The 115,343-nt window shown below is 64.9% G+C and carries 96 protein-coding genes (1 of these 96 running past the window's edge); 49 read left to right on the plus strand and 47 right to left on the minus strand.

Annotation, left to right across the window (positions count from 1 at the left end):
• Nucleotides 1–118 precede the first annotated feature (118 nt).
• The 4 genes from ACY34H_RS22890 (at nucleotide 119) to ACY34H_RS22905 (ending at nucleotide 3,879) form a co-directional block, all read left to right on the plus strand.
• Entirely contained in the window at nucleotides 119–1,330 is a 1,212-nt protein-coding gene (locus ACY34H_RS22890) for an ISL3 family transposase (RefSeq protein ID WP_464975433.1), read from the plus strand.
• Entirely contained in the window at nucleotides 1,305–2,129 is an 825-nt protein-coding gene (locus tag ACY34H_RS22895) for a class I SAM-dependent methyltransferase (RefSeq protein ID WP_464979772.1), read from the plus strand. The genes ACY34H_RS22890 and ACY34H_RS22895 overlap by 26 nt, the downstream gene beginning before the upstream one ends.
• Before the next feature lie 386 nt (nucleotides 2,130–2,515).
• Nucleotides 2,516–3,355, plus strand: a complete 840-nt coding sequence (gene bla / locus ACY34H_RS22900) for a subclass B3 metallo-beta-lactamase (RefSeq protein ID WP_464979773.1) — start codon at nucleotides 2,516–2,518, stop codon at nucleotides 3,353–3,355.
• A gap of 113 nt (nucleotides 3,356–3,468) precedes the next feature.
• Nucleotides 3,469–3,879 (plus strand): VOC family protein, encoded by a 411-nt coding sequence (locus tag ACY34H_RS22905; RefSeq protein ID WP_464979774.1) that lies wholly within the window; start codon nucleotides 3,469–3,471, stop codon nucleotides 3,877–3,879.
• Nucleotides 3,880–4,473: 594 nt separating this feature from the next.
• Here the strand turns inward: ACY34H_RS22905 and ACY34H_RS22910 are convergent.
• Entirely contained in the window at nucleotides 4,474–5,685 is a 1,212-nt protein-coding gene (locus tag ACY34H_RS22910; RefSeq protein WP_464979775.1) for a type II secretion system F family protein, read from the minus strand.
• 10 nt (nucleotides 5,686–5,695) lie between these two features.
• Nucleotides 5,696–7,417: a type IV-A pilus assembly ATPase PilB gene (gene pilB / locus ACY34H_RS22915; RefSeq protein WP_464979776.1), complete on the minus strand. Its 1,722-nt coding sequence runs from the start codon at nucleotides 7,415–7,417 to the stop codon at nucleotides 5,696–5,698.
• A 282-nt stretch (nucleotides 7,418–7,699) separates the two neighbouring features.
• Here pilB and ACY34H_RS22920 point away from each other — a divergent pair, with 282 nt between their 5' ends.
• From ACY34H_RS22920 to ACY34H_RS22970, 11 genes are all read left to right on the plus strand, one after another.
• Nucleotides 7,700–8,917 (plus strand): glutamate carboxypeptidase, encoded by a 1,218-nt coding sequence (locus ACY34H_RS22920; protein ID WP_464979777.1) that lies wholly within the window; start codon nucleotides 7,700–7,702, stop codon nucleotides 8,915–8,917.
• 22 nt (nucleotides 8,918–8,939) lie between these two features.
• A complete protein-coding gene (locus ACY34H_RS22925; RefSeq protein WP_464979778.1) occupies nucleotides 8,940–10,478 on the plus strand; it encodes a carboxylesterase/lipase family protein in 1,539 nt (512 codons plus the stop codon).
• Nucleotides 10,479–10,596: 118 nt separating this feature from the next.
• Nucleotides 10,597–12,060 (plus strand): xanthine dehydrogenase small subunit, encoded by a 1,464-nt coding sequence (xdhA, locus tag ACY34H_RS22930; protein ID WP_464979779.1) that lies wholly within the window; start codon nucleotides 10,597–10,599, stop codon nucleotides 12,058–12,060.
• Nucleotides 12,061–12,070: 10 nt separating this feature from the next.
• Nucleotides 12,071–14,437: a xanthine dehydrogenase molybdopterin binding subunit gene (gene xdhB, locus ACY34H_RS22935; RefSeq protein ID WP_464979780.1), complete on the plus strand. Its 2,367-nt coding sequence runs from the start codon at nucleotides 12,071–12,073 to the stop codon at nucleotides 14,435–14,437.
• A gap of 77 nt (nucleotides 14,438–14,514) precedes the next feature.
• Nucleotides 14,515–15,531: a xanthine dehydrogenase accessory protein XdhC gene (xdhC, locus tag ACY34H_RS22940; protein WP_464979781.1), complete on the plus strand. Its 1,017-nt coding sequence runs from the start codon at nucleotides 14,515–14,517 to the stop codon at nucleotides 15,529–15,531.
• Between the two features lies 1 nt (nucleotide 15,532).
• Nucleotides 15,533–16,843: a guanine deaminase gene (gene guaD / locus ACY34H_RS22945; protein WP_464979782.1), complete on the plus strand. Its 1,311-nt coding sequence runs from the start codon at nucleotides 15,533–15,535 to the stop codon at nucleotides 16,841–16,843.
• 27 nt (nucleotides 16,844–16,870) lie between these two features.
• Nucleotides 16,871–18,346, plus strand: a complete 1,476-nt coding sequence (locus ACY34H_RS22950; RefSeq protein WP_464979783.1) for an adenosine deaminase family protein — start codon at nucleotides 16,871–16,873, stop codon at nucleotides 18,344–18,346.
• Between the two features lie 616 nt (nucleotides 18,347–18,962).
• Nucleotides 18,963–22,373, plus strand: a complete 3,411-nt coding sequence (locus tag ACY34H_RS22955) for a TonB-dependent receptor (RefSeq protein ID WP_464979784.1) — start codon at nucleotides 18,963–18,965, stop codon at nucleotides 22,371–22,373.
• 169 nt (nucleotides 22,374–22,542) lie between these two features.
• Complete coding sequence (locus tag ACY34H_RS22960; RefSeq protein WP_464979785.1) at nucleotides 22,543–24,234, plus strand: bifunctional metallophosphatase/5'-nucleotidase; 1,692 nt, start codon at nucleotides 22,543–22,545, stop codon at nucleotides 24,232–24,234.
• A 13-nt stretch (nucleotides 24,235–24,247) separates the two neighbouring features.
• Nucleotides 24,248–25,474, plus strand: a complete 1,227-nt coding sequence (locus ACY34H_RS22965) for a phospholipase D-like domain-containing protein (protein WP_464979786.1) — start codon at nucleotides 24,248–24,250, stop codon at nucleotides 25,472–25,474.
• The gene (locus tag ACY34H_RS22970) at nucleotides 25,471–26,535 is read left to right on the plus strand and encodes a S1/P1 nuclease (RefSeq protein WP_464979787.1); all 1,065 of its coding nucleotides are present in this window, start codon (nucleotides 25,471–25,473) and stop codon (nucleotides 26,533–26,535) included. Before ACY34H_RS22965 ends, ACY34H_RS22970 begins: the two co-directional genes overlap by 4 nt.
• Nucleotides 26,536–26,607: 72 nt before the next feature.
• Here ACY34H_RS22970 and ACY34H_RS22975 read toward each other — a convergent pair whose 3' ends face one another.
• On the minus strand, nucleotides 26,608–27,363 hold the full coding sequence (locus ACY34H_RS22975) for a DeoR/GlpR family DNA-binding transcription regulator (protein WP_464979788.1): 756 nt from the start codon (nucleotides 27,361–27,363) through the stop codon (nucleotides 26,608–26,610).
• A gap of 76 nt (nucleotides 27,364–27,439) precedes the next feature.
• Between ACY34H_RS22975 and ACY34H_RS22980 the strand changes: the two genes are divergently transcribed.
• Complete coding sequence (locus ACY34H_RS22980; protein ID WP_464979789.1) at nucleotides 27,440–28,027, plus strand: NUDIX domain-containing protein; 588 nt, start codon at nucleotides 27,440–27,442, stop codon at nucleotides 28,025–28,027.
• 115 nt (nucleotides 28,028–28,142) lie between these two features.
• Here ACY34H_RS22980 and ACY34H_RS22985 read toward each other — a convergent pair whose 3' ends face one another.
• From ACY34H_RS22985 to ACY34H_RS23000, 4 genes are all read right to left on the minus strand, one after another.
• Complete coding sequence (locus ACY34H_RS22985) at nucleotides 28,143–29,114, minus strand: ABC transporter permease (RefSeq protein ID WP_464979790.1); 972 nt, start codon at nucleotides 29,112–29,114, stop codon at nucleotides 28,143–28,145.
• Nucleotides 29,111–30,193, minus strand: coding sequence for an ABC transporter permease (locus tag ACY34H_RS22990; RefSeq protein WP_464979791.1), 1,083 nt, complete (start codon nucleotides 30,191–30,193; stop codon nucleotides 29,111–29,113). The genes ACY34H_RS22985 and ACY34H_RS22990 overlap by 4 nt, the downstream gene beginning before the upstream one ends.
• Nucleotides 30,190–31,716 carry an ABC transporter ATP-binding protein gene (locus tag ACY34H_RS22995; protein ID WP_464979792.1) on the minus strand — a complete coding sequence of 509 codons (1,527 nt, stop codon included), beginning with the start codon at nucleotides 31,714–31,716 and terminating at the stop codon, nucleotides 30,190–30,192. Before ACY34H_RS22995 ends, ACY34H_RS22990 begins: the two co-directional genes overlap by 4 nt.
• An 82-nt stretch (nucleotides 31,717–31,798) precedes the next feature.
• On the minus strand, nucleotides 31,799–32,794 hold the full coding sequence (locus ACY34H_RS23000; protein WP_464979793.1) for a BMP family lipoprotein: 996 nt from the start codon (nucleotides 32,792–32,794) through the stop codon (nucleotides 31,799–31,801).
• A 483-nt stretch (nucleotides 32,795–33,277) separates the two neighbouring features.
• Here ACY34H_RS23000 and ACY34H_RS23005 point away from each other — a divergent pair, with 483 nt between their 5' ends.
• A complete protein-coding gene (locus ACY34H_RS23005) occupies nucleotides 33,278–35,521 on the plus strand; it encodes a TonB-dependent receptor (RefSeq protein ID WP_464979794.1) in 2,244 nt (747 codons plus the stop codon).
• Nucleotides 35,522–35,611: 90 nt separating this feature from the next.
• Here the strand turns inward: ACY34H_RS23005 and ACY34H_RS23010 are convergent, their stop codons facing one another.
• The 3 genes from ACY34H_RS23010 to ACY34H_RS23020 are packed head-to-tail and all read right to left on the minus strand — an operon-like array spanning nucleotide 35,612 to nucleotide 38,595.
• Nucleotides 35,612–36,514 (minus strand): LysR family transcriptional regulator, encoded by a 903-nt coding sequence (locus ACY34H_RS23010; RefSeq protein ID WP_464979795.1) that lies wholly within the window; start codon nucleotides 36,512–36,514, stop codon nucleotides 35,612–35,614.
• Nucleotides 36,515–36,526: 12 nt separating this feature from the next.
• Nucleotides 36,527–37,447 carry a pseudouridine-5'-phosphate glycosidase gene (locus tag ACY34H_RS23015; RefSeq protein WP_464979796.1) on the minus strand — a complete coding sequence of 307 codons (921 nt, stop codon included), beginning with the start codon at nucleotides 37,445–37,447 and terminating at the stop codon, nucleotides 36,527–36,529.
• Between the two features lie 2 nt (nucleotides 37,448–37,449).
• The gene (locus tag ACY34H_RS23020; RefSeq protein ID WP_464979797.1) at nucleotides 37,450–38,595 is read right to left on the minus strand and encodes a carbohydrate kinase; all 1,146 of its coding nucleotides are present in this window, start codon (nucleotides 38,593–38,595) and stop codon (nucleotides 37,450–37,452) included.
• A 245-nt stretch (nucleotides 38,596–38,840) separates the two neighbouring features.
• Here ACY34H_RS23020 and xapA point away from each other — a divergent pair, with 245 nt between their 5' ends.
• The 7 genes from xapA to ACY34H_RS23055 all read left to right on the plus strand — a co-directional run bounded on the left by xapA (nucleotide 38,841) and on the right by ACY34H_RS23055 (nucleotide 47,572).
• Entirely contained in the window at nucleotides 38,841–39,671 is an 831-nt protein-coding gene (gene xapA, locus ACY34H_RS23025; RefSeq protein WP_464979798.1) for a xanthosine phosphorylase, read from the plus strand.
• A gap of 52 nt (nucleotides 39,672–39,723) precedes the next feature.
• Nucleotides 39,724–40,917 (plus strand): phosphopentomutase, encoded by a 1,194-nt coding sequence (locus ACY34H_RS23030; RefSeq protein WP_464979799.1) that lies wholly within the window; start codon nucleotides 39,724–39,726, stop codon nucleotides 40,915–40,917.
• Complete coding sequence (gene deoC / locus ACY34H_RS23035) at nucleotides 40,914–41,882, plus strand: deoxyribose-phosphate aldolase (RefSeq protein WP_464979800.1); 969 nt, start codon at nucleotides 40,914–40,916, stop codon at nucleotides 41,880–41,882. The genes ACY34H_RS23030 and deoC overlap by 4 nt, the downstream gene beginning before the upstream one ends.
• A gap of 10 nt (nucleotides 41,883–41,892) precedes the next feature.
• Complete coding sequence (locus ACY34H_RS23040) at nucleotides 41,893–44,286, plus strand: aldehyde dehydrogenase family protein (RefSeq protein ID WP_464979801.1); 2,394 nt, start codon at nucleotides 41,893–41,895, stop codon at nucleotides 44,284–44,286.
• A 220-nt stretch (nucleotides 44,287–44,506) separates the two neighbouring features.
• A complete protein-coding gene (gene deoA, locus ACY34H_RS23045; protein ID WP_464979802.1) occupies nucleotides 44,507–45,829 on the plus strand; it encodes a thymidine phosphorylase in 1,323 nt (440 codons plus the stop codon).
• Between the two features lie 94 nt (nucleotides 45,830–45,923).
• On the plus strand, nucleotides 45,924–46,340 hold the full coding sequence (locus ACY34H_RS23050) for a cytidine deaminase (RefSeq protein WP_464979803.1): 417 nt from the start codon (nucleotides 45,924–45,926) through the stop codon (nucleotides 46,338–46,340).
• The gene (locus ACY34H_RS23055) at nucleotides 46,337–47,572 is read left to right on the plus strand and encodes a nucleoside deaminase (RefSeq protein WP_464979804.1); all 1,236 of its coding nucleotides are present in this window, start codon (nucleotides 46,337–46,339) and stop codon (nucleotides 47,570–47,572) included. The genes ACY34H_RS23050 and ACY34H_RS23055 overlap by 4 nt, the downstream gene beginning before the upstream one ends.
• A 132-nt stretch (nucleotides 47,573–47,704) precedes the next feature.
• On the opposite strand, the gene ACY34H_RS23060 is transcribed toward ACY34H_RS23055, so the two are convergent.
• From ACY34H_RS23060 to ACY34H_RS23075, 4 genes are all read right to left on the minus strand, one after another.
• Nucleotides 47,705–48,148, minus strand: a complete 444-nt coding sequence (locus ACY34H_RS23060) for a VOC family protein (protein ID WP_464979805.1) — start codon at nucleotides 48,146–48,148, stop codon at nucleotides 47,705–47,707.
• Nucleotides 48,149–48,281: 133 nt separating this feature from the next.
• On the minus strand, nucleotides 48,282–49,058 hold the full coding sequence (locus ACY34H_RS23065; RefSeq protein ID WP_464979806.1) for a LytR/AlgR family response regulator transcription factor: 777 nt from the start codon (nucleotides 49,056–49,058) through the stop codon (nucleotides 48,282–48,284).
• A complete protein-coding gene (locus ACY34H_RS23070; RefSeq protein WP_464979807.1) occupies nucleotides 49,055–49,966 on the minus strand; it encodes a sensor histidine kinase in 912 nt (303 codons plus the stop codon). Before ACY34H_RS23070 ends, ACY34H_RS23065 begins: the two co-directional genes overlap by 4 nt.
• Nucleotides 49,967–50,026: 60 nt before the next feature.
• Complete coding sequence (locus tag ACY34H_RS23075; protein WP_464979808.1) at nucleotides 50,027–50,299, minus strand: hypothetical protein; 273 nt, start codon at nucleotides 50,297–50,299, stop codon at nucleotides 50,027–50,029.
• 249 nt (nucleotides 50,300–50,548) lie between these two features.
• Here ACY34H_RS23075 and ACY34H_RS23080 point away from each other — a divergent pair, with 249 nt between their 5' ends.
• Nucleotides 50,549–51,721, plus strand: coding sequence for a choice-of-anchor A family protein (locus tag ACY34H_RS23080; protein WP_464979809.1), 1,173 nt, complete (start codon nucleotides 50,549–50,551; stop codon nucleotides 51,719–51,721).
• A gap of 39 nt (nucleotides 51,722–51,760) precedes the next feature.
• Here the strand turns inward: ACY34H_RS23080 and ACY34H_RS23085 are convergent, their stop codons facing one another.
• A complete protein-coding gene (locus tag ACY34H_RS23085; protein ID WP_464979810.1) occupies nucleotides 51,761–52,420 on the minus strand; it encodes a TetR family transcriptional regulator C-terminal domain-containing protein in 660 nt (219 codons plus the stop codon).
• On the minus strand, nucleotides 52,417–53,919 hold the full coding sequence (locus tag ACY34H_RS23090) for an aminotransferase-like domain-containing protein (protein WP_464979811.1): 1,503 nt from the start codon (nucleotides 53,917–53,919) through the stop codon (nucleotides 52,417–52,419). The genes ACY34H_RS23085 and ACY34H_RS23090 overlap by 4 nt, the downstream gene beginning before the upstream one ends.
• Nucleotides 53,920–54,136: 217 nt before the next feature.
• On the opposite strand from ACY34H_RS23090, the gene aptA reads away from it, so the two are divergent.
• The 8 genes from aptA to ACY34H_RS23130 all read left to right on the plus strand — a co-directional run bounded on the left by aptA (nucleotide 54,137) and on the right by ACY34H_RS23130 (nucleotide 65,277).
• Nucleotides 54,137–55,429, plus strand: a complete 1,293-nt coding sequence (gene aptA, locus ACY34H_RS23095) for an omega-aminotransferase AptA (RefSeq protein WP_464979905.1) — start codon at nucleotides 54,137–54,139, stop codon at nucleotides 55,427–55,429.
• A gap of 105 nt (nucleotides 55,430–55,534) precedes the next feature.
• Nucleotides 55,535–56,650 carry an alanine dehydrogenase gene (gene ald / locus ACY34H_RS23100; RefSeq protein ID WP_464979812.1) on the plus strand — a complete coding sequence of 372 codons (1,116 nt, stop codon included), beginning with the start codon at nucleotides 55,535–55,537 and terminating at the stop codon, nucleotides 56,648–56,650.
• A 73-nt stretch (nucleotides 56,651–56,723) separates the two neighbouring features.
• Nucleotides 56,724–58,226, plus strand: a complete 1,503-nt coding sequence (locus tag ACY34H_RS23105) for a CoA-acylating methylmalonate-semialdehyde dehydrogenase (protein ID WP_464979813.1) — start codon at nucleotides 56,724–56,726, stop codon at nucleotides 58,224–58,226.
• Nucleotides 58,227–58,347: 121 nt separating this feature from the next.
• Complete coding sequence (locus tag ACY34H_RS23110) at nucleotides 58,348–59,715, plus strand: NAD(P)-dependent oxidoreductase (RefSeq protein WP_464979814.1); 1,368 nt, start codon at nucleotides 58,348–58,350, stop codon at nucleotides 59,713–59,715.
• A complete protein-coding gene (gene preA / locus ACY34H_RS23115) occupies nucleotides 59,715–61,016 on the plus strand; it encodes an NAD-dependent dihydropyrimidine dehydrogenase subunit PreA (RefSeq protein WP_464979815.1) in 1,302 nt (433 codons plus the stop codon). The genes ACY34H_RS23110 and preA overlap by 1 nt, the downstream gene beginning before the upstream one ends.
• Nucleotides 61,017–61,094: 78 nt before the next feature.
• Nucleotides 61,095–62,609, plus strand: coding sequence for an NCS1 family nucleobase:cation symporter-1 (locus tag ACY34H_RS23120; protein ID WP_464979816.1), 1,515 nt, complete (start codon nucleotides 61,095–61,097; stop codon nucleotides 62,607–62,609).
• Nucleotides 62,606–64,000 carry a dihydropyrimidinase gene (hydA, locus tag ACY34H_RS23125; protein WP_464979817.1) on the plus strand — a complete coding sequence of 465 codons (1,395 nt, stop codon included), beginning with the start codon at nucleotides 62,606–62,608 and terminating at the stop codon, nucleotides 63,998–64,000. The genes ACY34H_RS23120 and hydA overlap by 4 nt, the downstream gene beginning before the upstream one ends.
• A gap of 11 nt (nucleotides 64,001–64,011) precedes the next feature.
• The gene (locus ACY34H_RS23130) at nucleotides 64,012–65,277 is read left to right on the plus strand and encodes a Zn-dependent hydrolase (protein WP_464979818.1); all 1,266 of its coding nucleotides are present in this window, start codon (nucleotides 64,012–64,014) and stop codon (nucleotides 65,275–65,277) included.
• Here the strand turns inward: ACY34H_RS23130 and ACY34H_RS23135 are convergent.
• On the minus strand, nucleotides 65,274–65,918 hold the full coding sequence (locus ACY34H_RS23135; protein ID WP_464979819.1) for a CatA-like O-acetyltransferase: 645 nt from the start codon (nucleotides 65,916–65,918) through the stop codon (nucleotides 65,274–65,276). The two genes, ACY34H_RS23130 and ACY34H_RS23135, sit on opposite strands and share 4 nt — an antisense overlap.
• A gap of 11 nt (nucleotides 65,919–65,929) precedes the next feature.
• Nucleotides 65,930–66,847, minus strand: a complete 918-nt coding sequence (locus ACY34H_RS23140) for a LysR substrate-binding domain-containing protein (RefSeq protein WP_464979820.1) — start codon at nucleotides 66,845–66,847, stop codon at nucleotides 65,930–65,932.
• 86 nt (nucleotides 66,848–66,933) lie between these two features.
• Here ACY34H_RS23140 and ACY34H_RS23145 point away from each other — a divergent pair, with 86 nt between their 5' ends.
• Both ACY34H_RS23145 and ACY34H_RS23150 read left to right on the plus strand, forming a co-directional pair.
• Nucleotides 66,934–67,656 carry a sulfite exporter TauE/SafE family protein gene (locus tag ACY34H_RS23145; protein WP_464979821.1) on the plus strand — a complete coding sequence of 241 codons (723 nt, stop codon included), beginning with the start codon at nucleotides 66,934–66,936 and terminating at the stop codon, nucleotides 67,654–67,656.
• Nucleotides 67,657–67,772: 116 nt separating this feature from the next.
• Nucleotides 67,773–68,552 carry a lysostaphin resistance A-like protein gene (locus ACY34H_RS23150; RefSeq protein ID WP_464979822.1) on the plus strand — a complete coding sequence of 260 codons (780 nt, stop codon included), beginning with the start codon at nucleotides 67,773–67,775 and terminating at the stop codon, nucleotides 68,550–68,552.
• A 20-nt stretch (nucleotides 68,553–68,572) separates the two neighbouring features.
• Here the strand turns inward: ACY34H_RS23150 and ACY34H_RS23155 are convergent, their stop codons facing one another.
• From ACY34H_RS23155 to ACY34H_RS23225, 15 genes are all read right to left on the minus strand, one after another.
• Nucleotides 68,573–69,604 (minus strand): L,D-transpeptidase, encoded by a 1,032-nt coding sequence (locus ACY34H_RS23155; RefSeq protein WP_464979823.1) that lies wholly within the window; start codon nucleotides 69,602–69,604, stop codon nucleotides 68,573–68,575.
• 13 nt (nucleotides 69,605–69,617) lie between these two features.
• Nucleotides 69,618–70,136 (minus strand): hypothetical protein, encoded by a 519-nt coding sequence (locus tag ACY34H_RS23160; protein WP_464979824.1) that lies wholly within the window; start codon nucleotides 70,134–70,136, stop codon nucleotides 69,618–69,620.
• Nucleotides 70,137–70,164: 28 nt separating this feature from the next.
• On the minus strand, nucleotides 70,165–70,941 hold the full coding sequence (fabI, locus tag ACY34H_RS23165; protein WP_464979825.1) for an enoyl-ACP reductase FabI: 777 nt from the start codon (nucleotides 70,939–70,941) through the stop codon (nucleotides 70,165–70,167).
• Nucleotides 70,938–72,137: an acetate/propionate family kinase gene (locus ACY34H_RS23170; protein WP_464979826.1), complete on the minus strand. Its 1,200-nt coding sequence runs from the start codon at nucleotides 72,135–72,137 to the stop codon at nucleotides 70,938–70,940. The genes fabI and ACY34H_RS23170 overlap by 4 nt, the downstream gene beginning before the upstream one ends.
• Nucleotide 72,138: 1 nt before the next feature.
• Complete coding sequence (locus tag ACY34H_RS23175; protein ID WP_464979827.1) at nucleotides 72,139–73,089, minus strand: phosphate acetyltransferase; 951 nt, start codon at nucleotides 73,087–73,089, stop codon at nucleotides 72,139–72,141.
• 171 nt (nucleotides 73,090–73,260) lie between these two features.
• Nucleotides 73,261–73,737 (minus strand): META domain-containing protein, encoded by a 477-nt coding sequence (locus ACY34H_RS23180; protein WP_464979828.1) that lies wholly within the window; start codon nucleotides 73,735–73,737, stop codon nucleotides 73,261–73,263.
• Nucleotides 73,738–73,805: 68 nt separating this feature from the next.
• The gene (locus tag ACY34H_RS23185) at nucleotides 73,806–74,747 is read right to left on the minus strand and encodes a LysR family transcriptional regulator (RefSeq protein WP_464979829.1); all 942 of its coding nucleotides are present in this window, start codon (nucleotides 74,745–74,747) and stop codon (nucleotides 73,806–73,808) included.
• A gap of 188 nt (nucleotides 74,748–74,935) precedes the next feature.
• Nucleotides 74,936–77,290 carry a S9 family peptidase gene (locus tag ACY34H_RS23190; protein ID WP_464979830.1) on the minus strand — a complete coding sequence of 785 codons (2,355 nt, stop codon included), beginning with the start codon at nucleotides 77,288–77,290 and terminating at the stop codon, nucleotides 74,936–74,938.
• A gap of 114 nt (nucleotides 77,291–77,404) precedes the next feature.
• Nucleotides 77,405–78,940 carry a response regulator gene (locus ACY34H_RS23195; protein WP_464979831.1) on the minus strand — a complete coding sequence of 512 codons (1,536 nt, stop codon included), beginning with the start codon at nucleotides 78,938–78,940 and terminating at the stop codon, nucleotides 77,405–77,407.
• Nucleotides 78,937–80,766 carry an ATP-binding protein gene (locus tag ACY34H_RS23200; RefSeq protein ID WP_464979832.1) on the minus strand — a complete coding sequence of 610 codons (1,830 nt, stop codon included), beginning with the start codon at nucleotides 80,764–80,766 and terminating at the stop codon, nucleotides 78,937–78,939. The genes ACY34H_RS23195 and ACY34H_RS23200 overlap by 4 nt, the downstream gene beginning before the upstream one ends.
• A 37-nt stretch (nucleotides 80,767–80,803) precedes the next feature.
• Nucleotides 80,804–81,862 (minus strand): ATP-binding protein, encoded by a 1,059-nt coding sequence (locus ACY34H_RS23205; protein ID WP_464979833.1) that lies wholly within the window; start codon nucleotides 81,860–81,862, stop codon nucleotides 80,804–80,806.
• Entirely contained in the window at nucleotides 81,847–82,263 is a 417-nt protein-coding gene (locus tag ACY34H_RS23210; RefSeq protein ID WP_464979834.1) for an ATP-binding protein, read from the minus strand. The genes ACY34H_RS23205 and ACY34H_RS23210 overlap by 16 nt, the downstream gene beginning before the upstream one ends.
• A 15-nt stretch (nucleotides 82,264–82,278) precedes the next feature.
• Nucleotides 82,279–82,635 carry an STAS domain-containing protein gene (locus tag ACY34H_RS23215; protein WP_464979835.1) on the minus strand — a complete coding sequence of 119 codons (357 nt, stop codon included), beginning with the start codon at nucleotides 82,633–82,635 and terminating at the stop codon, nucleotides 82,279–82,281.
• A 7-nt stretch (nucleotides 82,636–82,642) separates the two neighbouring features.
• Nucleotides 82,643–83,509: an STAS domain-containing protein gene (locus tag ACY34H_RS23220; protein WP_464979836.1), complete on the minus strand. Its 867-nt coding sequence runs from the start codon at nucleotides 83,507–83,509 to the stop codon at nucleotides 82,643–82,645.
• 196 nt (nucleotides 83,510–83,705) lie between these two features.
• Entirely contained in the window at nucleotides 83,706–85,499 is a 1,794-nt protein-coding gene (locus tag ACY34H_RS23225) for a glycoside hydrolase family 2 protein (protein ID WP_464979837.1), read from the minus strand.
• A 275-nt stretch (nucleotides 85,500–85,774) separates the two neighbouring features.
• Here ACY34H_RS23225 and ACY34H_RS23230 point away from each other — a divergent pair, with 275 nt between their 5' ends.
• Both ACY34H_RS23230 and ACY34H_RS23235 read left to right on the plus strand, forming a co-directional pair.
• Nucleotides 85,775–88,057 (plus strand): rhamnogalacturonan lyase family protein, encoded by a 2,283-nt coding sequence (locus tag ACY34H_RS23230; RefSeq protein ID WP_464979838.1) that lies wholly within the window; start codon nucleotides 85,775–85,777, stop codon nucleotides 88,055–88,057.
• Between the two features lie 232 nt (nucleotides 88,058–88,289).
• Complete coding sequence (locus ACY34H_RS23235; RefSeq protein WP_464979839.1) at nucleotides 88,290–89,057, plus strand: helix-turn-helix transcriptional regulator; 768 nt, start codon at nucleotides 88,290–88,292, stop codon at nucleotides 89,055–89,057.
• An 11-nt stretch (nucleotides 89,058–89,068) separates the two neighbouring features.
• On the opposite strand, the gene ACY34H_RS23240 is transcribed toward ACY34H_RS23235, so the two are convergent.
• The 4 genes from ACY34H_RS23240 to ACY34H_RS23255 all read right to left on the minus strand — a co-directional run bounded on the left by ACY34H_RS23240 (nucleotide 89,069) and on the right by ACY34H_RS23255 (nucleotide 91,752).
• Nucleotides 89,069–89,377, minus strand: coding sequence for a helix-turn-helix domain-containing protein (locus ACY34H_RS23240; protein WP_464979840.1), 309 nt, complete (start codon nucleotides 89,375–89,377; stop codon nucleotides 89,069–89,071).
• A gap of 72 nt (nucleotides 89,378–89,449) precedes the next feature.
• Complete coding sequence (locus ACY34H_RS23245) at nucleotides 89,450–90,031, minus strand: acyl-homoserine-lactone synthase (RefSeq protein WP_464979841.1); 582 nt, start codon at nucleotides 90,029–90,031, stop codon at nucleotides 89,450–89,452.
• 350 nt (nucleotides 90,032–90,381) lie between these two features.
• On the minus strand, nucleotides 90,382–91,197 hold the full coding sequence (locus ACY34H_RS23250; protein WP_464979842.1) for a 4'-phosphopantetheinyl transferase family protein: 816 nt from the start codon (nucleotides 91,195–91,197) through the stop codon (nucleotides 90,382–90,384).
• A 162-nt stretch (nucleotides 91,198–91,359) separates the two neighbouring features.
• Nucleotides 91,360–91,752: a hypothetical protein gene (locus tag ACY34H_RS23255; RefSeq protein ID WP_464979843.1), complete on the minus strand. Its 393-nt coding sequence runs from the start codon at nucleotides 91,750–91,752 to the stop codon at nucleotides 91,360–91,362.
• A gap of 350 nt (nucleotides 91,753–92,102) precedes the next feature.
• Here ACY34H_RS23255 and ACY34H_RS23260 point away from each other — a divergent pair, with 350 nt between their 5' ends.
• On the plus strand, nucleotides 92,103–93,875 hold the full coding sequence (locus ACY34H_RS23260; protein ID WP_464979844.1) for a glycoside hydrolase family 9 protein: 1,773 nt from the start codon (nucleotides 92,103–92,105) through the stop codon (nucleotides 93,873–93,875).
• A gap of 103 nt (nucleotides 93,876–93,978) precedes the next feature.
• Here the strand turns inward: ACY34H_RS23260 and ACY34H_RS23265 are convergent, their stop codons facing one another.
• On the minus strand, nucleotides 93,979–95,658 hold the full coding sequence (locus ACY34H_RS23265) for an AMP-binding protein (RefSeq protein ID WP_464979845.1): 1,680 nt from the start codon (nucleotides 95,656–95,658) through the stop codon (nucleotides 93,979–93,981).
• A 192-nt stretch (nucleotides 95,659–95,850) separates the two neighbouring features.
• On the opposite strand from ACY34H_RS23265, the gene ACY34H_RS23270 reads away from it, so the two are divergent.
• From ACY34H_RS23270 to ACY34H_RS23280, 3 genes are all read left to right on the plus strand, one after another.
• The gene (locus tag ACY34H_RS23270; protein ID WP_464979846.1) at nucleotides 95,851–97,149 is read left to right on the plus strand and encodes an MFS transporter; all 1,299 of its coding nucleotides are present in this window, start codon (nucleotides 95,851–95,853) and stop codon (nucleotides 97,147–97,149) included.
• Between the two features lie 91 nt (nucleotides 97,150–97,240).
• Complete coding sequence (locus tag ACY34H_RS23275) at nucleotides 97,241–97,714, plus strand: putative quinol monooxygenase (RefSeq protein ID WP_464979847.1); 474 nt, start codon at nucleotides 97,241–97,243, stop codon at nucleotides 97,712–97,714.
• A gap of 184 nt (nucleotides 97,715–97,898) precedes the next feature.
• The gene (locus ACY34H_RS23280; protein WP_464979848.1) at nucleotides 97,899–99,755 is read left to right on the plus strand and encodes an ABC transporter ATP-binding protein/permease; all 1,857 of its coding nucleotides are present in this window, start codon (nucleotides 97,899–97,901) and stop codon (nucleotides 99,753–99,755) included.
• A 59-nt stretch (nucleotides 99,756–99,814) separates the two neighbouring features.
• Here the strand turns inward: ACY34H_RS23280 and ACY34H_RS23285 are convergent, their stop codons facing one another.
• From ACY34H_RS23285 to ACY34H_RS23315, 7 genes are all read right to left on the minus strand, one after another.
• Nucleotides 99,815–100,402 carry a flavin reductase family protein gene (locus ACY34H_RS23285; RefSeq protein ID WP_464979849.1) on the minus strand — a complete coding sequence of 196 codons (588 nt, stop codon included), beginning with the start codon at nucleotides 100,400–100,402 and terminating at the stop codon, nucleotides 99,815–99,817.
• 48 nt (nucleotides 100,403–100,450) lie between these two features.
• Entirely contained in the window at nucleotides 100,451–101,689 is a 1,239-nt protein-coding gene (locus tag ACY34H_RS23290; RefSeq protein WP_464979850.1) for an MFS transporter, read from the minus strand.
• Between the two features lie 49 nt (nucleotides 101,690–101,738).
• Nucleotides 101,739–103,196, minus strand: coding sequence for an aldehyde dehydrogenase family protein (locus ACY34H_RS23295; protein ID WP_464979851.1), 1,458 nt, complete (start codon nucleotides 103,194–103,196; stop codon nucleotides 101,739–101,741).
• Nucleotides 103,197–103,324: 128 nt separating this feature from the next.
• Entirely contained in the window at nucleotides 103,325–103,930 is a 606-nt protein-coding gene (locus tag ACY34H_RS23300) for a TetR/AcrR family transcriptional regulator (protein WP_464979852.1), read from the minus strand.
• A 60-nt stretch (nucleotides 103,931–103,990) separates the two neighbouring features.
• Nucleotides 103,991–104,749: an alpha/beta fold hydrolase gene (locus ACY34H_RS23305; protein ID WP_464979853.1), complete on the minus strand. Its 759-nt coding sequence runs from the start codon at nucleotides 104,747–104,749 to the stop codon at nucleotides 103,991–103,993.
• 39 nt (nucleotides 104,750–104,788) lie between these two features.
• The gene (locus tag ACY34H_RS23310) at nucleotides 104,789–105,529 is read right to left on the minus strand and encodes an SDR family oxidoreductase (protein ID WP_464979854.1); all 741 of its coding nucleotides are present in this window, start codon (nucleotides 105,527–105,529) and stop codon (nucleotides 104,789–104,791) included.
• 76 nt (nucleotides 105,530–105,605) lie between these two features.
• Nucleotides 105,606–106,286, minus strand: coding sequence for a type 1 glutamine amidotransferase domain-containing protein (locus ACY34H_RS23315; RefSeq protein WP_464979855.1), 681 nt, complete (start codon nucleotides 106,284–106,286; stop codon nucleotides 105,606–105,608).
• A 471-nt stretch (nucleotides 106,287–106,757) separates the two neighbouring features.
• Here ACY34H_RS23315 and ACY34H_RS23320 point away from each other — a divergent pair, with 471 nt between their 5' ends.
• The 8 genes from ACY34H_RS23320 to ACY34H_RS23355 all read left to right on the plus strand — a co-directional run bounded on the left by ACY34H_RS23320 (nucleotide 106,758) and on the right by ACY34H_RS23355 (nucleotide 113,740).
• Nucleotides 106,758–107,309 carry a TetR/AcrR family transcriptional regulator gene (locus ACY34H_RS23320; protein WP_464979856.1) on the plus strand — a complete coding sequence of 184 codons (552 nt, stop codon included), beginning with the start codon at nucleotides 106,758–106,760 and terminating at the stop codon, nucleotides 107,307–107,309.
• On the plus strand, nucleotides 107,299–108,441 hold the full coding sequence (locus tag ACY34H_RS23325) for an MFS transporter (RefSeq protein ID WP_464979857.1): 1,143 nt from the start codon (nucleotides 107,299–107,301) through the stop codon (nucleotides 108,439–108,441). Before ACY34H_RS23320 ends, ACY34H_RS23325 begins: the two co-directional genes overlap by 11 nt.
• Nucleotides 108,442–109,156: 715 nt before the next feature.
• The gene (locus ACY34H_RS23330; protein ID WP_464979858.1) at nucleotides 109,157–109,852 is read left to right on the plus strand and encodes a metallophosphoesterase; all 696 of its coding nucleotides are present in this window, start codon (nucleotides 109,157–109,159) and stop codon (nucleotides 109,850–109,852) included.
• A gap of 366 nt (nucleotides 109,853–110,218) precedes the next feature.
• The gene (locus ACY34H_RS23335; protein WP_464979859.1) at nucleotides 110,219–110,524 is read left to right on the plus strand and encodes a hypothetical protein; all 306 of its coding nucleotides are present in this window, start codon (nucleotides 110,219–110,221) and stop codon (nucleotides 110,522–110,524) included.
• Nucleotides 110,525–110,902: 378 nt separating this feature from the next.
• On the plus strand, nucleotides 110,903–111,823 hold the full coding sequence (locus ACY34H_RS23340; RefSeq protein WP_464979860.1) for a helix-turn-helix transcriptional regulator: 921 nt from the start codon (nucleotides 110,903–110,905) through the stop codon (nucleotides 111,821–111,823).
• A 127-nt stretch (nucleotides 111,824–111,950) separates the two neighbouring features.
• Entirely contained in the window at nucleotides 111,951–112,502 is a 552-nt protein-coding gene (locus ACY34H_RS23345) for a YqiA/YcfP family alpha/beta fold hydrolase (protein WP_464979861.1), read from the plus strand.
• Between the two features lie 2 nt (nucleotides 112,503–112,504).
• Entirely contained in the window at nucleotides 112,505–113,080 is a 576-nt protein-coding gene (locus tag ACY34H_RS23350; protein ID WP_464979862.1) for a hypothetical protein, read from the plus strand.
• Nucleotides 113,081–113,095: 15 nt separating this feature from the next.
• Nucleotides 113,096–113,740, plus strand: coding sequence for an SGNH/GDSL hydrolase family protein (locus ACY34H_RS23355; protein WP_464979863.1), 645 nt, complete (start codon nucleotides 113,096–113,098; stop codon nucleotides 113,738–113,740).
• Between the two features lie 61 nt (nucleotides 113,741–113,801).
• Here ACY34H_RS23355 and ACY34H_RS23360 read toward each other — a convergent pair whose 3' ends face one another.
• Nucleotides 113,802–114,821: a hypothetical protein gene (locus ACY34H_RS23360; protein ID WP_464979864.1), complete on the minus strand. Its 1,020-nt coding sequence runs from the start codon at nucleotides 114,819–114,821 to the stop codon at nucleotides 113,802–113,804.
• A 110-nt stretch (nucleotides 114,822–114,931) separates the two neighbouring features.
• A protein-coding gene (locus tag ACY34H_RS23365) for an AAA family ATPase (protein WP_464979865.1) crosses the window boundary here: on the minus strand, nucleotides 114,932–115,343 show its end. Its footprint extends 1,688 nt past the window's final position; 412 of the gene's 2,100 nt are visible here — the last part of the coding sequence; the start codon falls outside the window, past its right edge; it ends in the stop codon at nucleotides 114,932–114,934.

The following is a 115,343-nucleotide window of genomic DNA, read 5'->3' on the forward strand; positions in this document are numbered from 1 at the left end:
GGTTCTTCGCGGGGAATGGGGGAAGACGGGATTGACGATCTGAGCAGGAAGTGGTGGCGGGGGTCTGAAGTTGGTAGATTGATAGTCGCCAAACAAGTCAATCTTTCAAACCACCGCCATGCTCAATGCTATGTCGTCTCTCCCGTTTTGGGAAGGCCATATTCTCGACTCCGTCCAAGAACAGAAAGACGGTTCCCTGCTGATCGTTCTCGAACCCTGTCCGACAAGTGATGCTTTGTGTGGGTCGTGCCGCCAGCCTTGCGCCTTGGTGCATGAGCGCCGAAGACGCAAGGTGCGCGACCGCGATATTCTGGACAAACGCGTCTGGCTTGATGTGCCAGTGCGGCGACTGGACTGCCATCACTGTAATGCACGGGTTGCCGAGCACATTGTCTGGCTTGACCGGCGTTCACGCATTACGCATCGTGTGCGCCTGTGGGTCGAGGCGCTGGCGCAACTGCTTCCGATAGCACATGTGGCCCGGCTGACCGGCCTACACTGGCATACCGTCAAAGAGATCGATCATCGGCGCTTGAAGCACTTGCATGCTGACTTCTCAGCAGAGGGTGTACGGCGCCTGGTGATGGACGAATTCGCCCTGCACAAGGGACACCGCTATGCCACTGTCGCGCTCGATGCTGAACGGATGCGCGTATTGTGGGTTGGAGAAGGCAATAGCCGGGAAGCGATCCGGCCATTTTTCGAGATGCTGGGACCGGAAGGCTGCCAGCGGATTGAAGCCGTGGCGATGGACATGAACACGGCTATGGATCTCGAAGTGCGCCAGCAATGCCCCAATGCCGAGGTGGTCTACGACCTATTTCATGTCGTGGCCCGTTTTGGCCGCGAAGTCGTTGACCGGGTACGGGTCGATCAAGCCAATGCACTACGTGCAGAGCCAAAAGCCCGTCAGGTCATCAAGCGCAGCCGATGGCTTTTGCTGCGTAATCGCGACAATCTCAAAACCGACCAGGCGATCAAACTTGACGAACTGCTCGCCGCCAACCAGCCCTTGGCAACGGTCTACCTGCTCAAGACCGAACTGAAAGAGATCTGGTATGCGCCATCGGCCTGGGAAGGTGCTCGTCGATGGAAAACCTGGCTCAAGCTCGCCCTGGAAAGCCAGATCGCACCGCTGATCCAGTTCGCTAAACGCTTGGCCAAATACCGGCGCGGTATCTTGGCTTCGGCCATCTATCCGATGAACTCATCCATCCTGGAAGGCGTCAACAATCGCATCAAAGTGATCAAACGCATGGCTTACGGATTCCGGGACGCATCCTACTTCTTCTTGAAAATCAAGAATGCGTTCCCCGGCAAAGTGCGATGAACCTTATGTTTCCCCCCATGATGTTGATGTTTTCAACCACAACCGTATTTCTTGGGATCGCCAAGCCAGGCAACAATGTGCGTGGTCCCAGCCCGTCGGTGCAGCCGAAGTTGCCGCCGCCCGAAACGGGCACTGGCATGTACGCCTGACGCCGAATCGCCTCCCAGTCGGATGGCTCGACCACGTACAAGGATTGCGGATATTGTGCTTGGCTGCCGGAGGGGGCCAGCAGGCCCCTATTCTAGCCGCGGCGGGCGCCACGGTCACGGTGTTCGATGCCTCCGCAGTGCAGTTGCAACAGGATCGAATGGTGGCGCACCGAGATGGGTTGACACTGGACACTATACAAGGCGACATGCGTGATCTGTCGATATTCGCCGATGCATCATTCGATCTGGTTTTTCATCCCATCTCCAATTTGTACGTATCTGACGTTGGTCTCGTATGGCGTGAGTGCTTCCGGGTACTCCGCAGCGGCGGGACGCTGCTGAGCAGCTTTTATAATCCCGTGGTTTTCGTCGGCGACCGCGATGCACGCTATACCGAGCAGGGGCTGATACATCCACGCTTTCGCCTTCCATATTCCGATCTTGAACAGCTGGATGTCGAGGCGCTGAAAGACAAACAGCAGCGCGGTGATCCACTGGTATTTGGCCATAGCCTGACCCAGCAAATCGGAGGACAGTTGGAAGCCGGATTTATGCTGAAGGGATTCTACGAAGATTGGCAGCCGCATCCCCGATTCGTTATCGAACACTTCCTGCCAACCTTCCTGGCCACTCAAGCACTCAAACTCTAACAGTTGCGGCGATTCGGCCTTAGCGTTGGTGAATGTAGGGCTGATTCCGGTCGACACTTGCTCAACACTGCCCATACAGGTCGTCATTTGCAACTGGCGAGAACACGCTCACGTGGAAGCCGGGCTGTCGCGGCCGTCAGCAACCTAGTTCGCAGATTGTGTAGGCGTGAGCAGGCTATCGTTTTCGCTTGTTTCGCTGAAACCGGGTATGAATGCGATTCCGGCCGTTCCAAAAGCGCGCCGTTACACGCGCTGTTCTTTTCAGCACGCCTAATGGGTGTTTCGTCACGATCCTTAACTCGTACAGTCGATCGTTCTATAGAATTTACCTTACTGGTCTCAGGAGTTCGGGGGATCGAATCGGATAAGCACCTGAGGAGAATCGCTTGAAAGTTCTTATTGCCGCGCTTTGTATCGTCTCGACGGACGCCAATGCCTACCCGGCTCATTGGGATGCGCCAGAAAAGCCGTTTGCCTTGTACGGAAATACCTACTATGTCGGTACCGCGGGCATCAGTGCTGTGCTGATTACCTCACAACAAGGCCATATCCTGATCGATGGGACAGGCCCGAAAGGCGCCGGGATCGTTGCGGACAATATCCGTTCACTCGGCTATAAGCTGAGTGATGTCAAATATATTCTCAATTCGCACGCGCATTCCGATCACGCGGGCGGTATCGCCGCGTTACAAAGGCTGACGAATGCGCCGGTGGTGGCCGGTCAGGCAAATCTAGCAACGCTAGCCAGTGGCAAAGCCAGCAGGGACGATCCTCAATACGGAGATCTGCCAGACTTCGAACCGGTTACCAGGTTGCGCGCCATCAGCGACCGCGAGGTCGTGGCAGTGGGGACGCTTACCGTGACGGCGCACGCAACTCCCGGCCATACGCCTGGCGGGACAAGCTGGACCTGGAAATCCTGCGTTGATGGCAAATGCAAGAACATGGTATTCGGTGACAGCGTCAGCCCTAACGCGGCCACGAGCTATCGTTACACTGACCATCCTGACACCGTCGCCAGTCTTCGACGAGGCTTCGCCGCTTTCGAGGCGATGCCTTGCGATATCCTGGTAACCGCACACCCTGAGGCAAACGATTTGTTCGGACGCCTGCAACACCAGGCTCACAACGGAAGTTCGGCATTCATCGATCCCAATGCGTGCCGCGATCTGGTTGCCAACTATCGTAAACGCCTGGAGAAGCGCCTGGCAACAGAGAAGCGGTAGCAATATGCGTATGCTCCATGCCGCTGCGGAACCCGTACAGATTCAGCGCGCCCAGTACGCTGAAAGCGACGTCGTGCTGTATCCCATGGGGCATCTATTTCTAGGATTCGAGAATGTTATCTGGACTTAACCATCTAACCCTGGGCGTGCTGAACTTGGAGCGTAGCCTGCGATTCTACAGTGTCCTGCTCGAGTGTCGAGTCCGCGCGACTTGGCGTTCAGGCGCCTACCTTTCGATGGGAGACCTGTGGTTGTGCCTGTCGCTGGATCCGAAGCGGAGCACAGAACCGGCACCGGACTATACCCATTACGCCTTCAGCGTAGCGCAGGACGAGTTCGACGAATTGGTAAGACGCTTGCGGGAACATCGTGCCGTCGAATGGAAGGATAATTGCAGCGAGGGAGACTCGTTTTACTTTCTTGACCCCGACGGTCATAAGCTTGAAGTGCACGTTGGCGACCTCGACACTCGACTTGCTCAATGCCGGATAGCCCCATATGATTCTATGCGCTTTTTTGACTAGGTTGAGCGAGCGTTTTGGGTCGGATCCGGTCTCCGTGCCATTTCAATGACTACTCCAGCGGCGCAAATCAGATTCGTTGCTCCAAGCACGGGACGCGTGGCGCACTAAAGTGCGCTCTTGCCAGAGTCTCCTTGGGGTCGGTTCTGGTCCTTCGTGACAGTACGCGATTTTTCGATTGTGTTGCATCGACCGGTTGAATCTGCAGTCGATAACAGAAGTAAGCCGCTACTGTCCTTGCATTAAGTTGGCGGTATATTCGCACGGGAACGGATGCGATGGCCAAGCACTGTTTCTCAAGAATGGATGGAAATGAGCGTTTGGAAGATTGTCCATGAGGCGGTCCTGCGCCGGGTTCGCGAGCGCGAGCAGACCATTTGCGATTGGGCGTGCGTTAACGCTGCTAGCGACCTATAAAAGAGAATACTTGCAAGAGGCGTACATTAGCTTGACGCCACGTTCAGTCTTTGGCATCTCGCTTATGCAGTAGTTTGCCAAGCTCGAGCAAACTACTGCGAACACCATGAGCTCACTGTGAATTCACTGCGAAGTTTTCTGAGACACTGCGAAGTATTCTGAGAACCTACAGCTGGACCGTTAAACCACCGACCCCAGCTTAAAGATCGGCAAATACATCGCCACCACCAGCCCGCCGATCAGCACGCCGAGAATCACCATGATGGCCGGTTCCATCAGCGAGGACAGCGATGCCACCGCCTCGTCGACTTCTTCCTCGAAGAAGTCGGCGACCTTGCCGAGCATGCTGTCGAGCGCGCCGGATTCCTCGCCGATCGCCACCATCTGCGTGACCATGTTCGGGAACACTTCCACGTTCTGCATCGCCACCGTCAGGCTCACGCCGGTGGAGACTTCGCTCTGGATCCTGCGCGTGGCGTCCAGGTAGACGGCGTTGCCGGAGGCGCCGCCCACCGAATCGAGCGCCTCGACCAGCGGCACGCCGGCGGCGAACATGGTGGAGAGGGTGCGCGTCCACCGGGCGATCGTGGCCTTCCTGATCACGGCGCCGAACACGGGCACCTTCAGCAGCAGCCGGTCCATCGCCTGCTGCATGGCCAGCGAGCGCCGCCAGGCCTGGAAGAAGAAGTACACGGCGGCGAACAGGCCGCCGAAGATCACGTACCACCAGTTCACGAAGAATTCCGAGATCGCCATCACCACCAGTGTGGGCGTCGGCAGGTCCGCGCCGAAGCTGGTGAACACTTCCTTGAAGGCCGGCACCACCCAGATCATGATCACGGCCGTGACGATGAACGCCACCGCCAGGATCGCGATCGGGTAGGTCAGCGCCGACTTGATCTTGGCCTTCATCGCCAGCGTCTTTTCCTTGTAGATCGCCAGCCGCGTCAGCAGGTCTTCCAGGATGCCGGCCTGTTCGCCGGCGCCCACCAGGTTGCAGAACAGCGGGTCGAAGTACAGCGGGAACTTGCGGAACGCGCCATTCAGGCTGGTGCCGGTCTCGATGTCCGCACGCAGGTCCATCACCAGTTTCGACACGGACGGGTTGGCGTGCCCCTTGCCCACGATGTCGAACGATTGCAGCAGCGGCACGCCGGCCTTCATCATCGTCGCCAGCTGGCGCGTGAACAGCGTGATGTCCTTGTCCGTCACCTTCTTGCCGGAGCGGTACACCTTCTTCTTGACCTTGGTGACCATGATGCCCTGCCGGCGCAGCGTTACGTTGACGACCGCCTCGCCGCCCGCGCGCAGTTCGCCGCGCACGGTCTTGCCCGTCTTGTCCTTGCCTTCCCAGGCAAAGATGGATTCCTTGATGCCGCCCGCGTGTGCCATGTCTGATTTCCTATTCGTTCGTGCAGCCCAGCACTTCTTCCAGGCTCGTAAGTCCCGCCTTCACCTTCACCAGGCCGGACTGGCGCAGCGATTTCACGCCCTCGGCCTGGGCCTGGGCGGCGATCTGCATCGAGTTGCCGTGCGCCAGGATCAGCGCCTCGATCGCCGGCGTGATCGGCATGATCTGGTAGATGCCCACGCGGCCCTTGTAGCCGGAGCCGTTGCACCGTTCGCAGCCCACCGGGCCGTACGGCTTCCAGCTGCCGTCCACTTCCTCGGCACGGAAGCCTGCGCTGACGAGCTTGTCCGGCGCGATGTCGAGCGGCTGCTTGCAGCTGCACAGCCGGCGCGCCAGCCGCTGCGCCGTGATCAGGATCACGGAGGAAGCGATGTTGAACGGCGCCACGCCCATGTTCATCAGGCGGGTCAGCGTGGAAGGCGCATCGTTCGTGTGCAGCGTGGAGAACACCATGTGCCCCGTCTGCGCCGCCTTGATCGCGATATCGGCCGTTTCCAGGTCGCGGATTTCGCCGACCATGATGATGTCCGGATCCTGGCGCAGGAACGATTTCAGCGCCACCGGGAACGTCAGCCCGGCCTTGTCGTTCACGTTCACCTGGTTCACGCCGGGCAGGTTGATCTCGGCCGGATCTTCCGCCGTCGAGATATTGATGCCGGGCTTGTTCAGGATGTTCAGGCAGGTGTACAGCGACACCGTCTTGCCCGATCCGGTGGGGCCGGTAACGAGCACCATGCCGTAGGGGCGGGCAATCGCGTCGAGCAGCAGCGCGCGCTGTTCCGGTTCGTAGCCCAGCGCATCGATGCCCATCTGCGCCTGTGTCGCATCGAGGATACGCATCACGGTTTTTTCGCCGAACAGCGTGGGCAGCGTGGAGATACGCAGGTCCAGCGTCTTCGTCGGCGACACGATCAGCCGCATGCGGCCATCCTGGGGCACGCGCTTTTCCGAGATGTCGAGCCGGGCCAGCACCTTGATGCGCGATACCAGCTTGTCCTTGATGGCGATCGGGGGCTGCGCGTGCTCGACCAGCACGCCGTCGACGCGGAAGCGGATCCGGTAGAACTTCTCGAACGGCTCGAAGTGCAGGTCGGAAGCGCCCATGTTCACGGCATCCATCAGCATCTTGTTCAGGAAGCGCACGATCGGCGCATCCTCGATGTCCGTCGCCGGCGCTTCCGGCGCCGCCGCTTCCTGGTCTTCGGCGAACTGGATCTCGGCTTCCGCGCCGGCCAGTTCGTCCATCAGTTTCGCGCTGTTCTTGCCGAGTTCCTGCAGCAGCCGGAGCAGCGCATCGTGCGGCACGATCACCGGCTCCACCGACGATTCGGTCTGGAACTTGATCTGGTCCAGCGCCTGCGTGTTGGTGGGATCGGAGATCGCCACCGACATCTTGTTGCCCCGCTTGGCCAGTGCCACCACGCGGCCGCTCTGCATCAGCTTTTCATCGATGATCTTCTGCGGCAGGGCGGCCACGCTGATCGCCTGCAGGTCCAGCATCGGGTAGGCAAAGGTCTCGGCGCAGAAGGCGGCCAGGTCGCGCGCGCCGATCATGCCGCTGCCGAGCAGCACGTCGATGAACGGCTGCTTTTCCGTGCCCGCGCGTTTGTGCAGCGCGTCCGCCTGCGCGGCCGTCAGGCGGCCGGCCTGCACCAGGACCCTTGCCAGTCCCGGCATGGGGGCGTTGGCCGTCGTGGGTTGGACTGCTGCCATAGATGAAAGTGTGCTGGAAAGTGCCGCTGAAGTGTGGGCAATCAAGCGATGATGCCGTCAGGCATCACATTTGTAAAGCATCCTCATCCCTTAGGACTGTCGTAATTTGACGACTTTACGTCCCCGTTCTGGTCCTTGTTTCAACGACCCTGATGCGCTTGTCAACAGCATGCCCGGCCGTGCACGGTGTCGCCAGTGTAGTCCCGGCCGCCTGCCGGTGGCGCGCCGACGCCATTGTTCAGCACACTGAGCTATGATCGGGTGTTATTGGGGAGGCATCATATGCGCAAGCTGGCCGCCGGCATGTCGCTGGCATTGGCAACACTGGGAACGGCGTCGGCGCATCCGGCGCTGCTGGAGCGCGCGGCGGCGCAGCAGCCGGCCGCGCTGGCGCTGCTGGAAAAGCTCGTCAACATCGATTCCGGCACCTTCAATGCGGCCGGGCTGGATGCGGTCGGTGCCATCGTGGCGGCCGAGCTGGCGCAGCAGGGGTTCCGTATCGAGAAGCTGCCCGCGGCGCCGGCGGCAGGCAGCAACCTGGTGGCCACGCGCACCGGCACCGGCAAGGGCCGCGTGCTGCTGGTCGCGCACATGGACACCGTATTCGCCGACGGCACCGCCGCGAAGCGTCCGTTCCGCATCGACGGCAGGCGTGCCTACGGCCCCGGCATCATGGACGACAAGGGCGGCATCGTCATCGCCGTCAATGCCGCCCGCCTGCTGGCCGCGGAGGACTTCGGCAGGCTGACCCTCCTGCTGAACACCAACGAGGAAACCGGCTCCGCGGGCACGCGCACGCTGATCGAGCGGCTGGCACGCGAGCATGACGTGGCATTCAACCTGGAGCCGGGCCGCGCGGCCGATGGCCTGGTGGTGGCGCGCAAGGGCAGCGGCGAGATCGAGCTGGACGTCACGGGCAAGGCCTCGCACGCCGGCGTGGCGCCGAAGCAGGGCGTCAACGCGGCGCTCGAAGCGGCGCACCAGGTCGTGCAGCTGTCGCGCCTGGGCGACGATGCAAAAGATACCACCGTGAGCTGGACCGTCGTCCAGGGCGGCGATCGCACCAACGTGATTCCCGACCACGCCAGGGCGCTGGCGGATGTGCGCGCCAGGACGCCCGAGGAATTCGACCGCGTCGAGCGCGACCTGCGCCGCCTCTCCGCCATGCAGCTGGTGCCGGAAGCAAAGGTGTCGGCTGTCCTGAAGCGCGACTTTCCGCCGATGCCGGCCAGCCCCGTCACCGATGGGCTGGCGCGGCGGGCGACCGCCATCTACGCCGAGATCGGCCGCAAGCTGACATTGGAAAGCAGCGGCGGCGCGGCCGATGCCAGCCTGCTGTTCGCCGCAGGCCTGCCCACCATCGACGGCCTGGGCATCGTCGGCGGCGGCATCCATACGGCCGACGAATACGCCGAAGTGGACAGCATCGCCCCGCGCATCTACCTGCTGGCGAGGCTGATCCAGGAATACGGCCGCGCGCCCGGCTTGCCAAAACCATAACCCCACGACAAGGAGACAACAGATGAAGAAAACCTCCGCCGGCATCCTGCTGGCCACCGCGACGACCCTTGCCCAGGCCGCGGCGCCCGCCACCACCGTGAAGGTCGATGGCGGCCGCATCGAAGGGCGCATCGAGGATGGCGTGCGCGCCTTCAAGGGCATCCCGTTCGCCGCGCCGCCGGTCGGCGAATTGCGCTGGCAGGCGCCTCAGCCGGTACAGCCGTGGCAGGGCGTACGCCAGGCAACGGAATTCGGCAACCGCTGCATGCAGTTGCCGCTGTATTCCGACATGGTGTTCCGCTCGCCCGCCCAGTCGGAGGATTGCCTGTATCTCAACGTGTGGACGCCGGCGCAGGCCGGCGCGGGCAAGAAAAAACTGCCGGTACTGGTGTACATCCACGGCGGCGGCCTGGCCACGGGCGACGGCTCCGAGCCCCGCTACGAAGGCGCGGCGATGGCGAAGCAGGGCATCGTGGCACTGACGCTCAACTACCGCCTCGGCGCGTTCGGTTTCCTGGCCCACCCGGAGCTGAGCGCCGAAAGCCGGCACAAGGCGTCCGGCAACTACGGCCTGATGGACCAGGCGGCCGCGCTGGCATGGGTGAAAAAGAACATCGCGGCGTTCGGCGGCGATCCGGCGCAGGTCACGATCGCCGGCGAATCGGCCGGTTCGTACTCGGTCAGCGCCCAGATGATCATGCCGATGTCGAAAGGGCTGTTCGCGCGTGCCATCGGCGAAAGCGGCTCGGTGCTGGGCGGGCGCGGTGCGCCGCCGCTGGCCGAGGCCGAAAAGTTGGGCGCCGCGTTCGCGCAGGCGGCCGGATTCGCCACGCTGAAGGAACTGCGCGCGGCGCCGGCCGAGGCGCTGCTGCAGGCGCAGGGCAAGCCCGGCGTGCCGTGGTTCGGCATCGTCACCGACGGCCACGTGATCGACCGCTCGCCGCTGGACAGCTACGCGCAGGGCCGACAGGCGAAAGTGCCGCTGCTGGCCGGCTGGAATTCGCAGGAAATGCATGCCGGCGCGATCCTCGACAACCAGGAACCGACGCCCGAGCGCTTCCAGGCCGCGCTGCAGAAGTTCTACGGCGCCGATGCCGACGAGGCTGCGCGCGTGTACGGCTATGACGTGGCCGACGCGGCGCGCGACCTGTCCAGCGACCGCTGGATCGTCTACGGCACCTGGAAGTGGATCGACCTGCATGCGAAGGCCGCGCCGACCTGGCGCTATTACTACTCGCGCCCGCGCCCGGCCACCGTCGACGGCAAGCCGGCCGCCACCGGCGCGACCCACTCGGCCGAGATCGAGTACGCGATGGGCAACCTGGACGGCAACAAGGTCTATGCGTGGACGGACGAGGACCGTGCCGTGTCGCGCACGATGCAGGGCTACTTCGCCAATTTCGTCAAGCACGGCGATCCGAACGGCGCCGGCCTGCCGGCCTGGCCGAAGATCACGCAACCGGGCGCCAACGTGATGCGGCTCGACGTGCAGCCGGGTGCCTACGACCCGAAAGACCGCCCGCGCTTCGAATTCCACGACCGGCGGGCCGCCAAGCCCTGACGCCCCGCCATGGAAAGTTGCTTCATGCGGTTTGGCTGATAAGGCTCATCAGCAATCTGTTATAGGCGGGTCGGACGCGAATGTTAGTCTTACAAACTGATACCACCGCGAGGCCAACATGTCCGAACCGATCCGCTTCTACTTCCGCGGCGCCGTGCACTCAGTGCAGGGTGCCGATACCACGCAAACGGTGCTGCAGCACCTGCGCGAAGACCTGCATTGCACCGGCACCAAGGAAGGCTGTGCCGAAGGCGATTGCGGTGCTTGCACCGTCGTGGTCGGCTCCCTTGTCGATGGCAAGGTCGAGCTGAAAGCCGTCAATTCCTGCATCCAGCTGACGCCCACGCTGGACGGCAAGGCCCTGTTTACCGTCGAGGACCTGCAGCAGCCGAACGGCGACCTGCACCCGGTGCAGCAGGCCCTGGTCGAATGCCACGGTTCGCAATGCGGCTTCTGTACGCCGGGCTTCGCGATGTCGCTGTGGGGCATGTACCTGAAAGTGGAGGGCCGCGCCCCCGAGCGCAAAGAGATCGACGATTGCCTGTCCGGCAACCTGTGCCGCTGCACCGGCTACCGCCCCATCATCGACGCCGCGCGCCGCATGACCGAATTGCCACTGGTCGATTTCGACAGCACGGCGCTGGCCGCGCAACTGCAGGCGCTGAAACGCGACAGGCTGGCCACGTACAGCGCCAACGGCCAGACGTTCCACGCCCCGCGCACGCTGGAAGAGCTGGCGCAGCTGCGCGCCGGATACCCGGCCGCCACGCTGCTGGCCGGCTCCACCGACGTGGGCCTGTGGATCACCAAGCAGATGCGCGTGCTGACCGACATCATCTATCTGGGCCACGTCGAAGCGCTGAAGAGCGTGACCCTGGACGGCCAGATGCTGGAGATCGGCGCCGGCGTGGCGCTGGACGACGCCTACGGCGCACTGTGCGAGCACTACCCGGCCGAGCTGTCCGAACTGCGCCAGCGCTTCGCCTCGCTGCCGATCCGCAATGCGGGCACGCTGGGCGGCAACGTCGCCAACGGCTCGCCGATCGGCGACTCGATGCCGTGGATGATCGCCCTGGGCAGCGAAGTGGTGCTGCACAGTGCCGACGGGGACCGCACGCTGCCGATGGACGCGTTCTACCTCGACTATATGAAGAAGGACATGCGGCCGGGCGAGTTCGTGCGCGCCGTGCGCGTGCCGCTGCCGCGCGCCAATGTTGCGTTCCGCACCTATAAACTGGCCAAGCGCTTCGACCAGGATATCTCGGCCGTGTGCGCCGCCTTCGCCGTCGAACTCGATGGCGGCAAGGTCGCGAACGCCCGCATCTGCTACGGCGGCATGGCCGGCACGCCGAAGCGCGCCGCGCTGGCCGAAGCCGTGCTGAATGGCCGCGCCTGGGATGAAGAGGCGCTGGCCGAGGCGATGGACGCGCTGGCGCGGGACTACGCTCCGCTGTCCGACATGCGGGCCTCCGCCACCTACCGGATGCGCACCGCGCAGAACCTGCTGCGCCGCTTCTGGCTTGAAACCCGTATCGATGCGCCGCTGGCGAATGCCGACGTGAACGCCTTTGCCGCCGCCTGAGGAGACACCCATGAACCATCCCGCCATCCCCGAACTGAAGGCCGCCATTCCGGAGCTGGAATCCGCCACCTCGGCCGCGAACTGGTCCGGAGTGGGCCTGTCGCGCAAGCATGAATCGGCCGAGCTGCACGTGCTGGGCCAGGCCACCTACACGGACGACATCCCCGAGCTGCAAGGCACGCTGCACGCCGCGCTGGGCCTGTCGTCGAAGGCGCACGCCAACATCGTCGCCATGGACCTGGAGCCGGTGAAGAATTCGCCGGGCGTCGTGGCCGTGCTGACCGCCGCGGACATCCCCGGCGTGAACGACTGCGGTCCCATCATCCACGACGATCCGATCCTGTCGCCCGGCCTGGTGCAGTACGTGGGCCAGCCGATCTTCATCGTTGTCGCCGACACGCACACCAATGCGCGCCGCGCCGCCCGCAAGGCCGCGATCACGTACGACGAGCTGCCGGCCATCTTCACGCCGCAGCAGGCGAAAGCCGCGGGCTCGTACGTGCTGCCGCCGATGAAGCTGGAAAAGGGCGATCCGAAAGCCGCGTTCGAGCGCGCCCCGCGCAAGGTGAAGGGCGAGCTGTTCGTCGGCGGCCAGGAGCAGTTCTACCTGGAAGGCCAGATCTCGTACGCGATCCCGAAGGAAAACCGTGGCATGTTCGTGCAGTGCTCCACCCAGCACCCGAGCGAGATGCTGCACGTGGTGGCGCATGCGCTGGGCCTGCATTCGCACAACGTGACGGTCGAGTGCCGGCGCATGGGCGGCGGCTTCGGCGGCAAGGAATCGCAGTCCGCGCTGTGGGCGGCGGCCGCCTCCATCGCCGCGTACAAGCTGAAGGTGCCGGTGAAACTGCGCGCCGACCGCGACGACGACATGATCGTTACCGGCAAGCGCCACTGCTTCTGGTACGAATACGAAGTGGGCTACGACGATGCCGGCCGCATCATCGCCGCCAAGGTGGACATGACTTCCCGCGCCGGCTATTCGGCCGACCTGTCCGGCCCAGTGGCCACCCGCGCGATCTGCCACTTCGACAACTGCTACTACCTGTCCGACGCCGACATCCGCGCTGGTGCCGGCAAGACCAACACGCAGTCGAACACCGCGTTCCGCGGCTTCGGCGGCCCGCAGGGCGCGATCGCGATCGAATACATCATCGACGAGATCGCCCGCGAGCTGGGCAAGGATGCGCTGGACGTGCGCCGCCTGAATTTCTACGGCATCGAGGACCGCAACGTCACGCCGTACGGCCAGGTCGTCGAAGGCAACGTGCTGCCGGAACTGACCGCGCGGCTGGAGGCGACCAGCGAGTACCGCGCCCGCCGCGAAGCGGTCGAGAAATTCAACGCCGCCAGCCCCGTGCTGAAGAAGGGCCTTGCCTTCACGCCGCTGAAGTTCGGCATCGCGTTCAACGTCACGCACCTGAACCAGGCCGGCGCGCTGGTGCACGTGTATGTCGACGGCTCGGTGCTCGTCAACCATGGCGGCACCGAGATGGGGCAGGGCGTCAACACCAAGGTGATGCAGGTGGTCGCCCACGAACTGGGACTGGACCTGTGCCACGTGCGCATCACCGCGACCGATACCAGCAAGGTCGCCAACACGTCGGCCACCGCGGCATCGACGGGCGCGGACCTGAACGGCAAGGCCGCGCAGGATGCGGCGCGGCAGATCAAGGAACGCCTGGCGAAGTTCGCGGTGGAGCAGCATGGCGGCGACCTCGCGTCGGTGCGCTTCGCGGACGACCACGTGCACGTCAACGGCCAGGCCATCCGCTTCCCCGTGCTGGTGGCGCAGGCCTACCTGAAGCGCGTGCAGCTGTGGTCCGACGGCTTCTATGCCACGCCGCACCTGTCGTGGGACCCGAAGACGATGAGCGGCCACCCGTTCTCGTACTACGCCTACGGCGCGGCGGTCTCCGAAGTCATCGTCGACACGCTGACCGGCGAATGGCGCCTGCTGCGCGCCGACGCGCTGTACGACGCCGGCAAGTCGCTCAACCCGGCCATCGACATCGGCCAGGTCGAGGGCGCGTTCATCCAGGGCATGGGCTGGCTGACCACCGAGCAGCTGTGGTGGAACGCGTCCGGCAAGCTGATGACGCATGCGCCATCCACGTACAAGATCCCAAGCATCTCCGACTGCCCGCAGGACTTCCGCGTGACCCTGTTCGAGCAGCCGAACGTGGCCGACAGCATCCACCGCTCGAAAGCCGTCGGCGAACCGCCGCTGCTGCTGCCGTTCTCGGTGTTCTTCGCTATCCGCGACGCCATCTCCGCGGTGGGCAACCACCAGGTGAACCCGCCGCTGAACGCCCCCGCCACCAGCGAGGAAATCCTGCGTGCAATCGACGCCGTCACCGCGAAGCTCGCCAGCTGAACACCAAAAAATAGGGACGGACCCTGTTTTTCAGGAAACATCAAACAGGGCTCCGGTTCCCGGAGGGTAGTTGAATCATGAACGAATGGCTGACGACAACCGCCCAGCCGGCGGTGCTGGTGACGGTGGCGCGGGTCGAGGGATCGGCGCCGCGCGAGCCGGGCGCGAAGTTTCTGGTGACGACAAGCACGCTGCACGACACGATCGGCGGCGGCCACCTGGAGCTGCGCGCGGTGGAAATCGCCCGCGAGATGCTGGCGAAGGGCGCCACCGGGGTGCGCCATGAGCGCTTCGGCCTCGGCCCGAGCCTGGGCCAGTGCTGCGGCGGCGTCGTCTGGCTGCTGTTCGAACCGGTGACGGAGTCCGTCGCCGAAGCGCTCACCCTGCTGCGTGGCAATCGGCATGACGACTTCTGGCGCGTCGCGTCGATCGCCGGCCGGCCACGCAACGCGGTGTTCGATGCGCAAGGCACGCTGGTCGCCGGAGACGCCGACCTGCTGGCTCATCTGCCGCACAGCTTCCCGCGCACCTCCAGCGCGATCGTGCTGCCGGAGGGCTGGCTGGTCGACCCGGTCGCCGCGCCGGCGTCGCACCTGGTGCTGTTCGGCGCCGGCCATGTCGGCGCCGCCATCGTGCGGGCGCTGGCCGAACTGCCGTGCACGATCACCTGGGTGGACGAGCGCGACGACATGTTCCCCGCGCAGGTGCCGGCCAACGTGATCGTCGAAGCCACCGATACGCCGGAAGCCGTGGTAGCATCGGCCCCGCCCGGCGCCAGCTATCTGGTGCTGACCCACAGCCATGCGCTGGACGAGCGCCTGTCCGCCGCCATCCTGGCACGCGACGACGTGGGCTGGTTCGGCCTGATCGGCTCGAAAACAAAGCGCGTGCTGTTCGAACGCCGGCTGGCCGCGCGCGGATTGCCGGCCGACCGCATCGGCGCGATGGTCTGCCCGATCGGCCTGCCCGGCATTACCGACAAGGCACCCGCCGCCATTGCCGTCTCCGTGGCGGCGCAATTACTGATGACCTGGGAAGCGCAGGCACACGGCGCCGCCGCGATGCCGCGCCAGCCCGCCCTGCAAGAGAACTGACATGCAAACCAACCCGAACGTGCAGGCCTACCGCGCCGGCCTGCTGACCTTCCATGCCGACCCGGCCTTCAGCGAGCGGGCCCATTCCTGGTACGAGGATGGCCTGCTGATCGTTTCCAACGGCAAGATCCAGGCCGCCGGAGACTGGGCCACGCTGCACGCCACGCTGCCGCCGGATACCCCGGTGACGGACTACCGCGGCAAGATCATCACGGCCGGCTTCATCGACGCCCACATCCACTACCCGCAGACCGACATGATCGCCTCCCCGGCACCGGGCCTGCTGCCATGGCTGGAGCAGTACACATTCCCGACCGAGCGCGCGTTCGCGGACCCGGCCCATGCGGCGAACGTCGCCGAGTTCTTCCTCGACGAGCTGCTGCGCGTGGGCACCACCACGGCGCTGGTGTACTGCACCGTGCACCCGCAATCGGTGGATGCGTTCTTCACCGCCAGCGAAGCGCGCGGCCTGCGCATGATCGGCGGCAAGGTGATGATGGACCGCCATTGCCCGGACTTCCTGTGCGACACGGCCGAGCGGGGCGCCCTCGAATCGGAAGAGCTGATCGGGCGCTGGCACAACCATGGCCGCTCGCAGTACGCGATCACGCCGCGCTTCGCGCCAACGTCGACCGAGGCGCAGATGGAACTGGCCGGCGCACTGGCCCGCAAGTACCCGGACACCTACCTGCAAACCCACGTCTCCGAGAACGAGGAAGAATGCCGCTGGGTCAAGCAGCTGTATCCACAGGCGCGCAGCTACCTCGACGTGTACGACCGCTACGGCATGCTGCGCCCGCGCGCCGTGTTCGGCCACTGCATCTGGCTCGACGACGGCGACCGCGCCCGGCTGGCCGAGACGCAGTCGGCGGCGGCAGTCTGTCCCACGTCGAACCTGTTCCTGGGCAGCGGTCTGTTCGATTTCGAGGAAGCCGACAAGGCCGGCATGCTGATGGCGCTGGCCACCGACGTGGGTGGCGGCACCTCGTTCTCGATGTTGCAAACGATGAATGAAGCCTATAAAGTAGCGCGCTTGAAAGGCAGCTACCTGCCCGCGCTGCGCATGTTTTACCTGTCCACGCTGGGCGCCGCGCGCAGCCTGCACCTGGACGGCACGATCGGCAGCCTGGCCGCCGGCAATGAGGCCGATTTCATCGTGCTCGATCCGCAGGCCACGCCGCTGCTGGCGCGCCGCACGGCCCGCACGGAAAGCCTCGAAGAGATGCTGTTCGCGCTGGCCCTGCTGGGCGACGACCGCGTGATCGCGGCCACGTATTCGGCCGGCAAGCGGGTGCACGTGCGGGAGAGCTGACTTTCTCACCTTTTACGAGAGAGTGCCATGCAACCACGAATCGCCCCCCGTCTCATCGCCGCCGCCCTTGCTGCGGCTTTCACCTGCGGTGCCCAGGCGAAAACCGGCAACGAAGACATCGTCAAGCGCCATTTCGCCACGCTGGTCGCCAGCCCGGCGAAAACCGCGGAACTGACGATGTTCATGACGATGATGCCGAAGGGCGGCGACCTGCACCACCATTACTCCGGCGCCATCTATGCCGAGCAGTACCTGGAATGGGTGGACCGGCAGGGCTACTGCGTCAACAAGACCAACTTCCGCATCACCAGCGACAAGGCGGCCGTCGAGGCGGAACGCGCCAAGCCCAACGGCCTGCGCAACTGCGTGTCCGGCGCCGACCTGGTGGCCGACAACGACACCTACCGCAAGCTGCTGCAGAAATGGTCGACGCTGGACTTCCACAACCATTCGACCGACCAGGCGCCGCCCGACCAGACCTTCTTCGACACGTTCGGCTACTTCGGCCCGGTGGCGTCGACCAACACCAACGAAGGCCTGCGCACGCTGAAGACCCGCGCCATCGCCGAGAACCTGTCGTACATCGAAACCATCTTCGAGCTGGCGCCGATGACGCCCGATGCGGCCTTCGACAACATGGTGGGCGCGCCCGGTTTCCAGCCGGCGCAACTGGATGCTGCGCTGGCGAAGTTCACCGCGCAGCTGGAAGCGAATCCCGCCTTCGCCCGCGGCATCGCCGACTATGTCGCCAACGTCGAGAAGAGCGCCGCCGGCATCGACGACGAGCGCTTCACGATGCGCTATCAGCCGTACGTACTGCGCTTCCTGTCGCCGTCGGCCGTGTATTCGCAGATGCTGGCCAGCTTCAAGCTGGCGCAGGCGAACCCGCTGATCGTCGGCGTCAACATCGTCGGCCAGGAAAGCCTGCACGTGTCGATGCGCGACTACAGCCTGCACATGCAAATGTTCCGCTTCCTGAAGGCGAAGTACCCGGAAGTGAAAACGGCGCTGCATGCCGGCGAACTGCGCCTCGGCATCGTGCCGCCGGAAGGACTGGCGTTCCACATCGCCGAAGCGGTGAACATTGCCGGCGCCAACCGCATCGGCCATGGCCTGGACATCGCGCACGAGCAGGATGCGCTGGCAGTGATGAAGACGATGCGCGAGCGCCGCATTCCCGTCGAGGTCAACCTGACCAGCAACGAGTTCATCCTGGGCGTCAAGGATGGCGAGCATCCGGTCGAACTGTACCGCCGCTATGGCGTGCCGTTCGTGCTGTCCACGGATGACGCCGGCGTCACGCGCCATAGCCTGTCGAACGAGTACGTGCTGTTCGCCACGCGTTACAAGACCGACTACGCCGAAATCAAGAAACTGTCGTACGACAGCATCCGCTATGCCTTCCTGGCAGAGGCGGACCGCAAGCGGCTGATCAGGCAGCTGGATGAACGGTTTGCGAAGTTCGAGGCGGAGATTGCCAGCGCACAGCCCGGCAAGCCATAAGGCCCCGAACCACAGGGTGCGGCGCGCCCGGCATGACCTTGGCATGACCTTGGCATGACCTTGGCATGACCGCGGCATGACCTCGGCATGTGGTAGCGCGAGCATTTCCATTGCGCTAACTACCTCTTAAAAGACCGATCCCGGCTGCAACGGCCGGGATCTTGCAGGATTTAAATTCTTTCCTGCTAATTTTGTGGTCAATGCGCTACAGTTTTGTAGCAACTCCGCAGCATTTTTATTATTTCTAAATGAAATAATTTCACGCAATCTCGCCGCATCTATAATCCCGCCGTCAGCTGACCCCAGCAAACACCGTCATTCATGGCGTCTTCATGTCGATTTATTTGAGCCGCATATAAATGCGCTTGTTAAATCGAATTTGTCATGATTTTTGCAGTCATGCATAGTTGACTGGAAGCTATGTCATGTTAGCCGGTTCCCGGTCACGCAGGTGTCATGAAACCGTCATAAAGCTGTCACGACCGTGACATTGTATACAGCTAAAGTTTCGGGTCGGCTAAGCAGTTGGCAACATCAAGTAAAGCGTGGCAGGGAGAGCGGGTTCACCCGATCCGTCTTGAACTGCCATTAAATTCGTCCATTTTGGGGTTAAATAATGATGAATCACAAACGGCTCCGGCTTACGCAGATCGCGCTGAGCCTGTCCATCGCACTGGCAGCGGTACCGGCCATCGCTCAGAATACGACCTCCGCCATCGGCGGTCGCATCTCGGGCGCCGACGGCAATCCTGCCTCCGGTGCGCAGGTCAGCATCCTGCACGTGGAGTCTGGTTCCGTCAGCAACGTCACAACCGATGCCCAGGGCCGCTACGTTGCCCGCGGCCTGCGCGTGGGTGGTCCGTACACGATCACGATCACGCAGAACGGCGTGACTGAAAAGCGCGAAGGCGTGTTCATCGCGCTGGCCGAAACGGCTGCCGTCGATGCGCAGCTGGGCCAGGCGATGCAGACCGTGACCGTTACCGGCACCAACGCACGCAATGACCGCTTCTCGAAGACGGCAATGGGTACCGGCACCAATATCGGCCCGACGGAACTGGCCATCCAGGCGTCGATCAACCGCAACCTGCAGGACTACGCACGCACCGACCCCCGCGTGTCGCAGACCGACAAGGAGCGTGGCGAAATCTCCGTGGCCGGCCAGAACAGCCGCTACAACTCGCTGACGATCGATGGCGTGGCCGTGTCCGATACGTTCGGCCTGGAAGCTTCCGGCTCCCCGACCGCGAAGCAGCCGATCTCGATCGAAGCGATCCAGTCGGTGCAGGTCAACGTCGCCAACTACGACGTGACGCAGAAGGGCTACACGGGCGGCAACATCAACGCCGTGACCAAGTCCGGCACCAACGACGTGAAGGGCAGCGTCTACTACGTCTTCCGTAACGACAAGACCGCTGGCGAGCGCTTCAACCAGACCGATGGCACCTACTACGATCCGGCCCCGTTCAAGGAAACCACCAAGGGTGCAACCGTCGGCGGCCCGCTGATCAAGGACAAGCTGTTCATCTTTGCCAACTACGAAAAGCTGGAATCGACCCGCGCCGCGCCATCCTTCGGCCCGATCGGCAGCTCGATGACCAACGTGGGCGTGACGCAAGCCGCCATCGACCAGGCGCAACAGATTGCCCAGAGCACCTACGGCCTGGACATCGGTAGCTCCCAGGTTCCTGGCGGTACGATGCTGGCAGTGACCGACAAGCTGCTGAAACTCGACTGGAACATCAGCGACGACCATCGCGCCATGTTCCGCTGGTCCAAGACCGAGCAGACCGAGCCGTTCTTCTCCGGCCTGAGCGCCACCGGCATCTCGCTGAACTCGCAGTGGTACCAGCAGAACAAGGTCATCGAGACCAAGGTTGCCCAGCTGACCTCGGACTGGTCGCCGACGTTCTCGACTGAAATCAAGCTGTCGACGCGCGACTACGACAGCGTGCCGACCGTGAACGCGATGCTGCCGACCGTCGGCCTGCGTTTCTCCGGTCCGCTGGCTGCCGGCGCGCCAGCCGGCCTGTCCACCGCTAACCGCTTCGTCAACTTCGGTACCGACAACAGCCGCCAGCGCAATGTGCTGGGCACGAAGACGGACGACGTCTACGTGGGCGGCAACCTGCTGCTGGGCGACCATGAAGTGAAATTTGGCGCCGACTACCAGAAGAACGAAATCTACAACGCGTTCCTGCAGAACGTGTACGGCAACTACACGTTCGCCTGCCAGACCGGCATCGGCTACGATTTCCTGGGCGGCGCAAACCTGGCTTCGTGCACGAACAGCGCAAGCGAAGTGCAGCAGGCCGTGCTGGAGAACTTCCGCCGTGGCCGTCCGGTGTCCTACCAGACGCAGGTGGCCAACGCCGGCTACTCGCTGGAAGATGCCGTGGCCCGCTTCACGATGAAGAACACCGGCGTGTTCGTGCAGGACACCTGGACGGTGACCCCGCGCCTGACCGTGATGGCAGGTGTCCGCCTGGACAAGATCGACGTGCCTGAACGTCCGCTGGCCAATGCCGCGCTGGCGGCAGCACCGGGTGCGCTGAACGCCGCCGGCCGCGCCACGGGTGGTTTCGGCATCGACAACGCCAACACGTTCGATGGCCAGAAGCTGTGGCAACCGCGCGTCGGCTTCAACTACAGTGCGGACACCAAGCGCCGCACGCAGATCCGCGGTGGCGCCGGCCTGTTCCAGGGTGCCGCCATGAGCGTCTGGCTGGGCAATCCGTTCCAGAACGCCGGCGTGGCAACGTCGACGATCGGTTGCGGCATCAGTGGCTTCGCCAACTGCGCCACCACCGGCGGCGTGTTCAGCGCGGACATCAACAACCAGCCGCGCTTCACGGGTACCCCGTCGGCCGCCTCGGTGGACGTGCTGGCCGCCGGCCTGCGCCAGCCTGCCGTGTGGAAGATGAACCTCGCCGTCGATCATGAGCTGCCTTGGTACGGCATGACGGTCGGCGCGGAATTCCTGAAAACGGATGCACGCGACGCGATCTACTACCGCAACCTGAACATCGGCGACGCCACCCGCACCGGTACCGACGGCCGCTCGCTGTATTACACGCCGCAGGGCTTCAATACGGCATGCTGGGATGCCAGCGGCAACAGCATCACCAGCGGTGCATGCAGCACCTCGCGCACCCGTGCACAGTCGAACCAGGCATTCGCCAACGTGCTGGTTGCCACCAACACGAAGAAGGGTGGCAGCAGCGTGGCTACCCTGCAGCTGAGCCGTCCGATGAGCGCCGGCTGGGCATGGAATGCGGCCTATACGTACACCGAATCGAAGGAAGTGTCGCCGCTGACGTCGTCGACCTCGAACTCGAACTGGTCGGGCCGTTCCGTGTTCAACCCGAACGAGGACGTGGAAGCCAACTCCAGCTACCTGGTGAAGGATCGTATCAGCGGTTCCGTCAGCTTCCAGAAGCGCTTCTTCGGTACCTATCGCACCACGATGGGCGTGTTCTATGAAGGCCGTTCCGGCAAGCCGTACAGCTGGACGTTCAACAACGACGCCAACGGCGATGGCCTGGGCGGCAACGACCTGATGTACATCCCGACGGCATTCGGTGCCGGCGAAGTGGTGTTCAAGGGCGACACGGCCACCAGCCACGCCAACGAGGAGCGCTTCTGGGCGATCGTCGACCAGTACCGTGGCCTGCGCAATTCGGCCGGCGGCGTCGTCAAGCGCAACAACAGCTTCTCGTCGTGGACCAACAACTTCGACATGCGCATCTCCCAGGAAGTGCCGGGCCTGTGGCAAGGCCACAAGGGCGTGTTCACGCTGGATATCCTGAACGTGGGTAACCTGCTGAACAAGAAGTGGGGCCGCATCGAGGAAGTGGGCTTCCAGTCCGCCGGCGCGCAAGCCCGTTCGTTCGTCGACGTGGTGGGCCTGGATGGCCAGGGCCGCTACATCTACCAGATGCGCGACAAGGTGGAAGACCTGACCGTGCGCCAGGAAAAAGGCGAATCGCAGTGGGCCCTGCAGGCCACCGTGAAGTACGAATTCTGAGGTTCGTGCAAGCTTAGCTTGACTTGAAGCCGGTGCAGTACGAGCCGGCCAAAAACCGGCACAAGTGCCGGTTTTTTTCATCTGTAACACAAGGTATCAACGCGTCGGCCGCGCTGTTTTTGCCCGGCAGTCGTCGGTACAATACACGGTCGCGTTCCACACCTTTTCCATGAAACTTACACTGCATACTCTCGCCCTGGCGGCGGCGCTGACCGCGCTCGCCGGGTGCGCAACGCCGCCTTCCAACCCGGCGGCGACCGAGATCAACCTGGTCGCCATCAACGACCTGCACGGCAACCTGGAAGCCACCAAATTCACCTACAGCGGCACCGGCGACAAGTCGCCGCGCACCGTGATGGCCGGCGGCATCGACACCATCGCCGGCGCGCTGCAGCAATGGCGGCGCGAAGACAGCGAACTGCTGCTGGTCGGCGCCGGCGACATGATCGGCGCCAGCCCGGCGCTGTCGGCGATGTGGGCCGACGAGCCGACCATCGCCGCGCTGGACATGCTGGGCCTCGCCGTCACCTCGGCCGGCAACCATGAATTCGACGGCGGGCGCAAGGAACTGCTGCGCCAGCAGCACGGCGGCTGCGATTCGCCGCGGCCGGACAAGGCCTGCAAGTTCGACGCGCAGTACGGCGGCGCGAAGTTCGGCTACCTGGCGGCCAATGTCGTCGAAGCGAACAGCGGCAGGACGATCCTGCCGGCCTACCGCATCCTCGAATCCAAGGGCGTCAAGATCGCCTTCATCGGCGCCGTGCTGAAGGAAACCGCCGACGTGGTGGTGGCTTCCGGCATCGCCGGCCTGCGCTTCACCGACGAAGCCGATGCCGTCAACCGCCTGCTGCCGGAACTGCGCGCGCAGGGTGTCGGCGCCTTCGTGGTGCTGATCCACCAGGGCGGCCGCACCGAAGCGCCGTTCGACCAGCAGTATTGCAACAACCTGGAAGGCGAGATCCTGCCGGTGGTGAAGCGGCTCGACCCTGCCATCAGGCTCGTGATCAGCGGCCATTCGCACAAGGGCTACCTGTGCAAGGTGGGCAATACGGTCGTCACGCAGGCGCAGATGGGCGGGCACATGCTGTCGCGCATCAAGCTGATGGTCGACCGGCAGACCGGCAAGGTCGTCGACGTCGACGCACGCAACGTCGTCATCGAGCAGGGCGCGTATCCGTCCGAGCCGAAGGTGGCCGCTTACCTCGACAGCGTGCGCGAGCGCAGCAACCGCGAACTGGCCAGGCCGGTCGCGCGTATCGCCGTGCCGGCCGTCACGCGCGGCGGCGACGAAGGCGACGAATCGGCGCTCGGCAACCTGATCGCCGATGCCACGCTGCTGGCGGGCCGGCCGTTCGGAGCGCAGATCGCGTTCATGAACCGCGGCGGCATCCGCCGGGCCCTGGAAGCGGGCGCCGGCAACGTGGTCACGAAGGGCCAGGCCCTGGCCACGCTGCCGTTCGGGAACACGCTGGTGGTGATGGACATGACCGGTGCGCAGATCCGCACGCTGCTGGAGCAGCAGTGGGTGGCGGACAAGGTGCACGTGCGCGGCCTGCTGCAGGTTTCCGAAGGTTTTACGTATCGCTACGATGCGGGCCGGCCGGAAGGTTCGCGCGTGCTGGACGTCACCCTGAACGGCACCCCGCTGGACGACAGCGCGACGTACCGCGTGGCCACCAACAATTTCCTGGCCGGCGGCAACGATGCATTCCCGATGTTCGCCAACGGCACCAACCGCGCCGAAACGGGTATCCGCGACGTCGATTCGCTGAACGACTACCTGGCGCGCCGCGACGCGGAGGGCAAGCCGGCGGGCCTGGCGCCCGATCGGCCGCGCATCCAGCGCACCCAGGCCCCATGACAAGGAACCGATGATGAAACGACTGATCCTGTGCGGCGTGCTGGCCGCGTGCTTCGGCAGCGCCCATGCCGACTTCCGCATTCCCGGCTTCGAACTGGTGCAGACCGCACCGGTGGAAACCACGCTGGCGAACGCCGATCTGCGCGATCCCGTCACCGTCTGGTGCGAGCTGTTCGACAACGCGAAGAACGACATCGCGATCGGCCAGTTTTATGCGGCCAGCAAGCCGGGTGCGCCGTTTGAGAAAGTGATCGAGCGCCTGGCGGCGGCCGGGCAGCGCGGCGTGAAGATCCGCTTCCTGATGGACAAGAAGGGCGTCGGCCTGTCCGATGCCGCCACGCTGGAGCGGCTGCGCGCGATCCCGAACCTGGAACTGCGCATCCTCGATTTCAGCCAGCTGACGGGCAATGGCATCATCCACGCCAAGTACGTGCTGGCCGATGGCAAGCGGGCCTTCGTCGGCAGCCAGAACTTCGACTGGCGCGCATTCACGCACATCCATGAAACCGGCCTGCTGGTCGACGATGCCGCGATCGTCGCGCAGATCAAGGCGATCTTCGAGCAGGACTGGAGCGCGCAGGCGCGCCTGGCGCAAGGCGGCAAGGTGGCACCGCTGCAGCAGAAGTCTCTTGCCGCTCCGGCCACGCTGCTGGCGCAACCGTCGTATCTGCTGGCCAGCCCGGCGGCCTACAACCCGCCCGGCGTCGCCGATTCCGAGACCGGCCTGCCGGCACTGCTGGCCGAGGCAAAGGAGGAAGTGCGCGTGCAGCTGCTCGACTACGCACCGCTGTCGTATGGCCCGAACGGCACGCGGCCGTATTACGCCGTGGTCGACAACGCCGTGCGCGCGGCCGCCAACCGTGGCGTGAAGGTCAAGCTGATGGTGTCGAACTGGAACCTCGAGCACAAGACCCTGCCGTACCTGAAAAGCCTGGCCGTGCTGCCGAATGTGGAAATCCGCGTCGTCACCTTGCCGAAGGCATCGACCGGCTTCATCCCGTTTGCCCGCGTGATCCACTCGAAGACGATGGTCATCGACGGCAAGCTGGCATGGGTCGGCACCAGCAACTGGGCGGGCGGCTACTTCGACCTGTCGCGCAATCTTGAAATCGTGATGCGCAACGAGCAGATGGCGCGGCGCATCGCCGCGCTGCAGGAACAGGTGTGGAGCTCGCCGTATGCGCAGCCGCTCGACATCAACAGGGACTACCCGAAACCACAGAAAGCTTCAGAACAATGAAACGACTTGCATGCATGCTGGCGCTGGCCGGCGCCTTCGCCACCGTCGCGCCGTCCTCCGCCCTGGCATGGGGCAACGACGGCCACCGCGCCGTGGGCGCCATCGCCGCCAAGCTGCTCAAGGGCAGCGTCGCCGAGCAGCGCATCGCCGCGCTGCTGCTGCCGGGCGAAACGCTGGAATCGATCGCCGTCTGGGCCGATTGCGTGAAGGGCACGTGGTGCGGCCCGCAGACGCCGGAAATGCAGGCCTACGTGGCCGCCAATCCGAAGCACTCCGAATACCACTACACCGACGTGCCATTCCAGCTGAGTGCCTACCACGACCACGCGCCCGGCACGTTCGAGGACGACATCGTGCAGACCCTGAAGTCGGCGATCCTGGTCCTGCAGGGCAAGGACACACCGGAGTCCAACCCGCACAAGTTCACGCCGCGCCAGGCGCTTCTCGTCGTGGCCCACCTGGCCGGCGACATCCACCAGCCGCTGCACGTGGGCGCCGCCTTCGTCAGCAAGGATGGCCGCTTCGTGGTGCCGAAGACGCACGCCGAGATCGACGAACTGAACATCTTCGATTCGCGCGGCGGCAACAACCTGCTGCTCGACGACGCGCTCATCGCGTCGATCGGCAACCGGCACATTCCGCCCGGCGCCCCGCCGAAAACGGGTGCGAGCGCGCCGAAGACAAAACCGTTCCACTCGTACTGGGACACCACCGTCGTCGACTACGCCTTCCGCCGATCCAGCACGCGCACGCCCGAACAGTTCGCGCAGTACGCCATCGACAGGAAGCCGGCGGTACCCGTCAACACCGGCGACGCGGCCACCTGGCCCTACCAGTGGGCCAACGATTCGCTGGCCGTATCGAAACTGGCGCACATGGACGTGACCCTGGGTGCCGCCACCACGCAGACGTCGAAGAGCAGCGGCACCAGCTACAAGGTATGGGCCCTGAACGTGCCGGACGACTACCCGGTGCCATCGTCCGCGCTGGCGCGGCAGCAGCTGGTCAAGGGGGGCTACAACCTGGCCGCGCTGTTGAAGGAGATCTGGCCGGAGGTGTAATCCAAATCCGGTGGCTGCGTGAGGGGCGTGGAGCATGCTCCACGAAACCCCATCAAGCCACCGGTCTTCGTTTTATGCCAGCGTCACCTCGATCCCCATCTCCCGATAAGGCAGCAGCAGCGCGTCATCCACGCCGCGGTTGACGATGATGTGATCCACGGTCGCCAGCGGCGCGATCTGGAACGGCGCCGCGGTGCCCAGCTTTTCAGGCGACGCCAGCACCACCGTGCGCTGCGCATGCGCCGACAGCGCGCGCTTCATCGCGGCCTCGTCGAAATCCCCCGTCGTGATGCCGGCCTCCGGGTCCAGGCTGCACACGCCCATGAAGAACAGGTCCGCACGGAACTGGCCCACCGCTTCCACCGCCGCGGCACCCATCGCCACGATCGAGTGCTTGAACAGGCGGCCGCCGATGATGATCACGTCCACTTCCGGGTGCCCGACCAGCTCCACCGCCACCGACGGGCTGTGCGTGATGACGCTCGCGCGCAGGTCGCGGGGCAGGGCGCGCGCCAGCTGCACGGCGGTGGTACCGCCGTCGATGAACACTACCTGGCCCGGCCGGATCATTGCCGCGGCCGCGCGCGCAATGGCCGGCTTGGCATCCGTCGACAGCTTTTCGCGTACCGCGAAATTGCCCTGCGCTGGCGAGGCAGGCAGGGCGCCGCCGTGCACGCGCTGCAGCAGTCCTTCCTTTGCCAGCTCGCGCAGGTCGCGCCGAATCGTATCCTCGGACAAGCCCAGCGATTCGCTCAGGGTCTTGGCGACGATCTGTCCTTCTTCCTTCAGGAGGCGGAGCAGCAGCTCCTTGCGCTGGCGGGTCAGCATTGCACGATTTTCCTTGAAATTGCACGAGATCGCATGATAGCCTAAAAAAGAACATTGAACATGCAAAGGAGCGATCATGCACGTGCGTATCCGCGAAGTCCGGACCCTGGCCGACGACTGGTACCTGCTGAAGAAAACCACGTTCGACTACCGCCGGCGCGACGGCAGCTGGCAGACGATGTCGCGCGAAACCTACGATCGCGGCCACGGCGCCGTGATCCTGCTGTACAACCTGGCCCGCCGCACCGTCGTGCTGGTCCGGCAATTCCGCTTTCCCGCCTACGGCTACGGCGGCACCCATGACGGCTACCTGATCGAAGCGCCCGCCGGCCTGCTGGACGCCGCCTCGCCCGAAGAACGCATCCGCGCCGAAGCCGCCGAGGAGACCGGCTTCCATGTCGAGCATGTGCGGCGCGTCTTCGACGCCTTCATGAGCCCCGGCTCCGTCACCGAGCGGCTGCACTTCTTCGTCGCCGAATACGACGCCACCCATCGCGCCGACGATGGCGGCGGCGTGGCGGCCGAAGGCGAAGACATCGAAGTGCTGGAACTCGGCATCGACGACGCGCTGGCCATGATCGCCGACGGCCGCATCGAAGACGGCAAGACCATCATGCTGCTGCAGCACGCCGCACTGTTTTTGTTTCCCAAAACCGGGGTCTGACCCCGAATTTTAGAAATATTTCCAAAAACTGGGGTCTGACCCCGGTTTAAGGAAACACTGCGGCGAAAAAAAAGCCTGCGGGTTAAGCAGGCTTTCGGGGCAGGGCAGGGGACGCTTACCGTGACTTCACGAACGGCACGCCGATCGCCTTCGGTGCCACCGACTTGGCCATCAGTCCCGCCAGCACGATCACGGTGACGACATACGGCACCATCTGGATCAGCGCGCCAGGGATGCGGCCGACCACCGGCAGGTCGACGCCTTCCAGCTGGATCTGCACGGCGCCGAAGAAGCCGAACATCAGGCAGCCGAGGAAGGTGTAGAACGGCCGCCAGTTGCCGAACACCATGGCGGTCAGCGCCAGGTAGCCGGCGCCCGCCGACATGTCGCGCAGGAAGAAGCCGCTCTGCACGATCGCCAGGTAGGCGCCGGAGAACGAGCACAGGATGCCGGCGATCAGCATGGCCGCGTAGCGGGTACGTTCGACGGAAACGCCGGCCGCGTCGGCGGCATGCGGGTTCTCGCCGCAGGCGCGCAGGCGCAGGCCGAAGCGCGTGTGGTACAGCACCCAGTGCACCAGCGGCACCAGCGCGAACGCCAGGTAGACCAGGATCGTGTGGCCGCCCAGCAGCTGCGTCCAGATCCAGCCCAGCACCGGCACGTCGGCCACGGCCGCGCTGCCCGGCAGCACGATCTCCGACAGGCGCGCCTCGCCCAGGTCCGGCGTGCGGCCGCCCTGCTGGAAGAAGTACTGCGCCACCACGAACGTCAGCCCGCTCATCGCGATGTTGATGGCGATGCCGGCCACCAGCTGGTTGCCCTTCTGCGTGATGGCGATGGCGCCCTGCAGCAGCGCCAGTATCACGGAAGCGCCCATGCCGGCCAGGATGCCGTACCACGGGTTCTGCGTGGTGAAGGCGACGGCCGCCGAGACGAACGCCGAGGCGAGGATCTTGCCTTCCAGGCCGATGTCGACGACGCCGGAGCGTTCCGCGAACAGGCCGGCCATCGCCGCGAACAGCAGCACGGGCGAATTGCGCACGGTGGAGACGACGATGCTGCCGAGGTGGAGGTCTTCGAAACTCATGCTTGTTTCCCCTTGAGCAGTTTGGCCAGCGCCGGCGCATACAGGTTTTCCATCGCGCCGCAGAACAGGATGATCAGGCCCTGGATGAGAATCACCATCTCGGGCGGGATGTTCGGTTTTTCCAGCGACAGGTCGAAGCCGCCCTGGGTCAGCGCGCCGAACAGCACGGCCGACAGGAAGATGCCGACCGGGTGCTGGCGGCCCATCAGCGCAATCGCGATGCCGATGAAGCCAGCGCCGCCGACGAAGTTCAGCGACAGGTAATGCGTCGAACCCATGATCGAGTTGACGGCGCCCAGGCCGGCCAGCGCGCCGGAGATCAGCATCGTCACGATGATCATCGCCGAGATCTTCACGCCGGCGTAGTGCGCGGCATGCTGGTTCAGGCCCGTGGCGCGCAGCTTGTAGCCCCACGAGGAGCGCGACACCATCACGCCGTACACGGCCAGCGCGATGATGGCCAGGAAGAAGCTGATGTTGAGCGGCGTATCGCCCAGCACCGGCAGCCAGTCGGACAGGCGGGGCAGCTCGGCGCCCGGCGCAAATACGCGGCTGGCGGTATTCTGTTCGCCCGGCGGGATCAGGTACTTGACGATCACGAAGTTCATCAGCGAGGCGGCGATGAAGTTGAACATGATCGTGGTGACGACGATGTGGCTGCCCCGTTTCGCCTGCAGGTAGCCGGGAACGAAAGCCCACAGCGCGCCGAACAGCGCGGCGCCCAGCATGCCCGCGGGGATCAGCAGGTACCAGGGCAGGCTGGCGTCGAAGGCCAGCATGGCGATGGTCAGGCCCAGGCCGCCCAGGTACATCTGCCCTTCGGCGCCGATATTGAACAGGCCCGCCTGCATCGCCACCGAGACCGCCAGCCCGGTGAAGACAAAGGTCGACGCGTAGAACAGCGTGTAGGCCAGGCCTTCCGGATTGACCACCGCGCTGTTGACGAGGATCTGCATCGATTCGACGGGATCCTCGCCCAGCAGGTGGATCACCAGCGCGGTGACGAGCAGCGCCGACAGCAGATTCAGAAGAGGCAGGACGATGCCGGTTGCCCAGCGTGGCATATCGTTGGTTGTCATGACTTGTGCATCCCGCCCATCAGCAAGCCGATGCGGGTGGTATCGAATTCATTGATCGGCAGTTCGCCGGTGATGCGGCCGCCGCACATCACGAGGATGCGGTCGGCCAGCGCGCGTACTTCTTCCAGTTCCACCGACACCAGCAGGATCGCCACGCCGGCGTCGCGCAGGGCGAGCAGCTGCGTGTGGATCGCCTCGATGGTGCCGATGTCGACGCCGCGCGTGGGCTGGCCCACCAGCATCAGCTTCGGTTTGGCGAGCACTTCGCGTGCGATGACGACTTTCTGCTGGTTCCCGCCGGAGAGCAGGCCGATGCGCAGGTCCGGGTTCGGCGGCCGCACGTCGAATTCGCGCAGCAGGCCGGCGCAACGCTCGGCGATATGCTTGAAGTCGAACAGCCCCCAGCGGCCCTTGACGTGGTCCTGGTAGCCGAAGAAGGTGTTGTCCATCACGCTGAAATTCTTCACGACGCCGTCGCGCAGCCGGTCTTCCGGCACGTGGGCGATGCCCAGGTTGCGGAACACCCGCGGCAGGCCGTCGGCATCGTGGCGCTTGTAGGGCAGGGGGCTGCCTTCGAAGTCGGCGCTGCCGGCGGTGGGCAGGCGCATGCCGGACAGGATTTCCATCAGCTCGCTCTGGCCATTGCCGGAGACGCCCGCGATCGCGACGATCTCGCCGGCGCGCAGCGTGAAGCCGATGTCTTCCAGCAGCGAGACGCCGGCGCTGTCCTTCAGCGCCAGGCCTTTGACTTCCAGCACCGGCGCGCCCGGCTTGTAGGGGCCGCGCGGCAGGTTGTTCTCGATCGGCCGGCCCACCATCATGTTGGCCAGCGCTTCCTTCGACGTTTCCGCCGTCTGGACCGCGCCCACCACGCGGCCGCCGCGCATCACGGTCACGGTATCCGTGATGTCCATGATTTCCTGCAGCTTGTGGGTGATCAGGATGATCGTCTTGCCCTGTTCCTTGAACAGCCGGAGGATCTCGAACAGCGACGCGGTTTCCTGGGCGGTCAGCACGGCGGTCGGCTCGTCCAGGATCAGGATGTTGGCGCTGCGGTAGATCTGCTTGAGGATTTCCACGCGCTGCTGCGCGCCCACGGACAGGTCGTGGATCGTGGCCAGCGGATCGACATCGAGCCGGTAGCGTTCGCAGATCTCGCGCAGTTTGCGCTCCGCTTCGGCGCGGTGCGAAGCGAGGCGGAAACCGCCCTCGGTGCCGAGCATCACGTTGTCGAGCACGGTCATGTTATCGACCAGCATGAAGTGCTGGTGCACCATGCCGATGCCGAGGCGGATGGCTTCCTGGCTGGAGCGGATCTGGCATTCGCGGCCGTCGAGCAGGATGCTGCCGGCGTCGGCATGGTAATAGCCGTACAGGATGCTCATCAGCGTCGACTTGCCGGCGCCGTTCTCGCCCACCAGGCCATGGATGGCGCCCTTGGCGATCGCGAAGCTGACATCCGTGTTCGCCTTCACGGCGCCGAAGTGCTTGGAGATGCCGCGGAATTCAACAGCTGGCTGCATAGGAGTTTTCAGGTCGTGTTTTACTGAAAAACGCGCCGCGGAGCGGAGCTCCGGGCGCGTTCTTGTTTGTGATACCGGTAAATCAGGCCGGGCAGGCAGTGCCCGAGCGGATGTCGATGACCTTTGTCTTGCCGTCGATGATGTCCTTGCGGGCACCCAGCACGCGCTTTTCGATCTCCGGCGTGATCAGCTTGCGGTTGTTGGCATCGAGTGCCCAGTCCACGCCGCCTTCCTTGATGCCCTTGGCGGTGACGCCGCCCTTCCAGGTGCCGTTCTTCATCTGCATGAAGCTGTCGTACACGGCATTGTCCACGCGCTTGACCATCGAGGTCAGCATCGTGCCCGGATAAAGGTGGTTCTGGTTCGAATCCACGCCGATCGCCAGCTTGCCTTTTTCCTTGGCCATCTGCAGCGTGCCCATGCCCGAGCCGCCGGCCACGGCGAACACCACGTCCACGCCGCGCTCGAATTGCGAGCGGGCCAGTTCGCCGCCCTTGGCCGGATCGTTCCAGGCGGCGGCGGTGGTGCCGACCATGTTCTGCACGATCTCGGATTTCTTGTCGACGGACTTCGCGCCCTGCGCGTAGCCGCAGGCAAAGGTGCGGATCAGCGGAATGTCGATGCCGCCGATGAAGCCCAGCTTTTTCGACTTCGACGCCATCGCGGCGGCCACGCCCACCAGGTAAGAGCCTTCTTCTTCCTTGAACGTGATCGAATTCACGTTATTGCCCTGTGCCACGCCGTCGATCAGCACGAAACGCACGTTGGGGAATTCCTTGGCCACTTTCTGCACGGCCTGCGTCTGCGCGAAGCCGATCGAAGCAATCAGGTCGAGTTTCTTGCGGGCCAGGCCACGCAGCACCTGCTCGGCCTGGGTATCGGAAGAAGCCTGCACTTCGATGAAGTTGATGCCGGTTTCTTTCTTGAAGCGCGAAGCACCTTCGAAAGCGGATTGATTGAACGACTTGTCGAACTTGCCGCCTGCGTCATAGACGACGCCGAGTTTCGGATTGGCGGCGATGGCGCTCGCCGATACCGCAACTGCGGCGATCATCATGGAAAGTTGTTTGATTTTCATGAAAATGCTCCTGGAAGTCCGCTATTGTATAGTTTTTGCGAGCAAAAGACGTATCCCGCTGAGGCGGCGGCGTATGAAAGCCGCCTGTTTAGAGGCCTTGCTCGGCATTTGCCGGACCACCGCATTTTCCATTTCTTGCATTTTCTGCCACGGCATGGTTCCCCTGTTGGAATCGAACAACAGTTCATGGACGGCCCATGAGTAGCCCGCCACGCTCCGCCGCCGTTGTATTCGCTCCACTTCTGGCGTCGCGAAAGTGCCCCGAAATGATCGCTTCCTCTGGGGCAGCCTGGCGGCCGGAGCCGGGCTGACCGCACACTATTGCATGGCTGAGATATGTATGACAAATACCTTTTTTCTACAGAATTTATATTGAAAACATCTCAATAAGCTTGTTGTGACCGCCAGTTTCGTTCGTGTAGCATCGGTCAATATTGGTCTTCCGCCATACTTTAAAACTCGACAACAAGGAACCGGCCCACCATGAAACTGACCCATCGGACCCTGATGGCGCTGGCGATCGCCGCCGCCTTCCCACTCGCTTCCGCCCAGGACACCGGGGCGGCCGCGGCAAGCGCTGAAACCACTCAGCCGGGCCAGCTTGAAACCGTGATCGTCACCGCGCAGCGCCGTGCGGAAAATATCAAGGACGTGCCGATGTCGATCGCCACCGTGAAGGGCGAGAAGCTCGACGTGCTGACCAGCGGCGGCCAGGACATCCGTTTCCTGTCCGGCCGCTCGCCGTCGGTCAGCATCGAGTCGGATTACGGCCGCACGTTCCCGCGTTTCTACATCCGCGGCCTGGGCAATACCGACTTCGACCTGAATGCCTCGCAGCCGGTCGGCCTGGTGATGGACGACATCGTGCAGGAAAACCCGATGCTGAAGGGCTTCCCCGTGTTCGACGTCGACCAGGTGGAAGTGCTGCGCGGCCCGCAAGGCACGCTGTTCGGCCGCAATTCGCCGGCCGGCGTGATCAAGTTCGACTCGGCGAAGCCGGTGTTCAAGCAGGAAGGCTACCTGGCGGCCGGTTTCGGCAAGGACCGCGTGCGCAACGTCGATGGCGCCTGGAACATCCCGGTCAGCGACACGGTGGCGATCCGCTTTGCCGGTTCTTCGCAGCACCGCGGCGACCGCGTCGACAACGAGCGCGCCACCGGCACCCGCGAGTTCGAAGGCTACAAGGACAATGCCGCGCGCCTCCAGGTGCTGGTGAAACCGTCGGCGAACTTCTCGGCGCTGTTCAATGTGCACGGCCGCGACATGGACGGCACCGCCACGCTGTTCCGCGCCAACATCCTGAAAGCAGGAACGAACGAACTGGTGGACGGCTTCGACTACGACCGCTATCCAACCGACGGCGTCAACGAGCAGCACCTGAAGAACAAGGGCGGCAATGTCCGGCTGCGCTGGGACCTGCCGGGCATGACGCTGCATTCGATCACCGGCTATGAAAAGCTCGAGTTCTACAGCCGCGCCGACGTCGACGGCGGCTACGGCGCCGTGTATGCGCCGCCGTACGGCCCGGGCTTCATTCCCTTCGTCGTCGAAACGGCGGACCTGATTCCCGATCACAAGCAGCTGTCGCAGGAATTCCGCGCCGAGTCGACCGGCGACGGCCCGCTGCAGTGGATCGCCGGCCTGTTCTACTTCAAGGAAGACATCACGATCGACAGCATCGGGTTCGATTCGCTGGCGCCGGGCAATCCGCAAGTGCCGAACTATGCGACGCAGACGCAGAACGCCAAGTCCTGGGCCGTGTTCGGCTCGGTCAACTACGCCGTCAGCGAACGGCTGAAGCTGCGCGGCGGCCTGCGCTACACCAGCGACAAGAAGGATTTCGTTGCACAGCGCATCGAAACCGGAGGCCGCACGTACCTGCCGCTGTCCGACGATTCAAGCAACGTCAGCTGGGATGCTTCCGGCACCTATGTGCTGAACCGCGACACCAATGTGTTTGCCCGCGTGGCGACGGGCTACCGCGCGCCGTCGATGCAGGGCCGGCTGAACGATCTCGGCAGCAGGCCGTCGATGGCCGGCGCCGAGAAGGTGCTGTCGGTCGAGGCGGGGGTGAAGCAGGACCTGTTCGACCGCCGCGCGCGCATGTCGGCCACCGTGTTCCACTACCGCGTGAAGGACAAGCAGCTGACGGCCGGCAGCGGCACCGTCAACATGAACCAGCTGCTCAATGCCGACAAGGCGGTGGGGCAGGGCGTGGAACTGGACCTGCAGGCCAACCTGTCGCAGAATTTCTCGGCCACGTTCGGCACCAGCTACAACGACACCGAGATCAAGGATGGCAGCCTGTTCGTGCTGCCGTGCGGCAGCGGCTGCACGGTGACGAACCCGGTCTCCTTCGTCGGCGGCACGCGCGTCGCCCTGATCGACGGCAACCCGCTGCCGCGCGCACCGAAATGGCAGCACAACTTCACGCTGAAGTACGCCGCGCCGGTGGCGAACGGCGAACTGTATGCGTTCACCGACTGGTCGTATCGCTCGTCGTATAACTTCTTCCTGTACGAAGCCGTCGAGTACAAGGCCAAGGACCTGCTGGAAGGCGGCCTGCGCGTCGGCTACAAGTGGGGCGACGGCAAGTACGACCTGGCGCTGTATGGCCGCAACATCACCGACGAGGTGCAGTCGGTGGGAGCGATCGACTTCAACAACCTGACGGGTATCCTGAACGAGCCGCGCACGTATGGGGTGCAGTTCAAGGTGAATTTCTGACCTGAATTAGTTGCTCAAAAACGGGGTCTGACCCCAGTTTGAGGCAATTAGTTGCTCAAAAACGGGGTCTGACCCCGGTTTTAGGCAATATCACCGCTCCGCCGGCCGCAAGATATTCATGAACGCCCTGACCACCGGTGCATCGTCGGTGGTGGTGTATGTGATGTACAGGTTGGCCGATGGCGGATTGGTGCGGATCGGCAGGAAGACCACGCCGGGCCAGCCGATGCGGCTGGTGGTTTCCGGCATCAGCGTGACGCCGAGGCCGGCGCCGACCATGGCCAGCAGGGTCTGCGGCTCGTTGGCTTCCTGGAAGATGGCGGGCTCGAAGCCGGCATCCACGCAGCACTGGATCAGGTAGCGGGGAAAGGCGGATTTGTCCAGCGCCAGGGTCAGCATCGGTTCGTCGGCGATGTCGGTCAGCTCGATCGCTTCCTTCTTCGCCAGTGGATGGTGTTCGTTGACGGCCACGCAGACGTTCTCGCGGAAGCACAGCTCCTGGCGCAGGTTGTCGTTGCGCAGGTCGCTCTCGTCGAGCTTCGGCTCGCGCCAGAAGCCCACGTCGATCTGCTTGGCGCGCAGCGCCTCGTACTGCACGGTGGGGCCCAGCTCATGGATCGTCCACGTCACGCGCGGGTACTTGCTCTGGAATTCCTCCAGCAGGCTGGGGATCGGCCCCCACATCGCCGAGCCGACAATGCCCACACGCAGCCGGCCCACTTCGCCGCGGTCGATCTGGCGCACGGTGTCGATCGTCATGCGCATCTTCGCCAGCAGCTCGGCCGCTTCGTTCATCAGCGCGCGGCCGGCCACCGTCAGCTCGAAGCTGCGCGTGGTACGGGCAAACAGCTTGACGCCCAGCTCCGCTTCCAGCTTCATGATCTGCTGGGACAGTGGCGGCTGCGAAATGTGCAGCCGCTCGGCGGCCCGCGAAAAACTCTTTTCCTCGGCCACGGCCAGGAAGTACTTCAGTTGCTTCAGGTCGATCGACATGGCGGCTATGCCTTACGTGGGCGGATGTTCCAGCAGTGCGCGCGCCAGTGCCGCGCCCACGCGCGCATTGTTCTTCACGAGCGCGATATTGGTGGCCAGGCTGCGGCCGGCCGTCAGCGTCTTGATGCGGGCCAGCAGGAATGGCGTGACCTTCTTGCCCGTCACGCCGTTTTCTTCCGCTTCCTGCAAGGCCTGCACGGTGATGGCGTCGATCTCCTCCTTCGGCATCGCATCGCTTTCCGGCACCGGCGCCGCGACCACCACGCCGCCGTTCAGGCCCAGTGCCCACTTGGTGCGGATGAACGATGCCTGCTCGGCCGGCGTATCGAGGCGGAAGTCGGCGTGATACCCGCTTTCGCGCGTGAAGAAGGCGGGAAAGCCTTCCTGCCCGACGCTGACGACCGGCACGCCCTGCGTTTCCAGGTATTCCAGCGTGAGGCCGATGTCGAGGATCGACTTCACGCCCGCGCACACCACGGCCACATTGGTCTGCGCCAGTTCCTGCAGGTCGGCCGAGATGTCGAAACTGGTTTCGGCGCCGCGGTGCACGCCGCCGATGCCGCCGGTGACGAACACGGAAATGCCGGCCAGCTGGGCGCAGATCATCGTCGCCGCCACCGTGGTGGCGCCCAGCTTGTGCTGCGACAGCACGTAGGCCAGGTCGCGGCGGCTGACCTTCAGCGCCTCCGGCGATCTGCCCAGCAATTCCAGCTGTTCCGGCGTCAGGCCGATGCAGATCTTGCCGCCGATGATGGCGATGGTGGCCGGCACGGCGCCAACGTCGCGGATGATCTGCTCCACTTCGCGCGCGGTCTGCACGTTCTGCGGGTACGGCATGCCGTGCGAAATGATGGTCGATTCGAGTGCGACGACTGGCGTGCCGCTGGCCCGCGCGTTCGCCACTTCGGGCGACAGGGAGAGAAACTGGTGCATGGTCATTCCTGTTCGGTAGGGAGAGATGCGCTGAACAGTTCGGCCGTCAGCGCGGGGGATACGGTGTGCGGGCTCTGCACGGTCAGCGCGGCGGCGTGCAGGCCGCGGGTGCAGGCCGTGGCGAGGTCGGCGCCGCCCTGGGCCAGCGTCCAGCAGACCGCCGCGGAAAAGGCGTCGCCGGCGCCGGTCACGTCGACCACGGGTATGTCATGGGCCGGCAGCCAGTGCAGGTCGTCCGCCCCCCTGGCATCCGGCGCGGTGCCCGGCGTATGGCCCGGCTTCTGGCCCGACGTGTAATACACGCCGGCGGCGCCGCATGTGACGATCACGTCCCGCGCGCCTTCGGCCTGCACGGCGCGGCAGGCTTCGCGCACCGCCGCCTCGGTCGGCAGCGGGCGGCCGGCGCGGGCTTCCAGTTCGCCGCGGTTCAGGATCAGCAGGCGCAGGCCGGCCAGGTCGCGCGGCAATCGCGCCATCTTCGGTTGCGACACGGCCACGATCGCCAGTGGAATGCCGTCCCGGCGCGCCTCGTCCAGCAGCAGCGCGACGCTGTCGTGCGGCAGGTTCAGGTCGGCGACGACGAAGGACGCCGCGCCGCGCTGCGCCTGGCGGCTGGCGAGGAAATCCGGCGTGAGCTGCTCGTAAAGCGCCATGTCGGCCAGCGCCACGGCCATTTCGCCGCCGGCATCCAGCACGGCCGTGTAGGTGCCGGTGGCGGCGCCCGGCAGGATCGGCGTGCCGCTCATGTCGATGCCGCAGTGCAGGGCGTGCGCCCGCAGTGCCTGGCCGGCGCTATCATCGCCCAGGGCCGTCAGCAGCGTGCAGGGCGTGCCGAGGCGGGCCAGGTTTTCAGCGATATTGCGGGCCACGCCGCCGAAGGTCTCGGCGGCGGTGGCGGGATTCGAGGTGCCCATCCGCAGCGGCTCGACGGTACGCAGCTTGCGGTCGAGGTTCGCCGCGCCGATGCACAGCACCGAGCGCTCCCGCGGCAGCACGTAGGCGCGTCCGACCAGGCGGCGCTCGCGGATCAGGCTGGCCACGTGCCCTGCCACGGCGGAGCGCGACAGTCCCAGCGCCTGGGCCATCTCCTGCTGGGATATGAACGGATTGGCGCGGATCAGGCCATAAAGTTGCTCTTTCTTGCTCATTGTCGCGCGCCGATGGAGAGTTTGTCAAAGTCGTCAAACATTTGTCGATCATCGTAAACAGATGTTTGTTCGCTGTCAAACAGCTATAATAACGGGGAATTTATACGTGCCGCATATAAATGACAAAGAAAATAGGTATTTGTCATACATATAGCCATTGATGCATAGTGTCGCGTGCCCAAGAACGCCACGCTCCGCCCCGGCGGGCCATCAGCGTATTCACCAGATAACACTGCGAGAACTCCATGTCGAACAATTCCCCATTCCAGGCCGCGGCCATCGTACGTTCCCGGGTGCCGGCCGGTTTCGCGCCGCGCGCCGCGCTGATCCTCGGCTCCGGCCTCGGCGTGCTGGCCGACCAGATGACGGATGTCGTCACGATCGGTTTCGACGAGCTGCCGGGCTTTCCGATCAGCACCGTGCATGGCCATGCCGGCCAGATGGTGCTGGGCAAGCTGGCCGGCGTGCCGGTCGTGTGCCTGAAGGGGCGCGGCCACTTCTACGAAGGCTATGGCCTGGGCGTGATGACGAGTGCCGTGCGCACGCTGAAACTGCTGGGCTGCGAATTCGTGTTCGTCACCAACGCCGCCGGTTCGCTGCGCGCGGAAGTCGATGCCGGTTCGCTGGTGGCGCTGAACGACCACATCAACTTCCTGCCGGGTTCGCCGATGATCGGCCCGAACGACGAACGCTTCGGCCCGCGCTTCTTCAGCATGGCCAATGCCTACGACGCCGACCTGCGCAAGCAGCTGCAGGACACCGCGGCCGAACAGAACATCACCCTGCACGAAGGCGTGTACATCGCCTACTCGGGCCCGAACTTCGAAACGCCGGCCGAGATCCGCGCGTTCACCCGCCTGGGCGCGGATGTCGTCGGCATGTCGGTGGTGCCGGAAGTGGTGCCGGCCCGTCACTGCGGCCTGAAGGTGGTCGGCGTCTCCGTCGTCACCAACCTGGCCGAGGGCCTGTCGCCGTTCCCGCTGTCCCATGAGCAGACGCTGAAATACGCGGCCGTGGGCGCCGAAAGCCTGGTGAAACTGATCCAGGCATTCTTTGCGAACCTGGCGAAAGCTTAATGAATCAAAGGGCGGCCTTGGCCGCCCTTGAACTTTTCAGACCGGATAAATCATGTCACGCGCATTCATCCTCCTGCTCGACTCCTTCGGCCTCGGCGCCACGCCGGACGCCGACAAGTACGGCGACGCCGCCACCAACACCTTCGGCCACATCGCGAAATGGGCGGCCGAACAGGGCAAGCCCATGTCGCTGCCCGCGCTGGAACAGCTGGGCCTCGCCGCCGCCGCCCATACCGCCTGCGGCACCTGGGCGCCCGGCTTCGACCGCCGCGAAGGCTTTACCGCCGCCTACGGCGCCGCGCGCGAGCAGTCGACCGGCAAGGATACGCAGAGCGGACACTGGGAAATCGCCGGCGTGCCGGTGCTGTTCGACTGGGGCTACTTCCCGAAGACGGTGCCGTCGTTCCCGAAGGAGCTGACCGACCGCCTGCAGGAGCTGACCGGCGTGCCGGGCTTCCTCGGCAACTGCCATGCATCGGGCACCACGATCATCACCGACCTGGGCGACGAGCACGTGGCGACGGGCAAGCCGATCCTGTACACGTCGGCCGACTCGGTGCTGCAGATCGCCGCGCACGAGGAGCACTTCGGGCTGGAGCGCCTGTACGAGATGTGCGAGAAGGCCTATGAGCTGGTGAAGCCGTACAACATCGGCCGCGTCATCGCGCGCCCGTTCCTGGGCAGCGACGGCAACTACAAGCGCACCGCCAACCGCCACGACTACGCGGTACCGCCCACCGGCCCGACGCTGCTGGACCACGTGAAGGATGCCGGCGGCGAAGTGATCGCGCTCGGCAAGATCAGCGACATCTACGCGGGGCAGGGCGTCTCGCGCGTGGTGAAGGGCCCGGACAACATGGCGCTGTTCGACCGCCTGCTCGAAGTGGAAGCGCAGGCCGGCGACAAGTCGCTGACGTTCGTGAACTTCGTCGACTTCGACATGCACTTCGGCCACCGCCGCGACGTCCAGGGCTATTCGCAGGCACTGCACGAACTGGATGCGCGCCTGCCCGAATTCATCGGCAAGCTGAAGGATGGCGACCTGGTCGTCATCACCGCCGACCATGGCTGCGACCCCACGTCGCCCGGTTCCGACCACACGCGCGAGCACATTCCGATGATCTTCTTCGGCCCCGGCGTGGCCGGCCGCGCGCTGGGCATTTCCGAGACGTTCTCCGACATCGGCCAGACCATCGCGCACCACCTCGGCGTGAAACCCCTTTCCAACGGAACCAACCTCTTATGAGTAACACCGCGAGCAATGACTTCAAGCGCAACGAGGCCACCGGCCTCGACCTGGGCTGGCTGAACCACATCCACGTCAACAAGGCGGCGGCCGAGCGCCGCGCCGCGTCGCTGGCGAACCGCCGCACCGTGAAGAAGGAATACCAGGCCGCGTGGCTGGTCAAGGCCATCGAACTGATCGACCTGACGACGCTGTCCGGCGACGATACGCCGGGCCGCGTGGAGCGCCTGTGCATGAAGGCGCTGCGCCCGCTGCGCACCGACCTGGTCGAGGCGCTGGGCTTGCAGGAGCGCAAGCTGAAGACGGGCGCCGTCTGCGTGTACCACGAGATGATCCGCCATGCGGACAAGGTGCTGCAGGGGCGCCTGCCGATCGCCGCGGTGTCGACCGGTTTCCCGGCCGGCCTGACGAGCATGGAAACCAAGGTGCGCGAGATCGAACTGTCGGTGGCCGACGGCGCGCAGGAAATCGACATCGTCATCACCCGCCAGCACGTGCTGACGGGGAACTGGCAGGCGCTGTACGACGAGATGGTGGCCTACCGCCAGGCCTGCGGCGAAGCGCACGTGAAGGCGATCCTGGCCACGGGTGACCTGGTCACGCTGGAAAACGTGGCGAAGGCATCCTGGGTGTGCATGATGGCCGGCGCGGACTTCATCAAGACGTCCACCGGCAAGGAAGGCGTGAACGCCACGATCCCGGTCTCGCTGGTGATGGTGCGGGCGATCCGCGAATACTACGAGCGCACCGGTTTCAAGGTCGGCTACAAGCCCGCCGGCGGCGTGTCGACCGCCAAGGCGGCATTGCAGTACATGACGGTGATGAAGGAAGAACTGGGCAACGAGTGGCTGGAGCCGCACCTGTTCCGCATCGGCGCATCGAGCCTGCTGACCGACATCGAGCGCCAGCTGGAACACCATGTGACCGGCCACTATTCGGCCGCCCACCGCCACGCGCAACCCTGAGAAGAACGTTATGCCAACTATCAACGAGATCCTGAACACCATGGAATACGGCCCCGCACCCGAGAGCCAGAAAGAAGCGCAGGCGTGGCTGGACCAGCATGGCCGCAAGTTCGGCCTGTTCATCGACAACCAGTGGTCCGACAGCGGCGAGCTGTTCGCCTCCACCAACCCGGCAGACGGCAAGCCGCTGGCCGAGCTGACGCAGGCCACGCCTGACGACGTGGACCGTGCCGTGGCCGCCGCGCGCCGCGCCCAGCCGGCGTGGGCTGGCCTCGGCGGCCATGGCCGCGCGAAGATCCTGTACGCGATCGCGCGCCTGATGCAGAAGCACGCGCGCCTGTTCGCCGTGCTGGAAACGCTGGACAACGGCAAGACCATCCGCGAAACCCGCGATGCCGACCTGCCGCTGGTGGCACGCCACTTCTACCACCATGCCGGCTGGGCGCAACTGCTCGACGAGGAATTCCCGAACCACCGCCCGGTGGGCGTGGTCGGCCAGATCGTGCCGTGGAACTTCCCGTTGCTGATGCTGGCGTGGAAGATCGCTCCCGCGCTGGCGGCCGGCAACACGGTGGTGTTCAAGCCGGCCGAGTTCACGCCGCTGACCGCCTTGCTGTTCGCCGAGATCTGCGTGCAGGCCGGCGTGCCGGCCGGTGTCGTCAACATCGTCACCGGCGACGGCCGCACCGGCGAAGCCATCGTGAAACACGAAGGCATCGACAAGCTGGCCTTCACCGGTTCGACCGAAGTGGGGCGCCTGATCCGCGAAGCCACCGCCGGCAGCGGCAAGAAGCTGTCGCTGGAACTGGGCGGCAAGTCGCCGTACATCGTGTTCGACGATGCCGATCTCGATGCGGCCGTGGAAGGCCTGGTCGATTCGATCTGGTTCAACCAGGGGCAGGTGTGCTGCGCCGGTTCGCGCCTGCTGGTGCAGGAATCGGTGGAAGAGCGCTTCCTGAAGAAGCTGAAGGCGCGCATGGACAACCTGCGCCTCGGTTCGCCGCTCGACAAATCGATGGACATCGGCGCGCTGGTCGATCCGATCCAGCGCCAGCGCATCCACGGCCTGGTGGAAGCGGCGCGTTCGGAAGGCTGCTCGGTGTACCAGCCGGCCGGCTGCGAACTGCCGGCCGATGGCTCGTGGTTCCCGCCGACGCTGATCACCGGCGCATCGACCTCCGCCGCCGTGGCGCAGGCCGAGATCTTCGGCCCGGTGCTGGTGGCGATGAGCTTCCGGACCCCGGCCGAAGCCGTGCAACTGGCGAACAACACCGTGTACGGCCTGGCCGCCTGTGTGTGGTCCGAGAACATCAGCCTGGCGCTGGACGTCGCGCCGGCCATCAAGGCGGGTGTGGTGTGGATCAATACCGCGAACCAGTTCGATGCCGCGTGCGGCTTCGGCGGCTACAAGGAATCGGGCTATGGCCGCGAGGGCGGCCGCGAAGGGCTCGTTGAATACCTGGTGCCGGTGAGCGAGGATGCGCGTCCGGCCCTGCCGCCGGTCGTCAAGGCTTCGTCGAAGGCTGCCGCGCCGGCGAGCGATCCGTTCGCCATCGACCGCACGGCCAAACTGTACATCGGTGGCAAGCAGGCCCGCCCGGACGGCGCCTACAGCCGCGCGATCCACGGCGCCGACGGTGCCTTCCTCGGCGAGATCGGAGAAGGCAGCCGCAAGGACATCCGCAATGCCGTCGAGGCGGCGCACAAGGCCGCCGGCTGGACCAAGGCCACCGCGCACAACCGCGCCCAGGTGCTGTACTACATCGCCGAGAACCTGGCCGCCCGCGGCCGCGAATTCGCCGACCGCATCGCCGCGCAGACCGGTTCCCAGGGTGGTGCCAATTCGGCCGAAAAAGAAGTGCAGGCATCGATCGAGCGCCTGTTCTACTGGGCCGCGTGGGCCGACAAGTACGACGGTGCAGCGCACCAGCCGCCGATGCACGGCATCACCGTGGCGCTGAACGAAGCGATCGGCGTGATCGGCATCGTCTGCCCGAACGAAAACCCGCTGCTGGGCTTCATTTCGCTGGTGGCGCCGGCCATCGCCGTCGGCAACCGCGTGGTGGCTGTGCCTTCCGAGGCTTATCCGCTGTCGGCCACCGACCTGTACCAGGTGTTCGATACGTCCGACCTGCCGGGCGGCGTGGTCAACATCGTCACCGGCAGCGCCGACGAGCTGGCGCGCACGCTGGCCACGCACGCCGATATCGACGCCGTCTGGCGCCACGACGGTTCGGCCGAGGGCTGCGCCGAAGTGGAGCGGCTGTCGGCCGGCTCGCTGAAGCGTACGTGGACCGGCGGCGCGAAAGGGCGCGACTGGTTCAGCACGCAGCAGGCTGCCGGCCGCAACGTGCTGCAGCATGTGACGCAGGTGAAGAATATCTGGATCCCGTACGGGGTTTGATGTCGCAGATAGCGGCTGCGTGCTGGGGTCTGTCCCCGGTAAGTGTGAACTTCAGCGCTTGCCGCCAGCATTGTCAGGGGACTGACCCCGGTTTTCCCGGCCAAAGTCGGAACGCGGGCAAAAACCGGGGTCAGTCCCCTCGATACGTTACCTACTGAGTTTGAATTGCCACTTACCGGGGACAGACCCCTGTAGCGCATCAGCTAGAAAGAACACAACCATGTACCTCCCCCAGGAAATCATCCGCAAGAAGCGCGACGGCGGCACCCTGACCGCCGAGGAAATCCGCTTTTTCGTCGGCGGCATCACCACCGGTGAAACCACCGAAGGCCAGATCGCCGCGCTGGCGATGGCGGTCTACTTCAACGACATGACGATGGACGAGCGCGTTGCCTTCACGCTCGCCATGCGCGATTCGGGCGACGTGCTGGAGTGGAAGTCGCTGGACCTGCCCGGCCCGGTGATGGACAAGCATTCGACCGGCGGCGTGGGCGACCTGGTGTCGCTGCTGCTTGGCCCGATGATCGCCGCGTGCGGCGGCTTCGTGCCGATGATCTCGGGCCGCGGCCTGGGCCACACCGGCGGCACGCTCGACAAGTTCGACTCGATCCCCGGCTACACCACGGTGCCGGACAATGCACTGTTCCGCAAGGTGGTGAAGGAATTGGGTGTGGCCATCATCGGCCAGACCGCTTCGCTGGCGCCGGCCGACAAGCGCTTCTACGGCATCCGCGACGTAACCGGCACGGTGGAGTCGGTGGCGATGATCACCGGTTCGATCCTGTCGAAGAAGCTGGCCGCCGGCCTGGACGTGCTGGCGATGGACGTGAAGGCCGGCAGCGGCGCGTTCATGCCCACGTACGAGAAATCGGTGGAGCTGGCCGAGTCGATCGTCAACGTCGGCAACGGCGCCGGCACGCTGACGTCGGCACTGCTGACGGACATGAACGAATCGCTGGCGCCGGCCGCCGGCAACGCCGTCGAAGTGCGCTGCGCGATCGACTACCTGACCGGCAAATCGCGCCCGGCGCGCCTGCACGAAGTCACGCTGGCGCTGTGCGCCGAGATGCTGGTGCTGGGCAAGCTGGCCGCCGATGAAACCGAAGCACGCGCCAAACTGCAGGCGTCGCTGGACTCCGGCGAGGCCGCAGACCGCTTCGCCCGCATGGTCGCCGCGCTGGGCGGCCCGGCCGACCTGATGCAGGACCCGGACAAGTACCTGGACAAGGCGCCCATCATCGTACCGGTACCGGCGTTGAGCTCCGGCTATGCGTCCGCCACCAACTGCCGCGCCATCGGCCTGGCCGTCGTCGCACTGGGCGGCGGCCGCACCCGCCCGCAGGACACGATCGACTTCGCCGTCGGCCTCACCGAACTGGCCGAGCTGGGCCAGCGCATCGAGGCAGGCCAGCCGCTGGCCTGGGTGCACGCCCGCACCGAAGCCGCCGCCCAGCGCGCCATCGCCGACGTGCAGGCCGCGTACACGATCGCCGACACGGCCCCGGCCGCCAACCCGATCGTCTACCGCACCATCCGCCCTTAACCCTTAAGAAATTGCTCAAAACCGGGGTCAGACCCCGGTTTCGGGAAATATTGCTCGAGAACGGGGTCAGACCCCGGTTTTAGGAAACATGCTGATGAACACTGAACAACTGATCGAGGAAGCCAAGGCGGCGCGGCTGAAGGCTTATACGCCGTACTCCAACTTCAAGGTGGGGGCGGCGCTGCTGGCCAGGGATGGCAGGGTGTTCCATGGCTGTAATGTAGAGAATGCGGCGTACGGCCTGTGCAACTGCGCCGAGCGCACGGCGTTCTTCAGTGCGTTCGCGCAGGGCTGCCAGCCGGGCGATTTCGACAAGCTGGCGGTTGTCGGCGAGACCGATGGCCCGATTGCGCCGTGCGGCGCGTGCCGCCAGGTGATCCTGGAGCTGGGCGGCAACGAGCTGCCCGTCATCCTGGCGAACCTGAAGGGCGACGTGTTCGAGACCACCGCCGCGGCCCAGCTGCCGAACGCGTTCGGCGGCCAGGACCTGAAGCGCAAACCGGCGCCGTGAAGAAGACGATCGACGTCCAGGCGGCCGTCACCATTGCCTCGCTCGAGGCGATCGCCGCGAAAACGCAGGGTACGTTCGGCGTCGGCGGCGTGATGCTCGATGGCTTCGGCAATGTGCTGCAGGCCGTCCACAACCAGGTGATCCGCGATGGCCTGATCTGGGATCCGACCGCGCATGGCGAGCGCCAGCTGGTCGACTGGTATTTCGCGGAGAAGGCAAAGGGCAGGGCGCTGCCGCCGCCGGGCGAAATCACGATCGTCACCTCGCTCGACCCGTGCTGCATGTGCGCGGGAGCGATCCTGGCGGCGGGTTTCAAGGTCGTGGTGGCCGCCAACGATGCCAATGCGGGCATCAATCACGACGGCAGCGGCACGTTTCCCGCGCTGCCCGAAACGCTCCGGCCGCAGGCGCGCGATACCTTTGCCTACCCGGCCGTGCTGGGTTCGTCGTCCTATGCGCGCGGCGCGGCTGGAGCCGCCCCGCCGCCGTTCTTCATCGGCAAGACGATTGCCGAACCCACCCAGGCGCTGTGCTCGCTGGTGTTCGAGGCCACCACGGAAGCGGTGATGGATCTGTTCCACGTCGACCCGCCGCGCGCCGGCCTGCGCGATCCCGCCGCGCTGCCGGAAGACCACGCGATCGTGCGCGCGCTGAAGCGGGCCTGCCCGGATGCGCTGACCTACCGCGCCACGCCGCGCCGGCCGGACGCGGGGCTGGCCCCCTACCTGCGGCACGCGATGGAACGCGACCTGGCACAGGGCGGCAGCGGCAATGCCGCGGTGTTGCTGGATGCGTTCGGCAACCTGCTGCTGTGCTGCCACGGGCGGCGCACGCAGTCCGGCATCCGCACGGCGTTCATGGAATGCACGCGTGCGTATGCGCAGTTGCGCTACAAGCTGATGGCGGGAGCCGATGCCGGCCAGCTGGCGGAAGTGCGCCGCTACCTCGGCCATCCGAAAGACGGCACGTTCGTGCTGGCCGTGGGGCCGGACGACGGACCGCTCAGCTTCATGGAACTGGGCGCCTATGGCTCGACGATGGAAGGCGCGCTACCCCCGGATAATCCGAGGCAGTTCCAGTACGTGCGGCAAGGCATGGCACCGGCGGCGCTCGATGCATTGTGCGGCGCACTGCCACCGCTGTACCGTGACCTGATCGGGATCAAGCCGGTACAGGTTGCCGATGAGGGGCTGATCGAAGCCTTGAACGACGCACCTGAACAACGCACCTGAACAACGCACCTGAACAACGCACCTGAGCAACGCACCTGAACAACGCACCTGAGCAACGCACCTGAGCAACAACCCTGAGCGACGCACCGAACCCGGCGGCTGGATCGCTGCCGGGCGGCGCGAAGAAAGCGATCAGCGCGGCCGTTCGGCCTCGGCCCATGGGTCGTAGGTGCCGATGCTCCACACATGGCCTTCGGGGTCGCGGCAGGTGAAGCCGCGGCCGCCGTAGTCCTCATCCTGCAGCGGCAGCACGACTTCGCCGCCGGCATCCATCACCCGCTCGTGCACCCGGTCCGCGTCGTTGACGGTGAGGTAGGCGCTCTGCGTGACGAACCTGCCCGTTTCCGACGGCTGCTTCAGCAGGCGGCCATAGTCGGTGTCGAATACCGATCCCAGCATGATCATGCCGTTGCCGTAGGTAAGCTGGGCATGGGCGACCGTGCCATCTTCGTTGCGCACTACGAGGGTAGCTTCGAAGCCCAGCGTGCTGCACAGCCATTCGATGGCGGCGGGGGCGTCGCGGTAACGCAGGCAAGGCATGATGGTGGCGCGCGTGTGCTTGGGTATCGTCGTCATTGCGCTTCTCCCTGTTCTGTTGCGGGTTCCTGATAGGCGAAACCCCAATATAGACCAGCACACAGGGAGGGGCAAGCGAAGTCAGGTGCTTCCGCTTGCCCGACAGGCGGCGCATGTGCAGCCGCACGACAAGCTACATTTGCTGGAACAAATGAGTGTTGCCGCGACTGACTTCGAGCAATTCCGGGAAGTTTTTCACGCGCACCATCTGGCGCCCGCGCAGGTCGCGCATCACCTCGGCGATCGCATCCACACGCACCAGCGTGGAGCGGTGGATGCGCCAGAACTCGTCCGGATCCAGCTCGTCCGCCAGTTCCTTCAGCGGCTTGCGGATCAGCACTTCGCCCTGCGCCGTCTGCACGCGGGTGTATTTTTCGTCGGCCTGGAAAAACAGGATCTCGCGTGTGCTGATCATTCGCAAGCTGGTGCCGACCTGCGCCTGGATCCAGTGCAGATACTCGCGCTTGCCGCCGCTGCCGGGTTCCCCGGTACCGGCGCGTCCGTCGAGCAGCCGCGACAATTGCGCCGCGATATCCTGCGGCCGCTGCCCGATGCGTTCCTTGAGCCGCGCGCACGTGGTCTTCAGCCGCTCGCCGCCGACCGGTTTCAGCAGGTAGTCGAGCGCGCCCTGCTCGAACGCCTCGATCGCATACTGGTCGTAGGCGGTGACGAACACGATGTGGCAGCGGTTGAACAGCATGCGTGCCGCCTCGATGCCGGACAGGCCGGGCATGCGGATGTCGAGGAACACCACGTCCGGCTGGTGCTGGCCGGCCAGCGCGATCGCTTCCACGCCGTTCGCCGCCTCGGCCACGATCGCCAGTTCCGGCCAGCATTCGCGCAGCCGCGTGCGCAGCATGTCGCGCATCGGCTCTTCGTCGTCCGCGATCAGGGCGGTGGGGCTGCTCATGTGGCGCTGCCCGCGAAGATGTCCGGCGCGAACGGCACGCGGATGGCTGCCCGGCAACCGCCTTCGGGCGGCGTCTCGATCTGCAGTTCCGCACGCGCGCCATACATCAGCTTGAGGCGCTCGCGCACGTTGGCCAGGCCGATGCCATCGCCCGCATAGCAGGAAAAGCCCACGCCGTCGTCCTGCACGTCCACCTGCAGCATCGCGCCCGTGGCGGAGGCGCGGATATCGATCCGGCCGCCTTCGATCTTCGGTTCCAGCCCGTGCTTGATGGCGTTCTCGATCAGGATCTGCAGCATCATCGGCGGGAACGTGGCGCTCTCCAGCCCGGGCGGCACGTCGATCGACACGGCCAGCCGTGCCTTCATGCGCGCCTGCATGATCGCCAGGTAGGAACGCGACAGCGCGATCTGCCGGCCCAGCGTGCCGTTGCAGCGCGAGCGCATCTGCGGCAGCGTCGAGCGCAGGTAGTCGATCAGGTGCTGGTGGATGCGCGCCGCCTGCGGCGGGTCGGTTTCGATCAGCTGGCCGATCAGTGCCAGTGTATTGAACAGGAAGTGCGGTTCCACCTGGGCTTGCAGCGCGGCCATCCGAGCTTCCACCAGCCGGCGTTCCAGCTCTTCGGTGCCGGCCTGCTCGGAAGCGCGGCGCGCCTCGATCTCGGCCTTGCGCTTGCCGCCCGCCAGCACCTTCAGGCCCAGCGAAATGAAGATGAACGCCACCACCTGCTCGGGGTGGATTACCGGCGTGCAGGCCAGCAGCGTTGCCAGCACCCATGTGACCACGAGCTGGCGCATCGGCACCTGGGCCAGCCAGTCGAAGAATTGCCACCACAGCGAGCTGGCGGTTTCGCCCAGCTCGCGCACGAATCCCAGGGCGCCGCGGGCGCCGGTTGCCGCTGTCTTCATTGCCTGCTCATGCCTGCTTGATTGATTGATTCATTGCGATCGGACTTCCCGCGGGCAGCTTTACTGGCCGTCCGGATGTGCATGCGCGCGCTGGCGCGGCCGGTGCCGGCTGCCGCCGAGGGCACCGGCCACCAGCTTCACCAGCAGGAACAGCACGAACAGCGTAAGCGCCAGCGGCAGCACCGTGACCAGCAGCGCCAGCATCACGCACACGGCCAGCAGGGTCGGCCAGGGCATGCGCTCCAGGCGGCGCATGGCATGCCGCACGATCCGCACGGTGGCGTCATAAGCGTCGCGCAGCGTTTCAGTACAGGTTTTATTGATGGTTTTCATGGTCGTGACCTCCTTGAATCGATGCGGCCAATGTAGCGCACCCCCCAAGGCGAGGAAACGCCAATCCGACGAACGGGAAATTCGCCGGGATGACTTGCCGCAGCGACGGACAAACGGCGGCAAAAGCAACAGCAATGCGCAATAAGAACGACCAGAAATCAGTATTTTGCTTGTACCCGCGCAATGCAAATGGTTATTTGTGATATCCTATATGTAATAAATATTGCAAAACAATCACGAAGGGTAATCATGCTACGCACCAGTACCATCGCCGCTCTGCTGTCCGTCACGTTCGCCGCGCAGGCTGCGCCCGCTACCACGCCGCTGACGGCCACGCAGGTGCTGAACCAGATGAATGCCGTATCGCTGACGAATATCACGGCCACCTCGGCTGGCCACGTGCACGGCCGCACCTGGGCCGAGGGCAGCGTCACCGGCGGTGAATACGGCAACCAGCTGGAGAAGGCTCCGGCGTCGAACTACGCGGGCCTGACGGCGGGCAGCGTCAACAGCGCCACCGATGCGTGGGGCAACACGAATCGGGTGACGGTCAATCGTGGCGGCCTGGTCAGCGCGGGCTCGATCAGTGGCGTGAATGTCAACGAGGGCACCAATGTGGTGGGCGGCGCTGTCGCCAATTCCACGCTGAACCGCGCTTCGAAGGTCGGCGGCAGCGTGTCCAATTCCACGTTCAACGGCGGCGCGATCATCGGCGGCAGCGCATCGAATTCCTCCATCAACGGCGGCGCGACGATTGCTGGCGCGGTGTTCAACACGAATGTCAATGGCGGCTCCTTCAACAACCCGACGGCCGACTTCACCACCGCCAGCGCGGCCGCCACGTCGACCGATTTCAAATCGGTGCTGGGCAACCTGTCGAATTCGCTGTCGCAGCTGAAGTCGACCGGCAGCACGGTCGACTTCAGCGGCTCGAAGGCCACCTTCTCGGCGGTCGCCGATACCAGCGGCGTGGCCGTGTTCGACCTGACCGGCATCGATGAGACCCTGTTCGCGGCAAACGAGTTCGACTTCAAGCTGAACGGTGCCACCACCGTCATCATGAATACGGACATCAAGACCGCATCGATCCATGCCAACTTCCTCGGCGGCAGCGCCCGGAACGTCGGCAGCCAGGTGATCTGGAACTTCTACGATGCCACCAGCCTGACGATCAGCTCGCAGTTCGGCGGCGCCGTGCTGGCCACCGACGCCCTGGTGACGAATACCGCCGATATCGAAGGCGGCCTGTTCGCCAACGCGCTGGACCTGCGCGCCCAGGTGCACGTGCAGCCGTTCACCGGCAACGTCGATACCCTGTCGCCGGTACCTGAGCCCAGCACGATCATGATGGTCATGGCTGGCCTGGGCGTGCTCGGCATCGGCCGCCTGCGCCGCCGCGACGACCGCTTCACCCAGGCTTGAGCCTGGAACCCCGGCCCATCGCGACCGGGGTAGCGCCGTTCAGCCGTCCCGCGGCTGGATGGCCGCGATAACGAGGCGCACGATCGTCTCCTCGGCCTCCTCGTAATCCTTGCCCTGCAACTGTTTCCGGCCCAGCACCAGCGCCATCTGCGCGGAGAAATCCGCGTAGGACTGCGTCATCGCCCATATCGCGAACAGCAGGTGCGTGGCGTTGACGGGCGCGATGCGCCCGGCGGCGATCCACCGTTCGAATACTTCGATGTCGCGCCTGAGCACCGGTACCACGCGTTCCCTGATCTGCTCTCCATACAACCTGGCGCCGCCGATCACTTCCATCGCATACACGCGCGACGCGTAGGGCTGCTCCCGCGAGAAGCGCAGCTTGGCCTGCACATAGGCCCGCAGCAGGTCGGCCGGGGCGCCGCCGTCGGCAGCCTGCGCCAGGCTGGACATGCGCTCCAGCCAGTCGTCCAGCACATCGTCCAGCACGCGGCGGTACAGCTCCTGCTTGGTGGGGAAGTAGTACATCAGGTTCTGCTTCGACAGCCCGGCGCCTTCCGCGATCGTCGCCACCGACGTTCCTTCATAGCCGCATTCGGCGAACACGCGCACCGCGACCGCGGCAATGTCCGCTTCCAGCCGGTCGCGGTTCTGCATGCGGCGCGAGGCGGCAGCACGGGCTTCGTTCTTGCCGTTCATGATGGTCTCCGTGATGGCTGCGATGCGGCCTGCTGCGATGGAAGCTTTTCGAACGCCGCTTGCAGGAAGGCGCGCAGCACCGGGTCGTGCGCATACGCCACGTTGAAGCGGAACCAGATCGTGGTGCTGGGCCGCAGCAGGAAGAACTCGTCCGGCGACAGCAGGATGCCGGCGCGCAGCGCGGCATCGGCGATGCTGCGGGCGTTGCAGTCCGGCGCCGGCGGCACGTTCCAGCCGGCGGCAACGAACATGCCGCCGCGCGGCCGGGCCAGCGGCTCCATGCCCACGTCGGCCAGTGCTTCGATGGTGCGCTCGCGGCCGGCGTCCAGCTGGGCCACCAGCCGGTCCACCATCCGCCGGTAGGCGCGTCCGGTGACCGCGTGGTATACGGCGCGTTCGTTGACTTCGGAAGTCGTCAGGCCGGTCAGCATCTTCACCCGCACCAGTTCCGGCACCAGCGAGCCGGATGCGCAGATCGAGCCCACCCGCAGCACCGGCGACAGCGTCTTGGAAAAGCTGCCGACGCGGATCACGCGCCGCAGGCCGTCCATCGCCGCCAGCGACGCTTCGCCCTTGCCGGCCAGGTCGCGGTAGATGTCGTCTTCCACCAGCCAGAAATCGAACTGTTCGGCCATCGCCAGCAGCCGGTGCGCCTGCGCCTGCGACAGCGAGGTGCCGAGCGGATTCTGCAGCACCGTATTGACGAACATGAGCTTTGGCTGCCCCTGGCGCGCCTGCGTGGCCAGCGTGTCCAGGTCCAGCCCATGTTCGCCGCGCGGTATGCCGACCGCATTGCAGCCGTGGTGGCGGATCAGCGACAGCAGGTTGCTGTAGCCGGGGTCTTCGACGAACACGGTGTCGCCCGGTCGTGTCAGCGTGCGCAGGATCAGGTCGAACGCGTGGGTGGCGCCGTGCGTCAGCAGCACCTGGTCCGCCTCGGCGGGGAACAGCTCGTCGGCCAGCACGGCCGCCACGTGCTGGCGCAGCGCCGGAAAGCCCAGCGGGTGGCCGTAGCCGCGCAGGCGGTTGGCGGGGATGCGCATCGCATGGCGCACCGCATCGAGGATGGTGTCTTCGCCGTACCACTCTGGAGGCAGCCAGCCGGCGCCCACGGGCAGCGCATCGGACACGCCGGAATACAGGTCGGACGTCAGCGCATCGACCGTGACCGGGCCGGCCACGATCGCTGGCGGCAACTGCGAAGCGATGTCGTGGCGCGCCACGTAATAGCCGGAACCGCGCCGCGACAGCAGCAGGCCCAGGTTGACCAGCCGGTCGTAGGCCTCGACGACTGTGAAGGTACTCACGCCATTACACTTCGCGAATTGCCGCACCGAGGGCATCTTCGCGCCGATGCGCAACTCCCTGTCCGAGATCATCGCCGCCAGCACGGCAACGATCTTGTCGACCAGGCTCCCCTTGCTGGCCCGCTCGATGGCGATCGCCGGCCACGCGGTCGGCGCCGACGCTTCCGGCGCGGTCATTCGTCTGGATGCCATTGCTTGAACTGTAGTGTTTTTAAGACCAGTACGGTTGGAACGCGTTGCCGATTGTGTATATGTGACATAGTCATCGGCGTGTCTATTATTGCATCATCATTTTGCCAACTGGTAAATAATTTTGCGGGCCAACCGGCCCATGGGAGATCGCATGAACCGACCTGAAAACCTGTCCGCACAACATCCCGCATCGTCCGCCACGCCGTATCCCGATTCGATGGGCGCGTTCTGGATGCCGTTCACCAATAACCGCGACTTCAAGGCCAGCCCCCGGCTGCTGGTCTCCGCCGCCGGCGTGCATTACACCGACATCGACGGCAACCAGGTGCTCGACGGTACGGCCGGCCTGTGGTGCGTGCCGTGCGGGCATGCGCAGCCGAAGATCGTGGCGGCGGTGCGCGAGATGGTGGGCACGCTGGACTTCGCGCCCACCTTCCAGATGGGCCACCCGACCGCGTTCGCGCTGGCGGAAAAGCTGATGGCCTATACGAATCACAAATTCGGCCACGTGTTCTACACCAACTCGGGATCGGAGGCTGTGGACACGGCCCTGAAGATGGCGCTGGCGTACCACAAGGCGCGCGGCGAGCCGGCACGTACCCGGCTGATCGGCCGCGAGCGCGGCTATCACGGCGTGGGCTTCGGCGGCATCTCGGTCGGAGGCATCGCCGGCAACCGCAAGCAGTACGGCACCCTGCTGCCGGGCGTCGACCACCTGCCGCACACGCACAGCCTGGAAAAAAATGCCTTCACGCGCGGCGAGCCGGAATACGGCGCCCACCTGGCGGACGAACTGGAACGCATCGTCGCGCTGCACGACGCATCGACCATCGCCGCCGTGATCGTCGAGCCGGTGGCCGGTTCCACCGGCGTGCTGATCCCGCCGAAGGGTTACCTGAAGCGCCTGCGCGAACTGTGCACGAAGCACGGCATCCTGCTGATCTTCGACGAGGTGATCACCGGCTTCGGCCGCATGACGACGCCGTTCGCGGCCGACTACTTCGATGTCGAGCCGGACATGATGACCACCGCGAAAGGCCTCACCAACGGCACCGTGCCGATGGGCGCCGTGTTCACGAAAGGCTTCGTCCACGACGCCTTCATGGATGCGCCGGCCGGCATAGAACTGTTCCACGGCTACACCTACTCCGGCCACCCGCTGGCCTGCGCCGCGTCGCTCGCCACGCTCGAAGTGTTCGAGGAACAGAAGATCCTCGACCATGCGGCCGGGCTGCAGGAATACTGGGCCGACGCCGTGTATTCGCTGAAGGGCCTGCCGCATGTGATCGACCTGCGCTGCATCGGCCTGATCGCCGGCATCGAGCTGGCGCCGATTCCCGGCAAGCCGGGCGTGCGCGCGTTCACCGCCTTCAAGAAAGCGTTCGCCGACGGAGTCCTCATCCGCGTCACCGGCGACATCATCGCGCTGTCACCGCCGCTGGTGTTCGAGAAGGCGCATATCGACGAGTTGTTCGGCAAGCTGGCGAAGATCCTGAAAGAGCTGGACTGATACCGTCGCTCGGGCAGCCTGCATGCGGACCGTCGCCACAAGCGATGGCGGCCGGCAGGCAAAGCCCTCATCAACACCCCAGAAAAGCCTAGAAGGAGACATACCATGCTCGTAGGCGTACCCAAGGAAATCAAGAACCAGGAATCGCGCGTCGGCCTCACCCCGGCCAGCGTGAAGGAACTGACGCTGCGCGGCCACCCCGTGCTTGTCGAACGCCATGCCGGCGCCGCGATCGGGCTGGCGGACGCGATGTATGAAGCCTCCGGCGCCACGATCGTCGACAGCGCGCGGGAAATCTTCGAGCGCGCCGACATGATCGTCAAGGTCAAGGAACCGCAGCCGCAGGAATGCGCGATGCTGCGCGAAGGCCAGATCCTGTACACCTACCTGCACCTGGCGCCCGATCCCGCGCAGACGAAGGCGCTGGTCGCATCGAAGGCCGTATGCATCGCCTATGAAACCATTACCGGCCCGAACGGCGGCCTGCCGCTGCTGGCGCCGATGAGCGAGGTGGCGGGGCGCATGGCCGTGCAGGCCGGTGCCGCGCACCTGGAAAAATCAAAAGGCGGCATGGGCCTGCTGCTGGGCGGCGTGCCCGGCGTGGCGCCCGGCCACGTGGCCATCATCGGCGCCGGCGTGGTCGGCACCAATGCGCTGCAGATCGCCGTCGGCATGGGCGCGCGCGTGACGGTGCTCGACAAGAACGTGGACCGCCTGCGCCAGCTCGACCTGGTGTTCGGCAACCGTGTGCAGACGATGTATTCGAATGCCCATACCATCGAGGAAGCGGTGCTGGATGCCGACCTCGTCATCGGCGGCGTGCTGGTGCCCGGCGCCGCCGCGCCCAAGCTCGTCACGCGGCAGATGGTGGCGAAGATGAAGCAGGGCGCGGTCATCGTCGACGTGGCGATCGACCAGGGCGGCTGCTTCGAGACCTCGCGCGCGACGACGCACGAACAGCCCACGTTCATCGTCGACGGCGTGGTGCATTACTGTGTCGCGAACATGCCGGGCGCCGTCGCGCGTACCTCCACGTTCGCGCTGAACAACGCCACCATCGCGCACGCGCTGGCCCTGGCGGACAAGGGCTGGCAGAAAGCCCTGCTGGCAAACCCGCACCTGAAGAACGGCCTGAACGTCTGCCAGGGCCAGGTCACCTACGAAGCGGTGGCCCGCGACCTGGGCTACGACTACGTACCGGCGGACACGCTGCTGTCGTGACGCTTGCTGTCGTGACCTTTGCTGTCGCGATACGGCGCAGTCCCGACATCCAATAACCTGAAAAGAGACCAAGATGAGCGACCTGGATACCATCACCCATTACATCGGCGGCGCGAAAGCCGATACCCGCAGCGGCCGCTATGCCGACGTCTACAACCCCGCGCTCGGCGAACCGGTGGCCCGTGTGGCGCTGGGCAGCGCGGACGAAGTGGATGCCGCCGTGCAGGCCGCCCACGCGGCATTCCCGGCCTGGGCCGATACGCCGCCGCTGGCGCGTGCCCGCGTGCTGGCGAAGTACCTGCAACTGTGCCAGCAGCACACCGAGGAATTCGCGGCGATGCTGACGCGCGAACACGGCAAGACGCTGGCCGATGCGCGCGGCGAGGTGGCGCGCGGCATCGAGGTCGTCGAATTCGCGCTCGGCATTCCGCAACTGCTGAAGGGTGAATTCACCGACCAGATCGCGCGCGGCATCGATGCCTGGTCGATGCGCCAGCCACTCGGCGTCGTGACCGGCATCACTCCGTTCAATTTCCCGGTGATGGTGCCGATGTGGATGTTTCCGGTGGCGCTCGCCTGCGGCAATACCTTCGTGCTGAAGCCATCCGAGCGCGATCCTTCGCCATCGCTGCTGCATGCCGAACTGCTGAAGAAGGCCGGCCTGCCGGACGGCGTCTTCAACGTCGTGCAGGGCGACAAGCTGGTCGTCGACGCGCTGCTCGAACACCCGCATGTGCAGGCCGTGAGCTTCGTCGGCTCCACGCCGATCGCCGAATACATCTACGCGAAGGGCAGCGCCAACGGCAAGCGCGTGCAGGCCCTGGGCGGCGCCAAGAACCACATGGTCGTGATGCCCGATGCAGACATGGACATGGCGGTCGACGCGCTGATGGGCGCCGCCTACGGTTCGGCAGGCGAGCGCTGCATGGCGATCTCCGTCGTCGTCGCGATCGGTGATGCGGGCGATGCGCTGGTGAGTGCACTGGAACGGCGCACGGCCGCACTGAAAGTACGCGACGGCATGGCGCACGACGCCGAGATGGGACCGGTCGTCACGCTCGCCGCCAAGCAGCGCATCGAACGGCTGATCGGCGAAGGCGTGGAGCAGGGCGCGAAGCTGGTCGTCGATGGACGCAATTTCAAGGTCGCGGACCGGCCCAACGGTTTCTTCGTCGGCGGCACGCTGTTCGACCACGTCACGCCGGACATGACGATCTACAAGGAAGAGATCTTCGGGCCGGTGCTGTGCGTGATGCGGCTGCCGGACGTCGGCAGCGCCGTGGAACTCATCAACCGCAACGAATACGGCAACGGCGTGGCCGTGTTTACGCGCGATGGCGGCGTGGCGCGCGAATTCGTGCGGCAGATCCAGGTGGGCATGGTGGGGGTCAACGTGCCGCTGCCGGTGCCGATGGCGTTCAACAGTTTCGGCGGCTGGAAGCGCAGCATGTTCGGCGACCACCATGCTTACGGTCCGGAAGGCGTGCGGTTCTATACGCGGCACAAGGCCGTGATGCAGCGCTGGCCCAATACGGCAACGGCTGGCGCGGAATTTGCATTCCCACAGATGAAGTAAGCGACCCCCAAAGTCAGCGGCCGATGCGGTCCGGGGTCTGTCCCCGCATGGGGACGGACCCCAGCCTTTCGCCCGCACAGTGCAGTCAGGATCTCACCCAGCTCAGCCAGGAACCAGAACCATGCTCGACTCACTCAACTACATCCCGCACCCCAGCTCCTCGAACAGCGAGCTGGCCACCCACTTCACCGACCTTGCCCCGCCACTGAATGCCCGCCAGGCCGCCATCGAAGCGGCCCGCTGCCTGTACTGCTATGACGCGCCATGCACGCGCATCTGCCCGTCCGACATCGACGTGGCAAGCTTCATCCGCAATATCCACGACCGCAACGTCGACGGTGCCGCGCTCGGCATCCTGAAGCAGAACATCTTCGGCGGCAGCTGCGCGCGCGTGTGCCCCACCGAGATCCTGTGCGAAGACGCCTGCGTGCGCAACCACGATGCCGAAGGCCAGCCTGTGAAGATCGCGCTGCTGCAGCGCTATGCCACCGACAACATGAGCTTCAAGGAACACCCGTTCCAGCGCGCGAAGTCCACCGGCCGCAAGGTCGCCGTCGTCGGCGCGGGCCCGGCGGGCCTGTCGTGCGCGCACCGCCTGGCCATGCTGGGCAACGACGTCGTCGTGTTCGAGGCGCACGACAAGGCCGGCGGCCTGAACGAATACGGCATCGCGAAGTACAAACTCACCGACGATTTCGCACAGCGCGAAGTGGACTTCCTGATGGGCATCGGCGGCATCGAGATCCGCCTGGGCCAGAGGCTGGGCGACAACCTCCACCTGAAAGACCTGCACGCGAACTACGACGCCGTGTTCCTGGCACTGGGCCTCGGCGCCAGCCGGCAACTGGGCCTGACGGGCGAGGATGCGCCGGGCCTGCTGGCCGCGGTCGACTACATCGCCGCGCTGCGCCAGGCGGACGACCTTGCGGCATTGCCGGTGCCGAAGCGCGCGATCGTGATCGGTGCCGGCAACACGGCGATCGACATGGCCGTGCAGATCCAGCGGCTCGGCGCGGAAGAGGTGACGCTGGTCTACCGCCGCGGCTTCGATGCAATGAGCGCCACGCACCACGAACAGGATATCGCCAAGGCCAACCAGGTGCGCATGCGCACGTGGGCCCAGCCGCAGCAGGTTCTGCTCGATGGGGCCGGGCGCGTGCAGGGCATGCGTTTCGAGAAGACGCGCCTCGAAGGCGGCCGGCTGGTGGGCAGCGGCGAAACGTTCGAGATCGCCGCCGATGCCATCTTCAAGGCGATCGGCCAGACGATGGACGATGCGGCACTGGCCGACCCGCTCGCGACGCTGCTCAAGCGCGACGGCGACCGCATCCACGTCGACGAGCACTTCCGCACCGCGCTGCCGGGCATCTATGCCGGCGGCGACTGCGTGGCGCCGGGGCAGGACCTGACGGTGCAGGCCGTCCAGCACGGCAAGTTGGCCGCGATGGCGATCCATGCCGAACTTCAATCGAAACTGGAGGCAGCGTAATGAGCCACGAATACAGCAACCTCGCCGTCGACTTCTGCGGCATCAAGTCGCCGAACCCGTTCTGGCTGGCCTCCGCGCCGCCCACCGACAAGGCCTACAACGTGATCCGCGCCTTCGAGGCGGGGTGGGGCGGCGTGGTATGGAAAACGCTGGGCGAGGACCCGCCGGCCGTCAACGTGTCGTCGCGCTACTCCGCCATCTACGGCAAGAACCGCGAAGTCATCGGCTTCAACAACATCGAACTGATCACCGACCGCTCGCTGGACATCAACCTGCGCGAGATCACCGCCGTCAAGGAAGCGTGGCCGGACCGGGCGATTGTCGTGTCGCTGATGCTGCCCTGCGAGGAACACTATTGGGCCGACATCCTGCCCAAGGTGGAAGCGACCGGCGCGGACGGCATCGAACTGAACTTCGGCTGCCCGCACGGCATGCCCGAACGGGGCATGGGCGCCGCCGTGGGCCAGGTGCCGGAATACGTGGGCATGGTCACCGCGTGGTGCAAGAAGCACAGCAGGCTGCCGGTGATCGTCAAGCTGACGCCGAACATCACCGACATCCGCCACCCGGCGCGCGCCGCGAAGAACGGCGGCGCCGATGCAGTCTCGCTGATCAACACCATCAATTCCATCACGTCGATCGACCTGGAGCGGATGGTGGCGCTGCCCACCGTCGGCTCGGCCAGCACGCACGGCGGCTACTGCGGCACGGCCGTGAAGCCGATCGCGCTGAACATGGTGGCCGAGATCGCACGCGACCCGGAAACGCGCGGCCTGCCGATCTCCGGCATCGGCGGCATCAACAACTGGCGCGACGCCGCCGAGTTCATCGCGCTGGGGGCCGGCTGCGTGCAGGTATGCACGGCGGCGATGCTGCACGGTTTCCGCATCGTCGAAGAGATGAAGGATGGCCTGTCGCGCTGGATGGAGACGCAGGGCTACCGCACCATCGAGGAATTCCGCGGCCGGGCGGTGCCGAATACGACCGACTGGAAGTACCTGGACATGAACTTCAAGACGATTGCGCACATCAGCCAGGCCGACTGCATCGGCTGCGGCAAGTGCCACGTGGCCTGCGAGGACACGTCGCACCAGGCCGTCGCCCGCCTGGTCGACGAGGCCACCGGCAAGCGCACCTATGAAGTCATCGACAGTGAATGCGTGGGCTGCAACCTGTGCGAGATCACGTGCCCGGTGCAGGGCTGCATCACGATGGTGCCGCAGCAGACCGGCAAGGCGTACATGAACTGGACGCAGGATCCGCGCAATCCTCGGGCGGAGAGTATTCCCACCGCCGCGTGATGCATTGGGGTCTGTCCCCGCATGGGGACTGACCCAGGATTTCTACTTGAGCACAGTACTGCATGCCTGAAAGAGCACATGAACCCAGGAGAGCCGCCAGTGAACCACGACATTAAAGCCAACCCCCACCTGTGGAACGAAGACCTCGCGCCCACCACCGCCGCCCAGCGCACCTGGCTGTGGTACCACTTCGCGGCGTTATGGGTCGGCATGGTGATGTGCATTCCCGCGTACACGCTGTCCGCCAGCCTGGTCGAAGGCGGCATGTCGGCGTGGCAGGCGGTGCTGACCGTGTTCCTGGCCAACGCCATCGTGCTGGTGCCGATGCTGGCGATCGGCCATGCCGGCACCAAGTACGGCATTCCCTACGCGGTGCTGGCGCGCGCTTCGTTCGGCACCGACGGCGCCAAGCTGCCGGCCCTGCTGCGCGCCATCGTGGCCTGCGGCTGGTACGGCATCCAGACGTGGTTCGGCGGCAGCATGATCTACACGCTGCTGGGCGTGCTGATGGGGGCGCCGATCGGCGGCGAGAAGATCGGCTGGCTGGGCATCAACGGCGCGCAGCTGCTGTGCTTCCTGGCGTTCTGGGCAATCCAGATGTATTACATCGTCCACGGCATGGAGTCGATCCGCAAGCTGGAGACCTACACGGCGCCGCTGAAGATCCTGATCTGCTTCGTGCTGCTGTGGTGGGTCTGGGACAAGGCCGGCGGCTTCGGCCCGATGCTGGACAAGCCTTCCCAGTTCGCGCCGGGCCAGCCGAAGGAAGGCCAGTTCTGGAGCGCGTTCTGGCCGTCGCTGACGGCGATGGTGGGCTTCTGGGCGACGCTGGCGCTGAACATCCCCGACTTCACCCGCTTCGCCAAATCGCAGAAGGACCAGATCGTGGGCCAGTCGATCGGCCTGCCGGTGCCGATGGGCCTGCTGGCGGCGCTGGCGGTGATCGTCACGTCGGCCACCGTCGTCTTGTACGGCAAGGCGCTGTGGGATCCGGTCGACCTGGCCGCGCGGATGACCGGCGTGGCCGTGCTGGTCGCGCTGATCGTGCTGCTGGTCGATACGGTCAGCGTCAACCTGGCCGCCAACCTGGTCGGCCCGGCGTACGATTTTTCCGCGCTGGCGCCAAAGCGCATCTCGTACCGCACCGGTGGCTACATCACGGCCGGCATCGCGCTGGCGATGATGCCGTGGAAGCTGCTGGAAACCACGCAGGGCTACATCTTCACGTGGCTGATCGGCTATTCGGCGCTGCTGGGCCCCATCGCCGGCGTGCTGATCGTCGACTACTACCTGGTGCGCAAGACCGAGCTGCATGTCGCCGAACTGTACCGGGAAAACGGCATTTATTCGTATGGCACCGGCTGGAACATGGCGGCCGTCATCGCCTTCATCCTCGGCGTGCTGCCGAACATCCCCGGCTTCCTGAACGCCGCCTTCCCCGATGCGTTCCCCGGAGTCGGCGCCACCTTCAAGACCATCTATACCTATGCCTGGTTCGTGGGCATCGCGATCGCGGCCGCCGCCTACGCGGCGATGATGCAGCTGGCCGCCTTCCGTCCCGCCACGCCAATCCTGAACGGAGACACCAAATGAGCCTGATCATCCGAGGCGGTACCGTCGTCAATGCCGACCGCGCCTTCCGCGCCGATGTGCTGTGCGAGGGCGGCCGGATCGTCGCCGTCGGCGAAAACCTGGATGCACCGGCGGGCGCGCAAGTCATCGACGCCTCCGGCCAGTACGTGATGCCCGGCGGGATCGACCCGCACACGCACATGAACCTGCCGTTCATGGGCACCGTGACGGCGGACGATTTTTATACGGGGACGGCGGCCGGCTTGGCCGGAGGCACGACGACGATCATCGATTTCGTGATTCCGAATCCGCAACAACCGCTGCTGGAGGCCTACCACCAGTGGCGCGGCTGGGCAGCCAAGGCCGCAGGCGACTACACGTTCCACGTGGCGATCACGTGGTGGTCCGACCTCGTGCACGAAGAGATGGGCGTGCTGGTGCGCGACCATGGCGTGAACAGCTTCAAGCACTTCATGGCGTACAAGAACGCCATCATGGCGGACGACGAAACGCTGGTGAAGAGCTTCCGCCGCTCGCTGGAGCTGGGTGCGATCCCCACCGTGCATGCGGAGAACGGCGAACTGGTGTACCAGCTGCAGCGCGACCTGCTGGCCAGGGGCATCACCGGACCGGCGGCGCATCCGCTGTCGCGCCCCCCGGCGGTGGAAGCGGAAGCGGCCAACCGCGCGATCGCCATTGCCGGCGTGCTGGAAACGCCGCTGTACATCGTGCACGTATCGTGCAAGGAATCGCTGGATGCGATCGCGCGGGCCCGCGCGGCCGGCCAGCGCGTGTACGGCGAAGCGCTGGCCGGGCACCTGATCATCGACGACAGCGTCTACCGGAATCCCGACTTTGAATTCGCCGCCGGCCACGTGATGAGCCCACCGTTCCGCGGCAAGGAACACCAGCGCGCACTGTGGCAGGGCCTGCGCGGCGGCAATCTGCACACGACGGCGACCGACCATTGCACGTTCTGCGCCGAACAGAAGGCGGCCGGGCGCGACGATTTCACGAAGATTCCAAATGGCTGCGGCGGCGTCGAGGACCGCATGGCCGTGATCTGGGACGAGGGCGTGAACGGCGGCCTGCTGACGCCTTCGGAGTTCGTCAAGGTCACGTCCGCCAACGCGGCGCAGATCTTCAACATCTATCCACGCAAGGGCGTCGTGCAGGCCGGTGCCGATGCCGATGTCGTCGTCTGGGACCCGGCCGGCACGCGAACGATCTCGGCCAGGACGCAGTTCGCAAAGGGCGGCTTCAACGTGTTCGAGGGCCGCACCGTGAAAGGCATCCCCAGTACCACGGTCGCCGCCGGCAAGGTGGTGTTCCACCGCGGCGAACTGATGGCCGTGGAAGGCGCTGGCCGGCACGTCGACCGTCCCGCATTCAAACCTGTTTCCGCAAGCTGAGAGGACACCAGATGAACGACATGAGCGAAGGGGCAGCGATCGAGGCGCTGCGGGTCGACGGCCGGCGGCTGTGGGACGCATTGATGGAGCTGGCGCAGATCGGCGCCACCGAGAAGGGCGGCGTGAAGCGGCTGGCGCTGACGGACCTCGACCGGCAGGGCCGCGACCTCGTCGTCGGCTGGGCCAGGGCCGCCGGGATGACGGTGACCGTCGACCAGATCGGCAATGTGTTCATGCGCCGCGCCGGCACCAACGATGCGCTGCCTCCGGTGATGACGGGCAGCCATATCGATACGCAGCCGACCGGCGGCAAGTTCGACGGCAACTACGGCGTGCTGGCCGGCCTGGAAGTGGTGCGCACGCTGAACGACCATGGCATCCGCACCGAAGCGCCGATCGAGGTGGCGTTCTGGACCAACGAGGAAGGTTCGCGCTTCGTGCCCGTGATGATGGGTTCCGGCGTGTTCTGCGGAGCGTTCACGCTGGAACACGCGTATGCGGCGAAGGATGTCGACGGCAAAACGGTCGGCGAAGAGCTGGAACGCATCGGCTACAAGGGTACCCAGGTGCCGGGCGACCATCCGATCGGCGCTTATTTCGAGACGCACATCGAGCAGGGCCCGGTGCTGGAAGACGCGGACAAGGTGATCGGCGTGGTGCCCGCCGTGATGGGACTGTCATGGTATGACTGCACGGTGACCGGCATGGAAGCGCATGCCGGGCCGACGCCGATGCACCTGCGGCGCGATGCCATGCAGGTGGCCGCGCAGATCATTCCGGAAGTGGTGGCGATCGCCAACCGCTACCCGCCCTATGGCCGCGGCACGGTCGGCATGATGCAGGTCTTTCCGAACAGCCGCAACGTGATTCCCGGCCAGGTGAAGTTCTCGATCGACCTGCGCAACGTGAACGACGAGCTGCTGAACACGATGCACGAAGAGATGACGGCGTTCGTGGCGCAGGTCGCGGCCGACTCGGGCCTCGACGTGAAGCTGGAACGCGTGTCGTATTACCCGCCTTGCCCGTTCCACCCGGACGTTGTCGGCGCCGTGCGCAGCGCCACCGCGAAGCTGGGATATTCGTCGATGGACGTGGTCTCCGGCGCCGGTCACGACGCGATCTATGCGGCGCGGCTGGCCCCGTCGGGCATGATCTTCGTGCCGTGCAAGGATGGCATCAGCCACAACGAGATCGAGGATGCGCAGCCGGCGCACCTGGAGGCAGGCTGCAACGTGCTGCTGCACGCCATGCTGGAGCGGGCGAGGGTGCTGGTTTAAGGTGCCGCGATGATCGCTGCCAGCTCGGCGGCGATCTGTTGCGCCAGCTGGTGGATGTGGAAGCCATCCACGAAACCGTGATGCGCCTGCACGGAGAACGGCAACACCAGTTCGCCCGGCGCGCCGTCACGGAACTTGCCCCACGCGAGCGAAGGAATGTCCGGGCAAGCCAGGGCTGCCGTCGGATGCTGGATCGACGTGAAGGCCAGCCACGGAATGCAGGTGACGAACATCTGGTGCTTTGCCTCGCGCGGCGCCAGCGTCCGATAGGGCTCGTTGAACTGCACCATGTTCGACGCCGCCTCGCGTGCCGCGCTGCCGCGGGCGCAGAATTCGCGCAGGTCGTCCGACCATTCGAACATCGCGAAATTGAGATCGTTGTGCTGGTTGATCACCGTGAACGACGGGATCAGGCGGTCGATCTCGAACACTTCGCCGTCATGGATGCGCCAGCGGAAGTTTTCGATCTTCATCGCCGCACGCAGCACGGCGCACAGCAGCACGTGGAAGGGCGGCAGGCCGTTGTCCCTGCACCAGGGCCGGAAATCCGGCAGTTCCAGCGGGAAGCACAGGTTGACGGCCGGGCTGTCCATGCCGTCGAACATCTGGAAGCGGTCGCGCCGCCGTTCGAAGTTTTCCATAATGTGTCTTGTCATTCCGAGGGCGATATTGTCGCATGGGCGGCAAGAGCATCGACCAGTTCGCGCGCATAGCCCGGCAGGTTGTCGTAGCTGCGCGTGCACAGCAGCAGGCGGCGCCGCGTCCACGCATCCGCCAGCTTCACCACCTTCAGGTTAGCCGCGTCGCGCGAACGCACCACGGCCGATTCCGGCAGGACCGCCAGGCCGGCGCCGCTGGCCACCATGCGGCAGACCGCGTCGAAGCTGCGCACCCGCACGCGGTAGCGCAGCCGCTTGCCCAGCCTGTTGGCCTGCTCGCCGAGGTACATCTGCAGCGCACTGTCGCCGGCCAGGCCGATGAAGTCATGTTCCACCACGGCTGCGAAGGGCAGCGTGGCGTTGCGGCGCAGGCCCTTGCCGAGCGGGTGGCCCGGATGCAGCGCCAGCACCAGCCGGTCTTCGCAGAACAGCCGGGTCTCCAGGCCGCTGCTGTCGACCGAATCGGTGACGATGCCGATGTCGGCCAGGTCGTCGCGCATCGCCTGCACGATGTCACTGGACAGGCGCTCCTCGAGATCGACGTTGACATGCGGGTGTCCGGCCATGAACGCGGCCAGCACGTCGGGCAGGAATTCCGTCAGCGCCGAGGTATTGCACAGCAGGCGCACGTGGCCCTTCAGGCCGGTGGCGTATTCGCCCAGGTCGGCGCGCATCTTTTCCATCTGCTGCGTGATCAGCCGCGCGTGATGCAGCAGCGTGCGGCCGGCATCGGTCGGTTCCACGCCGCGGCGGCTGCGCTGCAGCAGCGGCACGCCGAGGGCATCCTCCATGCCACGCACGCGCGCGCTGGCGGAAGCCAGGGCAAGGTGGGCCTGCGCGGCGCCGGCCGTGATGCTGCCGCTTTCCACCACGCGCAGGAACAGTTTCAGGTCGGTCAGGTCGAATCGCATATGTCCTCTCAGCCTTCGGAGAATCCGAAGGCTGGGGCAGTATATTCCACATTTCCGGTCTCCGGCACCGGCGGCATACTGCGCCCATGGAAAACAACCTTGTTTTTATCTGCGTAGTGTTCGTGCTTGCGGGCATGGTCAAAGGCGTGACCGGCATGGGACTGCCGACCGTGGCGATGGCCCTGCTGGGGCTCGTGATGCCACCGCTGCAGGCCGCCGCCATCCTCGTCGTGCCTTCGCTTTTGACGAACATGTGGCAGATGCTGGAACGCCGGGGCTTGCATGCGCTGTGGCTGCGGCTGCGTCCGATGCTGCTGGGCGTGTGCGCCGGCACGCTGCTCGGCGGCGCCTTCTTCGCGAAAGGCGATGGCAGGGCGGTCCTAGGCATCGCGCTGGTGCTGTATGCGCTGCTCGGACTGTCGTCGTGGCGCTGGCAGGTGCGCGCGGCGCAGGAACCCTGGCTAGGGCCACTGGTCGGCGTGGCGACCGGCGTGCTGACGGCGGTCACCGGCGTGTTCGTGCTGCCCGCCGTGCCTTACCTGCAGGCGCTCGGGATGGAGAAGGAAGAGCTGGTGCAGGCGATGGGCCTGTCGTTCACGGTGTCGACGCTGGCGCTGGCCGCGATGCTGGCCGGGCATGGCGCCTGGGAACCGGCGAGCGCGGGCATGTCGTTCCTGGCCCAGTTGCCCGCGCTGGTCGGCCTGGCGCTGGGCAGCCGGCTGCGCGCGCGGCTCGAGCCGCAGGTGTTCCGGCGCTGCTTCCTTTTAACGTTGCTGCTGCTTGGTGGGCACATGAGCCTCGCACCCTGAACCAGCGCTGGCCGGTCAAAACCGGTGACAGGCTCCAGTTTTCAGGAAACATTTCCCGGGAATTGGGGCCTGTCACCGGAAGTGCGACAATGGCTCACCAGGTTCGGAAAGTTCCCATGAAAAGAGTGCGCATCACGCTGCCGTTGTCGCTTGCCGTGTTACTGGGCTGGCTTGTCTTGACGATTGCGGGCGGCTGGGTCGGCTCAGGCAGCAAGCCGGAGTCGCTGGCCGACGCGGCAACCGGGAGCATCGGTGTCGCCTGGATCATCGCAGCGCTGTTCGCGGGGTGGTTCGCGTTCGCCTCCCAGGATCGCAGCGTCACCGGCGTCGGCGCGCCTGATCCTTTGCGGTCCACAGGCCTGGTCTGGTTGCCGCTGCTGTATGCGGCGTTTGCGCTGCTCATCGCGTTCACGGACGAGTCGACGATCCCACGCGCGGCCATGCTGACGCTCGCCGTCAACATGGCCGCGGTCGGCCTGTCCGAAGAGCTGATGTTTCGCGGCGTGCTGCTGGCCGGCCTCCTGACCCGGTACACGGTGTGGCAGTCTGTTCTCGCTTCCTCGGCCATCTTCGGCCTCGTCCATGCATTGAACGGCTTTACTACAGGCGAGGTTACGGCCGCGCTGTGGCAGTGCGCGGGGGCGTTCCTGCAGGGCGTGGGCTACGCGGCGATCCGCCTGCGCACGCGATCGGTCTGGCCGATGGCCGTGGTGCACGGCATCTGGGACTTTTCCCTGATGCTGCACCTGCTGTCGGCGCCGCCCGAGGAAACGGCGCCGCTGCTGCCTTGGGCCTCGCTGCTGCTGGTGCTGCCGATCTTCCTGTATGGCCTGTACCTGATGCGCGGTTCGCGGGGCGCATTGCCCCATGCCACGCCTGCCGAAGCAGCCCGCTGAGGGGCGGATCGTTCCGGGAACTACTGCCCGCTCAGCACCGCCAGTTGCTTGCCCGTGCCGCCTTCGCCGAGGGGAGCGCTGGTCACCAGCAGGGTGGCGCCGGGCTCCAGCAGCGCGGTTACGCGCTGGTAGAATTCCGGCGGGATCTGCACCCTGTTCCTTGCCACCTCGTCCACCGGGCTGCCGTCCTCGCCCTCATGGCCGGCCACGCCGGCATAGATCCACTGCTGCCCGTCGCCGGTGCCGCCGGCAAGCGTCAGCACGTGCGTGGCGTCGTCGTCGCGCGGCAGTGTCACGGCGGAGCGGCCGATCGGCACGCCATTGCGCAGCACGACCGCGGCCTGGTCGGCGCGCGACAGCACGATCGTCACGGGCCCGGCGGGCGACTTCTCGGGCATCCAGAAATCGCCTTTGCCGTCCATGTCCTGCGAGGAGGGCGCCAGCACTTCGCCGCCGCCCTTCGCCACCGGGTGGACCGCATCGTCCGCCACGATGACCGTGGTGCCGAGCCGTGTCGCCGTGAACAGCTGCTTTGCAAATGCCATCGGCAGGTGCACGCAGCCGTGGCTTTCGGGGTAGCCGGGCAGCCCGCCGGCATGCAGCGCCACGCCATCCCACGTCAGGCGCTGCTGGTAGGGCATCGGCGCGCCGTGGTATTTGTTCGAGTGGTGTTTGGCGTCCTTCTGCAGGATGGTGAACACGCCGGTCGGTGTCCGGTATCCAGGCTTGCCGCTTGAAACGGTCGCGACACCGATGCGCACGCCGTTCCGGTACACGGTCGCCAGCTGTTTCGACAGGTCCACGTACACCAGCACCGGGCCCTTCGGCGCGATCCGCGGCGCCCACACCCATTCGCCGGGCTTCAGGCCGGCCGACTGCCGCGCGAGTTCCACCGCGGACGATACGGTACGTCCCTGTGCCGCCGCCGTGCCGGTGAACAGCAGCGCGGCAACGGCCAGGCATGCCGCGCTGGCCGCCATCCGTTTCGTGTGTTTCGCGTGTTTCGTGTGTTTCGTGTGCTTCATGCCCATCATGCCCATCATGCCCATCATGCGATACCCGTCATTATTGCGTGGCCACCGTCAGTGTATAGGCCGCGCTTTCATTGCGGCGCGCCGCGTTGCGCATCAGGTAGACGCTGACGGTGTATTCGCCATCCCGTTCGACCTTGCCGCTGTAGTCGAGCCCCTTGATGGAGCCGACGAACGACGCTTCCTGCGCATCCGGCGGCGTGATATTGAAATAATTCGACCGCGAACTCGTCTTGAGTTTCACGGCCAGCGCCTGGCCCTGCCGGACCGCGACCTTGTACTCGGCCGTATCGTAGCCGCGGATCTTGCCGCGCACGGTTTTCGTGCCTGGCTTGACTGCGTCGATCGTCTGCGTTTCGACCTTGTCGGCCTTGTCGGTCTTGTCGGCCGCTGCGGCGCCTTGCGGCAGCCATGCCAGCGCACCGCACAAGGCCGTGCCGGCAATCGCCATGCTGAGATGTTTCATCGTGTTCCTCGATTGGTTCGTCCAGGCCTGCGCCATGATCCATGCCGTGATGCCGGGCCACGTGTCGCGCTGTGTCTTGCTGCCCATGAAAAGCCCGATATGGCCGGGGCCACTGTCAGGCGATGATATTCAGGCCGCCGTCCACGTACACCGTGCTGCCCGTCAGGCGGCGCGCATAGTCGGTGGCAAGGAAGGCGCAGGTATTGCCGACGTCGATGATGTCGACCAGTTCGCCGAGCGGTGCCCGGGCGACGGCGTCGGCCAGCAGCAGGTCGAAATCCTTCAGTCCCGATGCGGCGCGCGTTTTCAGCGGGCCGGGCGAGATCGCATGCACGCGGATGCCGCGCGGGCCGAGTTTGTGCGCCAGGTAGCGGCAGGAGGCTTCCAGCGCCGCCTTCACGGGGCCCATCACGTCATAGTTCGGCACCACCTGCCGCGCGCCGTGGTAGCTCATCGCGAACAGGCTGCCGCCTTCCGTCATCAGCGGCGCGGCCAGGCGCGCCATGCGCACGAACGAATGGCAGGAGATATCCATCGCGCGCAGGAAGCCTTCGCGAGAACAGTCGAGCAGGCCGCCCTGCAGGTCGGCCTTCGGCGCGAACGCGATCGAGTGGACCGCGATATCGAGGCGGCCGTGCCGTGCCAGCGCCTCGAATACGGCTTCCAGCTGGCCCGGCTGCTCGACGTCCAGTGGCAGCAGTTCGGCCCCCAGGGACTCGGCCAGCGGCGCCACGTGCGGCAGCGCCTTGTCGTTCAGGTAGGTCAGCGTCAGGTCCGCGCCCAGCTTGCGGAACGCCAGCGCGCAGCCGTAGGCGATCGAGTGCTCGTTCGCCACGCCGACGACCAGCGCGCGTTTGCCTGCCAGGATCGGATGGACCGTTTCAGCGTTCATGCTTCCTCCACCAGCGCGGCGGTATGCCGCGCGATCATCAGTTCTTCGTTGGCCGGCACCACCCATGCTTCGACCTTGCTGGAGGCGGAGCTGATGCGGGAGATCCTGTCGGAACCGGCTGCGGCGTTGGCCGCTTCGTCCAGCGTGACGCCCAGCCACGCCGCATCGCGGCAGACGGCTGCGCGCACCGCCACGCTGTTCTCGCCGATGCCGCCCGAGAAGACCAGGGCATCAAGGCCACCCAGCGCGGCGGCCAGCGAACCGAGTTCGCGGCCGATGCGGTAGACCAGCAGGTCGATCGCCAGCCGGGCGCGCGGGTCGTCGCTGGCCTCGAGCGTGCGCATGTCCGCCGATATGCCGGACACGCCCAGTAGCCCCGATTGCTGGTACAGCAGCCGCTGCACGGCCGCCACGTCCATGCCCAGTTCGTCGATCAGGTACAGCACCACGCCGGGATCGAGCGCGCCGCAGCGGGTGCCCATCGGCAGGCCGTCCACGGCGGTGAAGCCCATCGTGCTGGCGACGCTGCGGCCGGCCCGCATCGCGCACATGCTGGCGCCATTGCCCAGGTGGGCGGCCACGACGCGTCCGCCAGCCAGGCCGGGGGCGAAGTCCGGCACGCGGCTGGCGATGTATTCGTAGGACAGGCCATGGAAGCCGTAGCGCCGGATGTCCTGGTCCGTGATCGCCGGCGGCAGCGCGAAGGCCTGCGCCAGGGCCGGCTGCGCCGTGTGGAATGCCGTGTCGAAGCAGCCCACCTGCGGTACCTGCGGCGCCAGCGCCATCACGGCGCGTACCGGCGCGAGGTTGTGCGGCAGGTGCAGCGGGGCGAGAGGGATGAGTTTTTCAAGCTCATCGAGCACGGCGCCATCCAGCCGCTGGGGGCCGCTGTAGCGCACGCCGCCATGCACGATGCGGTGGCCCACCGCGCGCACCTGCATGCCCTGCAGGTGTTCCGCCGCGTGATCGATCAGGAACCGCATCGCCTGTTCGTGATCGAGCGGGGCGCCGCTCCAGGTGCGTTCGCCCACCGGCATGCCGGCGGCATCGAAGGCCATGAAGCGGGTGCTGCCGGCGTACAGGTTTTCGATCTTGCCCTTCAGGGCCGGCGCCAGCGCCGCGCCGCGGAACAGGGAAAACTTGATGCTCGACGATCCGGCGTTGATGACCACCACGGCATCGTTCGGTGCCAGCATGTCAGCCGCCCAGGATTTTTGGTTCGACCAGCCGGCGCCGGGCGACCAGCACGGCCACCGCGCACGAGGCCAGCCGCGCGGCCACCGAGTCGGCACGGCTCGTGAGGATCAGTGGCACGCGTGCGCCGAGCACGATGCCGGCCGCCCCGGCGCCGGCCATGAAGCTGAGACTCTTGGCCAGCATGTTGCCGGCCTCCAGGTCCGGCGCGACAAGCACGTTGGCGCGGCCGGCCACGGGCGATACCAGGTGCTTGATCGCCGCCGCGCCCGGGTCGATGGCGTTGTCCATCGCCAGCGGCCCGTCGAGGATGCCGCCGGTGATCTGGCCGCGGTCGGCCATCTTGCACAGGGCCGCCGCATCGAGCGTCGCCGGCATTTTCGGATTGACCGTTTCCACCGCCGCGAGGATGGCCACCCGCGCTTCGCCGAAACCGAGGATGTGCGCGAGGTCGATCGCGTTCTGCACGATGTCGACCTTGTCGGCCAGTGCCGGCACGATGTTGACGGCGGCATCGGTGATGATCAGCGGCTCGCCATGGCCGGGAATATCCATCACGAAGCAATGGCTGAGCCGCCGCGCGGTGCGCAGCCCCGTGGTGGACGACACGACCGCGCCCATCAGCTCATCGGTGTGCAGGCTGCCCTTCATCAGCGCCTGCGCGCCGCCTTCGCGCACGATCTCCACCGCGCGCGCCGCGGAGGCATGGCTATGGGGCGTGTCGACGAGGGAGAGAGCGGAGATATCCAGGCCTGCATCGGCTGCTGCCTGTTCGATCCGGGCACGCGGGCCCACGAGGATCGGCTGGATCAGGCCCAGCCGGCCGGCATCGAGTGCCGATTCCAGCGCATGCGCATCGCAGGGGTGCGCCAGCGCCACCGTGACGGGGCCGCCTGCGCGGGCGGCGTCGATCAGCTTGTCGAAGTACGGATGGCCGGTGCCGAGGGCAGTCATCGGACATCGCCTTCCGCAGTGCAGCAACGCTCGGCCCGCTGCATGAACGGGCATTCCATCGAATGGTACATTGGCACTCCAATGAAGAGTCAGACCAATCTTAGCCAATACCCGGCGACGATGCCAGCGAGGATTGCTGCAGTGCGCAAGCCCTCTCCCGCATGGCAGGGATTACGGCGATATGGGTTCCCACGTGTAGGTGCCGCCGCTGCCGGCCAATTCCAGTTGCAGGCGCCCGCCGACGATGCGGTAGCTGCGCACCGCTTCGATATCGCCCGGCAGGCGCCCGGCAAGCGGCGACGGCGGGCACATCATCCGCGTCGTGGCGAGCGGGCCGAGCGCCAGGGTGCCGGAAGCGCCATCCGCCGCGCCCGGCGTGGCGGTCCAGGTGCCGGAACCCTGGTTGCAGTCGACCCGCGCGGACAGCCGGCCATCGGCACCGAAGCGCACCTGGTATTGATCGGGCCGAGACGGCTTGAGTTCGGCGCTGCCGGCTCCCTGTGCCTGGTAGGCCACGAGCTGCCAGGCGGTGCCGGCCAGTTGCGCCTGGCCTCCGGTGCCGGGTGTCGCGGCGCATCCCGTTGCCAGCAGTGCCGCGGCGGCGATGCTGGCCAGGTATGGCATGTGGCGTCGGTAGGCTGTTTTCATGATTCACTCCTTTCAGTCAGTGGTGACCCCGCCGGCCCCCGCATCGAGCGGGGCGGCGCCATGTTTGCTTACTGCCCCTTCAGCAGCGCCTTGGCCGCCGCCGTCACCTGGTCGCGCAGCCACTTGTGCTCGGGCGACTGGTGCACCCGCTCGTGCCATAGCTGGTAGAAGCGCATCGGCGGGAATTTCACGGGGATCGTGAAGATCTTCAGCGGCAGCATCCTTTCATAGAACTGCACGAACTGGCGCCCGGTCGTCAGCACCAGGTCCGACTGCATCAGCATATAGGGAATCAGGCCGAAGTACGCCGATTCCACCGCCACGTTGCGGTGCAGGCCCTGGCGTTCGAGGAAGGCGTCGATCACGCCGACAGAGCCCTGCACCATCTGCGACGGCGCCACGTGCGGCAGCGTCAGGTATTCATGCAGCGTCATCGCATCCTCGGCGGTGCGCTTCGCGTAAGGGCTGGCCGCGTGCATCGCGCACACGATCGGATCCTCGAACAGCTTCGAGATGTGCAGGTGCTGGGGCGGCTCGTCCCAGTTCGCGATCACCAGGTCCATGTCGCCATCGGACAGCATGCGCACATAGTCGACCCCCGGCCCCAGGCCGTGGATGACCACGCGGCTCTTCGGCGAGCCGCGCCGCAGCAGCGCCACCACGCTGGGCAGGAACTGGCTGTCCAGGTAATCGGGCGCGGCGATGTTGAACGTGCGCGCTTCTTCCTGCGGCGCGAACGGCGTCTTCTTGACGAACAGGTTCTCGGTCTCGTCGAGGATGCGCTTGGCGGGCTTCAGCAGGCTTTCGCCGTGCTGCGTCGGCACCATGCCGCGCGCACCGCGCACCAGCAGCGGATCGCCGGTCAGCTCGCGCAGCTTGCGCAGCGAGGCCGAAATGGATGGCTGCGGCTGGTTCAGCTTCAATGCCACCCGCGAGACGTTCTTTTCCACCAGCAGCAGGTACAGGATGCGGATCAGGTGGATGTCGAGATGTTGCGGCAGGGCGGACATGGCGAAGGCTGTGTCTATACGAATACGGATATGTCGAATATACGTGAACTTTCATGCCGGGAGCATGGCAATCCATGTATCGACTGTAAATAGATGTCGGTAAGCCACAGAAGCGGCGCAGTGGTTCGCCGCCCGTCCCAGAAAATATTGCCCGGAAAATGGGGACGTACCCCATTTTCCGGGAAAGGTTACTTCAGGGTACGCTCGAACAGCTGGTAGATCCGCCGGTACTGGTCGTACCAGCTTTCCGGCTGCGTGTAGGCGTGGCGTTCGAGCGGGTAGCTGGCCAGTTCCCAGTGGTCCTTTTTCAGCTCGATGAGGCGCTGCGCCATCCGCACCGAGTCCTGGTAGAACACGTTGTCGTCGACCATGCCGTGGGCGATCAGCAGGTGGCCCCGCAGCTTGTCGGCGTATTCGATCGGCGACGAGATCCGGTACGCTTCCGGGTCGATGTCCGGCGTGTTCAGGATGTTGGCGGTGTAGCCGTGGTTATAGGAAGTCCAGTCGGTGACCGGGCGCAGCGCGGCGCCGGCCTTGAACAGGGCGGGTTCGCGCATCAGCGCCATGAACGTCATGAAGCCGCCGTAGCTGCCGCCGTAGATGCCCACGCGGTCGATGTCGCCCTGGTGCGTGGTCGCCAGCCATTTCGCGCCATCCACGTAATCCTCCAGCTCGGGGTGGCCCATGCGCCGGTAGATCGCCGTGCGCCAGTCGCGGCCATAGCCTTTCGATGCGCGGTAGTCGATGTCCAGCACGATGTAGCCCTTGTCGACCAGCAGGTTGTGGAACATCTGCTCGCGGAAGTAATTCGACCAGCGCTTCGACACGTTCTGCAGGTAGCCTGCGCCGTGCACGAACATCACGACCGGGTATTTGCGGCCCGGCTCCAGCACGGCGGGCTTGTACAGCTTGGCCCACGCCGGCGCGGCGCCGTGCGTGGACGGCACCTGCACGAACTGCGGCTGCACCCATTCGCGCGCCTTGTATTCCGGCGTGCGCGTATCGGTCAGGTTTACGGCCGCGCCGCCGGTGGCGGGCACGATCGCCAGCTGCGGCGGCACGTAGGCCGACGACCACCGTACCAGCAGTTTCTTCTGGTCGGGCGACAGCAGGAAGCTCTCGGCGCCGCCGCCGACCTGCGTCACTTCCTGCACCTTCCCGTCGCTGGCGGAAACGCGGCACACCTCGTAGTCGCCCGGCGTCTTCCGGTTGCACATCAGCCACGCCGCGCTGCCGTCGGCGTTCCAGGCGACGCTGGTGGCTTCCCACGCACCGCTCGTCAGTGCGCGCTGCCTACCGTTCGCGTCCAGCGTGTACAGGTGCGAGTAACCCGATTCCTCGGACAGGAACCACAGCGTGCGGCTGTCCGGCAGCCAGCCAAAATCGTTGTAGCTGCTGTTGACCCATGCCTCGTCGGTCAGCCGGTGCAGCGGCTGCAGCTTCGCCGCGCCCAGGTCCACGGCGGCGATCCAGCGGTCCTTGTTGTCGACCGCGCGGATCATCAGTGCCACCCGGCTGCCGTCGGCGGCCCAGGCGATACCCTGGCCTTCGTCTTCTTCCAGCCGCACCGCGCGGTTGCCCTTGACCGGTTCCAGCTTTTGCGCGGCGCGCATGGCCGCCAGCGGATCGGTGGCGATGCCGGGCAGGGGATCGAGCGCCAGTTCGCGCATCGTGCCGTCCTTCAGGTCGACCAGGCGCAGCGTCTGCGCCAGCGGCAAGTTGCGGCCCACGCGGGTGCGCTGGTCGTCGAACTCCTCATAGCCCGATTCGGTCACATAGCGCGGCATCTTGCCGACGCGGCCGTTCTGCTCGGCCTTCGGCGAGGTCGCCAGCACCAGCCAGCGGCCGTCCGGCGACAGCGCGCTGGCATCGATGACGATCTTGTCGCCCAGGTAGAACGGCGCCGGTGCGCGCGTGGAATCGGCACGGCGCTGCGCCTCGGCCTGCGCGCGCTGCGCGTCGCGCTCTTCCTTCTGCCGCTGCAGCGTGGCGATCAGCCGCAGCTGCAGCGCGCGCAGCGCATCGTCGCCCGGCGCCGCGGCAGGATCCTTCATGGCGCGGGGCAGGGCCAGCGGCACGACCAGCCGCGTTTCCCGGTTCCAGGCGAACCAGTCGTGGCCGACGCGGTACTGTACCGACCTGCCGTCCGCCGAGTACTGCGGATCGGCGGCGGCCGTGGTGTCGCGGCGAACCTGCGCCAGGGCGCCCGTCTTCAGGTCGCGCTCGAACAGGTCGCCGTTGCGCAGCAGGATGGCGCGCGTGCGCTCGCGGTTGTAGAACATTTTTTCCGCATCGGCGCCTGCCAGGTCGGCATCCGGCACCTTGCGCGGGGAAGCGCCGGCGATGAACGTGTCGCGCAGCGGCGAGCCGGCGCGCTTCTGCAGGTAATAGGTGGTCTTGCTGTCCCAGCCCCACCACGCCGTGTCGACCGGCGTGCCGATCCAGTCCGGCGCGGCCATGGCCTGGTCGAGGGTGATGGGGGTAACAGCGAAAGAGGGGAGGGGCAAGGCGGCCAGCAGCGCCGCGGACAGGAGTCTGCGCATGGTGATTCGGTGAGAATGAAAGGCGCGCGCATTCTAACGCACGGCGCCTTCCCCCGGCCGTCTTTACTACCGATCCTTACTACCGATCCTTACTACCGATCCTTCTACCGATCCTTACTGCCGCCGCATGAACGTGCGCACCGTGTCGTTCAGCGTTTCCATGTTGACGGGCTTCGTCAGGTGGTGGTTGAAGCCGGCCGCCATCGCGCCCATCCGGTCCTTGTCCTGGCCATAGCCGGTCAGTGCGATGAGCACCGTTTTCTCCAGTTCCGGATAGCCGCGCAGCGCGGCCGCGACGTCCACGCCGCTCATGTCCGGCAGGCCGATGTCGAGGAACACCACGTCCGGCCGCAGCCGCAGCGCCGCTTGGATCGCGCCGGCGCCGTCGTGCGCCATGTGCACCTCGTGGCCGGCGAACTGCAGCAGCGCCGCCACGATCTCGGCCGAATCGACATTGTCGTCGACCACCAGGATGCGGTGCGCGTCGGCCGGCCGCGCCGGCGCCGCGGCCGGGGCAATGCAATCGGATTCGTCCGCCGGCGGCGTGCGCGCCAGCGTGGGCAGGCGCACTTCGAACGTGCTGCCCTGGCCCGTGCCTCCGCTGTGCACGCTCACGCTGCCGCCGTGCAGGTTGACCAGCGTGCGCACCAGCGACAGGCCGATACCCAGCCCATCCTGCACCCGGTCCGGCGAGTGGCCGGCCTGGGCGAACAGGTCGAAGATCGTTTCCGCATGTTCGGGAGAAATGCCGATGCCGTTGTCGGTGACGCGGATCACCGCTTCCTTGCCTTCCAGGCAGGCGGACAGCGCGATGTGGCCGCCCGGCCCGGTGAACTTGGCGGCATTGTTCAGCAGGTTGCCCACCACCTGCGTCAGGCGCACGCCGTCGCCATCGACCCAGATCTCGTGGTCCGGCAGTTGCACGACCAGGGTATGCTGGCGCGCGGCGATATTCGGATCGGCCGTTTCCACCGCGCTTTTCAGCAGGCCGCACAGTTCCAGCTCGGCGCGGCGCAGCGCGATCTTGCCCTGCGAGATGCGGGAGACGTCCAGCAGGTCGTCCACCAGGCGCACCATGTGGTCGGTCTGGCGCAGGATGACGCGGCGCGCGTTTTCCTGGGCCGGCGAGGAGTGCGGATCGAGGCTGCGCAGCAGTTCGACGGCGTTGCGGATCGGCCCCAGCGGATTGCGCAGCTCGTGCGCCAGGATCGCCAGGAATTCATCCTTGCGGCGATCCATGTCGCGCAGTTCGCGTTCCACGCGGCTCAGCCGCAGCAGCGCGCGCACGTTGGCCACCAGTTCTTCCGGTTCGATCGGCTCGAACAGGTAATTGTCCGCGCCGCTATCGAGCGCGCGCACCTTGTCCGGCGACGACAGGTAGGACGCCGACGTCTGCAGCACCAGCACCATGGCCGTATCCGGGTTCTGCTTCAGCTGGCGGCAGACTTCGAATCCGTTGATGTCGGGCAGCTTGGTATCGAGCAGCACCAGGTCGGGCGACACCTCGTGGGCGACACGCAGCGCTTCGGCGCCGCTGCCCACTTCCAGCACGCGAAAGCCGGCGCGCTGCAGGATGCGCGTCTTTGCATAGCGCGCGGCGTCGGTATCGTCGACGTTCAGGATCACGGGATCGATCGGAAGTGCCTTCATGATGGTCTCTCTTGGTTGCAGAGGGCATTCAGCTGCGCCAGCAGCTCGTCGCGCGCGACCGGCTTGCTGAAGTATGCGTCCGCCCCCAGCGAAAACGCCTTCTGGCGATCCGCTACTTCGGAGGCGATGATGACCGGTACGTGCTTGCGGCGTTCGTCATCCTTGATCCGGGCAAGCCAGCGCCAGCTGTCGCCACCGTTCAGGTAAAGATCCAGGACGATCGCGGCCGGCTGCTCCACCGTCCATGCCTGTTCGGCTTCCCACACGCTGCGCACGGGAATGACGCGGTAGGCCGTGTTGCGGAAATAGCTGCGGTACAGCAGCTGGGTCGAGCGGTCGTCTTCCACCACCAGTACCGGGATCCCGGCGGCATCCGGCGCATCCGGGCGGTACACATGCGGCGCCGGCATTTCGTCGTGCAGCAGGGGGATGGTGGCGGAAAACGTGGAGCCGGCACCCGGCGTGCTTTTCATCGAAACCGATCCGCCCAGCAGGCTGGCCAGCTTGCGGCACAGCGGCAGGCCCAGTCCGGTGCCCTTCACACGGTGCTGCAGCCGGTTTTCCACCTGCGAGAATTCCTCGAAGATGAGCTGCTGGTGCTCGGGGGCGATGCCGATGCCGGTATCGGCCACGTCGAAGCGCACCGCGTCGCCCTTGGGCAGCAGCGTGGCGGACACGCGCACGTGGCCCGCTTCGGTAAACTTCAGCGCATTCGAAATGAAGTTGCGCAGGATTTGCGACAGCTTCGCTTCGTCCGTCATCATCGTGATCGGCTGTTCGGGCTCGTCGAACAGCAGGTCCACGGTGGCCGAGACCAGCAGCGGGCGCAGCATGCCGCGCAGCGCCGAGAACATGTCGTTGACTTCGAACGGCGCGGCGCGCACGTCGATCTTGCCGGCCTCGATCTTGGCCAGGTCGAGCAGGTCGTCCACCAGTTCGGTCAGCGACTCGGCCCCCTTCAGGATGAAGCGTACCTGCTTTTCCTGTTCCGGCGACAGATCGCCGTCGACGCGTTCTAGCAGCAGCCGGGTCAGCGCGCGGATCGACGACAGCGGCGTGCGGAACTCGTGGCTCATGTTCGACAGGAAGCGCGTCTTCATTTCGTCGGCGCGGCGCAGGTGGTCGGCCTTTTCGTCGAGCTCGGCGTACAGCGCCACCACGCCGCGATTGGTGTCCTCGAGCTCGCGGGTCAGCTGCATCAGCTCGTCCTGGCGCGCCTTCAGCTCGGCCAGCGTGGCCAGCAGCTCCCTGTTCTGCTGCTGGACCTCGGCCACCGACACGTCGGGCGTGAGCGCCGCGAACTGTGCGCTCATCTCGCCCACGCTGGCCGCCGTCAGCAGCGGCGCATCGTGCGGCAGCAGCTTCTTCAGCGTAACGATGGTACCAACCCCGGTGCCAACCCCGGTGCCGGCCTCGGTGCCAGCCCCGGTGCCGGCCTCGGTACCGGCGCCGGCGCCCTGTTCCGTTCCCGTCCGGATGTCGAACTGGTCCATCAGCCGGCGCGCGCCGACGATGCCCATGCCCATCCCGGTACTCGACTGGTAGCGGCCCGACAGCACCAGGTCCAGGTGCGGGATGCCCGGCCCCTTGTCCTCGATGCGGATCACCAGCAGCTGCGGCGACGTGGCGCCTTCGACGGCGAATTCCACGCGGCCGGTGCCGGCATAGCTGTACACGTTGCGCGCCAGTTCCGACACGGCCGTGGCGATGCGGGCCTGGTCCTGGGCATTGAAGCCGCACAGCGCGGCGATCTGGCGCGCCCGCTGGCGCGACGCGACCACGTCGAGTTCCTGCTCGATGCGCATGGAAAGAATGCGTATGCTCATGGTTGCGCCTGCGCGGCCGTGGTGTGGAACATCGCGTTCACGACTGCCATCCCTGGTGATCGCGCAGCACCAGCACCGTCACGTCGTCCCGGCCGCGGCTGAAATCGCGGTACAGCACGCCGGCCACGATGGCCGGGTGGCAGGCGGCGATGCCCGGGTAGTCTTCCAGGCGCCAGCGCGAGTTGATGCCGTCCGAATGCAGGATCAGCAGGGCCGCGTCGGCCCACGGTGCGCCGAATTCCTGCACCTTGCGCATGTTGCTGCCGACGATGCCGTTGTGCGACACCAGCTGGCGACGTTGGTCGCCGGCGAACAGGTGGGCCGCGATATTGCCGACGCCGGCAAACGTGATGGTCTCGCCCAGCATGTCGATGCGGGCGACGGCGGCCGCCGCACCGCGCGTGGCGCGCAGCGCCGCGTGCATGTCTTCGAGCAGCGTGCCGGCCGGCAGGGCCGGTTCGCGGCCAATCGTGATGGCCGCCAGTTCGGATGCCTGGGCCGCCAGCGGACCGTGCCCCAGCCCATCGGCCACCATCACCGTGGCCGACGTGGCATCGTGCGCCAGCGCCCAGCTGTCGCCCGACAGGTCCTCGCCATGCATCGGCAGGCACACGGCGCCCCAGTGCAGCGCGGGCGCGCTGCGGGCCGCCTCGGCCGGCGTGACATCCAGGAACCGGCGCGGCCACATGGCCATCATGACGGCCGTGCCGCGGCCGGGCGCGCTGTAGATGTCGAACTCCCCCGCCAGGCGGCGCATGGCGCCCAGGCCCACCCCGTAGCTGCCGGCGGTGGAGCGGCCATCGGCCAGGCTGGCGGCCACGTTCGCGATGCCGGGACCGTTGTCGAGCGCCAGGATCTCCAGGCCGTGCACGCCGCGCTGGAACAGCGGGCGCAGCAGGATCTCGCCGTGTCCGGCGTGCTTCAGGATGTTGGTGGCAGCTTCGGTGACGGCGATCGCCACCTCGCCGGCCGCCGTTTCGTCGAAGCCGAGCCGCGTGCACAGGTCGACAGCGGCGCGGCGCACCGCCGACACCTGGCTGCTGTCCGCGAGGGCATGGCAGCTCTGCCGGAGTTCGGCGGCTAGTATGGTTTCCATTTACAGATTCTTACGGTGGTGCCCTGGCCGGGTGCCGAGTCGAGCTCGAATTCGTCCGCCAGGCGCTTGGCGCCGGACAGGCCGAGGCCCATGCCGCCGCCGGTGGTATAGCCGTCGGTCAGTGCCCGGGGAATGTCGGGAATGCCGGGGCCATGATCGATGAAGGTGAGGCCGACGCCCTTGCGGGCGCCGTTCAGCAGCTTCTGCATGTGTGCTTCGCCGCCGCCGCCGTAGCGCAGCGTGTTGCGGGCCAGTTCACTGGCGGCCGTGATCATCTTGGTTTGGTCGATCAGCGAAAAGCCGGCAGCGATCATCTGTTCGCGCACGGATTGCCGCAGCCGCACCACGTCCTCGTCGGAACGGACCGGCAGCACTACTGCATCGACGTCGATATTGCTCAAGGATCGCCTTTCAGGTTAGTCCGCGCTTTGTTTCAGCAACTTGACGCCCTTTTCGACGTTCAGTGCCGTCTGCACGCCATGCAGCGTGAGGCCCAGCTCGACCAGCGTGATGGCCACGGCCGGCTGCATGCCGACCAGCACCGTGCGCGCATCGAGGATGCGTGCCATCGCCGCCGTGTTGCTGATCATGCGGCCGATGAACGAGTCGACGATGTCCAGCGCCGAGATGTCGATCAGCACGCCGCGCGCGCGGTCCTTGACGATGCGCGCGGTCAGGTCGTCCTGCAGCGTCATCGCGAGCCGGTCGTGCATGTCGACCTGGATCGTGACCAGCAGCAGTTCGCCCATCTTCAGAATGGGGATACGGTCCATGGCTGCCTCAGACTGCCGCTTCGGCGCGCACCACGGTGGCGCCCACGCGTTTCAGCGCCACCAGGAAGGCATCGGCCAGCGTGGCCTTGGTGGTCACGTCTTCCAGGTTCACTCCCAGGTGCACAATGGTCTGCGCAATCTGCGGACGGATGCCGCTGATGATGCAGTCGGCGCCCATCAGGCGCGCCGCCGCGACGGTTTTCAGCAGGTGCTGCGCCACCAGCGTATCGACGGTGGGCACGCCGGTGATGTCGATGATGGCGATCGAGGCGCCCGTCTCGATGATCTTCTGCAGCAGGTTTTCCATCACGATCTGGGTACGGGCGCTGTCGAGCGTGCCGATCAGCGGCAGCGCCAGTACGTCCTTCCACAGCTGCACGACCGGCGTGGACAGCTCCAGCAGTTCCTGTTGCTGGCGCATGATCACGCTTTCGCGGCTGCGCTGGTATTCCTCGATCGTAAACAGGCCCATGCGGTCGAACAGCGCGCCCGTGTCGCCCATCTCGGCAGCCAGCGCCGCCGGATCGGCGGCCAGGCTGGTGCGAAGCAAGCCGAACAGCGGCTCTTTCAGCGAAAAGATGAACGTGGCGGTTTCGGTCGGCGAAAAGCCCTGGCGCACGCGCGCGGCGGACATCTCGGTCAGCAACTGGCGCACTTCGGCCCAGGCCGGCGCGTCGAAGTCATAGGACTGCCCGGTCCCGACCGTGCGGGCAACCAGTGCGAGGAAGCGGCCAGCCTGCTGGCGGATCTCGCCCTCTGCAGCCTTGTCGCGGCGCACCATGCGGGACAGCATCCCGCTCATCCAGCCTTCCAGCAAGGTTTCCTGGTTGTCGGTAAGGATCTTGGCCAGGTGGCCGGTCGTTGCCATGCTCATGCGATCTCCGGAAAAATTTCAAACGAATCAGTGTAACAGTCCAACACAGGACGTAATGATACGGTTTGAAATATTTCCACGCCACACGATTCGTTTTTCGTCATAGCAACTTTGCGTCGAATGGCTGAGTAGGTGCGGGCATGGCCAGGCCCATGCCTTGCGCCCGGCAGTCGAACCGCGGTCCGACTACTCGAGCTCAGCCGTTCCGGTAGCGTTCCAGCAGCGCGCGGTGCAGGGAGGCAATTTCTTCGGGATCGACCTTGGGCTGGCGGTCGAACGTGAGCAGGCCGTTCTTTTCATGTTCGACGTCGGTGAACTGCGTGTAGCAGGCGCCGGCCAGGAAGGTGAGGGTGGCCAGGCTGTCGACCAGGTCGCGGTAGCGCGCCAGCAGTTCATCCCCGGAACGCACGCTGCCGTAGTAATCGAACAGCCGGTCGCGCGGCGCCGATTCCTCCGGTTCGCTGAGGAAGCCGCCCACTTCCGACAGCACGATCGGCTGGCCGCGGTACTCGCCGCCGGGCAGGAACAGCGGCTTGTCCTTGTACCAGCCTTTCAGCGGAGGCACGCCGGTCTCGAGGGTTTCGGCGTAGCGCGCGGCCAGCTTGTGACCGGGCTGCGTGTAATCGTGGATCGAGCACACATCGGTCAGATCGGTGTGTTCCCAGCCGTCGTTGTCAACCACCAGGCGGCCCGGATCGAGCCGGCGCGTGCGCAGCACGAGTTTCTCGATGAACGCCTGCTGGCCCGGATGGCGGTACAGGGCGGGGAAGCCGAAGCTTTCCACCAAGGGCACCCAGGCCACGATGCACGGGTGCCCGGCATCGCGCTCCACGGCGCGCTCCCACTCCGACAGCAGCGCTTCCTCGGCATCGAGCGACCAGCTGCGCGTGTTCGGCATTTCTTCCCATACCAGCAGGCCGAGCCGGTCGCACCAGTACAGCCAGCGCTCGTCCTCGATTTTCTGGTGCTTGCGCACGGCATTGAAACCCAGGCGCTTGACCCATTCGGCATCCGTGCGCAGCGCGTCCACGGATGGCGCGGCCAGGTTGGTATCGGGCCAGTAGCCCTGGTCGAGCACCATCAGCAGGAAGGTGCGCTCGCCGTTCAGGCGGAAGTGGCCTTCGTGCGCCTCGAAGCGGCGCAGGCCGCAGTAGGAGCCGATTTCGTCCAGCACCCGGCCGCCGGCCGCCAGCCGCACGCGCAGGCCGTACAGGTAGGGACGATCGGGCGACCAGGCTTGCGGCGCATCGATCCGGGCATCCAGCGTGGCGGTGGCGAAGCGCGTTTCCGCCTGCGCGAAGGCGACCCGGTTGCCGGTTTCGTCGAGCACGTCGAGCTCCACCGTCCAGCCGGCCGATGGCGCATGCAGGTGGACCTCGACCGACAGACGCCCGTCGGGATCCGTCTTCAGCCAGCGCAGCGAGTCGATGCGCAGCGCCGGCGCCGGCTCCAGCCACACGGTCTGCCAGATACCGGTGGTGCACCAGTAATAGATGCGTACCGGCTTGCCGGACGACGACTGCTTGCCGCGCGGCTGGTACATGTCCTGCCGGTCTTCCACGCGCAGCGTGATGCGGTTGGCGCCCTCCACGAGGAAGGGCGCGATATTGAACGAGAACGGCACATGGCCGCCGCGGTTGCGGCCCGCCAGCCGGCCGTTGATCCACACTTCGGTGCTGTAGTCGACGGCGCCGAAGTGCAGCAGCAGGTCGCGCGGTTCGCCGGGTGCGTTGCCGCGCCATGCTTCCGGCACGTCGAACGTGCGGGCATACCAGACGATTTCATGCACGTCCTGCGTGCCGATGCCGGAGCGCTCGCTCTGGTATGGAAACGGCACCTCGATCGAGCGCGGCAAGGCGCGGCCATCGTGCCAGCCATCGTTGCGGCCCTGGTCGTCATCGTCGAACGCGAATTCCCAGGTGCCGTCGAGGCTGATCCAGTCGGGGCGGGTCAGCTGGGGGCGGGGGTGGAGGATGTCGGTCGTGGTCATCGCGGCATGTTAGCGCGATACGGGAGTTGGCCGCCGCACGGATTCGACCGGATGCGCGCCCGGGATGCAGGTTGCGGTTGCCTGTTGCAGCCGTCCCGTTACCTCGCTCAAGTTCGTGAGAACTGCCGTTGACCGTGCCAATTGAAGGAAAGACCGGTCTACCATCATTGACATACTAATATTTCAGCGCTCTCGACTGATTCCGCCGGGGCGGCAATCCCGCCCGGCCCCGCCTCACCCGCAGCACCCCTTTCAACCACGACAGGAGACAAACCATGCAACAGGTTCGTGCAGGAAAACCCGCGCGCCGCACCATGCCGGCACTGGTGGCCGGCGCCTTGCTGGCCGCCTTTGGCGGTACGGCCGCATCGGCGGAACCGCCCGCCGCATCTTCCCATCCGCCACGCGTGATGGAAAAGCTCGGCCGCGGCGTGATCGCGATGCGTACCGCGGAGAATGCCGTGTTCGTCAGCTGGCGCCTGCTCGGCCTGGATCCAGCCAGCCTGGGCTTCAATGTGTACCGTTCCAGCAATGGCGCCGCGCCGGTCAAGCTGAATGCCGCACCGCTGACGGGGGCCACGAACTTCACCGACACCACCGCCGACCTGGCGCTCGAAAACACCTACATCGTCAGGCCGGCCACCGCGGCGGCGCAGGAGGAGGCGGGCGCGCGGTTCTCGCTGTCGGCCAACCATGCGGTGGAGCCGATCGTTCGGGTACCGCTGTCCGAACTGCCGGGGCCCGGCTGGCGCACCAAGTATGTCTGGGTGGGCGACCTGGATGGCGACGGCGAGTATGACTTCGTGATCGACCGCATCGCCCCGTTTACCGAGAACGACGACTACGCGACGGCGCCGCAGAAGCTGGAAGCCTACAAGCGCGACGGCACGCGGCTGTGGCAGATCGACCTGGGCCCGGGCAGCATCAAGACCTACAACATCAGCCCCGGGCCGACCACGCTCAGCATGGGCATGTACGACGGCGTGACCGTGTACGACATGAACGGCGACGGCAAGGCCGAGGTGATCCTCAAGGTGGCCGCCGGCGTGACGTTCGGCGACGGCAGCACCTTCGCGGACGAGAACCCCAGCCAGCAGCACGTGGCGATCCTGAATGGCCTGAACGGCACGCCGCTGGCCACCCGGCCGTTCCCCGACGACTTCGCCGCCGCCGGCCCGCTCGGCACACAGTTCGGCATCGGCTACCCGGACGGTCTCAACCCCAGCATCTATTTCTGGGGGCGCAACCGCAATGCCAACAAGAGTTTCAACGACGTGTTCGCATCGTGGAGCTGGAAGGGCGGCGAGATCACCGAGAACTGGAAGCTGCCGATGCCGCCGGGCGATGCGCGGCAGGCATCGCACCAGATGCGCGTGATCGACGTCGATGGCGACGGCAGGGATGAAATGGCGACCGGTAACTTCATGGTCAACAGCGACGGCACGCTGCGCTACATCCTGCCCGGCGTCGTGCATGGCGACCGCTTCTTCATCGGCAAGCTCGATCCGGCCAGCCCCGGCCTGCAGGGCTACGGTGTACAGCAGAACAACCCGAACGGCCTGCTGGAGTACTACTACGATGCCACCAACGGCAACGTGCTGTGGGGCCACTCGAATACCGATGGCGTGCTGCGCGACGTCGGCCGCGGCCTGGTCGGCGACGTCGATCCGCGCTACCCCGGCTATGAAGTGTGGTCGTTCTCCGGCCTGTTCAACGGCGCGACCGATACGCTGACCGAGCCGGACGTCAACCTGCGTCCGTATCCGACCCATTCGATCTGGTGGGATGGCGACGTGCTGGCCGAAGGCCTGAACGACTACAAGATCGAGAAGTGGAATCCGCTCGCACCGACCCGCACCAACGCGACGCCGCGGCTGCTGACGATGTCCAGCGCTGCTTACGGTTCGCCGAAGATCTGGGACCACAACCCGATGTTCTTCGGCGATATCCTGGGCGACTGGCGCACCGAAGTCGTGCTGGTCAATCCGACCTATTCCGAGCTGGTGATCTTCACGACCAATATCCCCACCGACAGGCGCCTGTACACGATGGCGCATAACCCGGCCTACCGCAACCACATGACGATCAAGGGCTACATGCAATCGGGCCTGCCGGATTACTACCTCGGCGACGGCATGGCCACGCCGCCGCGGCCGAATATCCGCTATGCCGGCAGTGGCGCGATCCAGGCCGAGGACGCCACGCTCGCCGGTGGCACGGCCGTTGCCGTCGATCGCGACGGCTACCGCGGCCCCGGCTTCGTCGATTTCCCGGCCAGGGGCGGCAGCGCGCTGTTCAGCCACCTCGATGGCGGCAGCGGCGGCGTCAGGCTCGTGAAGCTTCGCTACGCGAACGGCGGCGTGCTGCCGAAAGCGGGTGTGCTGGAAGTAAACGGCAAGTCCTGGCCCATCGTGTTCCCGCCGACCGGCGGCTGGAACCGCTGGTCGACACTGCCCGTGCCGGTGGCGCTGGCGGCGGGGCGGAACAACACGCTGAAGCTTCGTTCGACGGGAATGGGGCTGGCGCATATCGATGAGCTGGTGGTGCCGCAGCCCTGATTCCAGCCCTGATTCCTGCTGCACTGCATCAACAAAAAAAACCGCCGCGCATGCGGCGGTTCTCGGTCGTGGCCATTCCAGGACGCTACTTATATGTATTGCGCCGCAACAGGGCAACGCTTTTTACCGCCCTGGGTGATTGATTGTTAAAATGTTCATGTTAAGATATTTTTTCCCCGGCAGCCGAGCCGGCCCGCAGCAGAGGGTTTTCCGAGCATTCTGGAGGGACGGCATGGATGAGGTACCTGGCAGTGCCGGCCTGATGCCGGGCTATTTCTCCCCTTACGATGCGCTGATGAATGCGGCGAACGAGCCGGATGCCGTGCTGCGCCTGCAGGCGGCGGCGCGCGAGCTGGGGTTCGACAACGTGATGTTTGCCGTGATCCCGCAGCCGAAGGTCAATATCGGCGAGGTTTACCTGCGCAGTAATTACCCGGGCCAGTGGCGCGACCACTACGATCGCAACAACCTGCGCGCTGCCGATCCCACGGTGGAATACTGTTTCCGCTCCAGCTCGCCATTTGTATGGCTGCCGCAATCGTTCAAGACGACCGAACAGCAGGCGCTGTACGAGGAAGCCTCCGCATTCGGATTGAAGGTGGGCGTCACGTTGCCGATCCGCGGCGTGGATGGCGAGATCGGCATGCTGACCTGCGTGCGCGACGGCAACCCGGGGCCGGATTTCCTGAAAGACCTGAACCAGAACCTTGGCGCCCTTGCGCTATTGCGCGACGTGGCCTTCGATTCGCTGCACCAGTATGTGCACGCAAGCGCGGCGGCGCCCGCTGAAAACGTGCCGGTGCTGACGGCACGCGAGCGCGATTGCCTGCAATGGATGTGCGCCGGCAAGACGGCCTGGGAAATCGGCCGCATCCTGAACATCTCGGAAGCCGGCGTGAATTTCCATATCAGTAACCTGCGTGCCAAGTTCGGCGTCAGCCGCCGCAACGACGTGGTGATCAAGGCGATACGGCTGGGGTTGATCGACCTGCCGGGCTAGGCACGCGTGCCTCAGGCCTTGCCGAACTCCGGCGCACGAACCGTTTGCAGGTGATCGTCGCCCACGATACGGAGCAGGTACAGCCGGATCAGCAGCAGCACCGGCAGCGGAATGCTCCGGCCGCGCTCGAAGCGGCTGCCCTGCGTTTGCGTAACACCGAAGCGGCGCCAGAATTGTGTCTGGTTTTCATGCATGACATAACGCAGGTCGCGAATCAGGTCGTGATCATGCTGCGTCATCGTGTGCGTTTCCGGCATTTCCACATTGAATTGCGGAGCCGGCATCCATTGGGCGAGACCGAAACGATCGATTTTGTTCATGATAAAACCCGATATAGTTGACATGAATTGAGCAAGGCGCCGGCGCGTCCATCGCGCGCCGGCATTGTTATTTCAATGAATGGTGCCGAACAGCGCCGCACGGGTTTTATCGCCCAGGTGGATTTCCAGCGCCACCGCGCGTTCCACGCCGATCTGCAATGGCGGGCCCATGCGGGTAGTTTCGACGCCGGTATGACGCAGCAGGCGTTCCACGGCGGTCGTCGTCACGGTCACGTACTTGCGAATGCCGTGCTGGTCGGCGAAGGTCACGATGCCGCGCATGGCGGCGAGCGCCCGTTCCGCGAAACCGAACCTGGAGTCGCCCTCGGTTTCGATCGCGAAGCGGCTCAGTTCCCATACCTGCCCATCCACCGGCGCGGCGGCGCCATGCAGCAGCTGCGGGAAGGTATCTTTCAGCATATAAGGGCCTTCGGTCGGCATCATGCGCCAGCAGCCGCACACCTGGCTGGCATCGTCGCGGATCACCATGTAATGGGGTTCGAGGGCGTCATAGCCGTCGATTTCCATGCCGTCCAGCACCGGGACATCCCAGCCCATGCGGTCGCGGAATACCTTGGCGCGCAGCACGTGAATGGCGCGCAGTTCGTTGCGGGAAAATTCCTGACGCTGACCAATTTGAATCATCGAAGCCATGATATATCTCCCTGTTGGATTATCTCGTTAATTCCGGACTTTTGATCTGTTACCTATATCTCGCTATCCTGCCGCTCTGCCTTTTTAATGCAGTTGATGTAGGTACTTTATGCGTCCTGGCTAAACTTAATAACTCCCCGAGCTGCTAGGGAAAGGACCATGCCATACTGGTAGATCTGATAGGGACAAAAAACTGTTTCGCTGCTAGGAAGCGAACTCTTTCAGTGGCGAATGGATGAATATCCTCACCGTGCCGGGAATTAAGCACACTGAATATCAGACCGGCATGCGTGGAGCAGCCAATCACCTGCCATTCCCCAGCCAGCCGCTGGCACGTCCGTAGCGCCGTATCAGGAGGCAGCGGCTGTTTCCGGCCAGGGCAGCGCCGAACTGCCGTGCAGGTAGCGGAACCGCACGGGGCGGCCACGGCGGTAGGCGAGGGCGATCTGGCAGTCGCGCATGCGGCGCTGGGCGATGAACGCGTCCGGCGCCGCGCGCTCCGGCAGCGGCGCCCGGTCCCGGGCGACGATCAGTCCTTCCGGCATGCGCACGAAACCGCAATCGGCCATCGGCTTGTGCATGCCGGATCCCAGCGCGTTCCGGTAGGCTTTCTTCAGCGTCCACAGTTCAAGGAAGCGGCCGTAGCGGCGCTCTTCGGGACAGGCGTGCAGCTGCGCCAGCTCGTCCGGGTGGAACAGCCGGCGGGCGAGTTGCAGGAAGCCGCGGCGCACCGGCACCACGGCCGCCACTTCCACGCCCAGCAGAGGGTCGCTGCCGATCGCCAGTGCCACGTGCGATGCGCAGTGCGACAGGCTGAAATGCAACTGCTCATGCCCGGCCAGGCTCGGCCGGCCCCACCGGTCGCGTGTAAATGCCAGCGCGCGCGGATCGTCATCCACATAGGCTCCCAGCACGACACGCTGCAGCACGCGGCTTTGCAGGTACTGCCACTGGCGTTCCCAGGGCCGGATCGCGCGCCAGCGCGCCAGTTCGCCGACCGCGAGCAGGGGCAGGTACACATCGATCCGTGCCGGATCGACCGGCGGTTGCAGTTCCATCAGGTAGACCGCCACCGCGTTGCGCGCCGGCAGGTCGCGGGGATCGACAGGCAAGGGCAGCGGCAGCGGCATTGCCAGCGGTAGCAGTTGCAGGTTTGCATCGTGCATCGTATGCCTCGTCAAAGGGTGGGCAACAGCCGCAGGCTGGCCAGGTGACAAGCAGTCAGGCGCCCGGCACGGTACTGGCCGCGCAAGGAGGCAGGTTTTCGTGACCGGCCCCCAAGGGCCTGGACGGGAACACCCGGTGATGCGGGGAAGGACGCGCGATGACTAATACTCCAGGCAGGCAGCCTGCCATTCGGCGCCTGCCATGCGGTTGCGCAGTACCTGGTGAAACAGTTCGGCCGCCCGCATCGACATGCCGGCCAGGCCGAGCGCGTCGCGGATCTGGGCGGCCAGGCCGACCAGCCGTTCGTCGAATGCGGCCACGGCGGTGAATGGCACCGCGGTGTGCAGTTGCGCGGCGCGGCCGGCGACGGCGCGCCCATCGTTCCAGCGCACGACGAAGATTTCATGCTCGCCTTCCAGGGCGCGCAGGGCCGGCCCGTCGCCATGGTCGGCGAACAGCGTCACTTCGAAGGGAAGGCCATCCAGCAGGGAACCGCCATCGGCGGAGCAATAGGTGCGCGCATCGCCGCGAGCCAGGATCAGCAGATGATGCAAGATCGTCTCCTTACGTCAGGATGCCCGAGACAGGCGGGCCGCGGCCATTGCCGCCCCGCGCATCGCATTCGTGAATGGTTGGTCTGTTTGGTCCGGCCTGGCCGCGCCGGCGAGTGTCCGGCAAGGTGTCCAGTACAGAGTATTAAACCAGAACCGGCGAGGCCGGATCACTAGCAGAATTGATAGGTAGTGGCCGGCCGGTGCGCGCTGCCATCCGCGCCGCGATGCGTCGCCGGCGCGCATCGGCCGGCACTGCTGCAGTGCAAGTTGATCTTCTTCGGGAAGTGCGCGACCATCGGGGAGTGAAAACGATTTCACCTGCCCTGAACAATCAGCGAAGGAATAAGACATTGAGACACGACCCACTGCGCTTCATCCCCTTGCGCAAGCTGCCGGCCCTGATGGTGCCGTTCGCCTGCCTGGCCCTTCCCGGCGTCGCTGCGGCAGCGACGCCGCAGCCCGCGTCGGCCACGATCGGGATCAACCAGCTCGGCTTCCTGCCGGGAGCGGCGAAAGTTGCCGTGGTGCCCGATGGCGCGGCGCGCACCTTCGCCATCGTCAAGGCCGGCACCGATACCGTGGTGCTGGAAGGCGCACTGGCGCCGGCGGCGGCATCGCCCGAGTCCGGCGACCGGGTGCGGCTGGCGACGTTCACGCAGCTGGCCACGCCGGGGCGCTACCAGGTGCGGGTCGCGGGCTTGCCCGATTCGCCGCCGTTCGACGTGGGCGCGGGTGTATTCCAGGCCGTGAACGCCGCGTCGATCAAGGCTTTCTATTTCAATCGCACGGCCATTGCGCTGGATGAACGGCACGCCGGCGTCTTCAAGCGCGCAGCGGGCCATCCGGACACACGCGTGCTGGTCCATGCGTCGGCCGCCTCGCCGGCGCGGCCAACCGGCAGCGTGATCGCCAGCCCCAAGGGATGGTACGACGCGGGCGACTACAACAAGTACATCGTCAACTCCGGCATCACCACGTACACGCTGCTGGCGGCCTGGGAGGATTTTCCAGCCTTGTTCAAGGCCCAGGACCTGAACATTCCCGAGAGCGGCAATGCCTTGCCGGACCTGCTCGACGAAGCACTGTGGAACCTGGAATGGATGCTGACGATGCAGGACCCGGCCGACGGCGGCGTGTACCACAAGCTGACCAACCTGAGTTTCGATGGCATGGTGATGCCGGACCAGGCCACGCAGCCGCGCTACGTGGTGCAGAAAACCACGGCCGCGGCGCTGAACTTCGCCGCCGTGATGGCCACCGCCAGCCGTGTTTACGCACCCTTTGAAAAGCAGTTGCCCGGCATGTCGGCGCGGATGCTGGCGGCCTCGAAGGCGGCGTGGCAGTGGGCGCAGGCCAACCCCCGGGTCTACTACCAGCAGCCCAAGGACGTGGCGACCGGCGAGTACGGCGACAAGGACGTGAGCGACGAATTCGGCTGGGCCGCGGCCGAGCTGTTCATCACCACCGGCGACGCGGCGTACTACAAGGCGATGAACGCGCCGGCGCTGCAGGCCACAGTGCCGTCGTGGGCCGAAGTGCGCGGCCTGGCGTGGATGTCGCTGGCGCGGCACCGCAAGCAACTGAACGCGGCGGCAGACCAGGCACTGATCGCCAGCCGGATCGACGCGCTGTCCGCCAGCCTGGCCGCGGGCTGGAAGAAGTCGGCCTACGGCATTCCGATGCAGCCCGCCGACTACATCTGGGGCAGCAGCGCGGTGGCGCTGAACCAGGCAATGGTGCTGCTGCACGGCTACCGGATCACGGACAAGCGCGACTACCTGGACGCGGCACAGGCGGGCCTCGACTACGCGCTGGGCCGCAATGCCGTCGGCATCTCGTTCGTTACCGGCTTCGGTGCGCGCTCGCCGATGCACCCGCACCACCGGCCATCGGAAGCCGACGGCATCGACGCGCCGGTGCCGGGCTGGATCGTCGGCGGACCGCAGCCCGCCCAGCAGGACAAGAAGGATTGCCCGGCACCTTATCCGTCATCCCTGCCGGCCAAATCGTACCTGGACCATGCGTGTTCCTATGCCAGCAACGAGGTGGCGATCAACTGGAACGCGCCGCTGGTCTACGTGTCGGCCGGGGTGCAGGCACTGACGCCGGCGGCCGCGAAATAGGGCGGTCGATCGGCACAGTTGCAATCGGCACGGTTGCAATCAGCATGGTTGTACGAACGGCGCTGCCGCATGGCGGCGCCGTTGCCACGCCAGCCGGCCGGCATCAACCGGCCAGGCCCAGTTCCGTCGTCACCTGCTGGCGCAGCACGTACTTCTGGATCTTGCCGGTCACCGTCATCGGAAAGCCGCTGACGAAGCGCACGTAGCGCGGCACCTTGTAGTGGGCGATCTGGCCCTGGCAAAAGGCACGGATCTCGGCCTCGTCCGCCGCCATGCCGGGGCGCAGCACGATGCAGGCGCACAGTTCCTCGCCGTATTTCGGATCCGGCACGCCGACGCACTGCACGTCGAGCACCTTCGGGTGGCGGTACAGGAATTCCTCGATCTCGCGCGGGTAGATATTCTCGCCGCCGCGGATCACCATGTCCTTGGCGCGGCCGACGATGGCCGCGAAGCCCTGTTCGTCGATGACGGCCAGGTCGCCGGTATGCATCCAGCCCGCCGCGTCGATGGCTTCGCGGGTCTTGTCCTCGTCGTCCCAGTAGCCGAGCATGACGGAGTAGCCGCGTGTCAGCAGTTCGCCCTTGACGCCGCGCGGCACGATGCGCCCGGCGGCATCGACGATCTTCGCTTCCAGGTGCGGGTGAATGCGGCCGATCGTCGATACCCGCAGCGGCACCGGGTCGTCGACCGAACTCTGGAAGCTGACCGGCGAGGTTTCGGTCATGCCGTAGGCGATGGTGATCTCGGCCAGGTGCATCCGCTCGATGACGCGGCCCATCACTTCGGCGGGGCAGGGCGAGCCGGCCATGATGCCGGTGCGCAGCGTGGACAGGTCGTACCGGCCGAAGTCCGGATGATCGAGCAGGCTGATGAACATGGTCGGCACGCCATGCAGGCCGGTGCAGTGTTCCGCCTGCACCGTTTCCAGCACCGCCTTCGGCTCGAAGCTCTCCCCGGGGAATACCATCGCCGCGCCATGCGTCACGCAGGCCAGGTTGCCGAGCACCATGCCGAAGCAGTGATACAGCGGCACGGGAATGCACAGCCTGTCGCGGTGCGTGAGCCGCATTGCCTCGCCGACGAAGAAGCCGTTGTTCAGGATGTTGTGGTGGGTGAGCGTGGCACCCTTCGGCGCGCCGGTGGTGCCCGAGGTGAACTGGATGTTGACCGGTTCGTCGAACTGCAGCGCGGCTTCGATGGCGGCCAGGTCCTCCAGTTGCGCGGGATCGGGCGCGGCAAGCAGGTCGTCGAAGTTGTGCATGCCGGGCGTCGTGCCGGCACCGAGCCGTATCACGTGCCGCAGGTGCGGCAATGCCGCGGCGCGGAGCTTGCCGGGCTTGCTGCTGCGTAATTCGGGAACGACATCGCCGACGATGGCCAGGTAATCGCTCGACTTGAACGCGGGTGCCAGGATCAGGGCCGCGCACTTCACCTTGCCCAGGACGTACTCGAGTTCGCTGCGCCGGTAAGCCGGGTTGATATTGACCATGATGAGGCCGGCACGCGCCGTCGCGAACTGCACGAGCACCCACTCGGCGCAGTTCTGAGACCAGATGCCGACGCGGTCGCCGGGTTGCAGGCCCAGCGCCAGCAGGCCGGCGGCAAGGCGGGTGACGCGGGCATCGAGTTCGGCATAGCTCCAGCGCACGTGCTGATGGGGGACGACGAGCGCGTCATTGCCGCCATGGCGCGCGGCCACGCCGGAAAGAAAGGAACCGATGGTTTCACCGATCAGCGGAACGTCGTGCGCTCCGTGTACATAGCTCAGGCTTTGCTGCATGTTGTCTCCATGTCATTGTGGTCTGTGCTGCCGGGACATTGTAATGCCCGTGCCGCGCCGGTTCCGCCACGCTGCCAGGCCGTCGATTCTTTGGCCATGCCATGTCCGGTGAACTATACTCGGCGTCATTTTCCTCATTGACTACAAGCCGCCGACCCGTTGCCGCAAGCACGGCGCAGGCTGCATCCGACCATGTCCAATCGCCCGGCCGCCGACGCCATACCTCCCCGCATCCGCCGCAGCCAGGCGATCTCGCTTGCGCTGCTGCTGGTCTGCGGCGTCATCAATTACCTGGACCGCGCCACGCTGGCCGTGGCCAACGAGTACATCCGCGCCGACCTCGGCCTGTCGCTGGGCGAGATGGGCGTGCTGCTGTCGGCGTTTTCATGGAGCTACGCGATCTGCCAGTTGCCGGTGGGAGTACTGGTCGACAAGATAGGGCCGCGCTGGCTGCTCGGTGCCGGCCTGGTGCTGTGGTCGCTGGCGCAGGCCGCCGGCGGGCTTGCATCGACGTTCGGCTGGTTCCTGCTCGTGCGGATCGCGCTGGGCATCGGCGAGGCGCCGCAATTCCCGGCAGCCGCGCGTGTCGTCAGCAACTGGTTCCCGGCGCGCTCGCGCGGCACGCCGACCGGCATCTTCAATTCGGCCTCGCCGCTGGGCGTGGCGCTGGCACCCTTGTGCCTGCCGCCGCTGATTGCCGCCACGAGCTGGCACTGGGCCTTCTTCGTGACCGGCGCGCTCGGCATCGTGGCGGCCATCATCTGGATCAGCGTTTACAGGGACCCGGTGCGCCACGAGCTGACTCCCGCCGAGCGCGCGTATCTGGAACTGGACGAGGGCCGCGAGGCCGCGCCGGCCGCCGGTCTTGCCGCCTGGCGGGCACTGTTCCGCTACCGCGCAACGTGGGGCATGATGCTGGGCTTTTTCGGTTCCGTGTACCTGAACTGGGTATTCCTGACCTGGCTGCCGGGCTACCTGCGCACCGAGCGCCACATGGACCTGGCGCAGGCCGGCATTGCCGCGTCGATCCCGTTCCTGTGCGGTTTTGCCGGCGCGCTGGTGGCGGGCTGGGCGTCCGACCGCGTTGCCCGCATGACGGCATCGAAGGTGGCAGGCAGGCGCAACGCGGTGGTCGTGGCCACGCTGGGCATGGTGGCCTTCACGATCCCGGCCGCGCTGGCCGAGAGCAACGTGGTGGCCGTGGCATGCATTTCCATCGTGATCTTCCTGGCCAACGCCTCGTCGGCCTGCGCGTGGTCGCTGGCCACGGTGGTGGCACCGCCGAGCGGCGTGGGTTCGCTCGGCGCGCTGCAGAATTTCGGCGGCTTCCTGGGCGGCGCGCTGGCCCCGGTGCTGACCGGCTACATCGCGCAGACCTGGTCGTTCGTGCCGGCGCTGCTGACGGGAGCGGGCATGGCCTTCCTGGGCGCGATGTCGTACCTGTTCCTGGTGGTGCGGCCGATTCCGGAACATGAGGCAACGGTGGCGTGACCGATCCGTGCCAGGATCGGCCGGTACGATAGACAAGCGGCGGCAACTTTCCGCGCGCGCAATGGCGATGTATTCACTCAAGGAGGCAAGCATGACCCTATGGACGATCCCGCCGATGAAATTCCGGCAAACCCGTGGCCTGCCATGGTCGAAGCGGATGCGGAGGCTTCTCGCCGCCCTGGTCCCGGCGTGGCTGCTGTTCGCCTCCAGCCTGGCCCATGCGCAGGAGCACGCAATGATGGTGCGGATCTCGGAGATTGCGGTCCACGCGCAGCATCTCGACGCGTACAAGGCGATTCTCAAGGAGGAAGCCGAGGCGTCGATACGGCTGGAACCGGGCGTGATCGCCATCTTCCCGATGACCCGGCGCGACAGCGATACCGAGTTCAGGATTCTCGAGATGTACGCCGATCGCCAGGCCTACGAGGCGCACCTGAAGACGCCGCACTTCCTGAAGTACAAGTCCACGACACTGCACATGGTCAAATCGCTGAAGCTGGTCGACATGCAGGCGATCGATGCGCAAACCATGGGCAAGATGTTCAGGAAGATGCAGGACCGCTAGCCCGCTGCGGTCGCCGCACCGAGGCAGGCTTGCGCGGCTACTGGCCTCGTCCGCCGTCTTTTCTGTCTGGAAACGATAATGGTTCTTATGTCTGTTTCCGCACCGAACGTTTACGTTCCTGGCCGTATGCTGGGACATATCCAGGCAGCATCTCCGCACCTGGGTGATCACGGAAACCACACACATGAAGACGCCGCCCCCCGCGCGCAACAGCGCAGCCCACGATGAGACCGCGGCACCGAAAAAACGGCAACGGGCCGCGCCCCTGTCGCTCGCGGCATGGAAGCAGTTCGTCAGCGTGGCCAAGCCCTACTGGCTCGAAGACCAGAAAAAGCAGGCCTGGCTGCTGCTGGTGCTGCTGATCGCGCTGATGCTGGTCGAGACGCAGCTGGCCGTCATGCTGAACAACCAGGCCGGCGAGATGACGTCGGCACTGGCCGGCAAGAACGGCGACCGCTTCTGGACTTCGGTGCGCGCCTGCCTGATGATCCTGGCGTTCGCGGTACCGATCTATGCCTTCTACTACTACATGCGCGACGTGTTCGCCAACCAGTGGCGGCGCTGGCTGACCGGCCGCTTCCTCGATGGCTACCTGAAACGGCGCAAGTACTACGAGCTGGGATCGGATGGCGAGATCGACAATCCCGACCAGCGCATCAGCGAGGACATCAACACCTTTACCGGAAGGTCCATTCACTTCCTGCTGATCTTCCTGGGCTCGATCATGCAGCTGGTGGCATTCAGCGCCGTGCTGTGGTCGATCTCGCACCTGCTGGTGGGCGTGCTGGCGGTGTATGCGCTGGTCGGCACCGTGGTCGCCTTGTGGGTGTTCGGCACACCGCTGATCCACCTGAATTTCTGGCAGCTGCGGCGCGAGGCGGATTTTCGTTTCAGCCTGATGCGCCTGCGCGAGAATGCCGAATCGATCGCCTTCTACCGCGGCGAAGCACAGGAACGCGCGCACATCGACGGCAAGTTCGACAAGGTGATCCACAATTTCTCGCGGCTGATCAAGCGGCAGCGGTCGCTCAACCTGTTCCAGCGCACGTTCAGCCAGCTCACGCTGGTGCTGCCTTTCGTGATCCTGGCCGAAGGCGTGCTGTCGGGCAGGCTGGAGGTGGGGCGGGCGATCCAGGCGGCGGGGGCATTCACCGCCGTGCTGGCCGCGGTGGGCATCATCGTCGATAACTTCGAAAGCCTGAGCCGCTTCGTGGCCGGGATCGGCCGCCTGCAGGCGCTGTCGAACCTCGTGCTGCCCGATGCGCAGGCCAAGGCCGTCGGCGACGGCAAGCACGCGCGCATCCAGACGCGGCAGGGGCAACATCTTGCGCTGGAGGCACTGACGCTGCATCCGCCGCAGTCCGAACGGGTGCTCATCAAGGAGCTGTCGCTGGCCGTGAAGCCGGGCGATGCGCTGCTGATCACCGGCGACAGCGGTTGCGGCAAGAGCTCGCTGCTGCGGGCAATCGCCGGCCTGTGGCATACGGGCAGCGGCGTGATCCATCACCCACCCATGGAAGAATTCTTTTTCCTGCCCCAGCAGCCTTACCTGCAGCCGGGGACGCTGCGCAGCCAGCTGATCTATCCCAGCGCCGCATCGGACCTGGACGACGAGCAGTTGCTGGAGATCCTGCAGCAGGTTCACCTGCCGCACCTGGCGGGGCGCGTGGGCGGCCTGGATGCCGTGCAGGACTGGGCCAAGCTGTTGTCGGTCGGCGAACAGCAGCGGCTGGCATTCGGCCGCGTGCTGGTGCACGGGCCGGGCATCGTGATCCTGGACGAAGCGACCAGTGCGCTCGACAGCGCCAACGAAGCATCGCTGTATGCACGCCTGCGCGACAGCGGCACCACGCTGATCAGCATCGCGCACCGTCCCGCGGTACTGCGCCACCATACCCACGTGCTGCACCTGACGGGCGAGGGCGGCTGGAAGCTGCATGAGGCCAGCGGCTTCCAGTTCGATGAGCCGGTTGCCGCCTTGCGCGGCACCGGTACCGCCCCGCAGGTGGCGTTGCCGCTTGAAGTGGCCGCGGCAGGCTAGCGGGAAAGATCGCAGGAAGAACAAGGCAGCAATCCCGGCAGGCCGCCGGCATGGGGCCCTTATTCCGGTATCGCTTGCCCGGCGCGCATGGGCTCGCCGATCGCATAGAAAAAGCCGCCGGCGATGTAGTGCAGGCTGCGCAGGCCGGGATCGGCGGTCTCGAAATGCCAGTGGCCATCCTTGAATACCCGGGTGTCCGACCAGGCGCCTTCGACTTCGCCGATGAACAGGTCGTACGTCGCCTCGTTGCGCGGTTCGGGCAGCACCCGGCAGGCGAGCCATGCCGAACAGTCCGCGACGAACGGCAGGTCGACGCCCGGCATGCCGAACAGTTCGACACCGCTGTGCACCAGCTTGTCCGGTTCCCGGGCCAGGCTGCGGTGGCCCACCTGGAAGGTCAGGTCGAGTTGCCGTACGGTGGGCACCTGGATCACGAAGCGCCCGCTGTTCTCGACCAGCGCGCGGGTCGCCGCGCCCTTGTCGAGGACGACGGTCAGCTTGGGCGGTGCATAGTCCAGTGCGCAGGCCCATGCCGCCGCCATGACGTTGTCGACACCGTCATGGCGGGCAGACACGAGCACCGTCGGCCCGTGGTTGAGAAGGCGGTAGGCTTTGTCCAGCGGTACCGCTGCGATATGGTCGTTCATGTGGATTCCTTGATTGGTTCGATGCTGGTGCCGGCAGTGTATCGCCAGTCATGCAGCCTCGGCGATGGGGTTCCTGTGGTGATGCGGTTGCAGGAACGGCGTCAGCGCCACCATCGCGGTGCCGACCGCCACGAGCAGCCAGAGCGAGGAGTCGAAGGAACCGCTGGCGTCGCGCAGCTGGCCCACCGCCAGCGGACCGGCGGCAGCCACCGTGTAGCTGACCAGGAGCACGAAGGCATTCCAGGCACCGGTTTCCTCCGCATGCCGGGTATTGTCGAGGGGAAGCGTCATCGACAGTGTGAACGATCCGCCGGTGCCGAAGGCGAGCACCGCCACCACCAGGTACGGCGATACCGTTGGCGCGAGCGCCATGGCCAGGATGCCCGCCAGTGCGGTGCCGGCACCGAGCGCGAGCGGCAGCCGGCGGTCTTCGTCGCGGCTCAGGAAGCCGAACACGGGATTGGCGGCCATGAACGCCAGCGTGAAGGTGGCCAGCAGCAGGCCGGCATGCGCGGGTGTCCAGCCGGCTTCCACGTACATCGGCGCCAGCCAGGAGATAAAGGCGTAGAACACGAAGTTATTGCAGGCGAAGAAGAGGGCGATCAGCCATGCGGTGGGATTGCGGAACGGCATGCCATGGCGCCGCGCGCCAGCCGCTGCGGCCCTTGGTGCCGGGCCGCGCATCGCCACGAACAGCCAGGCCAGCAGGGCGAGCACGCCGGGCAGTACCCAGACACCCGCGGCCCAGCGCCAGCCGCCCGTCCATGCGGCGATCGTTCCCGTGGCGGCGGCCGACAGCGTGCTGCCCAGGGCCAGCGCGGTGGCATACAGGCTCATGAAGATCGCCACCTGCCGGGGAAACCCGGCCTTGACGAAGCCGGCGATCAACACCCCGGCGATCGCGATGCCGGCACCGATGCCGACGGTCGCCGCGAACAGCAGCACCACCGAATCCGCGAAGGCGCGCGCCAGGCTGGACAGGGTCAGCAGCGCGAGGGCGGCCAGCATTAAGCGGTCGCGTCCAAAGCGTCGCGACAGCCATGGCACCGGCGCAGCCAACAGGCCCATCAGTAAAGTCGGGATGGCCGTCAGCAGCGCTGCCTGCGTGTGCGACAGGCCGAACTCCCCGATGATGGCGGGCAGCAGCGGGCCGATGGAAACAATGCCTGGACGCAGGGTGAGGGCGACCAGTACCACGCAGGCGATGGCCGCCGCCATCGACAGGGCAGCGCTGCCGGCCGGCGCCGCCAGGCGCGCGCCGCTGGGAGAAAGGGTTTGGACGGACACGGTGGATCTCCTGGTTGGCCCGGGCCGGTGCCCGGGCACGGGTCAACGATCAATGCGACTTGTGGATGAGAACGGTCTTCGGATTGGTGAACAGCTGCCGGCCTTCGCTGCCGTGCTCGGTGCCCAGGCCGGACTGCTTGTGGCCGCCGAACGGGATGTCCACGCCCTGGGTATGGATTTCGTTCACCCACACCATGCCGGTTTCCAGCCGGTTGGCGACGGCTACGGCGGCCCGCGTGTCGCGGCCCCACACGGAGCCGCCCAGGCCGAACGGGCTGTCGTTGGCGCGCTCGATGACGTCGTCGACATCGTCATAGGCGATGATCGGCACGATCGGGGCGAACTGTTCTTCCTGCACGATCATCGAGTCTTCCGGCGGGTTGTCGACCACGGTCACCGGGATGAAGTAACCAGGGCGGTCCGGATCGACTTCGCCGCCCAGCACGACCTTGTAGCCCCTGGCCTTGATATCGTCGAGGAAGGTCTTGATCTTCTCGAACTGCATGCGGTTCTGTACCGGACCGACCGTAACGTCGGGATCCAGGCCGTCGCCCAGTTTCTGCCGGCGCGCATAGGCAACGAAGGCGTCGACAAACCGTGGATGGCAGGAACGGTGCACGTACAGCCGCTTGATGCCGACGCACCACTGGCCGGAGTTGCCCACCGCTCCCCAGAACAGCTGGGGAATGATGGCTTCCCAGTCGGCGTCGGGCATGACGATGGCCGCATCGTTGCCGCCCAGCTCCAGCGTGACGCGCTTCATCGTTCCCGCCGCCGAGCGGATCACGTGCTTGCCGGTGGCCGTCGAGCCCGTGAAGCTGATCTTGGCGATGCCAGGATGCGCCGTCATGTGCGGCCCCAGTTCATCGTTGCCGGAGACCACCGACAGCACGCCCGGCGGCAGCACCGACTGCGCGATCTGGCCGAAGCGCAGCGAGGTCAGCGGTGTGAACGGCGACGGCTTGATGACCATCGTATTGCCGGTGATGAGCGCGGGCGCGACCTTCCACAAGGCCAGCAACACCGGGAAATTCCACGGTGTGATGGCGCCGATGACGCCAAGCGGCGTGTGGTGCAGTTCGACGACGTGGCTGTCGGTTTCCTCGACGATCTCGACGGGAATGCGGCGCGCGGCGATCTGGCGGATCCACGAGATGGCCTGGTCGACTTCGGGCTCGGCCATCGTCTTCAGGGGCTTGCCCTGTTCCAGCACGAGCAGGCGGGCCAGTTCGTCGCGGTGCGCGGCGAGTGCGTCGGCGTAGGCTTCCAGGTATTGCTGGCGCCGTTCGTAGCCGATCGCGGACCAGGATTTGAACGCGGTTTGTGCCGCGGCGATGGCATCGTCGAGCTGGGCGATGCTGGCCGCGGGGGCGCGGGCCAGCAGCTTGCCGGTGGCGGGGTTGAGCACGTCGAAGATGGTCTCGGCGGTGGCGAGCTTGCCGGCGATGCTCAGGTAGTAGGGGCTGTCGAACAGCGTGGTAGCTTGGGTGGCGATTCCTGTGGACATGGTGTTCTTTCGTTTATTTGCGTGAGACCGGCTAAATTAGACCGGTCGTCTAGTTTATGAGTTTAAAAAAACACTTCGCTCGAAGTGTCCGGCGCCGGCCCGCCTGGCGGGCCAGCCTGGTGAAACAGTCAATGGTCCAGATGCAGCATTTGACGCGTGACGGCCATGGCGGAATCGAACGGCTCGGTACCGCGCACGATCTTCACCATGACGCTGGCACCCAGCCACAGCTGGTACAGGCTTTCCGCGATCCGCCGCGGGTTGTCGTCGACGGCCAGCGAGCCTTCGGCCACACCCCGTTCGATGGCATCGGCCAGCCTGGCGATGATCGCCGACGTTCCCTGGTTCAGTACCGTGCGCATCGCTTCGGACAGGTCGGCCACTTCCGCGGCGAGCTTGACCGCCAGGCATTTGCCCTGGCAATCGAGGAAGGACTGGTTGGCGCGCCACATGTCGAAGTAATCCAGCAGGCGCTGCGCCATGGTCACCCCGGGCTGGCCCATCACGGTGTCGATATCGGCCAGGTAGTCTTCGAAGTAGTTCGCCAGCAATGCCTCGCCGAACGCGTCCTTCGAGCCGAAGTAGTGGTAGAAGGAGCCTTTCGGCACCTTTGCTTCCGTCAGGATCTCGTTCAGTCCGACAGCCGAGAACCCCTTGCCGGACATGATGCGCTGTCCCACCGCAAGGATGTTGTCGCGAACGTCGGAGGAATCGGTGTTGTGTGCTTTGGCCATGGGGCTACTATACGTTTAAATAGACCAGTCGTCTAGCTGCGGGCCGCATGAAATCGGCACTTATTTGCCGGCAGAGGCCGCTGCCTGTTCGATCACCCTGGCAACCTGCTCGGGATGGGCGATAAAGGCGACGTGGCTGCCATCGATCTCGACCGTCTTGCTGCCGGCGCGTTTTGCCATGGTGCGCTCGAGTTCCGGACTGACGGTACGGTCGGCCGTCGAAATGATGGCCCAGCTTGGTTTGCTGCGCCATGCGGCCTTCGACACGGCCGTGGTCGCCGCGCCGATTGCCGGGATCACCTGGGACTGCGCCATGAACCTGGCGTCGGCCGCAGGCAGGTCCGCCGCGAAATCGGCATGGAACAGGGCCTGGTCGAAGTACAGGTGCCCATCCGCCGTGGCCCGGATGCCCTTGGTGGCCGGCGCGTTCCGGTCGGCCAGGTCTTTCAGGCTTTCGCCGGCATCGGGCTGGAACGCCGCGACATACACCAGGCCCGCGACCCTGGGATGGTTGCCCGCTTCCGTGATCACCACGCCGCCATAGCTGTGGCCGACCAGGATGCTGTTGCCCTCCCGGGCATCGATTGCCCGCGTCGTCGCGTTGACGTCGTCGGCCAGCGAGGTTTCCGGCTGCTGCACGACGGTGACGTTGAAACCGTCGCGAGTCAGGATGTCGGCCACGCCCTTCCAGCCGGAACCGTCAGCGAAGAAGCCGTGGACCAGGACCACGTTCCTGACCGGGGCCGGGGTAGCTGCCTGCGCGCCGATGGCGGCGAGCGACAGGGCGAGTGCGGAGGCGATGCGGGTCAGTTTGTTCATGATGAGGCTCCATAAAGTGGTGTGAGGATTGACTGCTGCTTAGAACACCTGTGCTGTCGGGCGCAGGACGATTTCGTTGATGTCGACGTCCGCCGGCTGCTCGATCGCGAAGGCAATGGCACGTGCGACCGAGGCGGCGGGGATCGCCTGCTTGTAGAAATCAAGTACGGTTTCCCGCGCGGTACCGGAGGTGCTGTGCTTGAGGTCGCTTTCGACGGCGCCCGGCGCAATCGACGTTACGCGGATCCTGTCGCCCACTTCCTGGCGCAGTCCCTCCGAGATGGCCGAGACGGCGAACTTGGTGCCGGAATACACGGTGCCGCCGGGCGCGAAGACCTTGACCCCGGCCACCGAGCTCAGGTTGATGATGTGGCCGCTTTCCTGGGCCAGGAAGCGCGGCAGCACGGCGGCAATGCCGTACAGCGTGCCTTTCAGGTTCACGTCGATCATCGCATCCCACTCGTCGGTATTGGCTTCGGCCATGGGGCGGATCGGCATCAGTCCGGCGTTGTTGACCAGCACGTCCAGCTTGCCGAAGTCAGCGATGGTCGCGGCAACGACCGCTTCCACCTGTTTCTTGTCGGTGACATCGAGGCTGTAAGCCCTCGCCGTGCCGCCGGCCGATGCGATGCTGGCAACGACCTCATCGAGTTTTTCCTTGCGGCGCGCGGCGATCGCCACCTTCGCGCCCTGGCTCGCCAGCAGCCGCGCCACCTCGGCCCCGATGCCCGTGCTGCCGCCCGTGATCAGGACGACCTTGTTCTGTATGCCTTCTTTCATGACCATTCCTTTGTATTGGTTTCCGGGTTGTGGCGCGGCGCCTCCGCCAGGGAAGGCGCGTCGCCGCATCGGCGCATCAGGCCAGTTGTTCGAGCAGCAGTGCCGCGGCTTCCGCCGACGATGCCGGGTTCTGGCCGGTGATCAGCAAATCGTCGCGGACCACATACGAACCCCAGTCCGGACCGCTGGAATACACGCCGCCCTTGGCCTTCAGCTCATCCTCGACGAGGAACGGCACCACGTTCGTCAGGCCCACGCCTTCCTCTTCGGTATTGGTGAAGCCCGTCACATTCTTGCCTTCGACCAGCGGGCGGCCGGCGGGCGTTTTCACATGGCGCAGCACGCCTGGAGCATGGCAGACCAGGGCGACCGGCTTGGCCGCTGCCAGGAACGATTCGATCAGGGCGATCGAGTGCCTGTCTTCGGCCAAGTCCCACAGCGGGCCGTGACCGCCTGGGTAGAACACGGTGTCGAACTGGCGCTGGTCGACGCTGTCCAGGCGCAGCGTGGAGGCCAGTTGCGCGTTGGCGGCGGCATCGGCCTCGAAGCGGCGGGTCAGGTCGGTCTGGAACGACGGCTCGTTGCTTTTCGGGTCCAGCGGCGGCTGGCCACCCAGCGGCGAGGCCAGCACGACTTCGACGCCGGCATCCTTGAAGGCGTAGTAGGGCGCGGCCAGCTCTTCGAGCCAGAAGCCGGTCTTGCGGCCGGTGTTGCCGAGTTGATCGTGGGAAGTGAGAACCATCAGGACTTTTTTCATGGTGTTGCTCCAATAAGTTAAATTTGAATTAGACCGGTCGTCTTGTTTCGAGATGAGCGCAACAGGCCGGTGGTGCTGGTGCAACGTGTGGTTTGCTGCACCGATGGACACAAGATATCACCAAGTAGACCAGTCGTCTATAACTTTCTCAACTTTTCCGGTGCGGTGCTGTTCCTGGTACGACTGCCGAACGACGCGGCAGTCGGATGGCGTGCGTGCCACGGTCGTGGCACTGGCATGGGTTGCCGGCACGCTGGCGCTGGCGCTCGGTGCGCGCGTGCCAGGTTCGGCGCGCGCTGGATCGATAGATCAGTGTTCTGGAAAAGCTCCAAAGGCGCTCAGGGTCGGTGGATCGCGGCAGAACTAGGTGACCGGCGGGACACTCCAGGAGGTCGCCCCGGCAACCGTGCCCGGGCAGACCACGCAGCTCCGCACGCTTGACATGTAAAACGATCGTTGTACACTCGTTTCATGGATAAACGCGACGAAATGGTGACGGCCGCAGCGCAGTTATTTGCGCGCGAAGGCCTGCGCGGTATCGGGATAGATCACATCAGCGCCTCCGTTGGAGCTTCTACCCGTACGCTGTATAAACACTTTGGCTGCCGTGACGGGCTGGTACTGGCTGCCCTGGAAGCGAGACACCGCGCTTTCATGGATGAGTTGAAGAACTCCTGTCTGGACAGTGGCACTATCGCATCACTGTTCGACACGCTCGAGAGATGGTTCGAAACGCACGGCGCATCAGGATGCTTGCTGCTCCGCGCCGCCAGCGAATACCGCGTGTCCAATGTCGAGATCGTCGCATTGGTGAGCCAGCAAAAAAGAGAATTTCTCGAGGAAATCGCCAGGCGTGTGAACGGCTTGCTGGGCTATGAAAACGCTCAGCTTTGTTTGCAAATCTGGGTATTGTTCGAAGGCGCCACCGCGGTGGCGAGCCTGGAATATCCGACAGCAGTTGCCGATGCAAAAGCTGCGGCACTATCCCTTCTTGCAAATGCCAGGACAGCCGATGAAGCATAACTTCAACCTCCTGGCTGCCGCTTTTGCACTGACCGCGGTTTCTTACGCGCTGGCCCGCTTTGCTTTCGGGCTGCTGTTGCCGCAGATGCGCGACGAGTTGTCACTCGATATCGCCACCACGGGATGGATCGGGAGCAGCGCTTTCATAGCGTATTGCGTGGGTATCGTTGCCGCTTTTGCCTGCGGCCGCCTGTACAGTCCGCGAACGATCGCATTCGCCGCTGGATTGTGCTCGACCATCGGCATGGCAACGATCGTTTCCGCAACGTCGAGCTTGCCGTTGGGGATCGGCATTGCATTGGCAGGACTCAGCACCGGCCTGACGTCACCGCCTCTGGCAACGGCGGTTTCAATACAATTTGCCGATGCAAATCGCCCTAGAGCCAATGCGATCATCAATGCGGGAACCGCAGCCGGCATTGTTTTTTCCGGTTTCGCGAGTTTGACGGACGCAGGCGGCTGGCGCGAAATCTACATGGCATTCGCCGTCATCGGTTTCGTGGTGACGGTCTGGGTTTTTTACGCGGTTCCGACAACGGTGGAGCGCGCATCCGCGATGTCGATCTCCGTGGCATATCTGAAACGACCAGGAATGCCGGCGCTGTGCGTGGGCGCGTTCTTGCTGGGCGTCTCAAGTACCGCGATCTGGACATTCGGGAGCAACATCCTGCGCGAGGTGTTTGAATTTTCCGAAACCGATGTGGGATGGGTCTGGATTGCACTTGGACTGGCCGGTGTCATTGGTTCGATGACCGGTATGCTGACGCAGAAATTCGGTGTCGCGCGCGTCCATCGCGTGTCGCTTGTCGGGATGGCGCTGGGGATCCTTGGATTGTCCGCGGCTTCGATATCCATCGTGCCGGTTTTCTTCAGCGTCGCAGCGTTCGGCGCATCCTACATAACATCATCCGGCGTTTTCCTCATACAGGGTATTCGATTGCTCCCCGAACGGCCCGATCTGGGGCTCGGGGTTCCCTTCCTGATCGTGGCCCTGGGGCAGAGTTCTGGCGCTCCCCTGTTTGCGGCACTGCTTGAAAACGTTGGCGTAAGCATTGCCTTGGCAACGTTCTCAGGTGCGGCTTTGCTGGCAAGTTTCATTCCGCTCAGGCGATCTGGCGAAAAACGATCATGATGGCGATGTTTCGGTAGCTGACTTGGGGAAGTGGGGGCGTTGCTATGGCCGCATCGAGGTCGGCTCGCGTGTCGGGGGGCGGTCAAGTGGAACGTGCCGCACGCAGGCTGCTGTACAAAGCACAACAGCGAACCGAAGTTCGCTTTTTGCTTGAATTCTTAGTCGGGGTGAAGGGATTCGAACCTCCGGCGAGGTGGGCGATGCCGTTTACCTCGACGGGCGTCGTGGCTATACGGGAAATTTACGAGGCGCCATGTACTTGGTGGAGATTACTTTGAAACCCGATTCAGAATTCTTCTCGAAGGTGCTTCGCATAGTGGCCACCTCATGGTACAGGAGTTTTTCCCACGGTGGGCGACGTGATCATCAGTACACTGGCTATCTACACGCAAGTTCTGCGACGATGAAATCGTCATCGATTACATATGGGCGCTGAATCTTGAATGCGTAGAGGCAGCGTGGCTAATCGGAGGATTCACTTTATTATTCGGTTTCCCGACGCGACACCACCTGTCGCATCAGGTTTCATAATGAATTTTACGGCGCGTGAGCATGCCGATACTCATGTAGGAACTCTTGGATTCCGTTCCGGTAGCGAGAAAGCGTTGGGCGTAGCCATAGGTCAGACGTGGCTGGTTTAGTGGCAGCCCGATGCCGGCGCACTAGGCACTCCAACGCTTGCTTTCAATAGTGCTTAACAAAAAGTAATTTTCATATGACCTCCTTCGTTCGACGCTTGGGTGCGAATCAAGTCGGCCGTGATTTTGTCGTCGGCGACGTTCACGGTTGTTTTAGTAAATTGCAGGCAGGGCTGGATCGGCTCAAGTTCAATTGTGACGTTGATCGCCTGTTCAGTGTCGGTGATCTCGTCGACCGGGGTCCTGAGTCAGCAGCGGTCGCCGCGTGGCTAACCCGACCCTGGTTTTACGCCGTACGTGGCAATCACGAGCAGACGGCACTGGACTATCTCGTCGGCGACCTGGAATACTTGGACTATCAAAAAAATGGTGGCGCCTGGTTTTTGGAACTAGATCCCCTGTATCAGGAGAAAATTGCTATCCAGTTCGATGCACTTCCTGTAGTTCTGGAGATAGAGACTGCGTCAGGCCTGGTTGGCATTGTGCATGGTGACTGTCCATTCGCCTCGTGGGAAGAGTTAATTTCCGGATTGGAAGGCGAAGATGCACCTCAAGTCGCAGATACTTGTCTATATAGCCGCAGGCGTATCAACGCGATGGATGACTCTGGCGTCGCAGGCATAGCCAGAATATTTGTCGGGCACACCCCTGTGCCGACACCAATTGTGCTTGGAAACGTGCACCATATCGATACAGGGGCAGTTTTCGGCAATTGTCTGACAATCGCCAGAATAACTGATGTGGCTGCGCGAGGGTGCCGCAACTTGCTGTAGACCAGTAGCTTTGTAAATGGCTGCCAATTCTTGTCTTAATAATCAGCCATATGATTCGACTTCAGTTTCGGAGTATAAGCAGCCTGTGTGCTAAGCGGCCTCGCAGAGCGGAGGTTTCGCTAGGAATAAACTGGCGAAATTGCTTGCAATCTACGTGGCGATGAGCGTGCTGGGGTAAGGTACTATCATATGAAACCAAGCTCTATAGGGTCACAGCTACGTAATATTTCGTGCTTTGGATTTCAGCGGATCATGCACTTTTGCGGTGAATGAAAAGCGATAGGTGTTACGTTAGTCTGGAACGGAGTATTTATCGTGGTTTGGACATTGATATCAACGCCTGAGCTATGAAATTGAGGAAAATCTATGAAAGCTATTCATTTTGTCGAAAAGCTCAACAAGGTAAGGAAAATCTCCGAAGTTCCGTTGATCTATGAAAGCGGGAATTGGGACGTGTCGGAGGCGATAGCGTCGGCGCTGATCGGCGGCGATCTCTATCTTCATACTGCACAAAGTGAACCTTCCCATTTCGGTGGGCGAATTTTGGGTTATCGTGTGCTGTCAACGGAACCGGTAGGGCGCATCGTGTTCCAGATCTCGCCAACAATGGATCACAAAGGTGTGCGCGCAGGGCGAGAGGGATGGGGTAACGAGCAAAAGCGTGTTCAATAGGAATTGTTGAGTTGCGATAACTGGAGTGGTTGACTTTTGTGCTGATTCCCGATTTCAACTATCGCCTTGGAGCGCTCAGCCGAATGAGATAATGTATATGGTGAGAGATTGGCAATGCGGAAAATTGCCGTCGCTGAGTCTCGCTGATTGAGCTGATCGAGTGTCTCTTTGCCAACGCGAATCAGGCGTGGCGCACTGAACTTCTAACTACCTGATTCCCAGACCTTGCATGATTGGGGTGTACACTTGTAAGCCGCTTTTATCGTGCCGTCCGTGTTTGACTAATAGACAATCTTGACTGCTAACTTAACGCTTCTCCGTCACTGGACGATGCTCCGCCTTATACCGCGAGCGCCTGCCAAGATCGCCGTCAGGGACTTGCAGCAGCAGCTTTGCGATGCGGATTTCACGGTAACCACGCGTACCGTCCAACGTGACCTCATCGAGTTATCGACTCTGTTTCCGCTGATATCCGACGATCGGGAAAAACCGTATGGCTGGAGTTGGCAGCGCGGGGCATCCAGCTTCGACCTTCCAGGACTGTCAATTCCGGACGCGCTGACGCTGACGCTGGTCGAGCAACATCTTTGCAACCAGCTTCCTCCTGCAGCACTGGACGCACTGCAGCCCCAATTTCGCTCTGCGGCACGAGTTCTCAACGCCATGGAGCAATCAGCCGGTTCAAAGGCCTGGCTTAGCAAGGTGCGCACGATAGCTCCCCTGCAGCCTCTGCAGGCCCCGGTGCTTGATGAACATTGTCAACGAACTGTCTATCAAGCCTTGATGAAAGATCTGCAGCTGAAGTTAAGTTATAAGAAGCGGGATGCAGAGATTGCGACGGTTTACCCCGTTGTCCATCCCCTGGCAATAGTTCAGCGCGGCGGGATCGTCTACCTGGTGTGCACCTTCGCCGACTACAAGGACGTACGCACGCTTGCCTTGCATCGCGTTAAACAGGCTGAACTCATTTACGCGTCTGCACGAAGAAGCCCGGACTTCGACCTGGATGCCTTCATCGCCGCAGGCGCGTTCGGTTTCCTGACCGGGCCCCCTATCGTCCTGCGCGCGACATTCCAGCGCCCGGTGGGCGAGCATCTTTTCGAAACACCGCTGTCACCTGACCAGATACTCGAAGTGCAAGACGATGGGTCGATCCATCTGACCGCGACCGTTGCCTCGACACGTACGCTTGTTTTCTGGCTTACCGGTTTTGGCGCTGCCGTCGAGGTACATAGCCCGGCGAAGCTGCGCGCTGAGTTGAAAGCCACGGCAATCGCCATGGCTGCAAACTATAACTAGCAGATCGCCTTGCGACGCAGCTTGTCGCGTTCCAGCGTAGCTGCGGAGGTCGCCGGCAGCATGCATATCGGCAGAACGGCCTGGGCATCCTGTCCCTTGTCGATACATATTATTCATGGAGGCAGGGTTGACCGAAAAAGGCCTGGTGCATTTTATACACGGCAAAGAAAGCGGGCCCCGCGGCAGCAAGATCGTCGCGCTGTCGGACGTGGCGGGCAACCTCGGCTGGCAGGTATGCAGCCTCGACTATTCGCACACGGTTGATCCCGCGGTGCGTCTTGAGCAACTCCTTGCCGCATGTTCCGGCGAGCGCCGGCCTTTGGTGCTGGTCGGTTCGAGCATGGGGGGATGGGTAGCCGCCGAGGCCGCCCAGCGGCTTCATGCGCATGGGGTATTCCTGCTGGCACCTGCCTTGTACATGCCCGGCTATCCCAGCCAGGAGCCTGTATTGTCCGGCGAGCAGACCGAGATTGTCCACGGGTGGGACGACGAAGTAATCCCGTATGACACTGCGGTTCGATTTGCGCGCCTGCGACAGTGCACTTTGCATCTGGTGCAGGACAACCACCGGTTGAGCAATTGCATTCCTCAGTTGTGCAAGCTCTTTGCCGCATTTCTCGAAAGAATCGCCCCGCAGGCTGATGTCGCAATTCCTCTTAACGTTCAATTAAAGGAGTAATCATGAGCATTTTTCGCGCAGTGCCACGCCCCACCTTCGATCCTGAAAAAGTTTATAAGCGGCACCCCGGCGCTCGCTTGCCAGGAAATGTCCCGTATTTTGTCGATAATTTGTGGGAATACACACGGCCGGACGATAAACCTTCACGGCGCTATGGCGTGTATGCCAGCCCGACCGCAGCATTGGCACTGGATGGCGCGGCCGGCGTGGGGATGAAGCAGGATGGCTTCGTCGCATGCCGCGTTGAATGTCGCACTTCACCGAAGACGTTTCAACTGTCGGTGGCGGATGCGCGCTACCACCCCGACGTCAAGAAATTGCAACGAGTGGTCCACGACCGGCTGGCGGGGCATCCCCCCATCGGACTCGAAAGCAAGCTCGCCCTGGCGCCGCTTTTTTTGCCCGGAGTGACGCGCGACGAGTTAAGTCGTGCCATGGAAGGAAATGCCGAGCTTGGCGGTTTGGTAAGGGAGCTTGCGGCCCTTGTCACCCTGTGGTCAGACGCGCCCGACTCCGCTGCTGGCGAACTGATCTTCGAGATCGACGTAGACAACACCTACACCTTGCATCCGGTCTAAAAATTGGGGTTTTGCATGCGTCACATTTTCCTGCTGGGTGATTCGATCTTCGACAACGCTCCTTATGTGCCGCCGGGGTGTGAGGTCCGGGCGCAACTGCAGGCGTTGCTGGGTGACGGCCATCGTGTCGTTCTGCTGGCACGCGACGGCGACGTGCTGGCGGACATGCGGACGCAGGTAAGCCGCCTGCAGGGCATGTCGGCCGAGTCCACGAACGTCATCGTAAGTTGCGGTGGCAATAACGTCCTTGGGCTGGTAGGGTATATGCAGTCCGGTGTCAAATCAGTCATCGAGGCAACGGAGATGCTGGCGTCATGGCAAGCCGACTTTCGCCTCGAATACCGGCATATGCTCGGTGAAGTGTTGGCACTGGGTTTGCCAGTAGCGATTTCAACCATCTATGACAGTGTGCCGGGTCTTTCACCTGGCCTGCGTACCGCATTGGCTGTATTCAACGATGTAATCCTGCGCGAAGCGGCGGAACGAGGTCTGCCTGTGCTCGATCTTCGACTGGTCTGTAACGAACCCGGCGATTACTCACCGGCTTCGCCAATTGAACCTTCCCGGCAGGGCGGGAGCAAAATCGCTGCTGCGATCGCTGAATTGGTGCGCTCGGAGGCTGGCCAGCGGACGGTCGTCTTCGGCCCAGGCAAGGATTAAGACTCATTTGCAAGGCGCCGTTACGTTGATCTGCAAATAGTGGACAAGTGCGCGCTGTCGTCTACCGGCTGGTCACGCTGATCCAGTCTCCAAGCCGCACTTCTTCCGTCACGTACATCATGGTGGCACGCAGGCGGAACTGCGCCAATCCACCAGCATTGACAATCTCGAGCGTCCCTTCATACCCTGTAAATCGATGACGGACCTTATCCCCTCGTGCCAGGCCGGTCTCCTCTTCCAGTGAGCGCGCCTCGATTTCATCGATTTGCCTGCGAAGCCAATTAAGCTCATCTTCCGCCTGCATCCGGCTCTGGCGAAGCTGTTCCATTTGCTCCCTCAAAGAACGCGTTCGACGATACACAAGCGCCTGCTGTTCGGGTTTGATCGCGCCAGCGCGGCGCAAAGCGGCCTTATGGGCGCGAAGCTGGGCGATCAGTGCGTCGTTTTCAGTAGGGAAAGTAGGTAAAAGTTGAATGTCCAGGCAATCTTCGTCCAGGCGGCCACGCTCCACCAAACTCTCCATGGCCTGAACGTCTCTCATTAGGTTGCGCCTGGTCGCCAGGTCAATCTGCACGGCTTGCCAGTTGCCATGATCGTCCATACTGCCGATTACATAGGCCATCAGAAATTCGAATTCGCCCGCATTGCCGATGCTTTCCCGATGGCGGACAAGATACCAATGATCTCCTCCAGTTATCTCGCTCTCGGGAACCGTTGCCGGGTTGAACAGTGGTCCGTCGTACCGCATGGCGAGGAAAGGTATTCCGTTCACCATGTTCAGGCCCACTACAGCCTGATTGTCATTCCAGAAAGCGTCGACCGGATCGGCGTCCGCCTGCCCAGGATCAGCAAGCGAATTGCGAATGGCCTCAAGCGAAAGCAGGCGTTTTGTTGCCGTCGACAGTCCTGCAATCGTGCTCGGTTTGGGAAGTGAACGCGAGATTTGGGCAAGATGAAAAAGATCGCCGACAATCGGCGCGGAATTGGCGGCAATTGCCGCCGCCTGGGCCGGGCTAGCCTTACATAGCGACCAATACGCCTCGATTTCGACCCGGCGGGCTTTTTCGGCCTCCGCTAGCATGCGGTCGGCCTCGCGGTTTGAAAGTTCCCCAATCTCGCACACACACCTTGTCGGTCGAGGAGGGCAATCCGGAGGCGTATCGTTTCGCATGGCATTTTGCCTATACACGCTTAGCGCAGGAATCCGATTGCCGAAGACACTGGCGATTTCAGCACGCACTCCTGCATGAGTGCCTGGACGAAGGCCGCCGCCGACGTGACCGGGCGGAAGCGATTCTGGCGGACCACGGCCGCGAAATCGCCAGGGGTAAGATTGCGCAGCGTGCGCAACCTGCCCAGTTCAGTCGCCGTCGCGGGCTCGAGCTTGAGGCTGGCGAGGTAACGTGCAAGCAGCAGTGCCGCCTGATCCGGCAACAGGAAATCGAAGCACACTTTCAGGTCGAACCTGCGCAGCGCAGCGGGATCGAGACCAGCCATCAAGTTGGTCGATGCGATGAACACGCCGGAATATGCTTCCATCCGCGTCAGCATTTCGTTGACCATCGTGACTTCCCAGGACTGCCGCGCATGGGCACGGTCCTGC

This window comes from Pseudoduganella sp. jia 9 (genome assembly GCF_055502615.1).

Coding starts and splice junctions, on each gene's coding strand:
- ACY34H_RS23000 (WP_464979793.1), bottom strand. CDS start 32,794: ATGAAAATCAAACAACTTTCCATGATGATCGCCGCAGTTGCGGTATCG.
- ACY34H_RS23325 (WP_464979857.1), top strand. CDS start 107,299: ATGAAGCATAACTTCAACCTCCTGGCTGCCGCTTTTGCACTGACCGCG.
- ACY34H_RS23330 (WP_464979858.1), top strand. CDS start 109,157: ATGACCTCCTTCGTTCGACGCTTGGGTGCGAATCAAGTCGGCCGTGAT.
- ACY34H_RS23215 (WP_464979835.1), bottom strand. CDS start 82,635: ATGGACCGTATCCCCATTCTGAAGATGGGCGAACTGCTGCTGGTCACG.
- ACY34H_RS22910 (WP_464979775.1), bottom strand. CDS start 5,685: ATGGCACACGCGGGCGGCATCAAGGAATCCATCTTTGCCTGGGAAGGC.
- ACY34H_RS23270 (WP_464979846.1), top strand. CDS start 95,851: ATGTCCAATCGCCCGGCCGCCGACGCCATACCTCCCCGCATCCGCCGC.
- ACY34H_RS22950 (WP_464979783.1), top strand. CDS start 16,871: ATGCAACCACGAATCGCCCCCCGTCTCATCGCCGCCGCCCTTGCTGCG.
- ACY34H_RS23280 (WP_464979848.1), top strand. CDS start 97,899: ATGAAGACGCCGCCCCCCGCGCGCAACAGCGCAGCCCACGATGAGACC.
- ACY34H_RS23140 (WP_464979820.1), bottom strand. CDS start 66,847: ATGCGATTCGACCTGACCGACCTGAAACTGTTCCTGCGCGTGGTGGAA.
- ACY34H_RS23160 (WP_464979824.1), bottom strand. CDS start 70,136: ATGGGCAGCAAGACACAGCGCGACACGTGGCCCGGCATCACGGCATGG.
- ACY34H_RS23265 (WP_464979845.1), bottom strand. CDS start 95,658: ATGCAGCAAAGCCTGAGCTATGTACACGGAGCGCACGACGTTCCGCTG.
- ACY34H_RS23355 (WP_464979863.1), top strand. CDS start 113,096: ATGCGTCACATTTTCCTGCTGGGTGATTCGATCTTCGACAACGCTCCT.
- xdhA (WP_464979779.1), top strand. CDS start 10,597: ATGTCCGAACCGATCCGCTTCTACTTCCGCGGCGCCGTGCACTCAGTG.
- ACY34H_RS23105 (WP_464979813.1), top strand. CDS start 56,724: ATGAGCGACCTGGATACCATCACCCATTACATCGGCGGCGCGAAAGCC.
- xapA (WP_464979798.1), top strand. CDS start 38,841: ATGTCGAACAATTCCCCATTCCAGGCCGCGGCCATCGTACGTTCCCGG.
- ACY34H_RS23315 (WP_464979855.1), bottom strand. CDS start 106,286: ATGAAAAAAGTCCTGATGGTTCTCACTTCCCACGATCAACTCGGCAAC.
- ACY34H_RS22905 (WP_464979774.1), top strand. CDS start 3,469: ATGTTATCTGGACTTAACCATCTAACCCTGGGCGTGCTGAACTTGGAG.
- ACY34H_RS23225 (WP_464979837.1), bottom strand. CDS start 85,499: ATGACCACGACCGACATCCTCCACCCCCGCCCCCAGCTGACCCGCCCC.
- ACY34H_RS23335 (WP_464979859.1), top strand. CDS start 110,219: ATGAAAGCTATTCATTTTGTCGAAAAGCTCAACAAGGTAAGGAAAATC.
- ACY34H_RS22955 (WP_464979784.1), top strand. CDS start 18,963: ATGATGAATCACAAACGGCTCCGGCTTACGCAGATCGCGCTGAGCCTG.
- ACY34H_RS23285 (WP_464979849.1), bottom strand. CDS start 100,402: ATGAACGACCATATCGCAGCGGTACCGCTGGACAAAGCCTACCGCCTT.
- ACY34H_RS22995 (WP_464979792.1), bottom strand. CDS start 31,716: ATGCAGCCAGCTGTTGAATTCCGCGGCATCTCCAAGCACTTCGGCGCC.
- ACY34H_RS23305 (WP_464979853.1), bottom strand. CDS start 104,749: ATGAACAAACTGACCCGCATCGCCTCCGCACTCGCCCTGTCGCTCGCC.
- ACY34H_RS23235 (WP_464979839.1), top strand. CDS start 88,290: ATGGATGAGGTACCTGGCAGTGCCGGCCTGATGCCGGGCTATTTCTCC.
- xdhB (WP_464979780.1), top strand. CDS start 12,071: ATGAACCATCCCGCCATCCCCGAACTGAAGGCCGCCATTCCGGAGCTG.
- ACY34H_RS23230 (WP_464979838.1), top strand. CDS start 85,775: ATGCAACAGGTTCGTGCAGGAAAACCCGCGCGCCGCACCATGCCGGCA.
- ACY34H_RS23250 (WP_464979842.1), bottom strand. CDS start 91,197: ATGCACGATGCAAACCTGCAACTGCTACCGCTGGCAATGCCGCTGCCG.
- ACY34H_RS23175 (WP_464979827.1), bottom strand. CDS start 73,089: ATGACTGCCCTCGGCACCGGCCATCCGTACTTCGACAAGCTGATCGAC.
- ACY34H_RS23010 (WP_464979795.1), bottom strand. CDS start 36,514: ATGTCGATCGACCTGAAGCAACTGAAGTACTTCCTGGCCGTGGCCGAG.
- ACY34H_RS22990 (WP_464979791.1), bottom strand. CDS start 30,193: ATGACAACCAACGATATGCCACGCTGGGCAACCGGCATCGTCCTGCCT.
- ACY34H_RS23070 (WP_464979807.1), bottom strand. CDS start 49,966: ATGAAGACAGCGGCAACCGGCGCCCGCGGCGCCCTGGGATTCGTGCGC.
- ACY34H_RS23170 (WP_464979826.1), bottom strand. CDS start 72,137: ATGCTGGCACCGAACGATGCCGTGGTGGTCATCAACGCCGGATCGTCG.
- ACY34H_RS22965 (WP_464979786.1), top strand. CDS start 24,248: ATGAAACGACTGATCCTGTGCGGCGTGCTGGCCGCGTGCTTCGGCAGC.
- ACY34H_RS23245 (WP_464979841.1), bottom strand. CDS start 90,031: ATGGCTTCGATGATTCAAATTGGTCAGCGTCAGGAATTTTCCCGCAAC.
- ACY34H_RS23295 (WP_464979851.1), bottom strand. CDS start 103,196: ATGTCCACAGGAATCGCCACCCAAGCTACCACGCTGTTCGACAGCCCC.
- ACY34H_RS23150 (WP_464979822.1), top strand. CDS start 67,773: ATGAAAAGAGTGCGCATCACGCTGCCGTTGTCGCTTGCCGTGTTACTG.
- ACY34H_RS23200 (WP_464979832.1), bottom strand. CDS start 80,766: ATGAGCATACGCATTCTTTCCATGCGCATCGAGCAGGAACTCGACGTG.
- ACY34H_RS22960 (WP_464979785.1), top strand. CDS start 22,543: ATGAAACTTACACTGCATACTCTCGCCCTGGCGGCGGCGCTGACCGCG.
- aptA (WP_464979905.1), top strand. CDS start 54,137: ATGGGCGCGTTCTGGATGCCGTTCACCAATAACCGCGACTTCAAGGCC.
- ACY34H_RS22970 (WP_464979787.1), top strand. CDS start 25,471: ATGAAACGACTTGCATGCATGCTGGCGCTGGCCGGCGCCTTCGCCACC.
- ACY34H_RS23085 (WP_464979810.1), bottom strand. CDS start 52,420: ATGAACGGCAAGAACGAAGCCCGTGCTGCCGCCTCGCGCCGCATGCAG.
- ACY34H_RS22975 (WP_464979788.1), bottom strand. CDS start 27,363: ATGCTGACCCGCCAGCGCAAGGAGCTGCTGCTCCGCCTCCTGAAGGAA.
- ACY34H_RS23155 (WP_464979823.1), bottom strand. CDS start 69,604: ATGATGGGCATGATGGGCATGATGGGCATGAAGCACACGAAACACACG.
- ACY34H_RS22890 (WP_464975433.1), top strand. CDS start 119: ATGCTCAATGCTATGTCGTCTCTCCCGTTTTGGGAAGGCCATATTCTC.
- preA (WP_464979815.1), top strand. CDS start 59,715: ATGAGCCACGAATACAGCAACCTCGCCGTCGACTTCTGCGGCATCAAG.
- ACY34H_RS23205 (WP_464979833.1), bottom strand. CDS start 81,862: ATGGAAACCATACTAGCCGCCGAACTCCGGCAGAGCTGCCATGCCCTC.
- ACY34H_RS23180 (WP_464979828.1), bottom strand. CDS start 73,737: ATGAAAACAGCCTACCGACGCCACATGCCATACCTGGCCAGCATCGCC.
- ACY34H_RS23075 (WP_464979808.1), bottom strand. CDS start 50,299: ATGAAAACCATCAATAAAACCTGTACTGAAACGCTGCGCGACGCTTAT.
- pilB (WP_464979776.1), bottom strand. CDS start 7,417: ATGGCAGCAGTCCAACCCACGACGGCCAACGCCCCCATGCCGGGACTG.
- ACY34H_RS23050 (WP_464979803.1), top strand. CDS start 45,924: ATGAACACTGAACAACTGATCGAGGAAGCCAAGGCGGCGCGGCTGAAG.
- ACY34H_RS22980 (WP_464979789.1), top strand. CDS start 27,440: ATGCACGTGCGTATCCGCGAAGTCCGGACCCTGGCCGACGACTGGTAC.
- ACY34H_RS23065 (WP_464979806.1), bottom strand. CDS start 49,058: ATGAGCAGCCCCACCGCCCTGATCGCGGACGACGAAGAGCCGATGCGC.
- ACY34H_RS23090 (WP_464979811.1), bottom strand. CDS start 53,919: ATGGCATCCAGACGAATGACCGCGCCGGAAGCGTCGGCGCCGACCGCG.
- ACY34H_RS23190 (WP_464979830.1), bottom strand. CDS start 77,290: ATGCGCAGACTCCTGTCCGCGGCGCTGCTGGCCGCCTTGCCCCTCCCC.
- ACY34H_RS23300 (WP_464979852.1), bottom strand. CDS start 103,930: ATGGCCAAAGCACACAACACCGATTCCTCCGACGTTCGCGACAACATC.
- ACY34H_RS23275 (WP_464979847.1), top strand. CDS start 97,241: ATGACCCTATGGACGATCCCGCCGATGAAATTCCGGCAAACCCGTGGC.
- deoC (WP_464979800.1), top strand. CDS start 40,914: ATGAGTAACACCGCGAGCAATGACTTCAAGCGCAACGAGGCCACCGGC.
- ACY34H_RS22895 (WP_464979772.1), top strand. CDS start 1,305: ATGCGTTCCCCGGCAAAGTGCGATGAACCTTATGTTTCCCCCCATGAT.
- ACY34H_RS23040 (WP_464979801.1), top strand. CDS start 41,893: ATGCCAACTATCAACGAGATCCTGAACACCATGGAATACGGCCCCGCA.
- fabI (WP_464979825.1), bottom strand. CDS start 70,941: ATGAACGCTGAAACGGTCCATCCGATCCTGGCAGGCAAACGCGCGCTG.
- ACY34H_RS23185 (WP_464979829.1), bottom strand. CDS start 74,747: ATGTCCGCCCTGCCGCAACATCTCGACATCCACCTGATCCGCATCCTG.
- ACY34H_RS22925 (WP_464979778.1), top strand. CDS start 8,940: ATGAAGAAAACCTCCGCCGGCATCCTGCTGGCCACCGCGACGACCCTT.
- ACY34H_RS23080 (WP_464979809.1), top strand. CDS start 50,549: ATGCTACGCACCAGTACCATCGCCGCTCTGCTGTCCGTCACGTTCGCC.
- ACY34H_RS23360 (WP_464979864.1), bottom strand. CDS start 114,821: ATGCTAGCGGAGGCCGAAAAAGCCCGCCGGGTCGAAATCGAGGCGTAT.
- ACY34H_RS23060 (WP_464979805.1), bottom strand. CDS start 48,148: ATGACGACGATACCCAAGCACACGCGCGCCACCATCATGCCTTGCCTG.
- ACY34H_RS23135 (WP_464979819.1), bottom strand. CDS start 65,918: ATGGAAAACTTCGAACGGCGGCGCGACCGCTTCCAGATGTTCGACGGC.
- deoA (WP_464979802.1), top strand. CDS start 44,507: ATGTACCTCCCCCAGGAAATCATCCGCAAGAAGCGCGACGGCGGCACC.
- xdhC (WP_464979781.1), top strand. CDS start 14,515: ATGAACGAATGGCTGACGACAACCGCCCAGCCGGCGGTGCTGGTGACG.
- ACY34H_RS23015 (WP_464979796.1), bottom strand. CDS start 37,447: ATGCACCAGTTTCTCTCCCTGTCGCCCGAAGTGGCGAACGCGCGGGCC.
- ACY34H_RS23030 (WP_464979799.1), top strand. CDS start 39,724: ATGTCACGCGCATTCATCCTCCTGCTCGACTCCTTCGGCCTCGGCGCC.
- hydA (WP_464979817.1), top strand. CDS start 62,606: ATGAGCCTGATCATCCGAGGCGGTACCGTCGTCAATGCCGACCGCGCC.
- ACY34H_RS23350 (WP_464979862.1), top strand. CDS start 112,505: ATGAGCATTTTTCGCGCAGTGCCACGCCCCACCTTCGATCCTGAAAAA.
- ACY34H_RS23020 (WP_464979797.1), bottom strand. CDS start 38,595: ATGAGCAAGAAAGAGCAACTTTATGGCCTGATCCGCGCCAATCCGTTC.
- ald (WP_464979812.1), top strand. CDS start 55,535: ATGCTCGTAGGCGTACCCAAGGAAATCAAGAACCAGGAATCGCGCGTC.
- ACY34H_RS23220 (WP_464979836.1), bottom strand. CDS start 83,509: ATGAGCATGGCAACGACCGGCCACCTGGCCAAGATCCTTACCGACAAC.
- ACY34H_RS23110 (WP_464979814.1), top strand. CDS start 58,348: ATGCTCGACTCACTCAACTACATCCCGCACCCCAGCTCCTCGAACAGC.
- ACY34H_RS23145 (WP_464979821.1), top strand. CDS start 66,934: ATGGAAAACAACCTTGTTTTTATCTGCGTAGTGTTCGTGCTTGCGGGC.
- ACY34H_RS23005 (WP_464979794.1), top strand. CDS start 33,278: ATGAAACTGACCCATCGGACCCTGATGGCGCTGGCGATCGCCGCCGCC.
- ACY34H_RS22985 (WP_464979790.1), bottom strand. CDS start 29,114: ATGAGTTTCGAAGACCTCCACCTCGGCAGCATCGTCGTCTCCACCGTG.
- ACY34H_RS23320 (WP_464979856.1), top strand. CDS start 106,758: ATGGATAAACGCGACGAAATGGTGACGGCCGCAGCGCAGTTATTTGCG.
- ACY34H_RS23310 (WP_464979854.1), bottom strand. CDS start 105,529: ATGAAAGAAGGCATACAGAACAAGGTCGTCCTGATCACGGGCGGCAGC.
- ACY34H_RS23240 (WP_464979840.1), bottom strand. CDS start 89,377: ATGAACAAAATCGATCGTTTCGGTCTCGCCCAATGGATGCCGGCTCCG.
- guaD (WP_464979782.1), top strand. CDS start 15,533: ATGCAAACCAACCCGAACGTGCAGGCCTACCGCGCCGGCCTGCTGACC.
- ACY34H_RS23130 (WP_464979818.1), top strand. CDS start 64,012: ATGAACGACATGAGCGAAGGGGCAGCGATCGAGGCGCTGCGGGTCGAC.
- ACY34H_RS23195 (WP_464979831.1), bottom strand. CDS start 78,940: ATGAAGGCACTTCCGATCGATCCCGTGATCCTGAACGTCGACGATACC.
- ACY34H_RS22920 (WP_464979777.1), top strand. CDS start 7,700: ATGCGCAAGCTGGCCGCCGGCATGTCGCTGGCATTGGCAACACTGGGA.
- ACY34H_RS23120 (WP_464979816.1), top strand. CDS start 61,095: ATGAACCCAGGAGAGCCGCCAGTGAACCACGACATTAAAGCCAACCCC.